Annotated in this window: 101 protein-coding genes, 1 pseudogene and 1 riboswitch (2 of these 103 running past the window's edge); of the genes and pseudogenes, 77 read left to right on the top strand and 25 right to left on the bottom strand. The window is 54.2% G+C overall.

Annotated elements, in window-relative coordinates; translation table 11 throughout:
• The 8 genes from fabB to WN53_RS26025 all read left to right on the top strand — a co-directional run.
• On the top strand, nt 1–886 hold the 3' portion of the coding sequence (gene fabB / locus WN53_RS26060) for a beta-ketoacyl-ACP synthase I (RefSeq protein WP_021806051.1). It extends 329 nt beyond the left edge of the window; the window shows 886 of its 1215 coding nt (coding positions 330–1215); the start codon falls outside the window, past its left edge; the stop codon is at nt 884–886.
• Nucleotides 887–1532: 646 nt separating this feature from the next.
• Nucleotides 1533–1703: riboswitch (M-box (ykoK) riboswitch) on the top strand.
• A 59-nt stretch (nt 1704–1762) separates the two neighbouring features.
• Nucleotides 1763–2773 carry a magnesium transporter gene (locus WN53_RS26055; protein WP_024486009.1) on the top strand — a complete coding sequence of 337 codons (1011 nt, stop codon included), beginning with the start codon at nt 1763–1765 and terminating at the stop codon, nt 2771–2773.
• Between the two features lie 191 nt (nt 2774–2964).
• Nucleotides 2965–3393: a hypothetical protein gene (locus tag WN53_RS26050; RefSeq protein WP_024486010.1), complete on the top strand. Its 429-nt coding sequence runs from the start codon at nt 2965–2967 to the stop codon at nt 3391–3393.
• 70 nt (nt 3394–3463) lie between these two features.
• A complete protein-coding gene (locus WN53_RS26045) occupies nt 3464–3784 on the top strand; it encodes a copper-binding protein (protein WP_024486011.1) in 321 nt (106 codons plus the stop codon).
• A 10-nt stretch (nt 3785–3794) separates the two neighbouring features.
• A complete protein-coding gene (locus WN53_RS26040) occupies nt 3795–5054 on the top strand; it encodes a TolC family protein (protein ID WP_024486012.1) in 1260 nt (419 codons plus the stop codon).
• Nucleotides 5051–6493 (top strand): efflux RND transporter periplasmic adaptor subunit, encoded by a 1443-nt coding sequence (locus WN53_RS26035; protein ID WP_024486013.1) that lies wholly within the window; start codon nt 5051–5053, stop codon nt 6491–6493. Before WN53_RS26040 ends, WN53_RS26035 begins: the two co-directional genes overlap by 4 nt.
• Nucleotides 6490–9633, top strand: a complete 3144-nt coding sequence (locus WN53_RS26030) for an efflux RND transporter permease subunit (protein WP_024486014.1) — start codon at nt 6490–6492, stop codon at nt 9631–9633. Before WN53_RS26035 ends, WN53_RS26030 begins: the two co-directional genes overlap by 4 nt.
• A 248-nt stretch (nt 9634–9881) precedes the next feature.
• On the top strand, nt 9882–10841 hold the full coding sequence (locus WN53_RS26025; RefSeq protein WP_046807998.1) for an IS110 family RNA-guided transposase: 960 nt from the start codon (nt 9882–9884) through the stop codon (nt 10839–10841).
• Between the two features lie 206 nt (nt 10842–11047).
• Here WN53_RS26025 and apbE read toward each other — a convergent pair whose 3' ends face one another.
• Nucleotides 11048–12079 (bottom strand): FAD:protein FMN transferase ApbE, encoded by a 1032-nt coding sequence (apbE, locus tag WN53_RS26020; protein ID WP_024486883.1) that lies wholly within the window; start codon nt 12077–12079, stop codon nt 11048–11050.
• Between the two features lie 145 nt (nt 12080–12224).
• Here apbE and WN53_RS26015 point away from each other — a divergent pair, with 145 nt between their 5' ends.
• Nucleotides 12225–13340, top strand: a complete 1116-nt coding sequence (locus WN53_RS26015) for an SLC13 family permease (RefSeq protein ID WP_024486882.1) — start codon at nt 12225–12227, stop codon at nt 13338–13340.
• Here WN53_RS26015 and pdxR (WN53_RS26010) read toward each other — a convergent pair.
• Complete coding sequence (pdxR, locus tag WN53_RS26010) at nt 13309–14760, bottom strand: MocR-like pyridoxine biosynthesis transcription factor PdxR (protein ID WP_390901735.1); 1452 nt, start codon at nt 14758–14760, stop codon at nt 13309–13311. The two genes, WN53_RS26015 and pdxR (WN53_RS26010), sit on opposite strands and share 32 nt — an antisense overlap.
• A gap of 92 nt (nt 14761–14852) precedes the next feature.
• Here pdxR (WN53_RS26010) and WN53_RS26005 point away from each other — a divergent pair, with 92 nt between their 5' ends.
• A complete protein-coding gene (locus WN53_RS26005; protein ID WP_024485618.1) occupies nt 14853–15305 on the top strand; it encodes a rhodanese-like domain-containing protein in 453 nt (150 codons plus the stop codon).
• On the opposite strand, the gene flk is transcribed toward WN53_RS26005, so the two are convergent.
• Entirely contained in the window at nt 15302–16327 is a 1026-nt protein-coding gene (gene flk, locus WN53_RS26000; RefSeq protein ID WP_024485617.1) for a flagella biosynthesis regulator Flk, read from the bottom strand. The genes WN53_RS26005 and flk overlap by 4 nt on opposite strands.
• Nucleotides 16328–16507: 180 nt before the next feature.
• Here flk and WN53_RS25995 point away from each other — a divergent pair, with 180 nt between their 5' ends.
• The 4 genes from WN53_RS25995 to WN53_RS25980 are packed head-to-tail and all read left to right on the top strand — an operon-like array spanning nt 16508 to nt 20168.
• Nucleotides 16508–16876 carry a hypothetical protein gene (locus WN53_RS25995; protein WP_024485616.1) on the top strand — a complete coding sequence of 123 codons (369 nt, stop codon included), beginning with the start codon at nt 16508–16510 and terminating at the stop codon, nt 16874–16876.
• Nucleotides 16877–16925: 49 nt separating this feature from the next.
• Nucleotides 16926–18962 (top strand): protein-disulfide reductase DsbD family protein, encoded by a 2037-nt coding sequence (locus WN53_RS25990; protein WP_024485615.1) that lies wholly within the window; start codon nt 16926–16928, stop codon nt 18960–18962.
• The gene (locus WN53_RS25985) at nt 18959–19675 is read left to right on the top strand and encodes a DsbA family protein (RefSeq protein WP_024485614.1); all 717 of its coding nucleotides are present in this window, start codon (nt 18959–18961) and stop codon (nt 19673–19675) included. The genes WN53_RS25990 and WN53_RS25985 overlap by 4 nt, the downstream gene beginning before the upstream one ends.
• Nucleotides 19668–20168 (top strand): protein disulfide oxidoreductase, encoded by a 501-nt coding sequence (locus WN53_RS25980; protein WP_024485613.1) that lies wholly within the window; start codon nt 19668–19670, stop codon nt 20166–20168. The genes WN53_RS25985 and WN53_RS25980 overlap by 8 nt, the downstream gene beginning before the upstream one ends.
• 71 nt (nt 20169–20239) lie before the next feature.
• Here the strand turns inward: WN53_RS25980 and pdxR (WN53_RS25975) are convergent, their stop codons facing one another.
• On the bottom strand, nt 20240–21694 hold the full coding sequence (pdxR, locus tag WN53_RS25975; RefSeq protein ID WP_046808529.1) for a MocR-like pyridoxine biosynthesis transcription factor PdxR: 1455 nt from the start codon (nt 21692–21694) through the stop codon (nt 20240–20242).
• Between the two features lie 168 nt (nt 21695–21862).
• Here pdxR (WN53_RS25975) and WN53_RS25970 point away from each other — a divergent pair, with 168 nt between their 5' ends.
• Nucleotides 21863–22849: a DMT family transporter gene (locus WN53_RS25970; RefSeq protein ID WP_024485612.1), complete on the top strand. Its 987-nt coding sequence runs from the start codon at nt 21863–21865 to the stop codon at nt 22847–22849.
• A 311-nt stretch (nt 22850–23160) separates the two neighbouring features.
• The gene (locus tag WN53_RS25965; RefSeq protein WP_024485611.1) at nt 23161–23790 is read left to right on the top strand and encodes a CatB-related O-acetyltransferase; all 630 of its coding nucleotides are present in this window, start codon (nt 23161–23163) and stop codon (nt 23788–23790) included.
• Nucleotides 23791–23868: 78 nt separating this feature from the next.
• Here the strand turns inward: WN53_RS25965 and WN53_RS25960 are convergent, their stop codons facing one another.
• The 3 genes from WN53_RS25960 to WN53_RS25950 are packed head-to-tail and all read right to left on the bottom strand — an operon-like array spanning nt 23869 to nt 26827.
• Entirely contained in the window at nt 23869–25389 is a 1521-nt protein-coding gene (locus tag WN53_RS25960) for a tripartite tricarboxylate transporter permease (RefSeq protein WP_024485610.1), read from the bottom strand.
• A gap of 11 nt (nt 25390–25400) precedes the next feature.
• A complete protein-coding gene (locus tag WN53_RS25955; RefSeq protein ID WP_024485609.1) occupies nt 25401–25832 on the bottom strand; it encodes a tripartite tricarboxylate transporter TctB family protein in 432 nt (143 codons plus the stop codon).
• Nucleotides 25833–25846: 14 nt separating this feature from the next.
• Complete coding sequence (locus tag WN53_RS25950) at nt 25847–26827, bottom strand: Bug family tripartite tricarboxylate transporter substrate binding protein (protein WP_021178586.1); 981 nt, start codon at nt 26825–26827, stop codon at nt 25847–25849.
• Between the two features lie 123 nt (nt 26828–26950).
• On the opposite strand from WN53_RS25950, the gene tctD reads away from it, so the two are divergent.
• Entirely contained in the window at nt 26951–27625 is a 675-nt protein-coding gene (gene tctD, locus WN53_RS25945; protein ID WP_024485608.1) for a transcriptional regulator TctD, read from the top strand.
• The gene (locus WN53_RS25940; protein WP_024485607.1) at nt 27612–29024 is read left to right on the top strand and encodes a sensor histidine kinase; all 1413 of its coding nucleotides are present in this window, start codon (nt 27612–27614) and stop codon (nt 29022–29024) included. Before tctD ends, WN53_RS25940 begins: the two co-directional genes overlap by 14 nt.
• Nucleotides 29025–29049: 25 nt before the next feature.
• On the opposite strand, the gene WN53_RS25935 is transcribed toward WN53_RS25940, so the two are convergent.
• On the bottom strand, nt 29050–29943 hold the full coding sequence (locus WN53_RS25935; protein ID WP_024485606.1) for a DMT family transporter: 894 nt from the start codon (nt 29941–29943) through the stop codon (nt 29050–29052).
• Nucleotides 29944–30051: 108 nt separating this feature from the next.
• Between WN53_RS25935 and WN53_RS25930 the strand changes: the two genes are divergently transcribed.
• Nucleotides 30052–30825, top strand: coding sequence for an AraC family transcriptional regulator (locus WN53_RS25930; protein WP_024485605.1), 774 nt, complete (start codon nt 30052–30054; stop codon nt 30823–30825).
• A 16-nt stretch (nt 30826–30841) separates the two neighbouring features.
• Here WN53_RS25930 and ecpA read toward each other — a convergent pair whose 3' ends face one another.
• The gene (ecpA, locus tag WN53_RS25925; RefSeq protein WP_024485604.1) at nt 30842–31423 is read right to left on the bottom strand and encodes a common pilus major fimbrillin subunit EcpA; all 582 of its coding nucleotides are present in this window, start codon (nt 31421–31423) and stop codon (nt 30842–30844) included.
• A 214-nt stretch (nt 31424–31637) separates the two neighbouring features.
• On the opposite strand from ecpA, the gene pdxB reads away from it, so the two are divergent.
• From pdxB to WN53_RS25850, 15 genes are all read left to right on the top strand, one after another.
• Nucleotides 31638–32759, top strand: coding sequence for a 4-phosphoerythronate dehydrogenase PdxB (gene pdxB / locus WN53_RS25920; protein ID WP_024485603.1), 1122 nt, complete (start codon nt 31638–31640; stop codon nt 32757–32759).
• A gap of 102 nt (nt 32760–32861) precedes the next feature.
• Complete coding sequence (locus WN53_RS25915; protein WP_024485602.1) at nt 32862–33872, top strand: aspartate-semialdehyde dehydrogenase; 1011 nt, start codon at nt 32862–32864, stop codon at nt 33870–33872.
• Nucleotides 33872–34693, top strand: a complete 822-nt coding sequence (gene truA, locus WN53_RS25910; protein ID WP_021178578.1) for a tRNA pseudouridine(38-40) synthase TruA — start codon at nt 33872–33874, stop codon at nt 34691–34693. The genes WN53_RS25915 and truA overlap by 1 nt, the downstream gene beginning before the upstream one ends.
• An 80-nt stretch (nt 34694–34773) precedes the next feature.
• Entirely contained in the window at nt 34774–35436 is a 663-nt protein-coding gene (locus WN53_RS25905) for a DedA family protein (protein WP_024485601.1), read from the top strand.
• Between the two features lie 231 nt (nt 35437–35667).
• Nucleotides 35668–36576, top strand: coding sequence for an acetyl-CoA carboxylase, carboxyltransferase subunit beta (gene accD, locus WN53_RS25900; RefSeq protein WP_021178576.1), 909 nt, complete (start codon nt 35668–35670; stop codon nt 36574–36576).
• A gap of 155 nt (nt 36577–36731) precedes the next feature.
• Entirely contained in the window at nt 36732–37997 is a 1266-nt protein-coding gene (gene folC, locus WN53_RS25895) for a bifunctional tetrahydrofolate synthase/dihydrofolate synthase (RefSeq protein ID WP_024485600.1), read from the top strand.
• Complete coding sequence (gene dedD, locus WN53_RS25890) at nt 37998–38741, top strand: cell division protein DedD (protein WP_024485599.1); 744 nt, start codon at nt 37998–38000, stop codon at nt 38739–38741.
• Nucleotides 38742–39462: 721 nt separating this feature from the next.
• Nucleotides 39463–39963, top strand: a complete 501-nt coding sequence (gene cvpA, locus WN53_RS25885) for a colicin V production protein (protein WP_024485212.1) — start codon at nt 39463–39465, stop codon at nt 39961–39963.
• 21 nt (nt 39964–39984) lie between these two features.
• Nucleotides 39985–41502 carry an amidophosphoribosyltransferase gene (gene purF, locus WN53_RS25880; protein WP_021178572.1) on the top strand — a complete coding sequence of 506 codons (1518 nt, stop codon included), beginning with the start codon at nt 39985–39987 and terminating at the stop codon, nt 41500–41502.
• A gap of 147 nt (nt 41503–41649) precedes the next feature.
• Nucleotides 41650–42222 (top strand): UbiX family flavin prenyltransferase, encoded by a 573-nt coding sequence (locus WN53_RS25875; RefSeq protein ID WP_024485211.1) that lies wholly within the window; start codon nt 41650–41652, stop codon nt 42220–42222.
• 297 nt (nt 42223–42519) lie between these two features.
• Nucleotides 42520–43302 (top strand): histidine ABC transporter substrate-binding protein HisJ, encoded by a 783-nt coding sequence (gene hisJ / locus WN53_RS25870; protein ID WP_024485210.1) that lies wholly within the window; start codon nt 42520–42522, stop codon nt 43300–43302.
• 96 nt (nt 43303–43398) lie between these two features.
• A complete protein-coding gene (locus WN53_RS25865; RefSeq protein ID WP_046808387.1) occupies nt 43399–44085 on the top strand; it encodes a histidine ABC transporter permease HisQ in 687 nt (228 codons plus the stop codon).
• Entirely contained in the window at nt 44082–44789 is a 708-nt protein-coding gene (locus WN53_RS25860) for an ABC transporter permease (RefSeq protein WP_024485209.1), read from the top strand. Before WN53_RS25865 ends, WN53_RS25860 begins: the two co-directional genes overlap by 4 nt.
• Before the next feature lie 16 nt (nt 44790–44805).
• Complete coding sequence (gene hisP / locus WN53_RS25855; RefSeq protein ID WP_024485208.1) at nt 44806–45579, top strand: histidine ABC transporter ATP-binding protein HisP; 774 nt, start codon at nt 44806–44808, stop codon at nt 45577–45579.
• 974 nt (nt 45580–46553) lie between these two features.
• The gene (locus tag WN53_RS25850; RefSeq protein WP_235166974.1) at nt 46554–47714 is read left to right on the top strand and encodes a fimbrial protein; all 1161 of its coding nucleotides are present in this window, start codon (nt 46554–46556) and stop codon (nt 47712–47714) included.
• 93 nt (nt 47715–47807) lie between these two features.
• On the opposite strand, the gene WN53_RS25845 is transcribed toward WN53_RS25850, so the two are convergent.
• The 3 genes from WN53_RS25845 to yfcG form a co-directional block, all read right to left on the bottom strand.
• Nucleotides 47808–48713: a TIGR01777 family oxidoreductase gene (locus WN53_RS25845; RefSeq protein ID WP_024485206.1), complete on the bottom strand. Its 906-nt coding sequence runs from the start codon at nt 48711–48713 to the stop codon at nt 47808–47810.
• A 26-nt stretch (nt 48714–48739) separates the two neighbouring features.
• Nucleotides 48740–49117: a dihydroneopterin triphosphate 2'-epimerase gene (gene folX, locus WN53_RS25840; protein WP_021178565.1), complete on the bottom strand. Its 378-nt coding sequence runs from the start codon at nt 49115–49117 to the stop codon at nt 48740–48742.
• Nucleotides 49118–49274: 157 nt separating this feature from the next.
• Nucleotides 49275–49904, bottom strand: a complete 630-nt coding sequence (gene yfcG / locus WN53_RS25835; RefSeq protein WP_024485205.1) for a GSH-dependent disulfide bond oxidoreductase — start codon at nt 49902–49904, stop codon at nt 49275–49277.
• A gap of 378 nt (nt 49905–50282) precedes the next feature.
• Here yfcG and WN53_RS25830 point away from each other — a divergent pair, with 378 nt between their 5' ends.
• The 4 genes from WN53_RS25830 (at nt 50283) to WN53_RS25815 (ending at nt 55852) form a co-directional block, all read left to right on the top strand.
• Entirely contained in the window at nt 50283–52976 is a 2694-nt protein-coding gene (locus tag WN53_RS25830) for a ZirU family protein (RefSeq protein ID WP_158645296.1), read from the top strand.
• A gap of 82 nt (nt 52977–53058) precedes the next feature.
• Complete coding sequence (locus WN53_RS25825; RefSeq protein WP_024485204.1) at nt 53059–53757, top strand: ZirU family protein; 699 nt, start codon at nt 53059–53061, stop codon at nt 53755–53757.
• 76 nt (nt 53758–53833) lie between these two features.
• Complete coding sequence (locus tag WN53_RS25820; RefSeq protein ID WP_024485203.1) at nt 53834–55450, top strand: Ig-like domain-containing protein; 1617 nt, start codon at nt 53834–53836, stop codon at nt 55448–55450.
• A 108-nt stretch (nt 55451–55558) separates the two neighbouring features.
• Nucleotides 55559–55852 (top strand): chorismate mutase, encoded by a 294-nt coding sequence (locus WN53_RS25815; RefSeq protein WP_024485202.1) that lies wholly within the window; start codon nt 55559–55561, stop codon nt 55850–55852.
• Between the two features lie 50 nt (nt 55853–55902).
• On the opposite strand, the gene WN53_RS25810 is transcribed toward WN53_RS25815, so the two are convergent.
• Nucleotides 55903–56793 (bottom strand): LysR family transcriptional regulator, encoded by an 891-nt coding sequence (locus tag WN53_RS25810; RefSeq protein ID WP_024485201.1) that lies wholly within the window; start codon nt 56791–56793, stop codon nt 55903–55905.
• A 186-nt stretch (nt 56794–56979) separates the two neighbouring features.
• On the opposite strand from WN53_RS25810, the gene WN53_RS25805 reads away from it, so the two are divergent.
• Complete coding sequence (locus WN53_RS25805; RefSeq protein WP_235166975.1) at nt 56980–57648, top strand: sulfite exporter TauE/SafE family protein; 669 nt, start codon at nt 56980–56982, stop codon at nt 57646–57648.
• A gap of 188 nt (nt 57649–57836) precedes the next feature.
• Here WN53_RS25805 and WN53_RS25800 read toward each other — a convergent pair whose 3' ends face one another.
• From WN53_RS25800 to WN53_RS25790, 3 genes are all read right to left on the bottom strand, one after another.
• Nucleotides 57837–58448 (bottom strand): helix-turn-helix transcriptional regulator, encoded by a 612-nt coding sequence (locus WN53_RS25800; protein ID WP_024485199.1) that lies wholly within the window; start codon nt 58446–58448, stop codon nt 57837–57839.
• Between the two features lie 632 nt (nt 58449–59080).
• Nucleotides 59081–59404, bottom strand: coding sequence for a cupin domain-containing protein (locus tag WN53_RS25795; RefSeq protein ID WP_021806015.1), 324 nt, complete (start codon nt 59402–59404; stop codon nt 59081–59083).
• A 146-nt stretch (nt 59405–59550) separates the two neighbouring features.
• On the bottom strand, nt 59551–60717 hold the full coding sequence (locus WN53_RS25790) for an oligogalacturonate lyase family protein (RefSeq protein ID WP_024485198.1): 1167 nt from the start codon (nt 60715–60717) through the stop codon (nt 59551–59553).
• 431 nt (nt 60718–61148) lie between these two features.
• Between WN53_RS25790 and WN53_RS25785 the strand changes: the two genes are divergently transcribed.
• The 11 genes from WN53_RS25785 (at nt 61149) to WN53_RS25735 (ending at nt 74004) form a co-directional block, all read left to right on the top strand.
• On the top strand, nt 61149–62714 hold the full coding sequence (locus WN53_RS25785; RefSeq protein ID WP_024485197.1) for an MFS transporter: 1566 nt from the start codon (nt 61149–61151) through the stop codon (nt 62712–62714).
• A gap of 88 nt (nt 62715–62802) precedes the next feature.
• Entirely contained in the window at nt 62803–64866 is a 2064-nt protein-coding gene (locus WN53_RS25780) for a right-handed parallel beta-helix repeat-containing protein (protein ID WP_024485196.1), read from the top strand.
• A gap of 373 nt (nt 64867–65239) precedes the next feature.
• Nucleotides 65240–66001, top strand: coding sequence for a 2-dehydro-3-deoxy-D-gluconate 5-dehydrogenase KduD (gene kduD / locus WN53_RS25775; RefSeq protein ID WP_046808386.1), 762 nt, complete (start codon nt 65240–65242; stop codon nt 65999–66001).
• A 45-nt stretch (nt 66002–66046) separates the two neighbouring features.
• Nucleotides 66047–66691 (top strand): RpiB/LacA/LacB family sugar-phosphate isomerase, encoded by a 645-nt coding sequence (locus tag WN53_RS25770; RefSeq protein WP_021178550.1) that lies wholly within the window; start codon nt 66047–66049, stop codon nt 66689–66691.
• A gap of 103 nt (nt 66692–66794) precedes the next feature.
• On the top strand, nt 66795–67346 hold the full coding sequence (gene yfcE, locus WN53_RS25765; protein WP_024485194.1) for a phosphodiesterase: 552 nt from the start codon (nt 66795–66797) through the stop codon (nt 67344–67346).
• A 131-nt stretch (nt 67347–67477) separates the two neighbouring features.
• Complete coding sequence (gene yfcD / locus WN53_RS25760) at nt 67478–68053, top strand: NUDIX hydrolase YfcD (RefSeq protein WP_021178548.1); 576 nt, start codon at nt 67478–67480, stop codon at nt 68051–68053.
• 675 nt (nt 68054–68728) lie between these two features.
• A complete protein-coding gene (locus tag WN53_RS25755) occupies nt 68729–69619 on the top strand; it encodes a carbohydrate ABC transporter permease (protein ID WP_024485193.1) in 891 nt (296 codons plus the stop codon).
• Nucleotides 69612–70526 (top strand): carbohydrate ABC transporter permease, encoded by a 915-nt coding sequence (locus tag WN53_RS25750; RefSeq protein WP_024485192.1) that lies wholly within the window; start codon nt 69612–69614, stop codon nt 70524–70526. The genes WN53_RS25755 and WN53_RS25750 overlap by 8 nt, the downstream gene beginning before the upstream one ends.
• Before the next feature lie 13 nt (nt 70527–70539).
• Entirely contained in the window at nt 70540–71667 is a 1128-nt protein-coding gene (locus WN53_RS25745) for an ABC transporter ATP-binding protein (protein WP_024485191.1), read from the top strand.
• A gap of 15 nt (nt 71668–71682) precedes the next feature.
• On the top strand, nt 71683–72972 hold the full coding sequence (locus WN53_RS25740; RefSeq protein WP_024485190.1) for an ABC transporter substrate-binding protein: 1290 nt from the start codon (nt 71683–71685) through the stop codon (nt 72970–72972).
• Between the two features lie 339 nt (nt 72973–73311).
• The gene (locus WN53_RS25735) at nt 73312–74004 is read left to right on the top strand and encodes an oligogalacturonate-specific porin KdgM family protein (protein ID WP_046808385.1); all 693 of its coding nucleotides are present in this window, start codon (nt 73312–73314) and stop codon (nt 74002–74004) included.
• Between the two features lie 57 nt (nt 74005–74061).
• On the opposite strand, the gene WN53_RS25730 is transcribed toward WN53_RS25735, so the two are convergent.
• Nucleotides 74062–75081 (bottom strand): LacI family DNA-binding transcriptional regulator, encoded by a 1020-nt coding sequence (locus WN53_RS25730; RefSeq protein WP_046808384.1) that lies wholly within the window; start codon nt 75079–75081, stop codon nt 74062–74064.
• Between the two features lie 109 nt (nt 75082–75190).
• Between WN53_RS25730 and WN53_RS28760 the strand changes: the two genes are divergently transcribed.
• From WN53_RS28760 to WN53_RS25705, 6 genes and pseudogenes are all read left to right on the top strand, one after another.
• The gene (locus WN53_RS28760; RefSeq protein WP_152526598.1) at nt 75191–75532 is read left to right on the top strand and encodes a hypothetical protein; all 342 of its coding nucleotides are present in this window, start codon (nt 75191–75193) and stop codon (nt 75530–75532) included.
• A gap of 25 nt (nt 75533–75557) precedes the next feature.
• Nucleotides 75558–76001 (top strand): PTS sugar transporter subunit IIA, encoded by a 444-nt coding sequence (locus WN53_RS25725; protein WP_024485148.1) that lies wholly within the window; start codon nt 75558–75560, stop codon nt 75999–76001.
• 97 nt (nt 76002–76098) lie between these two features.
• Nucleotides 76099–76380 (top strand): PTS sugar transporter subunit IIB, encoded by a 282-nt coding sequence (locus tag WN53_RS25720; protein ID WP_046808383.1) that lies wholly within the window; start codon nt 76099–76101, stop codon nt 76378–76380.
• A gap of 23 nt (nt 76381–76403) precedes the next feature.
• Nucleotides 76404–77786: a PTS ascorbate transporter subunit IIC gene (locus WN53_RS25715; protein WP_024485147.1), complete on the top strand. Its 1383-nt coding sequence runs from the start codon at nt 76404–76406 to the stop codon at nt 77784–77786.
• Nucleotides 77783–78619: a transketolase gene (locus WN53_RS25710; protein ID WP_024485146.1), complete on the top strand. Its 837-nt coding sequence runs from the start codon at nt 77783–77785 to the stop codon at nt 78617–78619. The genes WN53_RS25715 and WN53_RS25710 overlap by 4 nt, the downstream gene beginning before the upstream one ends.
• Nucleotides 78612–79562: pseudogene (locus tag WN53_RS25705) on the top strand (transketolase family protein); the annotation flags it as partial. The gene WN53_RS25710 and the pseudogene WN53_RS25705, both read left to right, overlap by 8 nt.
• Before the next feature lie 526 nt (nt 79563–80088).
• Here WN53_RS25705 and rpe read toward each other — a convergent pair.
• The 3 genes from rpe to WN53_RS25690 form a co-directional block, all read right to left on the bottom strand.
• Nucleotides 80089–80781 (bottom strand): ribulose-phosphate 3-epimerase, encoded by a 693-nt coding sequence (gene rpe / locus WN53_RS25700; RefSeq protein ID WP_024485144.1) that lies wholly within the window; start codon nt 80779–80781, stop codon nt 80089–80091.
• Nucleotides 80778–81221 carry a ribose 5-phosphate isomerase B gene (rpiB, locus tag WN53_RS25695; protein WP_024485143.1) on the bottom strand — a complete coding sequence of 148 codons (444 nt, stop codon included), beginning with the start codon at nt 81219–81221 and terminating at the stop codon, nt 80778–80780. The genes rpe and rpiB overlap by 4 nt, the downstream gene beginning before the upstream one ends.
• A 78-nt stretch (nt 81222–81299) precedes the next feature.
• On the bottom strand, nt 81300–82904 hold the full coding sequence (locus WN53_RS25690) for a PTS transporter subunit EIIC (protein ID WP_024485142.1): 1605 nt from the start codon (nt 82902–82904) through the stop codon (nt 81300–81302).
• 394 nt (nt 82905–83298) lie between these two features.
• On the opposite strand from WN53_RS25690, the gene WN53_RS25685 reads away from it, so the two are divergent.
• The gene (locus WN53_RS25685; protein WP_024485141.1) at nt 83299–84189 is read left to right on the top strand and encodes an SIS domain-containing protein; all 891 of its coding nucleotides are present in this window, start codon (nt 83299–83301) and stop codon (nt 84187–84189) included.
• 96 nt (nt 84190–84285) lie between these two features.
• On the opposite strand, the gene pta is transcribed toward WN53_RS25685, so the two are convergent.
• Nucleotides 84286–86445 carry a phosphate acetyltransferase gene (pta, locus tag WN53_RS25680; protein ID WP_024485140.1) on the bottom strand — a complete coding sequence of 720 codons (2160 nt, stop codon included), beginning with the start codon at nt 86443–86445 and terminating at the stop codon, nt 84286–84288.
• A gap of 101 nt (nt 86446–86546) precedes the next feature.
• Nucleotides 86547–87749: an acetate kinase gene (gene ackA / locus WN53_RS25675; protein WP_024485139.1), complete on the bottom strand. Its 1203-nt coding sequence runs from the start codon at nt 87747–87749 to the stop codon at nt 86547–86549.
• A gap of 403 nt (nt 87750–88152) precedes the next feature.
• On the opposite strand from ackA, the gene yfbV reads away from it, so the two are divergent.
• The 4 genes from yfbV to WN53_RS25655 all read left to right on the top strand — a co-directional run bounded on the left by yfbV (nt 88153) and on the right by WN53_RS25655 (nt 92029).
• Nucleotides 88153–88608: a terminus macrodomain insulation protein YfbV gene (yfbV, locus tag WN53_RS25670; RefSeq protein WP_024485138.1), complete on the top strand. Its 456-nt coding sequence runs from the start codon at nt 88153–88155 to the stop codon at nt 88606–88608.
• Nucleotides 88609–88927: 319 nt separating this feature from the next.
• Nucleotides 88928–89422, top strand: a complete 495-nt coding sequence (locus WN53_RS25665; RefSeq protein ID WP_021178532.1) for a YfbU family protein — start codon at nt 88928–88930, stop codon at nt 89420–89422.
• Nucleotides 89423–89443: 21 nt separating this feature from the next.
• A complete protein-coding gene (locus WN53_RS25660) occupies nt 89444–90100 on the top strand; it encodes a sugar phosphatase (RefSeq protein ID WP_024485137.1) in 657 nt (218 codons plus the stop codon).
• Between the two features lie 96 nt (nt 90101–90196).
• Complete coding sequence (locus tag WN53_RS25655; RefSeq protein WP_021178530.1) at nt 90197–92029, top strand: SLC13 family permease; 1833 nt, start codon at nt 90197–90199, stop codon at nt 92027–92029.
• 393 nt (nt 92030–92422) lie between these two features.
• Here WN53_RS25655 and yfbR read toward each other — a convergent pair whose 3' ends face one another.
• Complete coding sequence (gene yfbR / locus WN53_RS25650; protein ID WP_021178529.1) at nt 92423–93022, bottom strand: 5'-deoxynucleotidase; 600 nt, start codon at nt 93020–93022, stop codon at nt 92423–92425.
• A 184-nt stretch (nt 93023–93206) separates the two neighbouring features.
• Entirely contained in the window at nt 93207–94421 is a 1215-nt protein-coding gene (locus WN53_RS25645; RefSeq protein WP_021805995.1) for a pyridoxal phosphate-dependent aminotransferase, read from the bottom strand.
• An 837-nt stretch (nt 94422–95258) separates the two neighbouring features.
• Between WN53_RS25645 and lrhA the strand changes: the two genes are divergently transcribed.
• The 14 genes from lrhA (at nt 95259) to nuoN (ending at nt 112010) form a co-directional block, all read left to right on the top strand.
• On the top strand, nt 95259–96197 hold the full coding sequence (gene lrhA, locus WN53_RS25640; RefSeq protein WP_024485136.1) for a transcriptional regulator LrhA: 939 nt from the start codon (nt 95259–95261) through the stop codon (nt 96195–96197).
• A gap of 702 nt (nt 96198–96899) precedes the next feature.
• Nucleotides 96900–97340, top strand: a complete 441-nt coding sequence (locus tag WN53_RS25635; RefSeq protein WP_021178526.1) for an NADH-quinone oxidoreductase subunit A — start codon at nt 96900–96902, stop codon at nt 97338–97340.
• A 15-nt stretch (nt 97341–97355) separates the two neighbouring features.
• Nucleotides 97356–98030 carry a NuoB/complex I 20 kDa subunit family protein gene (locus tag WN53_RS25630; RefSeq protein ID WP_021178525.1) on the top strand — a complete coding sequence of 225 codons (675 nt, stop codon included), beginning with the start codon at nt 97356–97358 and terminating at the stop codon, nt 98028–98030.
• A 96-nt stretch (nt 98031–98126) separates the two neighbouring features.
• Nucleotides 98127–99932: an NADH-quinone oxidoreductase subunit C/D gene (nuoC, locus tag WN53_RS25625; protein ID WP_024485135.1), complete on the top strand. Its 1806-nt coding sequence runs from the start codon at nt 98127–98129 to the stop codon at nt 99930–99932.
• Between the two features lie 2 nt (nt 99933–99934).
• Nucleotides 99935–100486: an NADH-quinone oxidoreductase subunit NuoE gene (gene nuoE, locus WN53_RS25620; protein WP_021178523.1), complete on the top strand. Its 552-nt coding sequence runs from the start codon at nt 99935–99937 to the stop codon at nt 100484–100486.
• On the top strand, nt 100483–101835 hold the full coding sequence (nuoF, locus tag WN53_RS25615; RefSeq protein ID WP_021805992.1) for an NADH-quinone oxidoreductase subunit NuoF: 1353 nt from the start codon (nt 100483–100485) through the stop codon (nt 101833–101835). The genes nuoE and nuoF overlap by 4 nt, the downstream gene beginning before the upstream one ends.
• A 99-nt stretch (nt 101836–101934) precedes the next feature.
• Nucleotides 101935–104670 (top strand): NADH-quinone oxidoreductase subunit NuoG, encoded by a 2736-nt coding sequence (gene nuoG / locus WN53_RS25610; protein ID WP_024485134.1) that lies wholly within the window; start codon nt 101935–101937, stop codon nt 104668–104670.
• Nucleotides 104667–105644, top strand: coding sequence for an NADH-quinone oxidoreductase subunit NuoH (nuoH, locus tag WN53_RS25605; protein ID WP_021805990.1), 978 nt, complete (start codon nt 104667–104669; stop codon nt 105642–105644). Before nuoG ends, nuoH begins: the two co-directional genes overlap by 4 nt.
• Before the next feature lie 14 nt (nt 105645–105658).
• Nucleotides 105659–106201 carry an NADH-quinone oxidoreductase subunit NuoI gene (gene nuoI / locus WN53_RS25600; protein ID WP_021178518.1) on the top strand — a complete coding sequence of 181 codons (543 nt, stop codon included), beginning with the start codon at nt 105659–105661 and terminating at the stop codon, nt 106199–106201.
• A gap of 13 nt (nt 106202–106214) precedes the next feature.
• The gene (gene nuoJ / locus WN53_RS25595) at nt 106215–106775 is read left to right on the top strand and encodes an NADH-quinone oxidoreductase subunit J (protein WP_021805989.1); all 561 of its coding nucleotides are present in this window, start codon (nt 106215–106217) and stop codon (nt 106773–106775) included.
• Nucleotides 106772–107074, top strand: a complete 303-nt coding sequence (nuoK, locus tag WN53_RS25590) for an NADH-quinone oxidoreductase subunit NuoK (protein WP_021178516.1) — start codon at nt 106772–106774, stop codon at nt 107072–107074. The genes nuoJ and nuoK overlap by 4 nt, the downstream gene beginning before the upstream one ends.
• Nucleotides 107071–108918 (top strand): NADH-quinone oxidoreductase subunit L, encoded by a 1848-nt coding sequence (nuoL, locus tag WN53_RS25585; RefSeq protein ID WP_024485133.1) that lies wholly within the window; start codon nt 107071–107073, stop codon nt 108916–108918. Before nuoK ends, nuoL begins: the two co-directional genes overlap by 4 nt.
• Before the next feature lie 98 nt (nt 108919–109016).
• Entirely contained in the window at nt 109017–110546 is a 1530-nt protein-coding gene (gene nuoM / locus WN53_RS25580; RefSeq protein ID WP_024485132.1) for an NADH-quinone oxidoreductase subunit M, read from the top strand.
• 6 nt (nt 110547–110552) lie between these two features.
• Nucleotides 110553–112010, top strand: a complete 1458-nt coding sequence (gene nuoN / locus WN53_RS25575; RefSeq protein ID WP_021805986.1) for an NADH-quinone oxidoreductase subunit NuoN — start codon at nt 110553–110555, stop codon at nt 112008–112010.
• 57 nt (nt 112011–112067) lie between these two features.
• Here nuoN and WN53_RS25570 read toward each other — a convergent pair whose 3' ends face one another.
• Entirely contained in the window at nt 112068–112940 is an 873-nt protein-coding gene (locus WN53_RS25570; protein ID WP_024485131.1) for a LysR family transcriptional regulator, read from the bottom strand.
• Between the two features lie 247 nt (nt 112941–113187).
• Between WN53_RS25570 and WN53_RS25565 the strand changes: the two genes are divergently transcribed.
• Entirely contained in the window at nt 113188–114051 is an 864-nt protein-coding gene (locus WN53_RS25565; protein ID WP_046808525.1) for a DMT family transporter, read from the top strand.
• 139 nt (nt 114052–114190) lie between these two features.
• A protein-coding gene (locus WN53_RS25560; RefSeq protein WP_024485130.1) for an MFS transporter crosses the window boundary here: on the top strand, nt 114191–115343 show its 5' portion. The gene runs 89 nt beyond the window's last position; the window shows 1153 of its 1242 coding nt (coding positions 1–1153); it begins with the start codon at nt 114191–114193; its stop codon lies beyond the right edge, outside the window.

The following is a 115343-nucleotide window of genomic DNA, read 5'->3' as shown; positions in this document are numbered from 1 at the left end:
TAACCAGGTTGCGGGTTCTGACGGTATGCGCGCCAAAGGCCTGCGTGGCGTTGGCCCATACATGGTGACCAAGGCGATGGCATCAGGCGTTTCTGCCTGCCTGGCCACTCCATTCAAAATCCGCGGCGTGAACTACTCCATCAGCTCTGCCTGCGCAACTTCAGCACACTGTATCGGCCACGCCGTTGAGCTGATCCAACTGGGCAAACAAGACGTCGTCTTTGCTGGCGGTGGCGAAGAGCTGTGCTGGGAAATGGCCTGCGAATTCGACGCCATGGGCGCGCTGTCCACCAGCTACAACGACACGCCAGAAAAAGCTTCCCGTACCTATGACGCAGCGCGTGACGGTTTCGTTATCGCAGGCGGCGGCGGCATGGTAGTGGTTGAGGAGTTGGAGCACGCTCTGGCTCGCGGCGCACATATCTATGCGGAAATCATCGGTTACGGTGCCACTTCAGACGGTGCCGACATGGTGGCTCCATCGGGTGAAGGCGCGGTGCGTTGCATGAAGATGGCAATGCAGGGCGTAGACACACCAATCGACTACATGAACGTACACGGCACCTCCACGCCGGTCGGCGACGTGAAAGAACTGGGCGCGATCCGTGAAGTCTTTGGCGATAACACCCCGGCCATCTCTTCTACCAAAGCCATGACCGGCCACTCACTGGGTGCGGCGGGCGTGCAGGAAGCGATTTATAGCCTGCTGATGGTCGAGCACGGCTTCATTGCGCCAAGCATCAACATCGATAACCTCGATGAGAAGGCGGCTGGCATGAACATCGTGACCGAGCCAACCAAGCGTGAGCTGACCACGGTCATGTCCAACAGCTTCGGTTTCGGCGGCACCAACGCCACGCTGGTAATGCGTAAACTGCAGAAGTAAGCGCAGGGCGTCATATTATCAATCGGGCACCGTAATAGGTGCCCGATTTTTTTGTTTTTCTAGACGATGGAATACCTCAGTTCGATATTCTGCTTTCGTTCAATAAAGCGTCAGCTGAAGAAATAGAAACGGGCCACAATCAGCACCGTTAAAAGGGTTAGCGCAATGATGCTGCGCTTTAAGTTTTCCAAGGTTATTCTCCTCATTATCTACATTGCAGTATAGGCACTTTATTCAGGTCATTAATGGGGTAAATAGGATATTTAATCGACGTTGATAGAGTGAAAATACGCCTTGAAATGTCATTATGGGTCAGTATTTTTATATTTTTGTAAAATCAATAATAGGTGCCAGGGGCAGGGTCATTAATGGCGTTGCTTGTGGAATATGTCCGTATGAAATTCTAAATAACGCTTAAACCAAACTCCTGAAAGTACGATCCTCTAGCATATTATTTATCAAAAACAAAACAGCCATTATTAAATTAAACGAGGCGGCGTTTTTCGTTTAACTTAAAAAATTCTGTGATAACAATGTTTTTATTATGTTAATTTTTTGCTTTTCATATAAATGACGTATAAACAACATTTCCGTTTTTTATCTCTATCAGATAAAACCCGGCATAATGCCTGCGCTTTATCTAGCTTTACGATCTCGTTATGGCGAGGCTCCTATACGAACACAAGTTACCGCTCTAATGGCATCGAGAGAGGCCACCAAGGGTAAAACAAGCATTAGCCGAATCAAGGCATTGCTAAGGTAACTTCCCCCTGGGGATACGTTGTATAGTGCTAAACCCAAGACGTGGGGATCGGCTTTCGCTGTCCTGTCTTGTCGCCTCTATGAGACTCCATCTTTCAATCGGGAGTATCTAGAATGTCACATGTTGTATTGCAAGACCTTTACCAAAATGCCAACTTTGAAGACGACGCCGTTGCGCGTTATATGAACAAAAAAGTCTTTGTTCTGCATCAAGATCTTTACGTTGGCGAAGCCAGGAAAATATTCGTTAATCAACTTTCCAACGACGATATTCCCGCACAAATTTTTATTGAAGACGGCACCAAACTGGTGGGAGTTCTTTCTGTTAAACGCTTATTGCAGGAAGAACATAATGGCGAGCGTATCAAGGATATGATGGAAACCACCTTCTTCCATGTCAAACCCACGGACGAACGTGAACATATCGCCAAACTGGTGGACAATAATAATTTAGATATTGTGGCAGTGGTCGATAATGGCCGTTTGGTTGGCTGCTTAACGGAGCGCGAAATAGCGCAGATTATCGAGGATGAAAACACCGAGGATGCCCATATGCAAGGGGCAAGCCTGCCGCTGGATAAGCCTTACCTTGAAATGACCTCTTTCGAACTGTGGAAAAAACGCAGCGTGTGGCTGCTGTTGCTGTTCGTCGCCGAAGCTTATACCAGTACGGTTATTCAGCATTTTGAGGAGTCATTGGAAGCGGCGATTGCCCTGGCCTTCTTTATCCCGCTATTGGTGGGCACCGGGGGCAACAGCGGTACGCAAATCACCTCAACCATTGTGCGGGCCATGGCTTTGGGAGAGGTCCGTATGCGCGATGTGGGGAGCGTGCTGCGCAAGGAAATGACTACTTCGATCATGATCGCGTTAACGCTGGCCTGTGCTGGTGCGTTCCGTGGTTGGATGATGGGGATCGGCTATGAGATTACGCTCATCGTGAGCTTGACCCTGGTTTGTATTACGTTGTGGGCCGCGATTGTCTCTTCCGTGATCCCAATGGCTCTGAAACGCTTCGGTGTGGATCCTGCCGTAGTTTCCGCCCCGTTTATCACCACGCTGATAGATGGCACCGGCTTGATCATCTACTTCAAAATAGCCCAGTGGACCTTGGGGCTGAATTAATAATGGAAACCGGCGCAAGCCGGTTTTTGCTATGATTAACGGGCTTTTTAAGCCGTGTAGTTGACTGAAATCAAAGCATTTCCAGTTTGCAGGATGGTTCCGAGGCGGCTTTGTCAGCGGGTGTAAATTCCGTTCCTGTGAGGGTTTTCTGCCGATATACTCAGCGCAGTTTCTTACTCTGGAATTTTTGCATGTCGGCTTTGGCGTCCATCTCAATATCTATGCATCGGTTGCGCTTCGCCAAGAAGCGGGCCGCAGCATGGCTATTGGCCGTCTGCTGGCTACTGCTAAACAGCCAACTGGCGATCGCCAGCCATCACTGCAATCTGCAACTCACCACCGTTGCGCCAGCCGCACAGCATACGATGCATATGCAGGCCGCCGATCCGCTAGCCAATGAGATGATGCAGGCCGAAGGGCCACTGTGTGAAAAGCACTGCGTACCAGATTCTGCACAGCAAGATCACGGCAACCTGGCCTTGGCGGCGGTATTACCCGCCAGCAGTGAGCTGTTGGTTGCCGATCCTCAGCCCCAGGCACAGTTCTCACGCCTCGATTGGCAAACCCCTCCGATAGCAGGCCCGCCGGCAGAGATCGTCTTCTGCCGCTTCCGTGAATAGCCAAACCAACCGCTTTGCCGTCCAGCACGGCGACCTGAGTTGTTTTTGTCTATTTTATGGAGCTATCGTTATGCGTAATCTGATCACTGCCGTTTTCATCTCTCTGATGTTCTCTTCATTCGTCTCCGCTGCGGAGATGCAACATCACCAACATGCCAGCCAAGACGCCGCCGTCTATCACTCTAAAGGGACCATCAAGGCCTGGGGTGAGCAGAAAGTGTCGCTCGCCCATCCTGCCATCCCTGCCTTGAACTGGCCGCCGATGACCATGAATTTCCTGCAGCCCCAGCCGCCATTGCCTGCCTTGGCTGCCGGGACTGCGGTGGAGTTCAGCTTCCGTCAGGTTGACGGTGGCTATCAGCTGACCGCCATCAGCGCCAGCCAAGACTAACGGGGGCACCATGTCCAGACTACTTTCTCACCCATTGCGGGTGGGCTGGCTGCTGCTCGCCTGTTGGACGGCGAGTGCGCAGGCAACCGGCCTGACGTTGGAGCAATCGTTGGCGGCGGCGGAGCGCTATTCCGCCGAGCTTTCGGCCAACCAGCATCAGGTGAATGCGCTGCAAAACATGGCGGATTCGGCGATGGAGTTGCCCGATCCCAAGCTTACATTCGGCATTGAAAACGTGCCGGTACAGGGCGGTAACGCCCGGCGCTTGACCCGTGACGGGATGACCATGGAGCGGGTTGGCATCATGCAGGATTATGTCAGCAGCACTAAGCGCCAACGTAAGGCGGATACCCTACGGGCCGAGGCCAATAAAACCGAAGCCAGCAGTGCGACAATCCGTGCCCGTTTGCAGCAGCAGACGGCACAAGCCTGGTTGGAACTGGCGCTGAGCCAGCAGACGCTGAAGGATGCCACGGTCTTGCTCAAGGAGAGTGAACGCCAGATCGCCGCCCAACATGCCGGAGTGGCCAGCGGCAGTTCGCCCGCTGCTAACGTCATCGATGCTCGCTTGACGCTGTTGGCGATGCAGGACCGGCTCAGTGAGGCACAGCGTGACGTCACCATCGCCCAGGCTCGCTTAACCCAGTTGACCGGGCAGCAGGTTGAGGGGATCGGTGGCCCGTTGCCACGTTTCGAGCGCCTGCCCGCCGAGAGCAATCTGTTGCGACAAGCGATAAAACAGCATCCGGAAGTCGTGCAGGCCAGCCGTGAGGCCGATGTGGCCAAGGCGCGATCGGCGCAGTCCGAGGTGGCCGCCATTCCAGACGTGGGGATAGAGGTGTCGTATGGCAAACGGGCCGATGGCTATGAGGATATGGCGGGTGTGATGTTTACCGTCGATCTGCCCCTGTTCCGCTCCCAGCGGCAGGATAAGGACTATGCCGCTGACGTTTCCCGCTCGATGGAAGCCAACGACCAACTGACGTTATTGATCCGCGACCATCAGGCCCAGTTAGATACGCTGCTGGCGCAGTATCAGGCCGCGCAGGCGCAATGGCAGCGTCAACAGCAGCAAGCGATCCCGTTGCAACAACAGCGCGTGGCACTGCAACTGGCGCAATACCGCAGTGGTAAAAGCGATCTCTCCTCAGTGTTGGAAGCTCGTCGGGCCTTGCTCGACAGCCGTCTGAGCGCCGGTAAGGCCGCGCGTGAATTGGCTCAGCTGTGGGCCGCCATCCGTTATCTCACCGTGCAGGAGGCAAAGTCATGAAAATGCGTTTTAGCCTGACGCTGTTAGCCGCCTTATTGGGTGGTGCTATGGGCGGTTACTGGTTTGCCGGGGAAAAAACCGCGGCGCAACCCGCTAGCGGCGGTGCCGAACGGCAGGTGCTGTATTGGTACGATCCGATGGTGCCAGGCCAGCGTTTTGATAAGCCGGGCAAATCGCCGTTTATGGATATGGAACTGGTGCCACGCTATGCCGATGAGCAGCAGGATGACGGTGGTGTCACTATCAGCGCCCGCCAGCAGCAGAATCTGGGCGTCCGTACAGCGGCTGCACAACTGCGTGAATTGAATTTGCAGCTTGATGCCTATGGCAGCGTTGCCACCGATGAGCGCGGCGTGCAAGTGATTGCCGCTCGGGCCAACGGGCTGATAGACAAACTCTATGTGCGTGCCAGCCAGCAGCAGGTAAAGAAAGGACAAGCGCTGGCACAGCTGTGGATCCCGGACTGGAGTGCTGCACAGCAGGAATACCTGGCGATCCGCAAACTGGGCGATAGCGCACTGACCTCTGCCGCCCGCCAGCGCCTGGCATTGCAGTTTATGCCTGAAGCCATCATTCGCCAGGTTGAACGCAGCGGCCAACCCCAGACCCGCATTACCATTACCGCACCAGAGAGCGGGTTTATCAACAAGCTGGACGCACGGGAAGGGATGCAGGTTACCGCAACGCAGGGCCTGTTTGAGTTGGCCAGTCTCGATCCGGTGTGGATGGTGATTGATTACCCGCAGGCGCAGGCCGGGCTGTTGCAGGTTGGCGATGCGGTGGCAGCCAGCTCCGCCAGTTGGCCGGGGGAACGCTTCACCGGGGAGGTCAGCGAGCTGCTGCCTAACGTCGATCCGCTTACCCGCACCTTTAAAGCGCGTATCGTGCTGAAAAATCCTCAACAGCGTCTGAAGCCGGGCATGTATTTGCAGGTGCAACTGGCGCAAAACGCCGGGGCCAAGCCGGTGCTGGCTATCCCGCAGGAGGCTCTGATCGGCAGTGGCGATCGCAACCGGGTGCTGGTGGCGGAAGGGAACGGCCACTTTGCTCCGGTTGACGTGGTCGCCGGCCTGGCACAGGACGGCTGGGTAGAAATCAAACAGGGTCTGCAAGCCGGACAACAGGTGGTCACCTCAGGCCAGTTCCTGATTGATTCCGAAGCCAGCATGCGCAGCGCCTTGCCACAGATGGCCGGGCAGGCGGGGGTAAAACAGTATCAGACGTTGGGCGTGGTCGAGGCGGTGGATGGCGCTACCGTCACGCTGTCGCACGATCCGGTGGCAGAGTTGCAATGGCCCGCGATGACCATGGATTTCACCTTGCCAGCGGGTGGCTTACCCGCCGGGATTGGCATCGGCAGCAAGGTGATGTTCCACTTTAGCGTGGATGAAAACGGCTCGCACATCAGCCAGATCATGCCGCAAGGAGGCCTCCAATGATCGCCTCCGTGATCCGCTGGTCGATACGCAATCGCCTGTTGGTATTGCTGGCTTCGATATTGCTGGCCGGGTGGGGCGTATGGGCGTTGCAGAAGGCACCGCTGGATGCGCTGCCCGATCTCTCTGACGTGCAGGTGATCGTCCGGGCGACCTATCCGGGCAAAGCGCCGCAGGTGATCGAAGATCAGGTGACCTACCCGCTGACCACCACCATGCTGACGGTGCCGGGAGCCAGCACGGTGCGGGGTTTCTCCATGTTCGGCGATGCCTACGTCTACATTCTGTTTGAAGATGGTACCGATCCTTACTGGGCGCGTTCGCGGGTGTTGGAGTCACTCAGTCAGGTGCAGTCTTCGCTGCCGCCGCAGGTCAAAGTGGCGCTGGGGCCGGATGCTACCGGCGTTGGTTGGGTTTATGAGTATGCGCTAGTCGATCGTACAGGTAAACACAGCCTGGCGGATCTGCGCGCCTTGCAGGACTGGACGCTCAAGTTCGAACTGAAAACCGTGCCTAACGTCGCGGAAGTGGCCAGCGTTGGCGGCATGGTGCGGCAATATCAGGTGATATTAAATCCGCAAAGTATGCGGGCGCTGAATATTACCCATCAGCAGGTGGTGAGCGCCATTCAGGATGCCAACCAGGAAGGCGGCGGTGCGCTGCTGGAGATGGGGGAGGCTGAGTATATGGTGCGCACCTCCGGCTACCTGAAAAAACTCGCCGACTTTAATAACGTGGTGATCACTGCGCGCGACGGTGTGCCGATCCTGTTGTCACAGGTCGCAGAACTGCGTGAGGGGCCGGAAATCCGCCGTGGCGTGGCGGAGCTCAACGGTGAAGGTGAAGTGGCGGGTGGCATTGTGGTCATGCGCTACGGTAAGAATGCGCTGGAAACCATTAATGCGCTGAAGGTCAAGCTGCAACAGCTTCAGCACACTCTGCCGCCGGGCGTGGAGATCGTGCCGGTTTATGACCGATCGCAACTGATCGAGCATGCGATCGATACGCTGTCATTCAAGCTGTTGGAAGAGTTCCTGGTGGTTGCGGTGGTGTGCGCCTTGTTCCTGTCCCACTTCCGCTCGGCGCTGGTGGCGATGGTGACTCTACCGCTGGGGATCCTGGGCGCCTTTGTGGTGATGCATTATCAAGGGGTTAACGCCAACATCATGTCGCTGGGGGGAATAGCTATTGCTATCGGCGCGATGGTGGATGCGGCGATCGTAATGATCGAAAACATGCACAAAGTGCTCGAGCAGTGGCGGCAACGCCATCCCGGCCAGCAGCCCACCTCAAAAGATTACTGGCACATTTCTGAGCAAGCGGCGGTGGAGGTTGGCCCGGCGCTGTTCTGTAGTCTGTTGATCATTACCCTGTCGTTTATCCCGGTGTTTTCGCTACAGGCGCAGGAAGGGCGGATGTTTGCGCCATTGGCGTTCACCAAAACCTATGCGATGGCGGTATCCGCCGGGTTGGGCATCACGCTGGTGCCGGTGCTGATGGGCTATTTTATCCGGGGCCGCATTCCGGACGAACATGCCAACCCGATCAATCGCTGGTTGATCCGCATGTATCAGCCGTTGCTGGCAGCGGTGCTGGCACGGCCTAAAACCACTCTGGGGATTTCCGCTCTGCTGTTGGTGCTGACCCTATTCCCGCTCAGCCGCCTGGGCAGCGAGTTTATGCCCCCGCTGGACGAAGGGGATCTGCTGTATATGCCTTCGACCCTGCCGGGGATCTCGGCCCGCGAGGCGGCACGGCTGCTGCAATTGACCGACAGGTTGATCAAAACCGTGCCAGAAGTGGACACGGTCTTTGGCAAGGCTGGGCGAGCGGAGACGGCAACCGATCCGGCTCCGCTAACCATGTTGGAAACCACCATTCGCTTTAAGCCCCGCGACCAGTGGCGGCCCGGCATGACGATGGACAAGCTGGTGGCCGAACTGGACAGCGTGGTCAAGGTGCCCGGTATTGCCAACGTCTGGGTGCCGCCGATCCGTAACCGTCTGGATATGCTGGCGACCGGCATCAAAAGCCCGGTAGGTATCAAGGTCAACGGCAGCAATATTGCCGATATTGAGCAGGCGGCCAGCCAGATTGAGCAGGTGGTGAAGCAGGTTCCAGGTGTGACTTCCGCACTGGCGGAGCGCCTGGCTGGAGGGCGCTATGTGGATATCGATATCGATCGCCAGCGTGCGGCACGTTACGGCGTTTCGGTGAAAGAGCTGCAATCGGTGGTCTCTACGTTGGTGGGTGGGGAAAACATCGCTGAAACCATTGAAGGACGCGCGCGTTATCCGATCAACGTCCGTTATCCAAGGGAGATCCGTGATTCTCTGCAAAAGCTGCGTGAATTGCCGGTGGTGACGGCGACGGGTGGGCAAGTACCTTTGGCAGAACTGGCGGATATTCGCATCACCGAAGGGCCACCGATGCTGAAAAGCGATAACGCCCGGCTTTCGGATTGGATCTATGTCGATCTGCGCGGGCGCGATTTGAAATCGGCGGTGGAAGAGATGCAGCAGGTGGTGGCACAGCAGGTGAAGCTGCCTGCCGGGGTTTCCCTAAGTTGGTCCGGGCAGTTTGAGTATCTGGAACGCGCTAGCGCCCAGTTGAAGATTGTGCTGCCGGTAACGCTGGCGATCATCTTCGTGCTGCTGTTTGTCACCTTCAACAGCGTGAGCGATGCGCTGCTGATCATGGCGACGCTGCCGTTTGCGCTGATAGGCGGGGTCTGGCTGCTGTATCTGCTCGATTACAACCTGTCGGTGGCGGGGGCGGTAGGCTTTATTGCCCTGGCCGGGGTGGCGGCGGAGTTTGGCGTGATTATGGTGCTGTACCTTAATCAGGCGTTGGCGAAACATCGTCAGCCCGGTCAGCCGTTGAGTCATCAGCAACTGATGGTGGCGATTAGCGAAGGGGCGGTGTTGCGCGTCAGGCCGAAGGTGATGACGGTGGCGACCATTATGGCCGGTTTACTGCCGATTATGTGGGGCGGTGGTGCTGGCTCAGAGGTGATGCAGCGGATTGCCGCACCGATGATTGGCGGTATGGTGAGTGCGCCATTGTTATCGATGTTGGTGATCCCGGCGGTGTATTCGCTGCTGCACCGCAAGGATGAAAAACCCGGTGCTGAGGCAGAGTAGTCGGCCCCTCACCCCAACCCTTATGTCTTGATCTTCTCCGCCTTAGCGGAGAAGATCCCCGACTGATCATCGGGAGATAGCCGGTGAGCTCCCCCTAACCCTAGTGCCTATGAGCCCGTGGGAGAGATTGTGCCCCGGCTGTCTATTTCCCTGTCGCCTTCTAGACCGAACGGTATCCTGTGCCTATGAGCACCCACATATAAGGATGGTCCGGCGATAAATTTCAGACATGGTTATGGAGTGCCATAATGCGTAGAACCCCTGTCGGCGTTGATATCGCCAAACACAAATTTGATGTCGCCGTACTGCTGGACAATCAGAAGTATAAAACCAAAAAGTTTGCCAATACCCCTTCTGGATGCCGCGAGTTCGCAGCCTGGTTGAGCCGCTTTGGCGACTGTCATGTCTGTATGGAAGCCACCGGGAGCTACAGTACGGAACTGGCCACTTATCTGGCAGACAACAACTACCACGTCAGTCTGATGAACCCGGCGTGTATCCATTCCTTCGGCAATACAGAACTGGCCCGGAACAAAACGGACAAAAGCGATGCAGCGATGATAGCCCGCTACTGCGCACTGCATCAGCCTGACCCGTGGTTCCCAGCCCCGTTGAGCGAACGCCAGTTGACCGCGTTGGTCAGGCATCTTAAGAACCTGGAAGAGATGCGTCAGATGGAAGAAAATCGCCTGGAGGTGGCCGAAGCAGTCATCGTCCCTTCACTCAATGAGCACATCGCCACGTTGGATGAACTGATACGAGAAACGAAGAAGAAAATCAGTCAGCACATCGATGATAACCCTGACCTGAAACGGGACAGCGAGTTGCTAAAAAGTATCCCTGGAGTGGGAGAGATGCTGAGCTCCAGCCTGCTGGCCTTCGCAGGAAACCTGCGTCGGTTCACCAGCAGCAAGGCCCTGGTAGCGTACGCAGGACTGAATCCACAGCGATGTGAGTCGGGGATGTTTAAAGGGAAAAGCCGGTTATCGAAAGTGGGACACGGTGAGCTACGAAGCGCGTTATACATGCCCGCGGTGGTGGCAAGCCAATACAATGTTGTGGTTAAAGACTTAACAGAAAGACTGAAGTTGCGTGGGAAATCGGGCAAAGAGAGAGTGTGTGCGGCGATGCGAAAACTGCTGCAACTGGCCTATGGTGTGGTGAAATCAGGAAAGACATTTAATGCGGAAATACCGCTTGCCGGATAGCCGACAAGACGGTATCTCTCCCACAGGGAGAGGGAGCTGGTACAGTGTTGTGGCAAGGTGCCGTGATCAATCTGTTAGCAGGGTAAAAGGCAGTTGATTTAGTGCCATGGTCAGGTAAGTTTCTGTAACGAATAGCGAACTCGATCGGTCCCCTCTCCCTGTGGGAGAGGGTTAGGGTGAGGGGACAACATGGGAATCAAAACCCTTTACTGCACCAAAAACGCCTTAAACTGCGGCGTCATCGTCGCGCTGAAACCGTCATCGGTTTTGCTGATCAGATACACCGCCAGTCCTTTCTCTTCGGCCAGTTTCAGCGCTTTTTCCGTGCCCAGCACCATCAACCCGGTATCCCAACCATCGGCTTCCAACGCCGTAGGGGCAATCACCGTAACGGAAACCAGCTTATGGGTGATAGGCCGCCCAGTGACGGGATCGATCACGTGGGAATAGCGCTGACCGTCCTGCTCGAAGTAGTTACGATAACTCCCCGCAGTGCTGATGCCGTAGCCTTGCAAATCCACCAGCGCTTGCACCGCATTTTCCCGGTCGGTGGGCTTTTGGATTGCCACCCTCCAAGGCTTGTTCTGGCCATTCACGCCGCGTGATGAAACGGCTCCACCCACCGATACCAGATAGTTGGTGATGCCTTTGCGCGCCATCAACTGGACCAACTGATCCACGCCGTAACCTTCGCCTAGCGTGGAGAGATCGACATACATCTCCGGGAGATCTTTTTGCAGCCATTCACCCCGGCTGTCGCTCAGCAGCTTCAGATGTTGCAAACCAATATGCTGGCGAGCCACGTCGATCTGCTGCTGGCTGGGGACTTTGACGGCCCGCTTATCCGGGCCGAAGCCCCACAGGTTAACCAAAGGGCCGACGGTGATATCCATAGCACCTCCGGTATCACGGCCAATGCGCTGAGCGGTGAGGATGATATCGGCCATTCCACGGGGGATGGGCTGCGGCTCGGCAGTGGTGTTCTGGTTGAAGCGGGATAACACCGAATCGGGGCGGTAGGTGGAAATATCGTCGTTAGCCTGCTCCAGCAGCGCATCGATCTCCTGCTGCAATTGTTGTTTGCTCTCGGTGATAGTGCCGCTGACCTTTACGCTATAGAACGTCCCCATGGTTTTGCCTTCGATGTCGATCTGGGGGCGGGTGTTGGCATCGTTACAGGCGGCTAGCAGCATCAGCGCCGCGCTGAGCAGCAGCCTTTTGGCAATGGAATTGGCCATAGAAAATCCTAAAAGCAGGGAAAGACGACGGGTATAAAACAAAATACGATAAATGGAAAGGGCAACGTGCTTTTTTACTGGCGTAATTCAAGAGCTTCGGCTAACGTCGTTTTCCAGCCTTCGCTTGAAAAATAAGAGTAAATCCATGAGTTCAAATGCGCTGACCAGTTTGTTGAGGCCATTTTTGCATGACCGCTTCCTGCATGCGTTGTTGCTGATGGGGATGCTGCTGTACGCCATTGGGCCACAGCCGCTGAGGGCACTCTCTGGCTTTATCGATTGGCGCACCATTATGACCCTGCTGGGGTTGATGCTGCTGACCAAAGGCGTTGAGGTTAGTGGCTATTTCGATTTTATCGGCCGCCAGATTGTGAACACCCTGCAAAGTGAACGTTCACTGGCACTGTTTCTGGTGTGTGCTGCTGCGGTGCTGTCGTCGTTTCTCACCAACGATGTGGCGCTGTTTATCGTTATCCCGTTGACCATTACGCTGAAAAAGCTTTCTTCACTGCCGATAAGCCGCCTGATCATCTTCCAGGCACTGGCGGTTAACGCCGGGTCGTTGCTGACACCGATTGGCAATCCGCAGAATATTTTGCTGTGGAGCAAGTCTTCGCTGACCTTTATGGAGTTTATCGGGCGCATGGCACCGTTCGGCATTATCATGATGCTGAGCCTGCTGGTGGTCACCTGGTTCAGTTTCCCGGCGCGGAAAATTGTCAAAGCCCCTAACACCCAACCCTATCCTTATCAAATGCGCCTGTTGCTGGCCAGTGTCGCGCTGTATGTGGCCTTTCTGATCTGCTTGGATTTGGACGTGCCGTTGTATGGCATGTTACTGGTGTTTGCCGGTTTTCTGCTGTTGGCTCGCCAGGTGCTGCTGCAGATTGACTGGAGCCTGATCTTCGTATTTCTCGCCATGTTTATCAATATTGGCTTGCTGACCCAACTGCCAGCGCTGCAGCCGCTGTTTGACCAGATTGCCTCGCTGGCGGACGGCAGCGTATATGTGTTGGGGATCGCTTTATCCCAAGTGATCAGCAACGTCCCGGCGACCATTTTGTTGCTGAACTATGTGCCGTCCAGCGCCTTGGTGGCCTATGCGGTAAACGCCGGGGGATTTGGCCTGGCGATCGGCTCACTGGCGAACCTGATCGCCCTGCGGATGGCGGGGGAACGCCAGATCTGGCTGCGGTTCCATTACTATTCGATACCCTTCCTGGCATGGGCTACGTTGGTGGGTTGGCTGTTACTGGGTTAATTCGGCTCAGCCGCTCCACGGCCAGGGTAATCTCCCCTGGCGTGAGGGCCGAGAACCCCAGTAACCAGCCGTCGCGTCTGGCTCTGGCGTTCTGATACTGGGTGGACAGGCCGGGAGTAATGACGCCTAGCTGTTGCGCCTGCCGGGTCAGTTCTGCCTCTTGGCCCACCGGTAGCCAAACGCCGAGCTGAAGCCCGCCGCCCGCGTGCTGTGGCGTGGCAAAATGCCCCAGGTGCTGTGCTAGCTGCGTTAGTAGCCAATCACGGCGGCTGCGATAGAGTTGGCGCATATAACGGATGTGGGCAGCAAAATGCCCTTGCAGAATAAACTCTGCCGTGACGGCCTGTGCCAACTGAGCGCAATGGCCGTCATATACCGAACGTGCGGTGGTGAACGCTGCCACCAACGCGGGGGGCACAATCAGATAGGCCAGCCGTAGCGAGGGGAACAGCGCTTTGGAGAAGGTGCCGACATACAGCACCGTGCCGTGGCGATCCAGACCCTGCATGGCGGGCATCGGTTGGCCGTCATAGTGAAACTCGCTGTCGTAGTCATCCTCAATAATCCAACTTTGCGATCGCCGGGCCTGTTCCAATAGGGCCAATCGCCGTTCCAGGCTGAGTGCCACGCCGGTGGGGTACTGATGCGAAGGCGTCAGATAGATCAGGCGAGGGGGAGGCAACGAGCCGTCTGGCTGCAGCCCGGCCTCATCCACTGCCACCGGTACCAGATTGGCTCCCGCGCTGGTAAATGCGTTCTTGGCCCCGTTGTAACCAGGCTCCTCGACCCACACCACATCTCCATTATCGATCAGCAAGGTGGCAATCAGCTGCAATGCCTGTTGGGAGCTGGTCAGGACGATCACCTGTTCCGCGTCGCAGTTCACGCCCCGGGTTTGGCCGACGTAACCGGCAATGGCTTCACGCAGCGGCAAGTAGCCTTGGGGATCGCCATAACGCAGCAGCTTTTCCCCCTGTAGCCGCAGCCGTTGGGCGGTGAGCTGTTGCCACAGCTTCAACGGGAAGGCGCGCAGATCCGGTGAACCGGCAGCAAACGGTAGTGGCTGTTGTGGATCGCGGCAGCCACCGGTTTGCACAATCGCCAAACCGCGCTGTGAGAGCCGCAGTTGGCCGCTGGATTTGCGTATTGGCGCAGGCTTGGCGATCTGGATAGCGACAGAGGTGCCTTGGCCCACCCGGCGATGTAGATATCCCTCGGCTTCCAGCTGCGCATAGGCGGCTTCGGCGGTAACCCGTGAGATGCTCAGATCGGCCGCCAGAACCCGCGAGGAGGGCAGGCGCTGGCCCGCGCTTAACGTGCCGCTATGGATCGCCGTGCGCAACGTATTACACACTCGCTCACGTAGTGTGCCCGTCGCGTTATCCGCCTGTTGAAATAGCGTCAGCAATACCTGAGACATAATCGGTCTTATCACCTTGGCAAAATGGGTCTCAAACATAAGACCAAAATCAGGCACTATTGTCATCAACCTTAAGGCACTGGAGTTGCACTATGAACGTCTCTTCACTGGTATTGGCTTTTCCCCCGGCAGCGGCAGCACAAAGCCTGGACTATCTGGCGGCTAAGCTCAGCTTTTACGCCGACTCGGCGGACGTGGCGGAAGATTTGCGCAATGGCGTCAGCGAGATTGTGGTGATCGATACCCGTGCCAGCGCGCTCTACTCCGCCGGGCATATTCCTGGAGCGCTGAGCTTTCCCCATCGCTTAATGGATGAAAGCAGTACCTCATCTCTCGATCGTGACAAGGTCTATGTCACCTACTGCGACGGTATCGGCTGTAACGGTTCCACCCAGGGGGCATACAAGTTGGCCAAGCTCGGTTTTCGGGTCAAAGAGCTGATTGGTGGGCTGGATTTCTGGCTACGCGATGGCCATCCGGTGGCCATCGGTGTTGAGCAGGGGACGATGCAGGGGCGGGATAAAGCACCGGAGTGCGGCTGTTAAAACAGCGCCCACAGTACCAATGCCAATACGATAACGCCGACAACCAGCGCCAAAGGCTTACTGAATAGCGACTGTAAAGGCTGCGGCAGGGCAGCGATTAGCGGGTTAAGTAATGGCTGTGGCTGTTGGACGTCACTGTGTAGCGACGGAGCGTGGCCAGCCTTGTCCAGACGGCGGGTAAACAGTTGCTGGATCACGTCGTTTAGCTGCGCGTGGGTCAACGGCGTATTGAGGTTGCCGTTAAAGCGGTGCTGGCAATAGTCATTGAGCTGTTGCTGCTCCTGTTGGTCTGCTGGCTGTTTCAATACCGCCAGCAGGTTTTGCAGCGTCGGCGCCGTTTGTGGGCTGAGCGCCAATTTCACCTGCATAAACTGACTGAGCAGTTGGAAGTGGCGTGCGGGCAACGGATCGTTGATTTTTACCCCGACCAGATCGAACAGTGCCTGCCAGAGTTTGGCCGTTGTCTCGCCGGTAGCCGCGCTGAGCTTGGTGACTTGCAGCTGCAAGTGCTGATGTTCCGCAGGCAGCAGCGAACGATCGCTGGTGGCCGTTTGTTGCGGATGAGGGATTGTCAGTTCGCCGGTTTGCAGCAGGTTCAACACTTGCTGGAGCTGTGGGTGGCTCAACTGGCTTAACACCGTATGGCCAAACTGCTGGCGGATAAAGTCGCTGACCGCCTGGCGGTTATTGCCTTGTGGCAACAGTTCAGTGAGCTGTTGCAGCAGTTGGCGGCTGGCATGGCTCTGTTGTGCCACGCCAAGGCGGTTTTGCAGTAGCTGCTCGGCCGGTTGGAAATGGCGCGCCAACAGTTCGCTGTGGTTATCCGCCCCTAATTCATGACGCAGCGTGGCCCAGATCTCGGCGGATTTGGCCGGGCTGAGGGCCATGATCTTGACGATCAGTTTTTCCAACTGGGTGCGTTGGGCTGGGGAGAGCGGTTGATCGTCGGCAGGGGGGATTTTGCCTGCGGTCGGAGGGTGATCGGCTGCGCCAGGAGCGCCAGGTCCACTTAATGGTTGCATATCACCAGTCCTTCGCAGTGTATAAAGTCGACATACCCGGCGAAAAGCACAGGCTTAATCGCTTATGATACCTGTAATTTCGTGCCATCAATACCGCCGCCAGACATTTCTTTACAGGCTAATCGTTGCTTATCCTATTTGCGCCGCTAAGATAGGCGCAGATACGGCATTGAGGGCGTGATGATAAATCGGCAGCGGATTGCAAAATGGTTTTTAACCCTGGCTTGCCTGGTGGTACTGACGTGCCTCACCCAGCGCATGGCGGGTTTGCATACCTTGCAATTAGCTCTTGGCCTGCCCACTGTCAGCGTTAGCCAATCTTCGGCCAGCGGTGATGAAGAGGCCACCACCACGACCCCTTGTGAGCTGAGTGCTAAATCGCTGTTGGCCTCTCCACCGGTGATGTTTGAAAACGTGCTGTTTGGCCTGGGGATGTTGCTGGTCCTGCTGGCTCCGATCATCGCTCCACGCCTGCCGTACCCTCCTGTACGCGTTATTTCCCCCCCCACCCTCAGGGTGCATCTGCGATTATGCGTGTTCCGTGAATGAGTTAATCCCTCGTTAAACCGAGTGACTAATTTATTTATGGAGAACAATTATGTGGAATATCATCAGGCTGGCGTTGGCTTGCCTGTTAGTGCTTTGGCTACCTGCAACACAGGCAGCGGATAGCGGCTGGCTGCAAAGCCCGCAGAACGATCATGCGCAAGTCAGGCTGCGTGCCGACACCAGCAACGGGGACGAAACCCGTGTGCTGCTCGCTGTTGAGCTGGAAAAAGGATGGAAAACCTACTGGCGCTCACCAGGGGAAGGCGGCATTGCGCCAGCAATCACCTGGCAGGGTAACCCACCACCGGCAACCTGGTTCTGGCCAACCCCGCAGCGCTTTGACGTGGCGGGGATTTCGACGCAGGGCTATCAGCAGCGGGTAACGCTGCCCATCGTGTTCAAGGGGGCTGTGCCACAGCAACTGGAGGGAAGGCTTACCTTATCCACCTGTAGCAACGTTTGCATCTTGACCGATTATCCGTTCAAACTGGATCTCACCACTCCGGCTGACCCAAAATTCAATCACGACTTTGCTCAGGCGATGGGGCAGGTGCCGATTGCCAGCGGGTTGGTGGACAGCCTGCGTGCCGGTTATCGCAACGGTGAGTTGCAGATTAGCGCCGAACGCACTGCGGGCTGGCAACAACCTGAGCTGTTCTTTGATACCTTAGCAGGAGCCGATCTGGGCAAGCCAACGGTCAGCAGTGATGGCGAGAGTCTGCAAGCGCGAGTTCCCGTGAGTGATGGTTGGGGAGACGCAGCACCGGATCTGCTCGGTAAACAGCTGCGGCTGGTTATCAGCGATGGTGGAATCGCTCAGGAGGCTACGCTGACCATTGGCGGGCCGCTTGCTTTACCTTCCACCGTGGCTTTCCCCTTATGGCAAGCGGTGTTGATGGCGCTAGCGGGCGGTTTCATTCTTAACCTGATGCCTTGTGTGCTGCCGGTGCTAGGGATGAAGCTAGGCTCCATCTTGCAGGTCGAACAGCGCGATCGGCGTAGCGTGCGTTGGCAATTTCTGGCCTCTTCCTTGGGGATCGTGGTGTCCTTTATGGCGCTGGCCTTGCTGATGACGCTGTTGCGCCTGAGCAATCACGCGCTGGGCTGGGGTATCCAATTCCAAAACCCGTGGTTTATCGGCTTTATGGTGCTGGTGACGCTGCTATTCAGTGCCAATCTGTTCGGCCTGTTCCACCTGCAACTCTCTTCCTCGTTGAATACCAAGCTGGCCACCCATAACGGGCGTGGCTTGAGCGGTCATTTCTGGCAGGGAGCGTTTGCCACGCTGCTGGCAACGCCTTGCTCTGCACCTTTCCTGGGAACTGCGGTAGCCTTTGCATTGGCGGCTCCGTTGCCGGTGCTTTGGGGTATGTTTGTGGCGCTGGGAATTGGCATGAGCCTGCCTTGGTTGTTGATTGCCGCCTGGCCTGCGCTGGCGTTACGCCTACCACGTCCTGGCCGCTGGATGAACGGGATGAGGCTGGCGCTGGGCTTGCTAATGCTGGTTTCTTCGCTCTGGCTGCTTAGCCTGATGACCAACCATATCGGCGTGAAGCCGACTCTGATTGTCGGTGCCATCTTGCTGCTCGGTTTATTGCTGGCGGTGTGGCAACGGTTAGGTGCCCGGTCAGCGGGGATCGCGACGGCCAGCGTGCTGGTGGTAGGCGGTTTGGCATTGCTGGTGGGATCGTTGACGGCCAACCAATGGCGACAGCCATTGCACGACAACATCGCCTGGCAACCGCTTTCTGAGCAGGCGATCGCACAGGCGCTGGCCGACAACAAACGGGTGTTTGTCGATGTGACCGCCGACTGGTGTGTAACCTGCAAGGCTAATAAATACAACGTGTTGTTGCGCGACGAGGTGCAAAAAGCACTCAGCGCCGAGGATGTGGTAGCGTTGCGCGGTGACTGGAGCCGCCCGTCGGAAAGCATCTCGACCTTCCTGCAACAGCGCGGCAGCGTTGCCGTTCCCTTTAACCAAATCTATGGCCCCGGCTCGCCAGACGGCGAAGTGTTGTCACCGCTGCTCACTCGCGAAGCCGTTCTGCAAGCCCTGTCTACTGCCAAAGGAAACCAAAAATGAACAAGTTACTGATGTTACTGCTGCTGATTGTCACCCCGGTCTGGGCTGCGGCCCCTTTCACCGCCGAGCAGGAAGTGCGGATCAAAGAGCTGATCCGTGAAACGCTGGTCTCTAACCCAGATATTCTGGCGGAAGCGGTTAACGCCTGGCAGCAGCAAACCAACGACCAGCAAATCGGCCAGGCTATTGAGAAAAATAGCAAAATCTTGTTCGACGATCCCGCCAGCCCACGATTGGGGGCCAAGAATGCCAAGCTGACGCTGGTGGCTTTCACTGATTACAACTGCCCGTACTGTAAGCAGTTTGATCCGATGTTGGAGAAGATCGTCAACAAATATCCCGATGTGGCGCTGGTGGTGAAGCTGCTGCCGTTCAAAGGGGAAAGCTCGATCGCCTCGTCGCGGGTGGCGTTAACGGCTTGGGAACAGCATCCAGAACAGTTCTGGCCGTTGCATCAACGCCTGATGGCGAAAAAAGGCTTTCATGACAACGCCAGCATCGCCGCTGCCCAAGATAAAATCGGGGTTAAGCAGGTTGCACCGACTGAACAGAGTATGACCACGCTACGCACCAATATGCAGTTGGCGGAACAGTTTGGTGTGCAGGGAACGCCAGCCACCTTGATTGGCGATCAGATGCTGCCGGGCGCGGTGTCTTATGAGGATCTGGAAGCGTTAGTGAAGCAGCAATTGGCGAAGGTAAAAAATGGCTAGGTTGCGGCGCTGGGCGCGCGAACTGCTGATTTTGCTGTTGCTCGTGCTGGGCGTGACGTTCGCCATGGACTGGTGGCGGGCCCCGCAGGCTCCCTTGACCTTTGACCAACAAATGCTCGAAACCCTGGATGGAGAGCAGGTGTCGTTGGCGCAGCTCAGCCAGGATAAACCTTTGTTGGTCTATTTCTGGGCCAGCTGGTGTGGGGTTTGCCGCTTTACCACGCCTTACGTGGCCAAGCTGGTGGCAAACGGCGGTAACGTCATGACCGTGGCGCTGCGTTCGGGCAATGACCAGCAGGTTGAGCAGTGGTTGGCGGCTAAAAAGTTGCAACTGCCGGTGGTGAACGATGAGCAGGGCAAGCTATCGGCGCAGTGGCAGATTGGCGTAACGCCGACCATTGTGGTGATCTCTCAAGGCAAGGTGGTGCAGAGCACCACCGGCTGGACCAGCTATTGGGGCATGAAACTGCGGCTCTGGTGGGCCAGTATTTAGTCTCAATGGTTAAATAACATACCCGACCGTAGGGGCGCTGCATGCTGCGCCCTATTTTGCGGTAGTGACATTTAATTCCCCATAACCTCAACAATCGCCCGGCAAAGCCGGGCGATCCCTTCGGTAATCAGCTCCGGCGTATTGGCGGCAAAATTCAGCCGCAAGCCATGTGCGCCGTGCTGCTCCTCAACATAAAAGCATTCGCCACGGGCAAAGGTGACACCCTGTTGCCAGGCTATTGGCATCAACGTGGTGGTGCTTACGGCAGGTGGTAATTCCAGCCAGATAAACAGCCCTCCCGCGGGGATGTCAAACCGACAGCCCGGCGGCAGGTGCTCGCTTAATGCAGCCACCATCGCATCACGGTGCTGGCGGTACATCCTTCCCGCCCGGCGCAGCTGCTTGTCGTAGCTGCCAACGGTGACAAAGGCGTCCAGCGCGCGCTGGATCAGGTTGGAGCTGGTAAAGCTGTCGACGTGTTTGAGCCGTGAGAATTGCAGATACTGTTCGCTGTCTGCCACCAGATAACCGATGCGCATGCTGGGTAGCAGCATTTTGGAGAAGGTACTGACATAGATCACCGTGCCAGCGGGAGCCATGGCGCGCAGTGACGGCAGGCTTTTACCGTTGTAACGCAGATCGCCAACAAAATCGTCCTCCAGGATCACTATCCCGGCCTGCTGAGCCAACGCCAGCAAGCGGCTGCGGCGGGCTTCGCTCATACAACGCCCGGTGGGGTTATTGAAATTGGGGATGGTGTAGATCATTTTGGGCTGATGCCGGGCGATCAGCTCCGGTAGTTGCTCAACGCACATGCCATGACGATCGCTGGGCACTGGAACAATGTTGATCTGATGCAGGCGCAGTAATCCCAGAGCTTCGGCATAGGTGGGCTCTTCGACAATCACCGTATCTCCTGGGCGTAATAGCGTCTGGAAAATCAGGCTGATGGCATGTTGCGAGCCGTTGGTGATCAGCACCTGTTCGGCACGGGTGGGGATACCTTGCGCGGTCAGGATCCGGCTCAGCGTGTCGCGCAGCGGGTAGTAACCACAATAATCACCATAGCTGAAAGCCTCTTCCGCATGACGGCTGAGGATCGACAGCAGGATCTTGCGGAACGCCTCAAGCGGGAACACCTTGGGGCTACCGACGCCAGCGGCAAAGTTGATGATGTGCTCCGGCAAAGGAATATCCGGATAACCGTCCAGTCGCGACGTCGTGGTGGTGAAGCGATCCGCAGGGAATAGCTCGCTGGATGCTGGCCGTTGCTGCATGGGGGCCGGTTGCAGGTGGCGCACATAGGCACCGCTGCCACGTCGCTGTTGTAACAATCCTTTGGCCGTCAGTTCGGCGTAGGCACTTTCCACCGTCAGGCGGCTGACCGAAAGCTCGGCGGCCAGGCTGCGCGTTGACGGCAATTTATCGCCATCGGCAAAGGTGCCGCCAAGAATGGCGCGACGCAGCGCTTCTTCGATCTGTAGATACAGCGGAATGTCCTGCTGACGATCCAGTGGAATGTGCATGAAATTGGCCCGGTCATAAAAGTCTACTTTCACTATATCCCAGAGTAACAAGGCTTGGCTCCGATAAAAGTGGCCTGCATAACATCGTAGTAAAGTGGCTATGGTGGCAAAATCTGGCCGCGTTAAAATCTCCGCCAGGTGATTAAGCGGTGGAATTTTGAGGGTGTTATGTCGTTACCGTCGGGTGTTGTTGCAGAACCAGTTGTGGTCAGTGGAGGGATCCTGCGGGGAACCAACCAGGGTTACGTGATCGCCATAATCAGTGCCATGCTGCTGGCCTTTACCGCCATCATCATCCGCGCGCTGACCGAGTATTACCATCTACCGACGTTTGTGCTGGCCTTCTGGCGTGCGGCTCTGGTGGCCCTGGTGTTGTTACCGTTATTGCTGCTGTTCAAACCGCAATGGGCCTATCTGCGTCGTGAACAGGTGCCGTTCTACGCGGGTTACGGTTTGCTGTTGGCGTTGTTTAACAGCTTATGGACGCTGTCGGTGGCGCTCAATGGCGCCTCGGTGGCGACTATTTTGACCTATTGCTCGGTCGGTTTTACCGTGTTCCTGGGCTGGATGATGTACAACGAACGCCTCAGCCTGCGCGAGTTGTTGGTGATTGTGGTCAGCCTGGGCGGCTGCTTCCTGGTCAGCAACGGCGACAGCATGGGCAACAGCCGTTTTGATCTGTTGGGGCTGATGGTCGGCATGCTGTCCGGCATTGGTTACACCCTGTATACCCTCGGCGGGCGTATCGCCAGCGAGCGGCGTTACCCGGTGTGGAATACCATCCTGTACGTATTTGGTTTTTCCGCCGTGTACCAATGGTTGTTCAACACCTTGCTGACGTTGTTCCCCTTGGCGGCATTTCACGGTATGGCGGGGGACCTGTGGTTTCTGTCCCAGGGAGCTCAAGGCATTCAGTGGAGTGGCTGGCTGTTGCTGCTCACGCTGGCCGCCGGGCCAACGCTGCTGGGATTTGGCCTGTACAATATCAGCCTGAAAACCCTGCCGCTGGCGGTGGCCAACCTGATCCTGTCGCTGGAGCTGGTATTTACCGCGGTCATTGCCTATTTCCTGTTGGGGGAAAACATGAACCAGTTACAGCTACTGGGTAGCGCGTTGGTGATGGGCGGGGTGTTGATGCTGAGAAAAGCCAAGTAGGCTTGGTTTTCTGCGCCAGTTTGTTACCATTGGCCGCGAAACAACAGGGTGCACACAGCAAATGATGATTAATCCAAGGTTAAAACGAGCGCTTATCGCTTGATTGGGCAGTGTTTTATGAACGAAAGACACTGCCACAGACACTACGTTCCGTGGCTCTTGCAATTGATATACCCGTCGTCTTTCAAGCTGTAGCGTTGTTACCTGCACTTACACACCCCAGTCACTTACGAAAAAGTAAGCTCCTGGGGATGAGTAAGCTTGTCGCCTAGCTACAACTTGAAATCCATAGGGTATAAGAAGGAGACGCCATGTCTGAGAAACACTGGTCACAAGTAGAATTACTCCACCAGACGGTAACCAACCCCAATATCCTGATCAAGGGAACCCACAGTTATTACAGCCATTGCTGGGATGACAGCTTTGAACGTTCCGTGGTGCGCTATTTGCACGGCGATGCGGTCAGCCAACAGTGGGAGCCCCTGGGGCAGCTAGACAGGTTGCACATTGGCGATTATGTCTGTATTGGCGCCGAAGCGGTGATCCTGATGGGCGGGAATCATACCCATCGTATTGATTGGCTGAGCCTGTATCCCTTTATGGAAACCATCCAGGCGTCTTATTTGCCTAAAGGTGATACCAGCCTTGGCGATGGCTGCTGGATCGGGATGCGGGCCATGCTGATGCCTGGCGTGACGATTGGCGAAGGGGCGATAGTTGCCGCCGGTAGCGTGGTGACTGCGGATGTAGAACCCTACGCTATCGTTGGCGGTAATCCGGCCCGGATGATTAAACGGCGGTTCTCTGCGGAGACAATCGAGCGTTTACTCGCGTTGCAGATTTACGATTTGCCCGCCGAGGCGTTCGCCAGCATCCAGCCCTTGTTGGCCAGCGATGATATTGCGGCCTTGGAGCAGGCTGTTGAGGCTATACGCCAATAATAAGTCGGGCGGGTTAACCCCGCCCGATGTTCAACCAGCTCACAATATCGGGGCGCTGCATGCAGCGCCCTTTGTGCATTACTCAACTTCTGTCGCTTCCCCAGTGATACGGCGGTGCTTGCGGAGTTTGCGCAGCAGTGGGGGTAACACCAACACCGCGACGGCCAGCACCAACAGGCATTGGGCAATGGCACTGCTCCACAGAATGTCAAAGTTCCCGTTGCTGATGGACAACGCTCGGCGCAGGTTTTGCTCCAGCATTTCCCCCAACACAAACCCCAGGATCAGCGGCGACATCGGGAAGTGCATTTTGCGCAGGATATAGCCGAACACGCCTAGCCCCACCATTAGTAGCAAATCGAAGGTGGTGCTGTGCACCGCATAGACCCCAACGGCGGAAACGGCAGCGATCGCCGGTACCAGGAACCACAGCGGCACGGTCAGCATACGGGTGAACAGGCCAATCAGCGGGATGTTCATGATCAACAGCATGACGTTGGCGATCAGCAGCGCGGCGATCAGCCCCCAAACGATATCCGGCTGTTCGGTGAACATTGCCGGGCCAGGGGTGATATTATACAGCGTCAGTGCCCCCATCATGACCGCCGTAGTGCCTGAACCCGGTACGCCCAGGGTCAGCATCGGGATAAATGAACCGCAGGCGGAAGCGTTATTGGCGGCCTCCGGCGCGGCGACGCCACGAATATCCCCTTTGCCAAACGACTCGCTGTTACCGCTGATGCGCTTCTCCGTCATATAAGTAAGCGCACTGGCAATGGTCGCTCCGGCACCTGGCAGAATACCGACGAAGAAACCGACAAAGGAGGATCGCAGGGTAGGGCCAACGCACTCGGCAGCTTCTTTACGGTTAAACAGCATACGGCCGGTTTTGCGGATCAGCTTCTGGCCCGTGCTGGTGCTTTCCAGCATCAGCAAGATCTCGCTGACCGAGAACAGCCCGATCACCACCACAATAAACTGAATGCCGTCGGAGAGGTGTACGCTGTCGAAGGTGAAGCGATACACGCCGGTATTGGCGTCCACCCCCACCGTGGCCAGCCCCAGACCAATCAGGGCCGCCAGCAGGGATTTCAACGGGTTCTGGCTCATCATGCTGCCAAGGCAGGCAATGGCAAAGACCATCAGGGCAAAGTATTCTGCCGGGCCAAACGCCAGCGACCAGCGGGCCAGCATCGGGGCGAACAGAATAATGCCGATAATGGCGACCAGCGAGCCGGTGAAAGAGCTGACGGCGGAGATCGACAGGGCAACCCCTGCACGGCCTTGTTGGGCCATCGGGTAGCCATCCAGCGCGGTCATGATTGCGGCGGCATCCCCCGGGACGTTGAGCAGGATCGAAGAGATCCGCCCGCCGTATTCACAACCGATATACACCGTGGCAAGCAGGATCAGGGCCGACTCGGCGGGCAACTTCAAGGCGAAAGCCAGCGGTAAGAGGATCGCCACGCCGTTGATCGGGCCAAGGCCCGGCAGCAGCCCGACGATGGTGCCCACGAAGCAGCCGATCAGGGCAATCATCAGGTTCTGGGGCAGCAGTGCCACTTCGAACCCTTGTGATAAATACATCCAGGTTTCCATTATCGCTCCCGTTAGCTCAGCCAAACGCCGAGTGGCAGTGTGACATCCAGTAAATAATCAAAGGCGTAGAACAGCGCAACGCCCATCACGGTGCCGGAAATCAATGCGGCCTTGATGCTGGCCTGGAACAACAGACCAATGCTGAACGTCAGCAGGGCTGTTGCCAGCGGGAAGCCGAGCCACTCGAATCCCCAGGCGTACAGCACCAGCGTGATCACCAGTACCAGCAGACGTTGCAGCACTTTGTGATGCGGCCACTCGACTAACTGTGGCCGACGTAACAGCAGCAAGGCGGCACACAGGGCCATCAGGCTCAGGATGGCCAAAGGGAAGGGGCGTGGCCCCAAAGGTTCGTAGCTGTATTCGCTCTGGATGCCCCAACCGAGAAACAGGCCGCCGCCGCACAGCAGTAACCACAGAGCAGCAAAAATACGATCGCTCATGCCAATTCCCCCGGTTATTTGGCCAGCCCGAACGCTTTGGCCTGTTCACGATACTGGGTAACCTGATTTTTCACGTAGGTATCCAGCTCCTTGCCGGTCAGGTTGAATTCAAACAGGCCGCGTAGATCGCGCTGTTGTTTGAACTCCTCGGTTGCCGTCATGGTTTTGAAGGTGTCAATCCACCACTGATACTCGGCCTCGCTGACCTTTGGGCCAAGGTAGAAACCGCGGATGATCGGCCACACCAGATTGAACCCCTGCTCCTTGGCGGTAGGGACATTTGCCAGCTCTCCCGGCAGGCGCTCTTCGGCATATACCGCCAGCACACGCAGCTTATCTCCCTTCAGGTAAGGCACCATCTCGCTCAAATCGCCGGAGACCGCCTGAATGTGATTACCCAGCAGCGCGGTCACCGGCTCGCCGCCCCCTTCAAATGCCACATAGCGCATCTTGTGGGGATCTACGCCAACTTCACGGGCCAGCAGGGCGGTTTTCATCCAGTCCTGGCTGCCAATGGAGGCTCCAGCACCAAATACCACGCTGTTCGGGTCTTTTTGGAAGGCTGTCATCAAGTCTTTCAGCGTTTTGTAAGGCGAGTCGGCGCGTACGGCGATCATGCCGTAATCGGTGCCCACTGCCGCCAGCCACTTCACATCATCCACGTTGTAGCGGCCAAACTTGCCTTGCGACAGGTTCAGCAGGGAACCGCCAGAGAACGCCACCACGGTGCCAAATTCGGCTGGCCGCTGGGCAACGATGGCGTTATAGGCAACGGCTCCCACACCGCCGGGCATATAGGTGACGCGCATCGGCTTATCGATAGCCTTGGTTTCTTGCAACGAGACCTGAATCAGTTTGCAGGTGAGATCGAAGCCTCCGCCGGGTTTGGCCGGGGCGATACATTCGGTGCGTTTTGGCGCTTCCACGGCGAACGCCTGGTTGGCGGCGAACAGCAGAACAGTGGCGGTAAGCGTACGGGTAATTATTGTTTTCATGACGTTTCCCCATCGGTTTTGTTTCAGTTTGTGAGAATCCCCGCTGACACGGGGTTGCCAAATTGTTAAAACATAAACCTTTCATTTACCTTTCAGCGACCGGGAAAGTTTACAGGATGTGATATGCGTCTCTTGTTAGTGGAAGATCACCCCGAGCTGGCTCATTGGTTGCAGAAAGCCCTTACCGGCCTTGGGTTTGCGGTGGATGTGGCGATAGACGGCGTGGCGGCAGACCATCTGTTATTGCATGAAAGCTATGCGCTGGTGGTGCTCGATGTTGCACTGCCCCGGCTCAACGGGCTGGAGCTGTTGGCACGGTTGCGTAAGCGTGGGCAGACTCTGCCAGTATTGCTATTGACGGCCCGCACCGAGGTGGCCGATCGGGTTAAAGGGTTGAATCTTGGGGCTGACGATTACCTCACCAAGCCCTTTGAACTGGATGAATTGGAGGCACGCATCCGGGCGTTGCTGCGCCGCAGCGTTGGCGTGACGCAACAGGCATTGCAATACGGTTTATTGACCTATCACGACGAGGGCTACTTCTTGTTGGCGGAGAAACCTCTGTCGTTAACTCCCCGTGAGCTGGCGGTGTTGACCACCTTGATGCATCGCCGTGGCCGCCCGGTCGCCAAGCAGCAATTGTTTGAGCAGGTGTTTACGCTGTCAGACGAGGCTAATCCCGAAAGCATCGAACTTTACGTCCATCGCGTGCGTAAGAAACTCCAGGGGAGCAACGTGGCGATCGTGACGTTGCGGGGCCTGGGCTACAGCCTGGAGCTGTGCGATGAGGTGGTTTAAAGCACCGCGTTCGTTGTTCTATCAGTTGCTGCTGTTCTTTGGTTTGCCGCTGCTGGTATTGGGTGGGATCTCAATCTATACCCACTATTTCAGCGCGATGAGTGCGGCGACGATGGCCTACGATCGCACCTTATTGGCGTCGGCCCGCACGGTGGCGGAGCGGCTGGTGGTACGTAATCAGCGCTTGGAGGTAGATGTGCCTTATGTGGTGCTGGACAGCTTCGAGCGCAATATGAACGACCGGCTGTACTATCAGGTAATTTCCCCCGAGGGACGGAATATTTCGGGTTATAACGATTTGCCCAAGATGCCACCTTATATTCCCCGCTCCAACCTCTATCCGGCCCTGGTGCATTTTTACGATGCGCACTATCGCGGGCAGCCAATCCGCGTGGCGGCGCTGTTCCAGCCGGTGAATGAGGGCGGGGTGATGGGGATGGCGACCATTCTGGTGGCGGAGACGTTAGAGTCGCGGCGCTATCTGGCGCGGCAGATGCTGCTGGCGGCGCTACTCAGCCAGGGGACAGTGGTGGTATTGACGCTCACTCTGGCTTACATCCTGCTGAAAAAGCTGCTGCAACCGTTACGCAAGCTGTCCAGCATGATGCTGCGGCGCGATCCGGGGGAACTGACGCCTTTGCCGATGGTGCTGCCCTGGTCGGAAATGCAGCCGCTGCTGCTGGCATTCAACCGCTATATTGAGCGGCTGCGGTTGATGGTGGCGCGTCAGGAACGCTTTAGTGCCGATGCCTCCCACCAGCTACGTACGCCGCTCACGGTTTTGAAAACCCAGGTGGGGGTGGCATTGGCCAGCGAACGGCCCGAGCAATGGCGTGAGAGTCTGGAAGGGATGAGCGCCACCCTGGACAGTACCGTTGCGTTGACCGATCGCCTGCTATACCTCTCGCGGCTGAAGGCGCACGAGCATCAGGCCGAGCGTAAGTTGCAGCCGGTTAATCTGGCGCAGGTGTTACGCGACGCCTGTTTTTCGCGCCTGCCGCAGGCTCGCAGCAAGCGGATCGATCTTGGCTACGAAGGGGCGGGAGTGTGTTGGGTGGGCGGTGAGGCGTTGCTGTTGGCGGAGCTTTGCGCCAACCTGCTGGATAACGCACTGAAATACACGCCAGCCAAGGGGATTGTGACCGCCCGTTTATTGATGGTGGATGGGCAGGGGTTGCTAGAGATAGAAGACAGCGGGCCAGGCATTGCGCAGGATCAGACGGTCGCTGCGCTGCAACCGTTTCGTCGGTTGGATAACGTTGGCGATCAGCCTGGGGCTGGGTTGGGACTGGCATTGGTTAAAGATATTACCGCTTATCACGGCACCCGCCCGGAACTGCTGAGTTCTGACGCACTAGGCGGTCTGTTGGTGCGGGTACGTTTTAAGCTGTTGGGGTGAAAGGGGGCGTATTTCCCCCTCAGTCTTATGGTGTTACGGTGCTTTTTCTACGCCCTAACGGCGTGCGCAGGCGCTGTGACAGGATCACCCCCAGCAGAGCGACACCGCCACCAATCAGATGGTAGCTATGCAACTGTTCATGCAGGAACAGGACCGCAATTATCGCGGTGAACACCGGTGCCAGGTTCATAAAGATCGACGCCTTGTTGGCCCCCAGGCGCATTACCCCCTGGATCCACAGGAACGGCGCGGCAATCGACGCGGGGATACCGGCAAACAGCACCAGTGGGATGTTCTGGCTGGTAAGCTGCACGTCTTGTGCCATCAGGAAGTTCGGCAACAGCAGTACCACGCCAAACACGATCTGCACATACAACGACTGCCAGTTGGGCAACGGGATCGCCCAGCGTTTGGTCAACACGCCGTATAGCGCGTAGGAGGCCGAAGCTGCGAACATCATCAGTTCACCTTTGCCGATGCCGTGTTGCAGCAGCAGCCCGGGTTGCCCCGCGCTAACCAGCCACACCAGCCCGCCCAGAGACAGGATACTGCCCAGTGCGATACCCACGGTGGGGGCAACGCGCAGGACAAAGATACCGATTAACACCGTCAACAGCGGGATCAGGGAGTTGAGGATACCCATAAACAGCGCGCTGACGCTATGCGCGGCGTAATAGGCCAGGCTTTGATACAGGACCATCCCTAGCAGACCGAGGATCATCAGTTTCCACCAGTTGGCGCGAATGGCTGGCCAATTGCGGAGCGCTCCCGGCAGCACGAAAGGGGTGAGCACGATCAGCGCCAATGCCCAACGATAGAAGGAAATGGCCGCTGGATCGATGGCGGTTGCCGATACTTTACTGACTACGGCGTTAATCGACCAGATCAGCACCGCCAGCAGGGGAAAGAGCACGTTCATGATAATAATTCTCAACAACGAATAACATGCTGGCTAGTCTACCCGTGTCCGGTTTATTATATATAGTCAAAATCAGACAGCATTTCGCGAAATCAAGACAACTTCACCATGGCCGAAACCCGTAATTATCCCACCGCAGACGTCGCTGCTCCGCGCACGCTGTTTTTCCGCTGCGAAGAAACCAATGCGGACACCGAATATCTGCCGCACAGCCATGACTGGGGGCAGCTGATCTGCGTCAAAACCGGGGTGATCGCGCTGAATATTGCCGGGCAGCGTTTTTTGGCCCCACCGGAGTTTGCCGTCTGGCTGCCGCCGGGGATGGAGCATTCCAGCCATAACCGCAAACCGGTGCTGTTCCGCACCATCAATATCGCCAAATCCTTGTGCGCCGGGTTGCCGGAAGAGGCCTGTTTGATCAACGTATCGCCGGTGTTCAGCGCCATTGTAGAAGATTGCCTTGGGCGCAAAATGTTGGAGCCCACTAGCGAGGAGGATCTGCGTCTTTGCCGGGTGCTGATCGACCAACTGCGGATTTCCCCGGTTCAACAGACCTATCTGCCGACCTCACAAGATAAGTTTTTGGGGCCAGTGTTACAGGCGCTGGAGCGTTGTCCTGCGGATAACACCTCATTGGCGGTGTGGGCCAGCAAGGTGTATACCACCGAACGGACACTTTCGCGCCGTTGCCAGCAGGAACTGGGCATGTCGTTTAGCGAGTGGCGGCAGCGCCTGCGCTTTTTACATGCGCTCTCCCTGCTGGAGCAGGGGAAAACCGTGCAGGATGTGGCTTTAGATGTGGGCTACAGCTCGGCTTCCGCGTTTATTGTGATGTTCCAGCAGATCGCCGGCACCACGCCAGAACGTTTCCGCCGGGCATGATAATCCCGACACGACATCAACTGGCCCAGGTTACGTCGAACCGAACGTTCACATCACCACTCCAGGTGCCCGCCGGTAAGGTGCTGAAGTCGGTCACCGGGGTCGTGCCATCAGCCGTCGCACCGATGATATTGAAATCGAAGTGGTCTTGCGCACTGCGGCGACCAGGCTGCTTGTCAGCGTTGGCAAGTTTACTCAGGTTACCGCCTGACATACCGGCAGAAGTATCAATCAGGGTGGTTTGAGCGGTTTTTGTTATCGCAGCGCCGTGATGTTTAACTCCCACTTCCAGGGTAGACCCGGAGGTGCCCAACTGAGTCAGGGTATTGGAAACCAGTTTGGCGGTCAGTTTAATTGCGGTTCCTTCGCCTTCGAGAGCCACGTCGAACACGCCTTGCTGGCTGTTGAAGCGCTTGACGCCTTCAGCATATTGGAAATACAGGTTGCCAATGGGCGTAACGACCAATTGGCTGGCGGAGTCTTTCACCGCTATCGCAGGCCAGGTGGCTAATGCTTGTGTAGTCACGTTTTCAGCCTGAGCGCTACCAACGGCTGTGAGTGTTGCAACGATCGCCAGAACAAGTGTCGCTTTTTTCATGGATAACGCCCTTGATTTTCGATTTGTTTCTGCCCGTTAGCCGGTCGCTAACGTGAAGGTTCGCCTCCTTGCGTGATAATTATCGGAAAGAACTCAATAAAGCTTAGAAGAAAAACATCGTTATTTCACCGGACATAACAAGCTTGGGTTTCCAAGCCATTCGGTGGCACACTATTTTGTAGTTACTGCTTACCTATACCCGTCGGAGAGTGACGTGAAGATACTGGTTGATGAAAATATGCCCTATGCGGTGGATCTATTTAGCCGTTTGGGGGAAGTACAGGCCGTGCCTGGTCGCCCGATCCCAACCGATGCGCTGGCCGGAGCCGACGCCTTGATGGTGCGCTCGGTGACCAAAGTGAATCAGGAGCTGTTGGCTGGCACCAAGATCGGTTTTGTTGGCACCGCTACGGCGGGGACCGACCATGTGGACGAGGCGTGGTTGCAACAGGCGGGGATTGGTTTCTCGGCCGCGCCTGGTTGTAATGCCATTGCGGTGGTGGAGTATGTGCTTTCGTCATTAATGCTGTTGGCGGAGCGCGATGGCTTCTCTTTGCGTGATAAAACCGTTGGGATAGTGGGTGTCGGCAATGTTGGCTCCCGGCTGGATGCTCGCCTGAAAGCCATGGGCGTGCGTACGCTGTTGTGCGATCCACCACGCGCCGATCGTGGGGACAGCGGCGAATTCTGGCCGTTGGAAAAGCTGGTGGCAGAGGCCGACGTGCTGACGTTCCATACCCCGTTGAACAAGACTGGCCCGTATAAATCGTTGCATCTGGCCAACGCGGATCTGCTGGATGCTTTGCCCGACGATCGCATTCTGATCAACGCCTGCCGGGGTGCCGTGGTACATAACGCCGCGTTGCTTAACGTGTTGGAGCGGGGTAAGCGATTGAGTACGGTACTGGACGTGTGGGAGCCAGAGCCGGATCTCAGCGTGCCATTGCTGGATCGGGTGGATATCGGCACCGCCCATATCGCCGGTTACACGCTGGAAGGTAAGGCGCGCGGCACCACGCAGGTGTTTGAAGCCTTTGCCCAGCATCTGGGGCAGCCGCAAGCTATCGAGCTGGCCTCTCTGCTGCCGGTGCCAGAGTTCAGCGAAATCCGCCTCAATGGGCCGCTGGACGAAGGCAAGTTAAAACGATTGATGCACTTGGTGTATGATGTGCGCCGCGATGATGCGCCGCTGCGGCAAGTTGCCGGGCTGCCGGGTGAGTTCGATCGCTTGCGCAAGCATTATCAGGAACGCCGGGAATGGTCTTCACTGCGGGTGCAGTGCGATGACAGCGCCAGTGCGGAACTGCTGCACAAACTGGGCTTCGGCGTCCTGTAAAGGACAACGCGTAAGGTTGCCTTAAGCAATAAGCGGTAAAGTTTATCGGGCGGTGACTGCATCGCCCGTTTGCATTTGAATCAAATACTCTGGAGAAACCCAATGTCTGACGGCTGGAATATCGCTGTGCTCGGTGCCACTGGCGCAGTAGGTGAAGCGTTGCTGGAATTGCTACAGGAACGCCAGTTCCCGGTGGGTGAACTCTTTCCTTTAGCCAGCGAACGCAGTGCTGGTGCGACGGTGCGTTTCAACGGCAAATCTTTGCTGGTGGAAAACGTAGAAGAATTCGACTGGTCGCAGGCACAACTGGCGTTTTTTGTGGCCGGTAGCGAAGCTGCGGCCCGTTACGCTGATGATGCGGGCAACATGGGCTGCCTGGTGATCGACACCAGCGGCCATTTTGCACTTGAGCCGGACGTGCCGTTGGTGGTGCCAGGCGTTAACCCACAGGTGCTGGCGGATTACCGCAATCGCAATATCGTAGCGGTGGCCGACAGTATGGTGAGCCAGCTGTTGACGGCGATTAAGCCGCTGACCGAACAGGCCGGGCTTTCCCGCTTGCACGTCACCACGCTGATGTCGGTTTCGGCACGCGGCAAGGTTGCCGTGGACGATCTGGCTGGCCAGAGTGCGCGTCTGCTGAACGGCATCCCCGCAGAGCCGGGCGTGTTCGCCAAGCAGTTGGCGTTTAACCTGCTGCCATTGATGACCGATGAGCAGGGCAGCGTGCGCGAAGAGCGTCTGATCGTCGATCAGGTGCGTAAAGTGTTGCAAGATGAAGGGCTGCCGATTTCGGTAAGCTGCGTTCAGTCGCCGGTGTTCTACGGCCACGCGCAAGTGGTGCATCTGGAAGCGTTGCGCCCAATCGCGGCAGAAGAAGCTCGCCACGAGCTGGAGCAGGCTGAAGATATCCAACTGAGCGAAGAAGACGATTATCCGACTCAGGTTACCGAAGCTTCCGGCAGCGATATGCTGAGCATTGGCTGTCTGCGCAATGATTACGGTATCCCCGAGATGCTGCAGTTCTGGTCGGTGGCCGATAACGTGCGCTTTGGCGGCGCGTTGATGGCGATCGAAACCGCAGAACGGCTGTTGCAGGAGCAGATGTACTGATGTCCGAGGTGGAGTTGCCAACCCAGCCAATGCTGAAAATTGCGCTGGGGATTGAGTATGACGGCAGCCGTTATTACGGCTGGCAGCGTCAGCAAGAGGTTACCAGCGTCCAGGCCTGCCTGGAAAAAGCGTTAAGCAAGGTGGCGGATGCGCCGATCGGCGTATTCTGCGCCGGGCGAACCGATGCCGGGGTGCATGCCACTGGGCAGGTGGTGCATTTCGAAACCGCCGCACAGCGTAAAGACGCCGCCTGGACGATGGGGGTGAATAGCCACTTGCCGCCGGATATCGCGGTACGCTGGGTCAAAGAGGTCAGCAGCGATTTTCATGCTCGCTTCAGCGCCACCGCGCGGCGTTATCGCTACATTATTTATAATCACCGCTATCGCCCTGCGGTCTTGCAGCAGGGGGTGACGCACTTTTATCATCCGCTGGACGCCGATCGCATGCATCGTGCCGCGCAGGCTTTGCTGGGGGAAAACGACTTTACCTCATTCCGGGCGGTGCAATGCCAGTCACGCACGCCGTGGCGAAACGTAAAACACGTTAAGGTTTCGCGCTATGGCGAATATATCGTGGTAGATATAAAGGCCAACGCCTTTGTCCATCATATGGTGCGCAACATTGTTGGCAGCCTGATGGAGATTGGCTGTGGCAATCAGGATGAGAACTGGATGGGCGAGCTGTTGGCGCTCAAAGATCGCAGCCTGGCGGCCGCAACCGCACGGGCTGAAGGTCTGTATCTGGTCGCGGTTGATTATCCAGAGTCGTTTGCCTTACCCCGGCCACCGATGGGGCCGCTGTTTTTAGCCGACGATTAACTGGCAGGCTGGCAGATTAATACGTTATTTATGGGTGCCAACGCCGGGTGAGAGAGACACCCGGTCAATTGAGAGTGTTTATGGACATCATCAAGTTTCTGATTGATTTTATTTTGCATATTGATGTGCACCTGGCAGAACTGGTCGCGCAATACGGTATGTGGGTTTACGGTATTCTGTTCCTGATCCTGTTTTGTGAAACCGGGCTGGTGGTTACGCCGTTCCTGCCGGGGGATTCTCTGCTGTTTGTCGCCGGTGCGCTGGCCGCGTTGCCTTCCAACGATCTCAACGTGCATACCATGGTGGCGTTGATGGTGATTGCGGCGGTGATTGGTGATGCCGTCAACTACACTATTGGTCGGCTGTTCGGCGAAAAGCTGTTCAGCAACCCGAACTCGAAAATTTTCCGTCGTAGCTATCTGGACAAGACCCACCAGTTCTACGAGAAACACGGCGGAAAAACCATTATTCTGGCGCGATTTGTGCCGATCGTGCGCACCTTTGCGCCGTTCGTGGCCGGTATGGGGCATATGTCCTATCGCCACTTTGCTGCCTATAACGTGATTGGTGCGCTACTTTGGGTGCTGCTGTTCACTTATGCTGGCTACCTGTTTGGCGACTTGCCGATCGTGCAGGAAAACTTGAAGTTGTTGATTGTTGGCATCATCCTGGTTTCAATTCTGCCGGGCATTATTGAAATCTGGCGCCATAAACGCGCGGCTGCCCGCCAACAAAAACAGTAAAAACACCGCTTAACCCGTCGGTTCGACCAGTTTTTTGTCCACACAATCGGGCCGATATGGTTTAATGAGCGACATTTATGGTCTGTTCCCGCGAACGACCCTGAAGCCAATGCCCTGGTAGCGTACCTGTTGCGCTTAGCTCGGCATTTTTGCATTGGGTGTGTTTCGGGAGGATTGTTAAGGCATGAACAGCGGACGGGTGTCTGCCAGGTTCAAACAGAAAGGTCATCGATGAGCTGGATTGAACGAATTCTCAACAAAAGCAATGTTACGCAAACCCGTAAGGTGAGCATTCCTGAAGGGGTCTGGACCAAATGCGATAGCTGTGGTCAGGTCCTTTACCGTGCCGAATTGGAGCGTAACCTTGAGGTCTGCCCCAAGTGCGACCACCACATGCGCATGTCAGCCCGTATGCGTCTGCATACCTTGCTGGATGAAGGCAGTGAAGTGGAACTGGGCAGCGAACTGGAGCCGAAAGACGTTCTGAAGTTCAAGGATTCCAAAAAGTACAAAGATCGTCTGGTTGCCGCACAGAAAGCAACCGGCGAGAAAGACGCGCTGGTGGTGATGAAGGGCACGCTGTATGGCATGCCGATCGTTGCAGCCTCCTTCGAATTCGCCTTTATCGGTGGTTCGATGTCTTCTGTAGTCGGTGCGCGCTTTGTGCGTGCGGTTGAACAGGCGTTGGAAGATAACTGCCCGCTGGTGTGCTTCTCTGCCAGTGGCGGTGCGCGTATGCAGGAAGCGCTGATGTCGCTGATGCAGATGGCGAAAACCAGCGCCGCGTTGGCCAAGCTGCAAGAGCGTGGCCTGCCGTATATTTCGGTACTGACCGATCCGACCATGGGTGGCGTGTCCGCCAGCCTGGCGATGCTGGGCGATATCAACATTGCCGAGCCAAAAGCGCTGATCGGCTTTGCCGGGCCACGGGTTATCGAACAAACCGTACGTGAAAAACTGCCGCCGGGCTTCCAGCGCAGCGAGTTCCTGATTGAAAAGGGCGCTATCGACATGATCGTGCGCCGTCCGGTGATGCGTCAGACCCTGGCCAGCATTCTGTCCAAGCTGACCAACCAGCCGCAGCCGCATTTCGATGAGGCCGCGCCGGTCATCGCTCAGGAAAATCAGGCCGACGCCTGAGGAGCAGACAAAGACCCGGTATAGGTGCAAGCCTGCGCCGGGTTCCGCCGCCATTTTGTGGCTAAGTTGCGGCGGGAAACGAAGAGCATCGCTTTTGACGTCGTCAGGGCGATGCGTCTTACGGATTTATGAACCCAAAGTCAGTGATGGGACTCATGCAAAACCACCAAATTCCCCAAGCCACGTCGCCATTGAGCTCGTGGCTTTACTATCTGGAACGTCTGCATAGCCAGGCGATCGAACTCGGCCTGGAGCGTGTGCAACACGTTGCGGCGCACCTTGACCTTCTCACTCCTGCTCCTACGGTATTTACCGTTGCCGGTACTAACGGCAAAGGCACCACCTGCCGCACGTTAGAGGCCATTTTGCTGGCTGCCGGGCTGCGGGTAGGGGTTTACAGTTCACCGCATCTGGTGCGTTACACCGAACGGGTGCGCATACAGGGTGAAGAGCTGAGTGAGACTGAACACAGCCGCTCCTTTGCCGCGATTGAAGCTGGCCGGGGGGAAACCTCGCTGACCTATTTCGAATTTGGCACCCTTTCGGCGTTACAGCTGTTTAAGCAGGCCAGGCTCGACGTAGTGATCCTGGAAGTGGGCCTGGGGGGGCGTCTGGACGCGACCAATATCGTTGAGCCAAGCGTCGCCGTGGTGACCAGCATTGCCTTGGATCACACCGATTGGCTAGGCCACGATCGTGAAAGCATCGGCCGCGAGAAGGCGGGGATATTCCGTGGCGGCAAGCCTGCCGTAGTGGGTGAGCCGGATATGCCACATAGCATCCAGCAGGTAGCGGAAGATCTCAACGCTCAACTGTACCGCCGTGATGAAGCCTGGTCGTTCAGCGAACAGGGCGAACGCTGGCAATGGGAAGGGGGAGGTACACGCCTGACAGATCTCCCTATGCCTAACGTCCCCTTGGCGAACGCGGCGACGGCATTGGCTGCGCTGCACTATTCGGCGCTGGAAATTGACGAGAAGGCGATTTTTGCCGGTCTACAGCAGGCCGCTTTGCCAGGGCGTTTTCAGATCGTGCAGCAGAACCCGCAGTTGATCCTGGACGTTGCCCACAACCCTCATGCTGCGGCCTATCTGGCTGGGCGATTGGCGAAACTCCCCTGCAATGGCGGTGTGGTTCGCGCGGTGGTGGGGATGCTGTCGGACAAAGACATTGCCGGTACGTTGGCCTGCCTGAGCGAACAGGTGGACGAGTGGTACTGCGCGCCGCTGGAAGGCCCGCGCGGGGCCAGCGTTGAGCTGCTGGCACAGTATTTAACGGAACCACGCAAGTTTGCCGATGTCGAAACTGCCTGGCGTCAGGCTATGCAGGACGCGGATATTCAGGATATTGTGATCGTCTGTGGGTCTTTCCACACTGTTGCCCACGTGATGGCGGCGTTAGACGAGAGGCGGGGAGTGTGAGTGGCAAGTAAATTTCAGAATCGACTGGTTGGAACCGTGATTTTGGTTGCCCTGGGGGTGATTGTCCTGCCGGGGCTGCTTGACGGCAAAAAGAAGCATTATGAGGATGAGTTTGCGGCGATCCCGTTGGTGCCCAAACCGGGGGATGCTCATGAAATCGACGTGATCCCACCGGCCAATCAGGCGCTACCTTCGGTTCCACCGGAGGGGGCTGGTGCTTTGGTTGAGCAGCAGCAGGCCGCCGCCGAGGCTTCCGCCCAGCAGGCGGCTAATCAAACGACTCAACCGCAGCAGCCTGCGGTTGTTGCTCCGCCACCTATCGAAACCAAACCGGTTCAGCCAACCAAACCCAAGCCTGTGGAATCTAAACCGGTAGAAGTGAAGCCGGTGGAAGTGAAACCTAAGCCAGTGCCAACACCGCCAAAGGTAGAGCCAAAGCCGGAAGTGAAACCAGAGCCGAAGGCTGAAACCAAACCTGCGGTTGAAGAAAAGGCACCGGCTGGTCAAGCCTATGTGGTGCAGTTGGGGGCGTTGAAGAATGCTGCCAAGGTCAATGAGATCGTCGCTTCGCTGCGCCTGTCTGGGCACCGGGCTTATACCGTGCCATCCACGCCGGTGCAGGGTGAGATCACCCGCATCTACGTTGGCCCAGATGCCTCGAAGCAGAAGCTGCAGGCTTCGCTGGCGGAGCTGAATGGGATCAGTGGGTTGAGCGGGCAGGTGAAGGCGTATAGCGCGCGTTGATATACCCGTCGTCTTTCAAGCTGCAGCGTTGTTACCTGCACTATCTCACCCCAGTCACTTACTAAAGTAAGCTTCTGGGGATGAGATAGCTGGGCGCCTAGCTACAACTCGAAATCCATAGGGTATAAGCCAGTAGTTTTTCCTATGCCCTTGTAAAATATCAAGAGGGAACTGGAGTAGTGTCACAACCGCTAGCCGTGACTTGGACGATCCCCTCCCTGTTGGAGAAGGTACGGGAAAGTCGGAATTGTGTCACAACCGCTAGCCGTGACTTGGAAGATCCCCTCCCTGTTGGAGAAGGTACGGGAAAGTCGGAATTGTGTCACAACCGTTAACCGCGACTCGGACGATCCCCTCTCCCTGTGGGAGAGGGTTAGGGTGAGGGGCCACAGTGCTCAAGGAGGAGGATTGCTAAATCACCACTAAAATTGTGCCTTTCAGGGGCCGGATATCCTAAGTAGGCGCGGCGATTAGCAATTTTAATACCCGTCGTCTTTCAAGCTGCAGCGTTGTTACCTGCGCTATCTCACCCTAGTCACTTACTAAACGTAAGCTCCTGAGGATGAGATAGCTTGTCGCCTAGCTGCAGCTTGAAATCCATAGGGTAACATCGCCGTTTTTTATTTGTTACGTGGTGGGAAATCCGCTACGCAAACGTTTTCTTTTTCTGTTAGAATTCGCCGCGATTGGATGCAGGGGCGATTCATCATTGGAATAGTTCATGGTCTGGATTGATTACGTCATTATAGCGTTGATTGGATTTTCGGCTCTGGTGAGCCTGATCCGAGGTTTTGTTCGCGAAGCATTGTCACTTGTGACATGGGGATGTGCGTTCTTTGTTGCCAGCCATTTCTACCCATACCTTGCAGCCTACTTCACCCGTTTTGAAGATGAGCTGGTACGTAACGGCATTGCGATTGCCATTTTGTTTATCGCAACGCTGATTGTGGGCGCTATCGTTAACTATGTGATTGGGTCATTGGTAGAGAAAACCGGGTTATCGGGCACCGATCGGGTGCTGGGCGTGTGTTTCGGCGCACTGCGCGGCGTGTTGATCGTAGCGGCGATACTGTTCTTCCTGGATACCTTTACCACCCTGTCGCAAAGTGCGGACTGGAAACAGTCACAGCTGATCCCCCAGTTCAGTTACATCATCAGATGGTTCTTTGACTATCTGCAAAGCACGTCGAGTTTCTTACCAACCCAATTACCGGGGCGGTAGCGGCTTAGAGGAAAAGACAACATGTGCGGTATTGTCGGTATCGCCGGTTTTATGCCGGTAAACCAGTCGATTTATGATGCATTGATGGTGCTCCAGCATCGTGGACAGGATGCCGCTGGCATCGTCACTATTGATGCCCATAATGGGTTCCGCCTGCGCAAGGCAAATGGTCTGGTGAAAGATGTATTTGAAGCCCGCCATATGCTGCGCCTGCAGGGCAACATGGGCATTGGCCATGTGCGTTACCCAACGGCTGGCAGCTCCAGCGCTTCAGAAGCTCAACCTTTCTATGTCAACTCGCCGTTCGGCATTACGCTGGCACACAACGGCAACCTGACCAACGCCCACGAACTGCGCCAACAGCTGTTTGAGCGTGGCCGCCGTCATGTCAACACCACTTCCGATTCCGAGATCCTGCTGAACGTGCTGGCTACCGAGCTAGACCGATTCCCGCATTATCCACTGGAGTCCGACAACATTTTTACCGCCGTTGCCGCGATGCATCAGCAACTGCGTGGCGCTTATGCCTGCGTAGCCATGATTATCGGCCACGGTCTGGTGGCGTTCCGCGATCCTAACGGCATTCGCCCGCTGGTGATTGGCAAACGTGAGCTGGAAGATGGCCGCTGTGAGTACATGGTGGCTTCTGAGAGTGTGGCGTTGGATACCTTGGGCTTCGACTTCCTGCGCGATGTGGCACCGGGCGAAGCGGTGTACATCACCGAAAAAGGCCAGCTGTTCACTCGCCAGTGTGCGGAGAACCCAAAAACCAATCCATGCCTGTTCGAGTATGTCTATTTTGCCCGTCCTGACTCCTTTATGGACAAGATCTCCGTCTACAGCGCCCGCGTGCGTATGGGGCAGAAATTGGGTGAGAAGATTGCGCGCGAATGGGAAGATCTGGATATCGACGTGGTGATCCCGATCCCGGAAACCTCTTGCGATATCGCGCTGGAGATTGCCCGTATTCTGGATAAGCCGTATCGCCAGGGCTTCGTCAAGAATCGCTATGTTGGCCGCACCTTCATCATGCCGGGTCAGCAGGCTCGCCGTAAGTCGGTACGCCGCAAGCTGAACGCCAATCGTGCCGAATTCCGCGATAAGAACGTGCTGCTGGTTGATGACTCCATCGTCCGCGGTACCACTTCTGAGCAGATCGTAGAGATGGCGCGTGACGCCGGGGCCAAACGGGTTTATCTGGCTTCTGCCGCCCCGGAGATCCGCTTCCCTAACGTGTACGGTATCGATATGCCGAGCGCAACGGAGCTGATTGCCCATGGGCGTGAAGTGGACGAAATCCGCCAGATTATTGGTGCCGATGGCCTGATTTTCCAGGATCTGGACGACCTGATCGCCGCAGTACGCGAAGAGAACCCGGATATCGCCCAGTTCGAATGCTCGGTGTTTAACGGCATTTACGTGACCAAAGACGTTGACCAGAGCTATCTGGAATATCTGGAAACGCTGCGTAATGATGATGCCAAAGCGTTGCGCGGCCAGACGGAAGCAGAAAATCTGGAAATGCATAACGAGGGCTAACGCGCCCGCGTAGCTCACCAAAACGGTGCACCGTAGCGTTGGTTACGGTGCATTGTCTTATTCCCACCTCGAATCTACGAAGGTTGCTGCCAAACCTACCCCTCTTCGGCTATCCTTACGGCATATTTCCCGACAAAGGCCAGCTTGATGAAAAGACTCATTATCGGTATTTCCGGCGCCAGCGGCGCTATCTACGGCGTGCGCTTATTGCAGGTGCTGCGTGGTGTAGAAGAGGTGGAAACCCACTTGGTAATGAGCAACGCGGCACGCCAGACGCTGGCGTTGGAAACCTCTCTGAGCCTGCGTGACGTGCAGGTCTTGGCCGATGTAGTGCATGATGCGCGTGATATTGCCGCCAGTATTTCCTCCGGATCGTTCAAAACCATGGGGATGGTGATTTTGCCATGCTCAATCAAAACGTTATCTGGCATCGTCAACAGTTACAGCGATGGGCTGCTGACTCGTGCCGCCGATGTGGTGCTCAAAGAGCGTCGGCCACTGGTGCTCTGCGTGCGTGAAACGCCGTTGCACCTGGGCCATCTGCGGCTGATGACCCAGGCAGCGGAGATGGGGGCGGTGATTATGCCGCCGGTACCGGCCTTCTATCATCGTCCGCAAACCGTTGATGATATTATCGATCAGACCGTTAATCGGGTTATCGACCAGTTTGATATCGAACTGCCGCAAGATCTCTTCACGCGTTGGCAAGGCGTTAATTAACTAATTCACCCTCAAATTTATACATTTGTGCAACATCGCACTGATTTAGTGCGATTGATGCATCATAATGATCCTGCTTCCCCATGCACTCTGTTTCAGTAACTTGTAGGTTAACCATGGCGAAGCCCGAGTTTGCCGTTCATTTTGTCGTTCATTGTCTCTGGGAAGAGGTTTGAACAGAGCGTGGCCGTTCCCCGCGCTCGCTAATGACAAAGTGGCATGATTACTGCAGATCCTGTGTGTGATGAAAGTAATGCCCGTAGTGGCATCGGCAAAAATATCCATTTGAGGGTAATTATGAAAAAGCTTGTTAAAGTTCTCCCTTTAGTTTTGGCTTTGAGCGCGGTTAGCAGTGCATTCGCCGCATTACCTTCCACGCTGAAAATCGGTACCGACCCTACCTATGCGCCGTTTGAGTCGAAAAATGCGCAGGGCCAACTGGTTGGCTTCGATATCGATCTGGCCACCGAGCTGTGCAAACGCATAAACACCAAGTGTATCTTTGTGGAAAGCGATTTTGATGCGCTGATCCCCTCCCTGAAAGCGAAGAAAATCGACGCTATCATCTCTTCTCTGTCCATTACCGAAAAACGCCAGCAGGAAATTGCCTTTACCGACAAGCTGTTTGCGGCCAACTCACGCCTGATCGCACCAAAAGGCTCCAAGATCCTGCCAACCGTCGATGCGCTGAAGGGCAAAAGCATCGGCGTATTGCAGGGTACTACCCAGGAAGCCTTCGCTAATGCCAATTGGCAGCCAAAAGGCGTGACCGTGGTGCCTTACCAGAATCAGGATCTGGTGTATGCGGATTTGGCTTCTGGGCGTATTGACGCAGCGTTTCAAGATGAAGTCGCCGCGAGCGAAGGCTTCCTGAAACAGCCTCCAGGCAAAGAGTACGAGTTTGCCGGTGAGTCGGTGAAGGACGATAAATTCTTTGGTGTCGGCACCGGTATGGGCCTGCGCAAGGATGAAACCGAGCTGAAAGCGGCGCTGGACAAAGCCTTTGCCGAAATGCGCAAAGACGGCACCTACGATAAGTTCGCGAAAAAATACTTCGACTTTGACGTTTACGGCGGCTAATTCCTGTCGGGTACTCTCTATGACAACAGGCCCGGTTTTCCGGGCCTGTTCTGGCTGGAGTGTCATGACGTGCTCAATGACGACAGGGTGACGTAAATGCTACAAGGTTACTCCCAACTGATATTTGAGGGGGCTCTGGTGACGCTGGAGCTGGCCCTCAGCTCCGTATTGCTGGCGGTGGTGATTGGTTTGATCGGCGCTGGCGGTAAACTTTCGCAAAACCCTGTTATTTCCACGATCTTTGGTGCCTATACCACCTTGATCCGTGGCGTGCCGGACCTGGTGTTGATGTTGTTGATCTTCTACGGTCTGCAAATTGCCCTCAACAGCGTGACGGAGTTTATTGGCTTCTCACAGATTAATATCGATCCGCTGGGGGCGGGCATCATTACCCTGGGCTTTATTTACGGAGCCTATTTTACTGAAACCTTCCGGGGAGCCTACCTGGCGGTGCCTCGTGGTCAGATCGAGGCGGCTACCGCCTTCGGTTTTTCCAACGCGCAGATTTTCCGCCGCATTCTGTTTCCGGCCATGATGCGCTTCGCGTTACCTGGCATCGGCAACAACTGGCAGGTGATCCTCAAGGCGACGGCCTTGGTCTCCATTCTTGGACTCAACGATCTGGTAAAGGCCACGCAGCTGGCAGGAAAGGGCACCTATCAGCCTTTCTTCTATGCCATTGTCGCAGGCTTGGTGTATCTGTTGTTCACCACGATTTCCAACGGCGTATTGCTGTGGCTTGAGCGGCGTTATTCACTGGGCGTCAAAAGGGCCGAACTATGATCGATATCCTGCATCAGTATTGGCAGCAACTGCTGTGGACCGATGGCTATCGCTATACCGGTGTGGCGGTGACGCTGTGGCTGCTGATCTCCTCGGTGGTCATGGGCGGGCTGTTGGCCATCCCGATGGCGGTAGCTCGGGTTTCTTCCACCCGTTGGGTACGCTACCCGGTGTGGCTGTATACCTATGTTTTCCGCGGTACGCCGCTGTACGTACAACTGTTGGTGTTTTATTCCGGTATGTACAGCCTGGAAATCGTGCGGGGTACGGAGCTGCTCAATGCGTTTTTCCGCAGCGGATTAAACTGCACCATTTTGGCGCTAACGCTGAATACCTGTGCCTATACCACGGAGATTTTCGCCGGGGCCATTCGTTCGGTGCCGCATGGGGAAATTGAAGCGGCCAGGGCCTATGGGTTTTCCAGCTTTAAACTGTATCGCTGCATTATTTTGCCTTCGGCGCTGCGCTCGGCATTACCGGCGTACAGCAATGAAGTTATTCTGATGCTGCATTCGACCGCACTGGCCTTTACCGCCACGGTGCCGGACCTGTTGAAAGTGGCCCGCGATATCAACGCGGCGACCTACCAGCCGTTTTATGCCTTTGGCATTGCGGCCGTGCTGTATCTGATTATCTCCTATACGTTGATCAGCCTGTTCCGCAGGGCAGAAAAACGCTGGATGGCACACGTAACTCATCGATGAATGACGGGGATCCACCATGCCTGAACAAAAATTAGCCGTCACCGAACTGCACAAGCGTTATGGTGACCATGAAGTACTGAAAGGGGTCTCCCTGGCGGCCAATGCGGGCGATGTGATTAGCATTATCGGTTCTTCCGGCTCCGGTAAAAGTACCTTTCTGCGTTGCATCAACTTCCTGGAGAAGCCCAGCGAAGGCACCATCAGCCTGAATAATGAAAATATTCGTATGGTGCGCGACAAGGATGGCCAGCTTAGAGTCTTTGACAAGAAACAGCTGCAGTTGCTGCGTACCCGCCTGACCATGGTGTTCCAGCACTTCAACCTGTGGAGCCACATGACGGTGTTGGAGAACGTGATGGAAGCTCCAATCCAGGTATTGGGGCTGAGCAAGGCTGAGGCGCGCGAACGGGCGGTGCGCTATCTGGATAAGGTCGGCATTGACGCGCGGGCGCAAATCAAATACCCGGTGCACCTCTCCGGCGGGCAACAGCAACGCGTTTCTATTGCCAGGGCGTTGGCAATGGAGCCGGAAGTGCTGCTGTTCGACGAGCCGACTTCGGCGCTGGATCCTGAACTGGTGGGCGAAGTGCTGCGCATTATGCAGAAATTGGCGGAAGAGGGGAAAACCATGGTGGTGGTGACGCACGAAATGGAGTTTGCGCGCCATGTCTCCAGCCACGTCATTTTCCTGCATCAGGGGCTGATTGAAGAGCAGGGGCCGCCTGCGGAGTTGTTTGGTAACCCTAAGAGCCCGCGTTTACAACAGTTCCTTTCTGGTGCTCTGAAGTAAGAATTTTACTCTTGCCCCCTCAAGCGTGAAGAGGGGGCAATCCTGTTCTCTTTTCTAATATGACCCATTTCTTTATTTTAATCATATAGATGCCATGCTATCTATCCTTTAAGGATAAGGCGTGATTACGTGAAAAATGGTGGATTTTATTTAGCGTGAAATATTAATAAAATTAATTTAATTCATCTAATTAAAAAGAGTTGTGAATTTTTTTTGTAGAATTCCATTTGTTACTCATATTATTTTAACGGTAAACAAGTGGTTAATGTGAAATAGCAAGTTATTTGTTAACTACTTTTTTACCTTTCCTTGCAGATAATTCTCGATCGGCTAATTTTTTTTAATCGGTTGATTTTAAATGTTTTTATAATGTTTGTAGATGACTGGTCTGTTATTTGTAAATTTAAAGTCTATTATGCTAACAAACGTAGCGGAGTATATTCTATATAAATAACTGCTTGAGGGTTATTTGTTGGGTTTATACTTTTACTTTGTTGTTATATTTGGTTTTAAGTTCTGTTTTGTGTTCTTTTTACGTTTAAATGTTATTGCTTCAAATAGGTTGCTATGAAGGGGGTTGATTATATAATGATATCGACAACCGGGAGTTGTTATTACTATATGCTATGGGATCTACCTGGTAATTATTTCAATCTTTGGTGCGGTATTTAATCAATTGCCAAACCCTCTGGTTAGATAACAACAGAAGATTTTCATGTTCAATGTGGTGATGTTATTTAATAAGGATGTCTTTTGAATATTGAAAATAAAAAGATACTAGATATTGTCAACACTCACCAATAGGTTGGGATCGAGCACCTTATATGCGCATAACGCAAGACCAAGGAGTACGGTGAGTGACTACATGCGTTTTGGTCTATACTAATGCCTACGGCCACAGAACATATATAGGTCTGACCTCGCCAATGACTTTTCTGGTCGGTAGGACCTACTAGAAAAGGGAGATTAATATCATGGAATTATCGATAAAAAAAATTTTGATATTGCTCGGCGGCGGATTGTTAACAACATTTAGCTACAGTGGATGGGCCGTACAATCCTGTGCGTTTGATCAGGGGTCAAGCACCGTATCACTTATCGTGCCACTGAACCCAGGGGTAATTTCAGTTGGCGCAGATATTCCGGTAGGAACTATTATTTATCAGGGCGCTTGGACGAATACTCCCTCATATATGCTGTGTTTGATCGATCAACCCCCAGCTTACTATAACTGGGCTGTCAGTATTGTTCATGCCCCTCTTGGACTCAGTGGGTTAAATACTGGGCCATTTGCCGGGGCCGTGTATAACACTAATATTCCTGGGATTGGCGTTGCCATATCGCGCTACAACGATCGTTCTGCAGCAGTAATGGGGACCCCGGGATATCGTGATGAGGATATCGAGATCGGTGATGGTGGGAGTTTCGCCACGTTAAGTAGTTCAACACGCTACGTTTCACTGATCAAAATCGGTCCGCTGACGCCAGGAAGTTACACGATTGAAGCATCGAGTTTCCCCACCGCCAGTGATGATATATTGAATTCACGTTTCGCCAGCCCTATCCAAGGATTACCCCTTCGGCTCAATAACGTCACGTTTCAGGGAAACTTGACCGTCTCGACACAGACCTGCGCTACCCCTAATGTTGCTGTTACTTTGGGGTCTTACGAAATACATGACTATTTTACAATGATAAACTCCACCACTCCTTGGGTTGATGCTTCAATTACCCTGACTAATTGCCCGATATTCCACGGTTTTTATAATCAGAGCAACCCTGCGAAGATGATAAATTTCAATACAGGCTTAACTCCTGATACATCATCAACCAATAACAGTATTGGTGTGCGTCTGACACCGACCACCGAAGTGCTGGATGCCGCCAATGGTGTTATGGCTATCGACCCAACGATCGCTGGGGCAGCCTCAGGCGTAGGGATCCAATTAGGTTGGGGGGAGAGCAGCCAAACGCCGACGCTGTTTAACCTTGCGGCGGAACAATCAATGATGCTACCAAAAGACGGCAACTCGGCAATTCGCGTTCCCCTGGCTGCCCGTTATATTCAAACGACTGCGACTCCTACGCCGGGCAAAGCAAATGGCAAAGTGGTGTTTACGATCAACTATTACTAATCCATCAAGTTTGCTGACATAACCTCTTTTACTTCCAACAGAGCAGGGGGCTAAAAGCTCCCTCTCCCTGTGGGAGAGGATTGGGGTGAGGGGTCAAGCCTGCTGATTGATCACATCATCCAGCGCCTGTTCCAGCTCAAAGAAACGGAAAACAAATCCCGCCTCTTCCAACCGCCTCGGCACCGCCCGTTGCCCACCTAATACCAACACCGCCGCTTCACCCATCAGTAACCGCATGGCAAAGGCTGGCGCACGAAGAAACGCTGGGCGATCCAGCACCTTGGCCAGGGTGGCGGTGAACTGTTCATTATGCACCGGATAAGGTGCCACCATATTGAAGGGCCCACGCAGCGGAGGGTTGTCCAACAGGTAAATGATGGCATTGACCATATCGTCGATATGGATCCAGGGCAGATATTGGCGGCCATTGCCGATCGGCCCGCCTAACCCCATACGGAATGGCGGCAGCATCTTCGCCAGCGCTCCACCTTTAGGCGACAACACAACGCCGGTACGCAGCAGACAAACGCGCGTGTAGCTACTTTGTGCCCGTAAGGCCAGAGCCTCCCAGCGTTGGCACAACTGGTGGGTAAATTCATCGTGCGGAGGTTCTTCTTCCGTTACCACCGCCTGGCCCTGATCGCCGTAATAACCGACCGCCGAGCCGGAAATCAGTACCGAAGGTGGCGTATTGCTGGCGGCGATGAGCGTGGCTAGTCGTTCGGTCAAATCCCAACGGCTGCGGCATAGCAGTTCTTTCTGCGCCTTGCTCCAGCGTTTGTCGGCAATCGGCTCACCCGCCAGGTTGATCACGGCATCAAAGCCGTCCAGAGAGCGTTGTTCATCAAGCGAAGCCCAGTAGCTGAGCCGATCGCCGAACTTATCCCGTGCCTTGGCGACGTTGCGCGTCAACAGGGTGAGTTCATGCGAAAGGTGCAGCAGTTGCCTGGTCAGGCTACTGCCGATCAACCCAGTTGCGCCGGTAATCAGTATCTTCATGGTCGGCCTCCCTGGTAGGGTGAGTGCTAAGCGGTTTCCCGTCGGTAACTCATGGTCATGGAAACCGAGTCTGCATAACGTAGGGCCAGCAATTTATCTATCTCTACTTCAGCATAGGTTACCCATGGATGTTGTTTCACTATGTCGAGCACATCCTGAGTTAATTTTTCCAACAGCGCGAAGCGGTTGTCTTCAATATGGCGAATGATCGCCTTGGTGATGGTGCGATAGTTGAGGGCGTCACTAATGTCTTCGCTGTTACGCGCCTTGTCTGCCGGGTAGTGGATCGCCACGTTGATCAGAACGTCCTGACGGTTGTTGATTTCTTCTTCCTTGATACCGATGAAGGTGCGTAACCGCAGGTTTTTAATACGGATAATGGCATCGGGTTGCTGGCATGGCATCAGAGATTCTCCGGAGGTCTGATTGTTTGTACTCAGAATACACGGAAAGTGAAGAAAAGATAATGTAGCCAGACGCTTAAAGAGAGCAACGCGGGGGAGATCACACCGGTTTCCCCCCTCCGATGTGTACCCGATGCAAGAGAGGGGGAGGGCAGCGTTAGGCTTGATCTGCCAATTTGTAGGCGCGTTCCGTTGCCGGGCGGTTGCGGATGCGTTCAAACCAGTTGCGTACCGCCGGATAATCCGCCAGATCGATGCGCTGACGTGGATGAGACACTACCCAGGGATAAGTCGCAATATCGGCAATGCTGTAGTTGTCGCCGCCCAGGTATGGGTGCCGTTGCAACTCGGTTTCCAGTACGCCATACAGGCGTTTGGTTTCCTGCTGGTAGCGTTCTATAGCGTAGGGGACAGGTTGCGGTGCATAGTGGTTGAAGTGATGATTTTGCCCGAGCATCGGCCCAAATCCGGCAACCTGCCAAAATAACCATTGCAGCGTTGCTGCCCGTTCGCGAACCCCTTTGCTGAGTAGTTTACCGGTTTTCTCTGCCAGATAGAGCAGGATCTCGCCCGATTCAAACAGGCTTATGGGGGCCCCACCGTCAACGGGTTGTTGATCGACGATGGCCGGGATTTTGTTGTTGGGAGAAATGGCCAGAAACGCTGGTGCGAATTGATCGCCAGCACTGATATTTACGCGATGGATACGATAAGGTAAACCAACCTCCTCCAAAAGCAGGGTAATTTTGTGCCCATTGGGAGTCGGTGCGTAATACAGATCAATCATATGATAATACTCCTTATAAAACATCAAGATAAGATGAGCATAGATCGGTTGGTTCGTTTGAGGCTATGCGAGCATCCGCATGGGATTTATCAATCCGGCCCTATTGCGGATGCAGAGGGTACCGTTACAGCTTATACGATAGCGTGATGTTCGATCCAGGCTTTGGTCATGCGGAGTATCGCAGATGGAGAGGGCGTATGAAGGAAAATGCTTTACCGTAGCCAGCAGAGTTAACCACGCTGGACTGGTTCAACAACCGCTGATGACGGGAGCGTGCCTCTGCTTGAAGCCACTATAGTGTTGTTCAATGCCTCCTCCCATTTGTGAAGAAACCAAAGCCCAACTACTCTAACTGATATCCCATTAGAGTTTTCCTACGTGGCATTCAAACCTCTTGTTGTGTGGATTAATATTACCTTGCAACTGTTATTTCCGTTGAGCCTTTCCTTTGCCCCAGTAATAGCAAAAATGCTTGCCCCGGCTCCCCTAACCAAGCCTGTTACCCTGTATGAAACCGAGCCATATACCTTATCGTTAGGTGAGACAGTCTATAGTGTTGCCAAAAAACAGCATATTACGCTGGATGAGTTAAAAAAGGCTAATCAGTTTCGCTCATTTTCAAAACCGTTCAATCAACTGGGGAGCGGCGATGAAATTGATATCCCGACTGCAGCATCATTGCGCTTAAAAAACCAGCAAACGGAAGCTTCCCCAGTGGTACCCCTTTCTCAACATAATGAGAGGCTGGCACATGGCCTGTTAAAGGGGACCACACTGTTAGCCGATGATAACACTCCGTTGGCAGCGGCAGGCATGGCGCGTTCGATGGTGGTGGGTGAAATCAATGATTCGGCACAACATTGGCTGAGTTCGTATGGTACGGCGCGCGTTCAACTTAATCTTAATGATGACTTCAGCCTGGAAGGGAGCTCGGTAGATCTTCTGGTACCGCTTTATGATGACAAGAAATCGCTTTTATTCAGCCAGTTAGGGATGAGAAACAAAGACAGCCGCAACACCGTGAATCTCGGGGCGGGCGTTCGGACTGTGCAAGATAATTGGATGTATGGGGTTAACGCCTTTTATGATCGTGACATGACGGGTAAGAACGACCGTGTCGGTTTTGGGGTTGAAGCCTGGACGGATTACCTGAAGCTATCGGCTAACAGCTATCTGGCTCTCACCGATTGGCATCAATCCCGGGATTTTGCCGATTACAATGAGCGCCCTGCCAACGGCTATGATCTGCGGGCAGAGGCTTATTTGCCCGCTTATCCTCAGTTGGGTGGAAAGTTGATGTTTGAGCAGTACCGGGGTGACGAAGTGGCATTGTTTGGCAAGGATGACCGGCAGAAAAATCCCTATGCGGTCACCGCGGGGATCAACTATACACCGATCCCCCTGATCACTATTGGAGCAGAGCACCGTGCAGGTAAAGGTAGCCGTAACGATAGCAGCATCAGTATGCAACTGAACTACCGTCTGGGGGAATCCTGGCAGGCGCAAATTGATCCCTCTGCGGTGGCTGCAAGCCGTACTCTGGCCGGTAGCCGTTATGATCTGGTGGAGCGTAATAACCAGATTGTGCTGGAGTACCAGAAACAAACGTTAATCCAATTGGCATTGCCCGATCAAATGACCGGAAGTGCTTTTGAAACGATCAAAGTGGATGCACAGGTGACGGCGAAATATGGGCTTGAACGCATCGATTGGGATAGCGCATCGCTGGTGGCTGCCGGGGGGATGGTAATACAAACATCCTCACAAAGCATTTCGCTAAAATTACCCCCTTTTATGGCTGGCAATAATAACTACACCTTAGCTGCCGTGGCTTATGATAATCAGGGCAATGCTTCAAACCGCAGTACCACGCAGATCGTTGTCACGCAACAAAATGTCAGCATAGTCAATTCCAGCACTCAGGCTTCCCCAGTCGAAATACCTGCTGATGGCGTTACCAAAAGCATGGTTACCTTGACTTTAAAAGACCTTAACAACTTGCCGGTTCAGGGAATGGGGGACCAACTGATAGCGGAATTGCATTTTACACCGAATACGGGGACAACCCAGCCTATCAGTAACCCGCTGTTGAGTACCGTTACCGAGACCGCACCGGGGGTCTACACCTATCAGTTAACGGCAGGTTTCTCCCAGGGAGAAGCTATTATTGCTCCAACAATTAATGATATCTCTCTGGCTTCAGCTAAAGTTAATTTAATCGCGAGTAGTCAGGTACTGAGCCCGGAAAACTCCCTTTTTAGCGTAGAACCGGCAGAAATTATTGCTGATGGTTTACAGACCAGTATGTTGGACTTTACTGCCCTGGATAACAATCACCAGCCGATTAACGGGTTAACGGTGGCCTTTGAGGTTACGGGCATTCCCGAAGTGACTCTGAGCGCGGTAACGGAAAATAACGGCGTGTACAGCGCCAAACTGAGTGGAACAGTCGCAGGCACGGTAACCGTAGTTCCTACAGTAAATGGTGCCGCCGTGGAGATGAAGTCACACGACGTGGTGCTCACCGCCGATCGCAGCGCTGCCACCATTGAGCTGATGGTGATTAGCGATCATGCATACGCTAATGGCGTCGATGTGAATAAGGTTGAAGCAAGGGTAACCGATAGCCATGGCAATCCTATCGATGCTACCGCAGTGGAGTTTGAGGTAGACAATGGTGCGACGGTCCTGTCCCCTATGGCCAGAACAGATAATGAGGGGCTGGTGACGGTGGAGCTAGCCAATGTTAATGCCGGAGTCGTCACAGTTACTGCCTCTATTGGTGACTACTTGGCGAGTACAGAGATCTCTTTTGTACCAGAAACACCGGTCAAATTGTTGATATACAGCAACGGCACCGAGCTGACTGGGCATCCTGTCGTTGGGGATAACCTCCTGGCCGTTGCAATGTGTTCAATTGCTTTGTGTAACGGAATACCTATGAATTATCAGTGGGAAGTGGAGTCATCTGCAGGTTCGGGGGTCTTTGTCGCTATTCCTGGCGCAACCTCAGAAACATTGACGGTGACGGCAAACTTACAGAAACGGGCTGTTCGAGTGGTATCGCATTAAGACCGGGGTTTTATCATTCTTCCAGGCAGGTCTGGAAGGTGATTCAAACATTGATTTTGAGTACAGCAGAGGAAAGAAAACAATGAACAACAAGATTGGCTCACGCAGAGGGCTGGTTCCTTTGCTATCGGGAATGTTGCTCAGCATGCTGATAGTCGGTTCTGCCTGGTCGGCGGTGACCTCCAGCCCGACTTCTACCGTAAGAGGGCGGGCCCCGGTAGTGACGCAGAGCACCATCGTTTCTGACAATGCCAGTGGCAACGGTTTGATCGATATCGGAGATACCTTGAGTGTCGGTACCGCAGGGGCGTTCAGCGATGCGGATGGTGATACGGCGATACCGGAAACCTACCAATGGCAGGCTGATGGTGCAGATATTGCAGGAGCGACCAATAATACCTACACCATTGTTGCCGGAGACTTGGGCAAAGCTATTACCGTGTTAGTGACTCCGCACACCGACCCGGCCATTACCGATCCGGCCGTGGGTTTAGTGGTTCCCTCTAATACCTTGACAGTTATTGCGGGTGGGACAGTCACCGGCGTGACGGTTACCGGTGAAGTTGGTGGCTATCCACAGGTTGACTCTACTCTGACTGCGACAGCAACCTGTGCGGGTGGTACCTGTAATGGCGTGACCTACCAGTGGCAGCTTGAAACTGGCCAGGGAACAAATACTTACAGCAACATAAGCGGGGCAACAAGCAGCACATACACCCCTGTACGGACAGACCAGAGACTGAGAGTTCAGGTAGTTGTCAGCAACCCTGCAGCTCAGTAATCAAGAGTCAGCCCAGGCATGCTTAAGGTGTGCCTGGGCCAGTTGGTTTAACAAATCAGTATGATGGATACGCTGGATGTTGCATCGCAATAATATCTTTAAGGTTTTTGTATTCAGGATATTACTGGTTCTGATCGTCGTGATGAGCCAGGTGGTGCAGGCTGTCCATCAATCTACCCAGCCAGTCCACGGGCGGCCACCGACCACTACGCTCTCGGTAGACAACGTCAAGCCGCGGGCCGGGGAGGTGATTACCGTGACATCCTCCTTCAATGATGTGGATGGCGATGCGGAACAGGGAACGACCTACCAGTGGACGCTGGACGGTGCTGCCATTAATGGGGCAACCAGCCCCAGTTATACTCTGGAGCTCAGCAACATCCTGGCGGGCAGTGCGTTGAACGTGATCGTAACCCCTCAAACCAATCCCGATATTACCATTCCAAGTGAAGGACTGCCGGTTCAGCTACCCAGCCCTATCAATATCAAGTGGCAGCGGATGCTTTCCAACCTGGTATGGGCTGAGTCTCCTCTGGGGGCGGTTGCCGATGGGTTGGAGGTGAACACCGTACACGCTACCGTTCAGTATCTGGACGGTACACCTGTTGTGGGCGCAACGGTGCTTTTCGATGCCGATAATATGGGCGCGATTTCGGCCAGTGCGCAAACTGGAATTGGGGGCGAGGCAACGGCTTATGTGACGAATGTGATCGCCGGTACCACTCAGGTAACGGCCAGGATTGATGATGATGCTCAGTCGGTCAATACGCTGTTTGTTGCTGGCCCAGTGGAGGTTGTGCATGCGGAAGTCACCCAGGACAATGCGCTGGCCAATGGTATCGACGATAATAATGTGCAGGTCTATGTCGAAGACCGCCATGGCAACAGTATTGAGGGTGAAACGGTAAACTTCACCGCGACCAACGGCGTAACGCTGCTGGCTGCCAGTGGCGTGACGGACAGCAACGGTGAGGTAAAAATAGCTCTGACCAGTGACACTGCCGTCAATAGTGATGTCACCGCCACCACCGCCAATGGCGTTTCAGCTACCGTCAACGTTGCGTTTTTTGCTGATGTGCAGATGACGCATATCTTGGCCAACGGCGCCTCTTTCTCGGCTGATGACGGCTTCCCTAAAACAGGCTTTACCGGTGCGGAATTTCAGTTGGTGGTTGGCGAGGATCCTGCCGGGAACAGCTCCTATAGCTGGAGTAGCGATCAGAGCTGGGCCAGCGTGGATGGCAGCGGTAATGTGAGATTTAATCAAGAACCTACATCGGCTAATAATAGGGTCACCATTACGGCCGAACATACAGGCAATGGCTCAACGTTAACCTATCAATTTACCGTCAACCGCTGGTTCAGAAATAATAGCTACTTCCTTATAGGGGTTAGTGAGGCTGCCGCTTGGTGCAGTTCCCAAGGGGGCGGCTACGCGGTGCCGAGCTATAGTGAGCTGACAGACCGAACTCCCATAGCCCAGACAGGGGCCAACCGGGATGCCAATGCCAGATTGTGGAATGAATGGGGCAGCATGAGCCGATACTCTAACGGTTGGTTTGCGGGTAACTATTGGGTGAGGGAGCTTACCGCTGCCGGTAACGAACGGCATTATGTTTACCTGGGGAACGGTAGTTTATTCAGTTTCCCGCTAGACGGCGTAACTTATGTGACTTGCTCAACCTCTCTATAGGCGAATGTGGTAAAGGCAGCCAGAACCTTATAGGAAGCTTAAAAAGGGTAGGGCAGTCATCGATAGCTATGATAGCGTGTACTTTTGAACTAGCTAGAGAGTACGTAAATGCATTTTTCTTCTATCGAAGACGTGAGAAAGGCCATAGATGGTATCGACTCCCAACTTGTTTCACTCATTGCCGAACGTGGCCGGTTGGTGAAAGCAGCCGCTGGATTCAAAAAAGATCAGGATGCTGTTCGTGCGCCTGACAGGGTTCAGAGGGTCATTGATAAGGTGAGGGCAGAAGCCGCTGTGGTTGGACTCCCCGAAGACATTATTGAAAAAGTTTACCGTGCGATGATTAACGCATTTATTGATTATGAGCTGGAACAGCACCGAAGTCTGGTACAAAATTTTTAACACCACCTGAGGCTGAGTAGGACAGCGTTAATCTGGCATAACAGGGAAGTTTATAAATCTTGTACCCTGAGAAAATCGATCAATTCTCTCATGGCTGGGCTCAGTGAATCCTGTGTTTTATAGCAAATGCAGATTCGCCGTCGTGCCCATTGATCGGTTAGCGGTAATATATGGTAATGAAATTTTTTACTGAAGCGTTCAGCTACTGATACAGGAAGAACCCCTACGCCAATACTGCTACTGACCATCTCACCAATCCCTTCAAAACTGCTCATTCTGACGCGATAAGTCAGTGGGCGGCCAAGGTCTTCGGCATGCTCATTGATGTAGTCCTGCAGCGCATTACCGGGGTATAAACCAATGAAAGGCTCTGTGATCACATCAGAGAAAGAGATTTTATCTCTGCGTTCAAACGGGTGAGAGGGTGGGACGATAAGCGCAAGCCTGTCATCTGTCATTGGTTCAAGCATGAGTTCCCGGGCGTCTACCGCATCTGAAACGAGTCCTGCTTCAGCTATACCATTACTTATACTGTTAATGATATCCGCACTTGTTCTCTCTTCCAGCTCAATGCTCACATCCGGGTGCTCTGAAAGCCACTTTGCAAGCCTGCCGGGCAGATACTCAGCCATCGCTGAGGTATTGGCATATAACTTTATTTTTCCTCTGACTCCTTTTGCATAAGCGCCGAGCTCAGCTTTAAGCCGCTCCTGCTGGGACAGTATTTCCCGGGCATGGCGTACGAGGACCTCACCGGCTTCTGTAAGGCTGACGCCCCTCGGATGTCGTGAAAACAGCTTCACCCCGGTATCGTCCTCTATGTTTTTAAGTCTCTCACTGGCCGAACCAACGGCCAGGTTGGCACATCGTGCACCATGGGTAATGCTTCCGGCATCAGCGATACAGACGACAAGTTTCAAATCATAAAGATCCAGTTTCATAGGGATATTGACCTCATCCTTCGGGTTATCCGAAGCATGACCCGCTTAAACCAGATTGTCTACTAACAGGTGAGATGATTGAATCACTGAAAATCCTATGTCAGGGCAAACTTTGTGAGCGAACAGTTGTATATCTACCTTTCATTAGTATTTATCCTTGCCGGTTTTGTAAAAGGCGTGACCGGAATGGGACTGCCAACAGTAGCAATGGGGCTGCTTGGCATGTTTATACCACTTCCGATCGCGGTGGCATTGCTGGTAATTCCTTCTTTCGTGACGAATATGCTGCAGCTTTTTACCGGCCCCTCAGTGAGGCTGATTATCAGCCGTCTGTGGCTGATGATGCTGCTTATTGTAGCTGGTACAGTGTCAGCATCTTCGCTTCTTATCACCATTAATCCGGCCTGGTCAGCATTCGCTCTGGGCGTGGCTTTAATCGTTTATGCTGCTTTTGCGCTGGTTTCACCGTCGTTTACGGTTTCTCAAGCCAGGGAGAAATGGCTTTCCCCGGTTATTGGCGGCGTGACAGGTATAATCACCGGTGCAACAGGCGTATTCGTTATGCCAGCCGTTCCCTTTCTTCAGTCGCTTCGTTTCAGTAAAGATGAACTCGTTCAGGCCCTGGGGCTGTCATTCACAGTTTCTACCGTGGCGCTGGCCGTGGGGCTTTATCTGCATGATGCTTTCAGGGTAGAGCAGTTTTCACTGTCCTTTTTATCTATATTGCCTGCTTTGGTTGGGATGTGGCTGGGGCAGAAAGTGCGGGCGCGCATTAGTGCCAAACGTTTCAGGCAGTGTTTTCTCCTGTTTCTGATTGTGCTCGGAATGGAGTTGATTTCACGCCCCTTTGTTTGATTCATCAGACCTGTAGGACAGGATACAGAGGATGCCAATGCAGCTTATACGATAGAGTGATGTTGACTCCCGACTTTGGTCGCGCGGAGTACCCAGACGAGAACTATGGGGACAACCCTCTTGAAGCAACTTCTGACCAAGGTGAAACCGCCACCGATGAAGGGGGAGCCAACCTGGCGAACAGGCCGTTAAGCGTATACATCCAACGTTCTTTTACTGCAGATCTTTTTCATCGCCCGGTTTTTATAGCAGTTGATGGTTTTTAGCCTGAGCTTGAGTTTTTTGGCGATCTCATAAGGCTGCGCACCGCTGTAGATTTCATTGATGACGATCAGCTCTCGGCCGGTCAGATACTGCCGACTCATGGCTTCCTCTACATCGGCATCAAACTCATCCTGTACCGTTTGGCGAGGGAAAATCGCTAGCAAGATATCCTCCACACAGGCATTTTTATCTAGAGTGATAAAGTGGTTGTACATATCCGGGTTGGTCAGGCACAGGCTGTTTTCATACATCAAGATGATCCTGGCCGCCAGCGTGCCCTGCTCCAGGGCGGCATAGAGCGCGGAACAGGCGCCGTAATAATTAATAAAGCCGCAGCTGCAATCCAAAATCAGAAAATCACAGGCGCTATTTTTCAGTTCCGATAGGGTCTGAACCTCAAATGTCTCTTTCTCGAAGGGCAATTCATGCAACGCAATTTTATTGTGGGGTAAGGTTTCACCGTGCCTGAGCAGCGCATGCAAACCAGCAGAGAAATAGCGGTCATTACTCACCGTGTAGATATGAATATCAGGCATAGTTGATCGTCCTAATCAGTAATAATCCTAGCTGGTTCGCAGGTTGGCGGATGAGCCGCAATCTTGTCGATGGCGTGCACGGTTTTTTGCCGACTTTCTGAAAATCAGGATGAGTTTCTTACTGCACATCCAGCAACTACCCGCCCCCTCAACGTAGGGGGGAACGTTCCCTGTCAACTCGATGGAAATATCACAATGTGGGCAATAGGCGACATACTCGCAGTAAGCCATGAAATTTACTCATTCCATTGATTTATATTGAAAATTTATATTACATAGGATAGCAGAGTTGTTTTTAATGATCAATAAAATAGATCGATATGATAAAAACAATTGATTTTATCGATAAGTTACCAATTATTTCAATAAAATCAAAAGATAAGAACTGTCCCTTAACTTGCTGGTCAATAACTGATAATTACTCGTATGTATTCACAGTGTGTATGTATTTAAATTTAATTATTTGAAATATGAATTATTGATATTTCTCGTCTGTGGTCGGTTTGGCGGCAGGCATATTGATAGGGGTAGGCAAGGGGAACAGGGTAATTTTACGCAAGAGGAGAGGGGGGAGTTGCTACAGCTTATTGGGTGCCAAATGCTCCCGGTATGATGGCCGGGAGCACATGAGGTTACTTCAAGAAATCTTCACGCTGTGGAGTGAAGGTATCCAGTAAGGTTCCGGCCTCCAGGCAGACGCAGCCATGTACCACGTCGGGCTTTTTGTACAAGGTATCTCCGGCAGCCACTTCCTTGGTGACGCCATCGATGGTAAAGCTGAAGCGGCCGGAAAGTACGTAGGTCAGTTGTTCGTGCGGGTGGCTATGCAACGGGCCGACAGCACCTTGGCTAAAGTTGACCTCCACCGCCATCATGGTGCCGCCATGGGCGAGAATGCGGCGTGTCACGCCGTTCCCTAAATCTTCTAACGCACAATCCTGTTTGTAGATAAACATGGCTGTTCCTCAATAAAATAGACTCGTGCAGATTGCTGACAAAGTCGCAATGATGCTGAATTGTTCTGGGCTAACCCACTGATTATCAATACGGGCGTAGCATGCAGCGCCCCTACGGTTTGAGCCTGTAGGGGCTGCCAGCGCCATCAAGCAAAGAGATCTTCCGGCAAGCGGGCTAGATACAGCGCAGGTTCACCCTCAAAATCTGAGGTGAAGAGCACTTGCCGGTTGTCCGGGGTAAAGGATGGGTGCGGATGCGTTACCTGACGGTCGCCATTCAGCACGCGCCATGAGCTGTTATGCGCGGCTAGGCGTGCCTGACGTTTTTGTTTGGCATCGAACACGTAAAGCCACGGGTCGTTCTCAATGGTGTAGCCTTGAGAATCCTTGATATCGACTGGCGTAGCCGAACCGTCACCCACTAACAGGCTGCCGTCGTAGTTGCTCATCAGGTGCGAACAGGCTGGCATGGTCATCACGATTTCGTCCTGCCCGGTTTGTGGATCGTAACGGCAGATGTTGCGCTCTTGCTGGCCTTTCAAATAAGAGACGTACATCAGGGCTGAACCATCCGGCACCCAGAATTCATGCGTACAGCTCTCGCCTGGGGCATGAGTTTTTACCTTACGCATATTGCTGCCGTCTTCGTTGATCAGCCACATGCGGGCATCAACCAGATCGTGTGGCCCTTCGTGGCAGAAGGCGACGCAATCGCTATGGTATGGGCGATAGATTGGGTGGCCTAACCAGAGGCGATCCTCATAGATCACACGTGATTCACCGCTGGCCAAATCGACACGCAGTAGGCGGCAATGCGGGTTTTTGGTGAAGAAGCTGTGGAAAATTTTCCAGTCGGTCAGAGGTTGCCAATCTTCACGATCGATTTCGATGCCCACCAGGCTGGTGCATTCACTGTTGGCAACCCAGGTGCCGTAGCCAACCCACTCTTCAGGCACGCGATACACGGTTTGTTCATTGCAGTTGCTCAGCTCTACCCGGCGCAACTCACGCTCATTCTTCACGTAATACAGGAAACGATCGTCCGGGGATAAAAAACCGCCGAAGGTATTATCGCCCGGGCCTTCGGTCAACTGCACCGCTTGTTGCAGTTGCAGATCCAACAGGTAATAGTTGCGGTTACCGTCAAATTCGCCAGCAAACAACAGCTTACTGCCGTCGTTGGTGAAACATTTCTGGTAGAAGTAGTTGCGGTGGCACAGCACTTCAGGCGGTGTCAGGCGGGTGAGTTGTGCGCCGGTACCGGCATCGGTTGTACGATGGAAATTGAACTGGTGGATTGAACCTTTAGCCACGATGGCCTCCCTTAACCTTATCGATAAACCGCCGCTGTTCAGGCGATCCCTTAATTAAATAAAACATTGTTTCATAAATTTAGAAAAATGATATCAAAGTGACGGATTAGGCCAACCCGAACGGGTGATTTATGAGAGCTACATCGCATAAATCGTTGCGCTTTGCCCAATTGATAGCAGATCGCGGTTTTGCTCATAGCCAACCAGCATGACGCCGTTGCATGCTCGCCATTATAGAAAGATCACGTATGGGCAATCCCTGATGCGGGGACTGCGGCCAGATGCTGCCCGCGTTTTAAAGCGGGCTAAATGAGATCCCCTTATTTTTTATGTGACTTTCATCACAACATTATAACTCGCCTAAAAGTATAAAACGTTATTCCTGTAAAAATGAAATTGCAGTTCATTATTTTTGTTTGCGAGAAGAAACGATGACAACTAATGGTATTAACGCTCTGGGTAAGGGAAGAACGGTCAGGCTAGGGCATCAGCTGGCTTATGGCGGGGGTAACCTCTTGGGCAGCGGTGCGCTGGCGATCAGCGGTGCCTGGCTGCTCTATTTTTACACCACGTTTTGTGGGCTGACGCTGTTGGAGGCGTCATTTATCTTCTCGGTTGCGAGCGTCATCGATGCTATCAGTAACCCGGTGATGGGTTATCTGACTGATAACTTTGGCAATACCTGGCTCGGTAAGCGCTTTGGTCGGCGGCGTTTCTTCTTGCTGATTGGCGCGCCACTGATGGTCTTTTACCCGCTGCTGTGGGTTGAGGGTTTCGGTTTTTGGTACTACCTCGCCACCTACGTCATTTTCGAACTGATTTATACCTCGGTGATGGTGCCTTACGAGACGCTGGCGACCGAAATGACCGATGATTTTGCCATGCGCTCCAAGCTGACCGGCTATAAAGCGATTTTTGGCAAGATGGCCAACTTCCTGGCGGCGTTTATCCCAGGGCAATTTATTCTGCTCTACGGTAAAGAGTCGGCTCAGCCCTTTCTGTATACCGGCATCACCTACGGCGTGATCCTGTTTATTGCCATCACTGTGCTGTATCTGTTCTCCTGGGAGCGCAAGGATGAAGCAATAGCGGAGGTTAAGCATAAGAAATCGCTGCTCAAAACGTTGGCTTCATTGGCGCGGGATATGCAATCGACTTTCTACCTGCGGGTATTTCGCAAGCATCTGGGTATGTATCTGTTCGGCTTCGGTGCGGAATGGCTGTTTGCCTCGGTATTCACCTATTTCGTGATCTTCGTGCTGCAATACGATCCCGCCATTCTGGCCGGATTGAACAGCCTGAATGCCATCTTACAGTTGATATCGACCGCCATCTTTATTGGCCTGTGCGTGAAAAAAGGCTTCAGTAAACCTTATTCCTGGGCGCTCGGTATCGTGATGTTTGCGGTCTGTTGCTACTCCCTGCTGCACTTCTTTAACCTGCCTGCGCATATTGCCACTGCTGCCATCATTGGTATCACCGTAATCTTCGGCCTGGGCACCGGCGGCGTGTATTACATTCCCTGGACGGTGTATACCTTCCTGGCGGACGTAGACGAAGTCTTTACCGGCCGCCGTCGCGAAGGGATCTATGCTGGGGCGATGACCTTCTCCGGCAAGATTATGCGTTCGATAATCGTCTTCACCATGGGGGCGATCCTCAGTTACTACGGCTTCCAGTCCAAGTCTCACACTCAGCCGGAAACTGCCATTACTGCGATCTCCTGGGTGTTCTTTGCTGGCGTGATCTTGTTGGCGCTGATGGCGATTGTCTTCAGCAGCCAGATGACGCTTAACCGCCAGACCCATCAGGTGGTGCTATACGAAGTGGCCCGCATCAAGGCTGGCGGCAAGATCGGCGATATCAAACCCGAAGTTCGTCTGGTGATTGAGAAGCTGGTAGGGCTGCCCTACGAACAATGCTGGGGCAACAGCAAGATCTGCCAGAAGATGAACATCACCCCTGAAGTCGCTACCCCTGTGTATAAACCGGCCTAACGGGCCAGATCTCCCCAAAACCCAGTAATAGGATCTTCTCGCCAACACGGCGGGGGGATCCCTACCTATTAAAAACAAGGAAAGGGAAATGAAGATCGTACCTCTGTCGTTATTAATTGCTCTGGCCAGCGTGTGTCATCACGGTGTCGCCGCACCGCTGCCTGCCGCTAATGAACTGGTTTGGCAGGCCATCGCTTTCGGCCAGTCAACGGATGTCAACTTTGCCACCAACGTGCTGCCGGAAAAAGTGGGCACCAATCAGGTGACGATGGCCAATGGCAAGCCGATGCAGGCCGGGCCGCTGAAAATGCCGTTCCACGTCGAAAGCCGGGGGGGCAAAATCGGCAATAGCCATGATGGCCTGACCTTCTACTACACGCGCGTTCCCGCCAATGCCAATGTGGTTCTGGAGGCGGAAGTGACGGTCGATCAGTTTGGCCCGGAAAATATGGCTCTGCCCGCCGGGCAGGAGGGGGCGGGATTGCTGATCCGCGATATCCTCGGCAAACCAAGGTTGGAAAAGGTCCAGCAGGGTTATGAGGAGTTTCCGGCGGCATCCAATATGGTGATGAATGCCATCATGACGCAGGATAAAAAAGACCATCAGCGGGTCAAAATGACGCTGATTTCCCGCAACGGCGTGCTCAATTCCTGGGGTAACGCGGGCGTCGAGATCAAACGTGAGGGTTATCAACCTGAGGTCGATCTGCAGAAAACGCCAACCTTCCGGCTGCGTTTGGCTCGTACGGATCAGGGGTTTACCGCAGCCTATGCCCCGCTGGGCAGCGACAACTGGGTCAGTAAAACCACCAACGATCCGCACCGCGTCACCAAGTTGGATCCTGAAGGTTACTACGTGGGCTTCTTTGCATCACGTAACGCACGCATTACCGTCAACCAGGCCAGCCTGACGCTCAGCGAAAGCCAGCTTCCGGCGGCACAAGAGTTTGCGGTTAAAGCAATGCCGCTGCAGATCGAGATCGGTTCTGCGCCAATATCCGCCACGGATGATTACGTATTCCAACTACGCAGCAATGAGAGTGGCACTCTGTCGCTAAGCCAGGACGGCGTGGTCATTGCCGCAGAGCGTAAGGTACAGGCCGGAGAGATGCTGGCGGTGAAGGTTGCGCTGAAGAAGGCGGAAACTGCGCTGGATTACCGTTTCACCACGGCAAAAGGCAACGCTCAGAATGACAAGTTGCTAGTGCGCAAAGCGCGTTATGCCGACGCCGCTAATCTGTATGCTGCGCCACAGGGCAAAGCCGAAAATGATGGCAGCCAGCAGCATCCGCTGGATTTTGCCACCGCCGTGCAATCCTTAACGCCGGGTGGCACGCTTTGGCTGGCAGCGGGAGATTACCCCTTGGCTGTCATACCAGCCGTAGCCAGTGGCACCGCCACGCATGCCAAAAAGCTCCGGCCGCTTGGGGAGGGTGTGGTGCTGCGCGGGATGGAGCTGGAAGCCAGCTATTGGGATATTCAGGGCATCACGGTAACGGAAAAAAGCCTACATATCGCGGGCAGCCATAACCACCTTGACCGGGTGGTGGCACACCATGCGGATGATACCGGGATTGTCATTTCCTCCCCGGCCAACGCCGATCGGCCATTGTGGGCCAGCCACAACTTGATCAGCCATTCCGAATCATACGCCAACAAGGACCCAGGCCTGATCAATGCGGATGGCTTTGCCGTCAAAATGCGTGTGGGTGAGGGAAATCGGCTGGTCGCCTGCTTCTCGCATGACAACGTGGATGACGGCTTTGATCTGTTTAACAAGATCGAGGATGGCCCGAACGGTAAGGTGATCATTGAGAACAGCGTCGCACTGCGCAATGTCAATAATGGTTTCAAACTGGGGGGAGAAGGGTTACCAGTGGCCCATCAGGTGACTAACAGCCTCGCCATTGAAAACGGCATGGATGGGTTTACCGATAACTTCAACCCTGGCGCCCTGCAAGTCACCAACAATATGGCGATTGATAACCAGAGGTTTAACTACATTTTCCGCCCGGGCCCCTATACCACGCAGGATAAGCAGGGCGTATTCAGCGGCAACGTCTCGTTGCGTAGCAAGCCGGGAGAATATGCCGATGCGGTGGTGGGGAACATTGCCGACAACAATGCTTTCATGTTCTCAGCAGTGAAATGAGACTCCGTAGGGGCGCCGCATGCTGCGCCCGACCTGTATGCTGCGCTCGGCCTGTATGCTGCGCCCGAACTGTACTGCGCCCGGTAAGCTGCATGCGATACCGATTTAGATAAACCCACCGGTTATGCCGTTTTTGCCCCGGTGAAAACGGCATACATCACACAATCAAAAATTACTTTCACATAAAATAAAACATTGTTTCAATTTTATTGATTGCGTCGGGGATAAGCGTTAGACTTGCGCCATCATGATGACAGGGGCGGGCAATATCGTTCCCCCTGTATGGCAGCAAGCTGCGGACACTGGCGGGATTGCAACGCTATCCCCACTTTTGACAAGGGCCGCTGATGCCCTGAGTACTAAGGACAAGAGCATGATTCTCGATAATTTTTCATTGCAGGGTAAAGTGGCGATTGTGACCGGTTGTGACACCGGGCTGGGACAGGGGATGGCCATAGGGCTGGCTCAAGCGGGTTGTGATATCGTTGGCGTTAACGTGGTTGAGCCGGACGAAACCATTGCCAAAGTCACCGCACTGGGGCGTCGTTTCCTGAGCCTGAAAGCCGACCTGAGCAAGCTGGAAGTGCTGCCTGAGCTGCTGGAGCGCGCGGTGGCCGAATTCGGTCATATCGATATTCTGGTCAATAACGCCGGCATCATTCGCCGCCAGGATGCGCTGCAGTTTAGCGAAAAAGATTGGGATGACGTGATGAACCTGAACATCAAGACGGTGTTCTTCATGTCTCAGGCGGTGGCCCGTCAGTTTATTGCCCAAGGCACCGGCGGCAAGATCATTAATATCGCCTCCATGCTGTCTTACCAAGGGGGCATCCGTGTGCCGTCTTACACCGCGTCCAAGAGCGCTGTGATGGGTGTTACCCGTCTGTTGGCCAACGAATGGGCCAGCCACGGTATCAACGTGAACGCGTTGGCTCCAGGCTATATGGCGACGAACAATACTCGCCAACTGCGCGACGATCAGGCTCGCAGCGAGGAAATCCTCGAGCGTATCCCGGCTGGCCGTTGGGGCCTGCCAGAAGATCTGATGGGGCCGGTGGTATTCCTGGCTTCACCGGCTTCGGATTACATCAATGGCTACACCGTAGCGGTAGATGGCGGCTGGTTGGCTCGCTAACTAGACAAAGAATAACCGATTGATTTTATTTGCGGAGAGCGAAAGATGAATATTGCACTGATGATGGAAAACAGCCAGGCGGGTAAAAATGCGCTGGTTCTCGAACAATTGCAGGCGGTTGCGGCTGGCAATCATGATGCGGTGTTCAACGTGGGTATGAGCGATGAGCAGGATCACCATCTGACCTATATCCACTTAGGGATTATGGCCAGCATTCTGTTGAACGCCGAAGCGGTCGACTTTGTGGTCACTGGCTGCGGTACCGGGCAGGGCGCCTTGATGTCACTTAACATCCATCCTGGCGTAGTGTGCGGTTACTGTATCGATCCTGCGGATGCTTTCCTGTTCGCTCAGATCAACAACGGTAATGCGCTGTCCCTGCCGTTTGCCAAAGGTTTTGGCTGGGGTGCAGAGTTGAACGTGCGCTATATCTTTGAGAAGGCCTTTACCGGGCGTAAAGGTGAAGGTTATCCGGTAGAGCGTAAGGAACCTCAGGTTCGTAACGCCGGTATCCTCAATCAGGTTAAGCAGGCGGTGATCAAAGACAACTACCTTGATACGCTGCGTGCCATCGATCCAGAGCTGGTGAAGACCGCCGTTAGCGGCCCTCGCTTCCAGGAATGCCTGTTCTCCAACGGCAAAAAGCCGGAGATTGTGGCGTTTGTCAAAGAACTGCTGGCCCGCGCCTGATGTTCTTCAGGTGGCCGAATATCGGCCACCTGTTTTCCCCACCGCTTGTTGTCTAACCCAGCTACGTTAAAATGGTTTCATATTCCGTATTAAAGGAAAGATTATGAAGCTGATGTTCGCCTCGGACCTGCATGGTTCACTCTCCGCCACCGACAAAATCCTCGAACTGTTTGCTCAAAGCCAGGCTGACTGGTTGATACTGTTGGGTGATTTGCTCAATCACGGCCCGCGCAACGCCTTGCCAGATAACTATCAGCCCGCGCAGGTAGCCGAACGATTGAATCACGTTAGTGACAAAATCGTTGCCGTTCGCGGTAATTGCGACAGTGAAGTCGATCAGATGCTGCTCACCTTCCCGATGATGGCCCCTTACCAGCAGGTGCTATTAGCCAAAAGACGATTGTTTTTAACCCACGGGCACCTTTATCATCCCAACACATTACCGCCTTTAACGGGCGGAGACGTGCTGGTGTATGGCCATACGCATTTGCCCCAGGCACAAAGGCAAGGGGAGATCTACTGTTTTAATCCAGGCTCGGTCAGCATCCCGAAAGGGGGTTTTCCTGCCAGCTATGGCATACTGACAGACGACGTCTTGAGCGTGCTCGAGTTGCACAACGGCAAGGTTGTTGCAGAGGTGGCGTTAACGCACTAATTTTATAGTCCCGATAGCTTGAAAGTGGCAGCCATGGTTGTGGCTTGGCAGAGCAGGGGCACATACCAAAAATAATTGAAGCATAACCCGTGCGCGGCATGCATCGCGCCCAAAAAAGAAGGTTTTACAGGATGGCGGAACAGGATCAGGCTGCAGATACCGAGTGGGTTGATATCGTCAACGAGCAAAACGAAGTGATTGCTCAGTCCAGTCGTCAACAGATGCGTGCCCAACGGCTGCGTCATCGTGCGACCTATATTGTGGTGCATGATGGCATGGGGAAAATTTTGGTGCAGCGGCGCACTGACACCAAAGATTTTTACCCGGGTTGGATGGATGCCACCGCAGGGGGAGTGGTACAAAGCGGGGAAAACGTGTTGGACTCTGCCCGCCGTGAGGCGGAAGAAGAGCTGGGTATCGCCGGGATCCCGTTTGCCGAACATGGCCTGTTCTACTTTGAAGAGGAACAGTGCCGTATTTGGGGGGCGTTGTTTAGCTGCGTCGCCAATGGCCCGTTCGCTCTGCAGGAAGAAGAAGTGGCTGAAGTGAGCTGGTTGACGCCAGAGGAGATCACCGCCCGCTGCGACGAGTTCACCCCCGATTCGCTGAAGGCATTATCGCTGTGGCTAACGCGTAATAACGGCCAGGACTACGGTAAGCCGCTGCCGCGCGAAAGCAGAGCCAGCTCTGGCGAGGAAGACGCCTGATTTAACGCACGGCCTTGCTGCTCATAGAGTAGCAAGGCCGTCTATTCTTCTCCCCAATTAGACCCTCCCCACTTGCCAACCATCTGAAATCACAAATGTTACCATCAATGACGGCATTCATACTTTCCCTCTCGGCCCAAATCAGCTGATTTCATCTACCTACAATTAGTTAACCCACCTCATCAAAATTTCTATCCTTGGCGCTACAAATGCGCATAGAAAAAATATATTTATTTATCATGACATTACATGTCATTTTTGGTTTGGTTTTGATAATTTTTGTTTTTAAACAAAAAAATCAAAACAACGTTTCTACTTTGGTCACACTTTTGCCATCCACTGAATGACGTTGGAAAAATTTCAGATATAATAATTTGAAATAGTGTTTCAGTTTGTTGGTTGGTAGATGTCGGAATCATCTGGGAGACCGAAAAATGGACTTAGCCTTCTGTAGCAAGCAACCCGACAGCATAGTGACAACGCGAGCATTGGCCGCTGATCACTGGCTGAGATTGGCCAGCGAACGCCTGAAAAAATTTATTGATTTATCACTACGGGGGGGATGCTGAACCTGGGCAGACTGCCCGGCTTTTCATTTCTATTGTTTAATCTTACTTAAATTTTACTTAACTAATTTCATTTCTTTTTCTATTTAAATGGCTATGGGTAACAACCATGAATGAAAACAGAATGCTGGGGTTAGCCTATATATCACCTTATATAATAGGGTTGATCATATTTACGGCGTTCCCCTTTGTGTCATCATTCTTGCTGAGCTTTACGGAATATGACCTGATGAATCCCCCGGTGTTTAACGGGGTGGAAAACTATCGTTATATGCTGATGGAAGACCATCTTTTTTGGAAATCGATGGGCGTCACCTTTGCATATGTGTTTCTGACCATCCCGTTAAAATTGGCATTTGCGTTAGGTATCGCTTTTGTCCTTAATTTTAAACTGCGCGGCATCGGCTTTTTCCGTACGGCGTATTACGTTCCTTCTATCCTGGGCAGCAGCGTGGCTATCGCCGTGTTGTGGCGTGCTCTGTTTGCCATCGACGGGCTGCTAAACAGCTTTATCGGTGTCTTTGGGATGGATCCGATCAACTGGTTGGGCGAGCCTTCTCTGGCATTAATGTCGGTTACGTTGCTGCGTGTATGGCAGTTCGGCTCTGCGATGGTGATCTTCCTGGCGGCGCTGCAAAACGTGCCACAGTCACAATATGAAGCGGCCATGATTGATGGTGCTTCCAAGTGGCAGATGTTTATGAAGGTCACGGTACCGCTGATCACGCCGGTGATTTTCTTCAACTTTATTATGCAGACCACGCAGGCGTTCCAAGAGTTTACTGCCCCGTATGTCATTACCGGGGGCGGGCCAACCCATTACACCTATCTGTTCTCACTGTATATCTACGATACCGCCTTTAAATATTTTGATATGGGTTACGGTGCCGCATTGGCGTGGATCCTGTTCCTGGTTGTGGCCCTGTTCGCCTCAATCGCCTTTAAATCATCGAAGTATTGGGTCTTCTACTCGGCAGACAAGGGTGGCAAAAATGGCTGACATGCAACAGAACCAATTACCCATGTCCAGTGCGCAGGAAATCGCTGAGCGTGAAGTTCAGCGCACATTGCGCCGGGAAAAAATCAGCGCCGCTATTCGTTACGTCGTGCTGCTGCTGGTGGGATTGTTGATGCTTTATCCGCTGGTGTGGATGTTCTCAGCCTCGTTTAAACCCAACCAGGAGATCTTCACCACCCTAGGCCTGTGGCCAGATAATGCGACCTCGGACGGTTTCGTTAACGGTTGGAAAACCGGCACGGAATATAACTTTGGTCATTACATGCTTAACACCTTTAAATTTGTGATCCCCAAGGTGTTATTAACCATTATCTCTTCGACCATTGTGGCCTACGGTTTTGCCCGCTTTGAGATCCCGTGGAAGAAATTCTGGTTTGCCACGCTGATCACCACCATGTTGCTGCCGAGCACGGTGTTACTGATCCCGCAATACATCATGTTCCGTGAAATGGGCATGCTGGACAGCTATCTGCCGCTCTATTTGCCGTTGGCATTTGCGACCCAAGGGTTCTTCGTCTTTATGTTGATCCAGTTCCTGCGCGGTGTACCACGGGATATGGAAGAGGCGGCCCAGATTGATGGTTGCAACTCGTTCCAGGTGCTGTGGTATGTGGTGGTGCCGATCCTGAAACCGGCGATTATCTCCGTCGCTCTGTTCCAGTTTATGTGGTCGATGAATGACTTTATTGGCCCGTTGATCTACGTCTACAGCGTCGATAAGTACCCGATTGCGCTGGCGTTGAAAATGTCTATCGACGTGACAGAAGGTGCGCCGTGGAACGAAATCCTGGCTATGGCAAGCATCTCTATTCTGCCGTCCATCATCGTGTTCTTCCTGGCCCAACGCTACTTTGTGCAGGGCGTTACCAGCAGCGGAATTAAAGGTTAATTGAGGATCTATCATGGCTGAAGTCATTTTTAACAATCTGCAGAAAGTGTACAGCAACGGTTATAAGGCGGTACATGGCATCAATCTGACCATTGCCGATGGCGAGTTTATGGTGATTGTCGGCCCTTCCGGCTGTGCCAAATCGACCACGCTGCGGATGCTGGCAGGGCTGGAAACCATTAGCGGCGGTGAAGTGCGCATTGGCGACCGCGTGGTGAATAACCTGGCCCCTAAATCCCGTGGTATTGCCATGGTGTTCCAGAACTATGCGCTGTATCCGCATATGACGGTAAAAGATAACCTGGCGTTTGGTTTGAAGCTGAGCAAGCTGCCTAAAGAGCAGATTGAAGAGCAGGTCAACGAAGCCGCCAAGATCCTGGAGCTGGAAGAGCTGTTGGATCGTTTGCCACGCCAACTCTCTGGTGGGCAGGCGCAGCGTGTGGCCGTGGGCCGCGCAATTGTGAAAAAACCAGACGTGTTCCTGTTCGATGAACCGTTGTCTAACCTGGATGCCAAGCTGCGTGCTTCGATGCGTATCCGTATTTCCGATTTGCACAAGCAGCTGAAAAAGAGCGGCAAACCGGCGACCACCGTCTATGTTACCCACGATCAGACCGAAGCCATGACCATGGGCGACCGTATCTGCGTGATGAAGCTGGGCCATATCATGCAGGTGGATACGCCAGACAACCTGTACCACTACCCGAAAAACATGTTTGTCGCCGGCTTTATCGGGGCGCCAGAAATGAACATCAAGCCGAGCAAACTGGTAGAGAAGGACGGCAAAATCGGCCTTACCGTCGGTAACTACACCTTGACCCTCAGCCAGCATCAGCAGGATAAGGTCGCCAGCTTTGTCGGGCAGGACGTGTTCTTTGGCGTGCGGCCCGAGTTTGTGTCGATTTCAGAGTCGCCGTTTGAGGGCAACCACTCCGAAGGGGAATTGGTCCGCGTCGAGAATATGGGCCATGAGTTCTTTGTTTACCTGAAGGTGAATGATTTTGAACTGACCTGCCGTATTCCTTCCGATGACGTCAAACCGATCCTGAAAAATGGGCTGCATCGTCCGGTTTACTTCAAATTCGATATGGATAAATGCCACATTTTTGATGCGAAAACAGAAAAGAATATTTCTCTTTAACAGGAGTGGTCAATAATGAAAAAAATAGTCTTACGTACTCTGGTAGCCTCGTCCATGGCGATATTTGCCCATCAGGCCTTTGCCGCGGAACAGGTTGACTTACGTATGTCCTGGTGGGGAGGCAATGGCCGCCATCAGGTTACGTTGAAAGCGATTGAAGCATTCGAGAAGCAGAACCCGAATATCAAGGTGAAATCGGAATATACCGGCTGGGACGGTCACCTTTCACGCCTGACCACCCAAATCGCCGGGGGCACCGAGCCGGACGTGATGCAAACCAACTGGAACTGGCTGCCGATCTTTTCAAAAACTGGCACCGGATTCTATGACCTGAACAAGGTGAGTGAGTATCTGGATCTGACTCAGTTTGATCCCAAAGAGCTGCAAACCACCACTATTGACGGCAAGCTGAACGGCATCCCGATCTCAGTGACCGCACGCGTTTTCTATTATAACGATGTCACCTGGAAAGACGCGGGCGTGCAATATCCCAATAATTGGGATGAATTGCTCGCCGCCGGTAAAACCTTCAACGAAAAACTGGGCGACAAATATTATCCGGTGGTGTTGGAGCACCAGGATACTTTTGCGTTGTTACGCTCGTATATGATCCAGAAACATAACGTCGATATTATCGACGAGTCAAAGAAAAAGTTTGCTTACACCGAAGCGCAATGGGTCGATTTCTTCCAGATGTATAAAGACATGGTGGATAGCCACGTCATGCCGTCATCGAAATACTATGCCTCGTTCGGCAAAAGCAATATGTATGAGATGAAACCCTGGATTGCGGGGGAATGGGGTGGAACCTATATGTGGAACTCCACCATCAACAAATATTCCGACAACCTGAAGGCACCGGCCAAGCTTGAACTGGGGCCATACCCGATGTTGCCTGGGGCCAAGGATGCCGGATTGTTCTTCAAACCGTCGCAAATGTTCTCGATTGGTAAAAGCAGCAAGCATCCAAAAGAAGCGGCAATGTTGATTAACTTCCTGTTAAACAGCAAGGAAGGCGTTGAGGCGCTGAAGCTGGAGCGTGGCGTACCGTTAAGCAAAGTGGCCGTCAGCCAGTTGCGCGAAAGTGGAGCGATCCAGGATAGCGATCCGGCGGTTTCCGGGTTGAAACTGGCGTTGTCACTGCCGCATGCCATCAGCGCTTCACCGTATTTTGACGACCCGCAGATCGTAGTGCTGTTCCAGGATGCCATTCAGAATATCGATTATGGTAAGAAAACGGTGCAGGAAGTGGCGGCAGATTTCCAGCGCCAGGGCGACCGTATTCTGAAACGCGCCATGAGATAAGGCTTATTTAAATAGCTGTTGGTCATAGTGATACAACTGGGAGCTATGCAGAACGCCGACACGCCGTGAACCCGTCCCTGGGGGCTCGTATCGCGCATCCATGCGCTCAACGGTCGGCTAACCTGCATAGCACCCATCTGTCAGAGGCTTAAGGTGGCGCGGTATTACAAACGGCTATTTATGTTGGGTAATCTTTATTCATCAAAAAAGATAAAGTTTGTTTTAAGTTATATGTTCGCTATTTCCGTTTTTGAGTAATAAGTATTTCAAAAAACACTATAACCCCCTTAATTAGAGCGGGGATGTCTTTTCTATAATTAAATGATAAGGGTAGTAATAATGAAATTTAAATTATTGACTCTGGTGTTAGCCTCTGTAGCAAACTTTAGTGCAATGGCCATGTCGCTTGATTTGCGCCATGAATGGCAGGATACTGGCAAAGGCGACCATAAAGATCGTATGTTGGTCTCTCATCGTTTTGACAACGGGCTGGGATTCTCTCTGGAAGCAAAATGGCGTCAGGACTCTTCAGACTCGACGCCTGATAAACCTTTCCACGAGCAGGTCAGTAATGGCACAGAAGCCGTCGTCAGCTATCAGCATAAATTTGATGCGATCACCCTGCAGCCTGGGTTCTCGCTAGAGTCCAATAGTAATAATAACGGTTATCGTCCTTATCTGCGTGCGCAGTATAACTTTACCAAAGACATTTATGTGGCGGGCAGATATCGCTACGAATATAAGCGCACCACCTCAAAAGGATCAGAGGGGGATGAGAAAACCAACCGTGGCGATTTTTGGTTAGGTTATAACTTCTACAAAGACTGGTCGGCCGAATATAACTACGTGTATAAGAGCAGCAACAAGGTTATTTTTGATGACGGCAAAACCGATTACGAACATAACGTCAAGCTGGCTTACAAGTGGGATAAAAACTGGAAGCCTTATGTTGAAGTGGGGAACGTGAAGCAAGATAGCCAACACGATAACCGCCAGACGCGCTACCGTGTTGGGATAAACTATAGCTGGTAAGTGTAGTTGAGTTACCGGGAACGCCGTCTTTTCTGCGGGTTCCCGGTATTATCGCGATTAACAGCTGCTACGACGACACAAGGTTGAAGGGATCGACCCTTCGGGCTGCCAGGGCTGATCGTTCAAACGCGCTAACAATGCCTTGCCTGCCTGAATACCAATCTCCTTATGCGGCACGGTCATGGTCGTCAGCGGTGGCTGGCAGACCTGGCTGACCTCGCTGTTGCCAAACCCCACGATAGCCAACTGCTCCGGCACCTTGATCCGCCGCCGCTGGCATTCATACAGTGCGCCACAGGCCAGTTCATCAGACGCACAGACCAAGGCATCCAACTCTGGCCAAGCCAGTAAAAACTCCGGCAATTGCTGGGCGCCGAGGCTGAAGCTGGCGGGTTGTGCGGCATTAATCACCCGATGAGGGGACATGTGGTTTTGCAGTAGCGCTTTGTGCCAGCCTTGCAGATGCTGTTGGAAAATCCACTGTTCCTGATTGGCGCACAGCAGGCCAACATTCTGATACCCGCTGGCAATCACGGTTTGAGTGAGCTGATACATGGCGGCGACATAATCGATGCCGATATTGATGTCGATCGGGTCGGTGCGGATTGCTCCAATTTCCACTACCGGAATATTGGCTGCGGTTAATGCCTGACGGGTATTTTCAGAATGCTCAATGCTTAACAGCACCGCCGCAGCCAGGTTGTAAGAGAGCAGGGTTTCCAGCAACGTTTCTTCACGCTCGATATGATGTTGGGACTCGGCTAGCATGATCTGGTAACCCGCCGGTTGCAGTACCCGCTGTAACCCTGCAAACATATCCGCACAGCCGGACTCGGAAAAACTCGGCACCACCATGGCGATGGTATAAGAAGACGCCGAGGCTAACGAACTGGCCGCCAGGTTGGGGAGATAACCTAACTCACTGACCGCCGACTCAATTTTTTCTCTCAGCTTATCTGAAACCTGTTCCGGCGTGCGTAGCGCCCGCGAGACGGTCATGGTGCCCACGCCTGCCAATTGGGCTACGTCGGCCAGGGTAACCCGGCCGGTACTGCGTCGTTTTCTACCGATCGACATTGCTGATCCTGACTGAAATGCGCGCATAACGCATAAATGAGCTCATGGGGTGAAGTCCATCTGAGACTGCTGACAAACCCTCTCCGGGCTCACAACGTAGGGGCGCTGCATGCTGCGCCCATCTATACCACCCGTCGTCTTTCAAGCTTGTCGCCTAGCTGCAATGGGTTCAACATTCCCGCTTCTGCGCCCATTCTACCCCGTTCCTTTGGCGATCGATAAAAAAACTGAGCCGCCGGGTTTCATCCCCGATAGTTTTGATAGCGCTATCACAGATCTGGATGATGGATTTTTGGTAGCGCTATCTTTGTGCGATAAGTCACAGTTTAACCCCTGCACGTTGATTAAAGTTTTACCGTCGCCGGGCTTTTCCATGACGGCTACGTGCCATCAAACGATCCATAGCCAACAGATTTCGTCCCGTTTCGGTTCGGAAACTCTGGCGGTTTAAGGGAAAAACCCCATAAGGAGGAGATGTGCTCAACGACTGGTTGAACGCCGACCACATTCAACTGTGCGATCAGGTTACCGACTGGCAGGAGGCGGTCACGCTGAGTGCTCAGCCGCTACTGCAGCGTGGTGTGATCACCGCCGATTACCTGACGGCCATATTTCAGCAACATCAGGCGCTGGGGCCCTATTACGTGTTGGCACCCGGTATCGCGATGCCCCATGCCAGGCCGGAGGAGGGCGCCAAAGCGCTTGGTCTTTCACTGTTAAAGATCAATCAGGGCGTGCATTTTCAGTCCGAAGATAACGATCCGGTCTTCATCGTGGTGATGCTTTCCGCTCCAGATAGCAGTAGCCACATTGAAATGATCTCGCAGCTGGGCGAGTTATTTTCTGATAGCGAAGCCATGGAGAAACTGTTCCTGGCGCAAACCAAACGGCAAATTGAGGAAGTTATCGCCAATTATTAATCTCTAACCGGTTATACCCGCAGCTTTTGATAATACTCAGCATCCGATAGATATCGGGTGACGCTATCCTACACATAAAATTTGGCAGGTAAGAATAATGAAAATCATGGCTATTTGTGGCTCAGGATTGGGCAGCAGTTTTATGGTGGAAATGAACATCAAGAAAGTGCTGAAAAAAATGAATATTGAGGCGGAGGTTGAACATTCCGATCTTTCCTCGGCAACGCCGGGCGCGGCAGATATCTTCGTGATGGCGAAAGATATTGCTGCTAGCGCCAGTGTGCCAGCCGACCAGTTAGTGGTGATCAGCAATATCATTGATATTAATGAGCTTGAAACCAAACTGCATGCTTACTTCACAGCACACTCCATTATTTAATCTAACCCATTGGCGAGGTGGATATGTTTATCCAGGAAACGCTCAGGTTTGTGGTTGATATATTAAAGGTCCCGGCGGTATTGGTCGGGGTGATTGCCTTGATTGGTCTATTGGCACAAAAGAAATCTTTTTCTGACGTGGTCAAAGGTACGGTTAAAACCATTCTGGGCTTTATTGTGTTGGGCGGTGGGGCGACGGTATTAGTCGGCTCACTGAATCCATTGGGCGGCATGTTTGAGCATGCGTTCAATATTCAGGGAATTATTCCCAATAACGAAGCCATTGTTTCTATCTCACTAGAGAAATACGGGGCTTCCACCGCGCTGATTATGGCGTTTGGCATGGTGGCCAACATCATCGTGGCCCGCTTTACCCGCTTGAAATACATCTTCCTGACCGGGCACCACACCTTCTACATGGCCTGTATGATCGGCATCATCCTTACCGTGGCCGGTTTTGAGGGCGTACAGCTGGTGTTCACCGGAGCGCTGACTCTGGGATTGGTGATGGCGTTCTTCCCGGCGATTGCCCAGCGCTATATGCGCCGCATTACTGGCAACGACGACATTGCCTTTGGCCATTTCGGCACCTTGGGCTATGTCCTTTCCGGCTGGCTCGGTTCCAAGGTGGGGAAAAACTCGCGTTCCACCGAGGAGATGAACTTACCTAAAAACCTCAGCTTCCTGCGTGACAGCTCGATTTCCATCTCGATGACCATGATCGTGATCTACCTGATCCTGGCTATCTGCGCGGGCCAGGATTACGTCGAAAGCCAATTGAGTGGCGGGCAGAACTACCTGGTGTACTCGATTATTCAGGCGATCACTTTTGCCGCCGGGGTATTCATCATTCTGCAAGGGGTGCGTCTGATCCTGGCCGAGATCGTCCCGGCCTTTACCGGCTTCTCGGAAAAACTGGTCCCTAATGCCCGCCCGGCGCTGGACTGCCCGGTGGTCTATCCCTATGCCCCGAATGCGGTGTTGATTGGTTTCCTGTTCAGCTTCCTGGGTGGCCTGGCCGGTCTGTTCTTGCTCGGCCAAATGAAGATGGTGCTGATCCTACCGGGCGTGGTGCCGCACTTCTTCACCGGGGCCACTGCCGGGGTGTTCGGCAATGCGACCGGCGGGCGGCGCGGTGCCATGCTGGGGGCATTTGCCAACGGCCTGTTGATTACCTTCCTGCCGGTGCTGTTGTTACCGGTACTGGGCGCGCTGGGTTTTGCCAACACTACCTTCTCCGATACGGACTTCGGCGTAGTGGGGATCGTGTTGGGCAATATGGCGCGCTTCCTGACCAAAGAAATGATCATGGTCGCGATTGTTGCCATCTTTGGCCTGCTGGTCGCGCATAACTTCTTGGGGAAACGCAAAGATGCCCCAGCCAGAAATAAGGAGGAAAGTTCATGAGCAACACCGTGACTGATTTGACGAAATTGGCCGGGGCGATCCGTCTGGAAACGCTGAAGGCACTCACTGGGCTGGGGTTTGGCCATTACGGCGGCTGTATGTCGGTGGTTGAAACGCTGGCGGTGTTATACGGCGAAGTGATGCGTATCGATCCGGGTGACCCGGATTGGCCAGAGCGCGATTATTTCGTGCTGTCGAAAGGCCATGCTGGTCCGGCGCTGTATAGCGTGCTGGCGCTTAAGGGCTATTTCCCGTTGGAGCAGTTGCAAACGCTCAACCAGAATGGCACCCGGTTGCCGAGCCACCCAGATCGCTTGCTAACCCGTGGGGTGGATGCCACCACCGGATCGCTTGGGCAAGGGGTCTCTATCGCTGCCGGTATGGCGCTTTCACACCAACTGGCAAAGCGCAGCAACCGGGTATTCTGCATCCTGGGGGATGGTGAACTGAACGAAGGCCAATGTTGGGAAGCGTTCCAGTTTATCGCCCACCACAATCTGCATAATCTGACGCTGTTTATTGATTACAACAAACAGCAGCTGGACGGCACGCTGGATGAGGTGATCAAACCCTTCGATCTGGCCGGTAAATTCCGCGCCTTTGGTTTTGAGGTACAGACCGTTCGTGGGGATGACATTGCGGCGATCCGTGATGCCGTATTGCCGGAGCGCAGTGGAGAGCAACGGCCATTGGTGGTGATCCTCGATAGCCTCAAGGGGCAGGGCGTGGCGTATCTGGAGAACCTGAAAAACTCACATCATCTGCGTTTAACGCCAGATGTTCGTAGCGAAATCGAAAAGGCCATTGCCGAATTGGAGGCCGCCCATGTTTAACCAGGAAATGCCGTTGGAAAAAGACGCCGTAGAAATGCGCAAGGTGTACGCCAGCGTGATCCGCCAACAGGCCGAAGCCGATACGCCGGTGATTGCACTGGAAGCAGATCTGATGAGTTCGATGGCTATGGATGGCGTACATAAGGATCACCCTGAGCGGGTCATCAACTGCGGTATCATGGAGGCCAATGTGATTGGCGTGGCCGCCGGTTTATCACTGACCGGACGAGTGCCATTTGTCCACACCTTCACCGCTTTTGCCAGCCGCCGCTGTTTCGATCAGCTGTTTATGTCGTTGGACTATCAGCGCAACAACGTCAAGGTGATCGCTTCCGATGCCGGGGTTAGCGCCTGCCATAACGGCGGCACGCATATGTCGTTTGAAGACATGGGGATCGTGCGCGGCCTGGCGCATTCGGTGGTATTGGAGGTGACCGATGCCACCATGTTCCAGGATATTTTGCAGCAACTGGTGAAGTTGCAAGGCTTCTACTGGGTACGAACCATTCGTAAGCAGGCGACACGCATTTATCCCGCAGGTTATCGTTTCACCATCGGCAAGGCTAATCTATTGCGTGACGGCAGCGATATTACGTTGATCGCCAACGGCATTATGGTCGCCGAAGCGTTGCATGCGGCGCAGGAACTGCAAAAGCGTGGCATCAGCGCGGCGGTGATAGACATGTTTACGCTCAAGCCTATCGATCGTGAAATCATCAAAACCTTTGCGGCGAAAACCGGCAGGATCGTCACCTGCGAGAACCACAGCATTCATAACGGGCTTGGTTCGGCGGTAGCGGAGGTGCTGGTGGAAGAGTGCCCGGTACCGATGCGGCGGGTGGGGGTGAAAGGCCGCTATGGGCAAGTGGGCACGCAGGAGTTCTTGCAGCAGGAGTATGGCCTGACGGCGGCGCATATTGTGGCGGCGGCGGATGAGTTGTTGACCCCTCACCCCAACCCTCTCCCACAGGGAGAGGGAGCTGATAGCCCGAGCTCTGTTGGAAGTAAATAGGTCATCTCAGCAAACTAGCCCCCAACTACCCGATAGGGAAAAGGGAGCTGATAGCGGGTGCTCTGCTGGAAGTAAATAGGTCATCTCAGCAAACTTGCTTCAACACTTTCCCTGTACAGACCGGGGACAGGGTAGACAGGTGTTCAAGGACATGGTGAACACTTTTTCATATCCTTTAGCCATGACGATCGGCCTATTTCTCAGGCCGATCGTCACCTTATCCAAGGCGTGTCACCGAATTTTCAGATCCACTCGATCGGTCCCCTCGCTCTGTGTATAGACCGGGGACAGGGTAGACAGGTGTTCAAGGAGATGGTGAACACTTTTCATATCCTTTAGCCATGACGATCGGCCTATTTCTCCGGCCGATCGTCATCTTATCCAAAGTGTGTCACCGAATTTTCAGATCCACTCGATCGGTCCCCTCGCCCTGTGGGAGAGGGTTAGGGTGAGGGCATCAGGCGGTGTATTGCTCGGTGTTTTGTTCCCCCAACCGAGCCTGCTCCTGCAATATCTGCATTGCTTGCTGATAGTTCATCTCTTTGCGGAACAACCCGGCGGTGCCCAGGATGAACATATCCACATCTGCGGCCAATGCTTTGACGATGTCAGGCGAGATAGCGCCATCAATGGCGATCTTTGCTGCGCTGTGATGCTCTCTCAGCATCTGGCGCAACCGCCGGGTTTTATCGATGGCATGGTGGATAAATGGCTGGCCAGCAAAGCCAGGATTGACCGACATCACCAGAACCACATCAACCACATCAAGCACTTCGCTCAGGCAGCTCAAGGGTGTACCAGGATTGATCGCCACGCCAGCTTTGACGCCGCGCTGGCGGATATTGCTCAGGGTACGGTGCAGATGCGTTGGGGCTTCGGCGTGTACATAGATAATATTGCAGCCCAGATCGGCAAACTTGTCGATATACGCGTCCGGGTTGCTCATCATCAGATGGGCGTCATAAGGGATCTTCGCCAGCTTGGCGACAGCTTTGATATCTTCCGGCCCTAGCGCCAGATTGGGGACAAAATGACCGTCCATGATATCGATATGGAACATGGCTGCTCCAGCGGCTTCCAGTTCGGCAAGCTCTTCGGCCAAGCGGGAGAAATCTACGCACATCAATGAAGGGCAGAATGCGTTGTTCATGGTTGGGTCTCCAGTGCAGCAATCATTTCCACACGCTTCTGGTGGCGATCTCCTTCGAACCGGGCGTTAAGCCACTCGTCGACGATCATTTTCGCCAATTCGGCGCCGATGACCCGTGAGCCGAAGGCCAGAATATTGGTGTTATTGTGCTGGCGGGACAGTTTGGCTGAGTAAGGCTCGCTGCATACCACGGCGCGGATGCCGTTGACCTTGTTGGCGGCAATCGAGATGCCGATACCCGAACCACAGATTAGGATGCCAAGATCGGCCTCTTGCGAAACCACCGCATCGGCAACGGCTTTGGCATACAGCGGGTAGTCGGTGCGTTGTTCCCCATGGGCACCTTTATCGATCACGTTAATCCCTTTTGCCTTGAGGTGCTCGATAATGGTCGGTTTTAAAATGATCCCTACGTGGTCACAGCCAATGGCAATTTTCATCTTTTATCCTCTGTTATCGCTGCCGCGCTGGCAGCGATAAATTCACAGTAATGCATTGATAATGGGTAATTTGAGTAGTTAAACGCCTTGCAGGCAGTCTTCCAGATTCGACTTAATCAGCGTGACGTGTGGGCCATAAATCACCTGTATCCCTTGGCCTCTGCGGATCACGCCTCGCGCTCCTGAGCTTTTCAGCAGGTTATCGTCAACCAGATTTTCATCGGCGACGGTGATGCGTAGCCGCGTGGCACAGCAGTCGATATTAGTGATGTTGGCTTTGCCACCGAGGCCCGCCACAATCAGCTCGGACACCTGATCGGTTTTCTGGTCGTGCGCTTGCGGAGCACTGCCTTTGGCGGCCTCCACGTCTTTACGGGTATAGAGTTTGGTTTCCTGACCTTCGTCCTCACGTCCTGGCGTTTTGAAATTGAAGCGCAGGATCAGGAAGCGGAAACTGAAGTAGTAAATCGGGAACAGGGGGATGCCGATCAGGATGGCATTGACCCAATGACTTTTGGCGTTGCCTTGCAGCACCCCGAACAGCACGAAGTCGATCAGGCTGCCGGAGAAGGTTTGCCCCACGCCGACGTTGAAGATGTGGCACAGCATGAACGACAGACCTGCCAGCACGCAGTGCAGTACATACAGCAATGGGGCAGCGAACAGGAATGAGAACTCGATAGGTTCGGTGATCCCGGTCAATACGGCGGTCAGCGTGGCGGACAGCAGCAGGCCTAGCACCAGTTTGCGGTGTTCGGGCTTGGCACAGTGGTAGATAGCCAAGGCGGCCCCGGGGATGCCAAACAGATAGAATGGGAATTTACCGGCCATAAAACGGGTGGCTTCTACCGAAAACTCCTTGGTGTTCGGGCTGGCCAGTTCGGCAAAGAAGATGTTCTGCGCGCCAGAGACTGAGATCCCGTCAATAATTTCGGTGCCGCCCAATCCGGTTTGCCAGAATGGCATGTAGAACACGTGGTGGAGGCCGAACGGGATCAGCGCTCGTTCGATAAAGCCGTAGATAAAGGTGCCGGCATAGCCTGCGCGGTTGACCAACCCGCCGAGGTGCATGATCCCGTCCTGAATGGTTGGCCAGATATAAAACATCAGGATACCCACGCCCACATAGGTCAACGCGGTAACGATAGGGACAAATCGGGTGCCGCCGAAGAATGAAAACGTTGCTGGTAACTCGATCCGGTAGAAACGGTTGTGCAGCGCGGCAACGCCCAGGCCAACCAGCACCCCGCCGAATACGCCCATTTGTAGTGAATTAATCCCCACGCTCATGCCCAGCGATCCGTTGGGCAAGGCTCCAGGGGCCAATAATCCGTTCAGTTGTAGCATGGCGTTGATGGTGGCGTGCATGGCAAAGAAACCGACGGCACCGGAGATGGCGGCGACCTGTTTCTCCTTGGTGGCCATTCCCATTGCTACGCCGATGGCAAACAGCATCGGCAGGTTGGAAAAGACGACGCTACCGGCACTTTTCATTACGGTTAGTAATGCGTGAAGTACCGTACCGTCACCCAACAGGGATTGCAGGCCATAAGATTCGATGGTGGTGGCGTTGGTGAATGATGCGCCAATGCCCAGCAGCAACCCGGCGACGGGGAGCAGGGCGATGGGCAGCATAAAAGAGTGCCCTATACGCTGAAGAATACCGAAGAATGACGATTTCATAGTGTTCCCTCAAATCAGATCTGGTATCGCTTAGTGGTTTTTTGCCCGGAGCAAACTAACTTCATCCTGAACCGGAATATTATTAACTTCACACAATCCATTATTGGTGTGAAGTTATCGCTATTGCAATAGCCTAAAGAGATCGACTTCACAAAAATGAATATTATTGTGAATAAATGGCGTTTGTCAGTATTGGTGGGTTGTGGGGGCGGGTAGTGGTAACGGGGTTAAACGAAAGTTGCTAATGCTGATATCTTTGTAGGATAACGAGAATTTTACGATATGAAGGTTGGTTGTGAATTTATTGCTGTGAAAGCGTGGGTGGGGATTCATGTTCCTTGAGGGACTGTGGTAAACTACTGGCAAATATCGACAAATGCTGCGGCGGGGATAAATGGCAAATCAGCGTGAAGCGTTACCAGATACCGAAAATGCACTGGCCATCGGTGCCAAAATCAAGATGTCGCTCTCTTCGCTGAATCCGACTGAGCGCAGTATCGTTGAGTGGTTGATCACCAAAGGAAACATCACGAAAGACACCGGGTTGCGTGAAGTGGCGGGGTGTCTCGACGTATCGGAACCTTTGATCGTCAAGGTTGCCAAGAAAATTGGTTACTCCGGTTTTCGCGAACTGCGTAGCGCGTTGGTGAGCTATTTCAACTTCCTGCCCTACGAGAAAGAGGAAGAGATCACCGCCGATGACAATTTGAATACCGTGCTGGATAAGGTGTTCAGCAACAGCATCCAGGTGCTTAAGGAAGCGCAGTCGGTCGCGGACACTCAGGTGATTGGGCAGGCCGCCAGCCTGATTTATCGTGCTCGGCGGGTAGTTATTTTGGGCGTTGGCGGCTCGGCGTCGGTATGTCTGGATTTTGAACACAAGCTGCTGCGCATCGGCATCATCAGCCATAGCTATAGCGACTTCCACTTGATGTTGATGGTGGCCAGCCAGTTGGATGAACAGGATGTGGTGATCGTGATTTCTCAATCAGGGGAGACACGGGAACTGTTGAAAGCGGTAGAGATAGCCAATGCGCGCCAGGCCAGGGTGATTTGCATCACCAACGATAATGCCTCGCCGCTGTCGCAGTGTGCGGATTTGTCGATTTTCAGCCCGGCAATGAGTGGGCCGTTGCTGGGGCAGAATGCGGTCGCGAGGATTATCCAACTTAACCTGCTGGATACGCTGTTTATTGCTATCTTGCTGCAGGATTATCAAGGGAACAAGCAGCGGTTGGAGCGGGGGATCCAGGTAGTGGAGCCGTTACACGGCAAGAAAAGCTAGCTGGTGACGCCAAAAATAAAGCGGCCCGGTGATGATCACCGAGCCGTTATGGGTATTACCAGAGGCTAAAGGTGCCGTAGTGGCACCTTTGTCTCATCAGGCTTTAGCTGCCTGTGCATCAGCCTGAGCCGACTGGATCGCCGTCAGGGCTACGGTATAGACGATATCGTCAACCAGAGCACCACGGGACAGGTCGTTCACCGGCTTGCGCATGCCTTGCAGCATTGGCCCGATAGATACCAGGTCAGCAGAACGCTGCACCGCTTTATAAGTGGTGTTACCGGTGTTCAGATCCGGGAAGATGAACACGGTCGCCTGACCGGCCACTGGCGAATTAGGCGCTTTGGATTTGGCCACGTCGGCCATGATCGCTGCGTCATACTGCAGTGGGCCATCGATGATCAGATCCGGGCGTTTTTCCTGTGCCAGACGAGTCGCTTCACGCACTTTCTCAACGTCGCTACCCGCACCGGAATTGCCGGTAGAGTAAGAGATCATCGCTACGCGCGGTTCGATACCGAATGCGGCTGCGGAATCTGCGGACTGAATAGCGATTTCAGACAGCTGTTCAGCGGTTGGATCCGGGTTGATCGCGCAGTCACCGTAGACCAGAACCTGGTCAGGCAGCAGCATGAAGAACACGGAAGAAACCAGCGAGCTGCCCGGTGCGGTTTTGATCAACTGCAACGGTGGGCGGATGGTATTGGCGGTGGTGTGAACGGCACCGGAAACCAGGCCGTCAACTTCGCCTTTCTCCAGCATCAGGGTGCCGAGAACCACGTTGTCTTCCAACTGCTCACGTGCAACCACTTCGGTCATGCCCTTGCTCTTACGCAGCTCAACCAGACGCGGCACATAGAGTTCACGCACGGCAACCGGATCGACGATCTCGATGCCTTTACCCAGCTCAACGCCCTGCGCGGCGGCAACGCGTTTGATCTCTTCCGGGTTACCCAGCAGCACACATTCCGCGATACCACGTTCGGCACAGATGGCCGCCGCTTTCACGGTACGTGGTTCGTCGCCTTCCGGCAGCACGATACGTTTACCCGCTTTGCGCGCCAGCTCGGTCAGCTCATAACGGAACGCCGGTGGGGACAGACGACGTGAACGCTCAGAAGTGGCGGTCAGGGACTCGATCCATTCGGCGTTGATGTGGCTGGCCACGTAGTTCTGTACTTTCTCAATACGCTGATGGTCGTCTGAAGGCACTTCAAGGTTGAAGCTTTGCAGGCTCAGAGAGGTCTGCCAAGTGTTGGTGTCAACCATGAATACCGGCAGGCCGGTTTCAAAGGCGCGCTCACACAGCTTGTTAATGGAGGCATCGATCTCGTAGCCGCCGGTCAGCAGGATGGCACCAATTTCCACGCCGTTCATCGCGGCCAGGCAGGCTGAAACCAGCACGTCTGGACGGTCGGCAGAGGTTACCAGCAGGGAACCCGGGCGGAAGTGTTCCAGCATGTGCGGAATGCTGCGCGCACAGAAGGTCACAGATTTCACCCGGCGGGTCATGATGTCGCCTTCGTTGATCACTCGCGCCTTCAGGTGGCGGGCCATATCAATGGCACGGGTAGCGATCAGTTCGAAGCTCCACGGTACGCAACCCAATACCGGCAGCGGGCTGTTGGCGAACAGCTGTGCAGGATCGACGTTGGCTACGCTGGCCTTGGTGGAATCGTCAAAGATTTCGGACAGGTCTGGGCGAGTACGGCCCTGATCGTCCACCGGAGCGTTCAGCTTGTTGATGATCACGCCGGTAATGTTTTTGTTCTTGCTGCCGCCGAAGCTGGAGCGAGCCAGTTCGATGCGCTCGGTCAACTGGGCTGGAGAATCGTTGCCCAGTGCCAGCACAAAGACGATCTCTGCGTTCAGCGTTTTGGCGATCTCGTAGTTCAGCGAGTTGGCGAACTGATGCTTACGGGTAGGCACCAGGCCTTCGATCAGCACCACTTCTGCGTCTTTGGTGTTTTCGTGGTAACGAGCCACGATCTCTTCCATCAGCACGTCCTGCTGGTTGGAGCTCAGCAGGCTCTCAACGTAGCTCATACGCAGGGGTTCGGCCGCTGGAATGGTCGAGTTGCTGCGGATGATGGTGGTGGTCTGGTCGAGGGAATCGCCGCCGGTACGCGGTTGGGCAATAGGTTTGAACACGCTCAGGCGAACGCCTTTTTGCTCCATGGAGCGGATGACACCCAGGCTGACGCTGGTCAGACCGACGCTGGTGCCTGTGGGGATCAACATAATTGTACGTGACACAGAATAGTCCTCTTCACGGTTTTCTGCCTGCAACGGGGGCGCAGACAAAGATGACAGGCTCAAAACAACACCGCCAGCCTGAGCTGACGGTGTGGAGAGCATTAAGCGGTCAGACGGGAAGCGTCTTGCGCGATGACCAATTCTTCGTTGGTCGGGATCACCAGTGCCGGACGGCTGCCGTCTTTGGTGATGTTGCCTGATTTGCCGAAGCGGGCAGCCAGGTTGCGTTCATGATCGATTTCAAAGCCCAGCAGGCCCAGTTTGTCCAGGGTCAGCTCACGTACCATAGCGGCGTTCTCACCGATACCACCGGTGAAGATCACGGCATCCAGACGGCCTTCCATCAGGGCGCTATAGGCACCGATATACTTGGCCAGACGGTGGCAGAAGACGTCCATGGCACGCTTGGCATCGGCCTTGGTCTCATAGTTGTCTTCAACGTAGCGGCAGTCGCTGGTGACTTCGGTCAGGCCCAGCAGGCCAGACTCTTTGGTCAGCATCTTGTTGATCTGGTCAACGCTCATGCCCATGGCGTCGTGCAGGTGGAAGATGATGGCTGGATCGATGTCACCACTGCGGGTACCCATTACCAGACCTTCCAGCGGGGTCAGACCCATGGAAGTATCAACACACTTACCGTTGCGTACTGCGGTTACGGAACCGCCGTTGCCCAGATGGCAGGTGATGATGTTAACTTCTTCAACCGGCTTGTTCAGCGCCTTCGCGGCTTCTTGAGTCACGTAGAAGTGGCTGGTGCCATGTGCGCCGTAGCGACGAACGCCATGGTCGCGGTACAGGCTGTACGGCAGGGCATACAGGTAGGACTCTTCCGGCATGGTCTGATGGAACGCGGTGTCAAACACGGCAACGTTTTTATCAGCCAGATTAGGGAAGGATTTCAACGCTTCAGCAATACCGATCAGGTGAGCCGGGTTATGCAGTGGTGCAAAAGGTACCGAATCTTTGATACCCTGCAGGACTTCGTCGTTGATGACGGCTGAAGCCGTGAACTTCTCGCCGCCGTGCACGATGCGGTGGCCGATAGCGGTCAACTGGGCGGAAAGCTCTGGTTTTTGTGCCAGAATAGTATTAACAATGAAGTTCAGCGCTTCGCTGTGCGCTGCGCCGGCACCCAGTGCCGCTTCTTGTTTACCGCCATCCATTTTCCATTTGATACGGGCTTCAGGAAGATGGAAGCACTCGGCCAGGCCAGAGAGGTATTCTTCACCGTTGGCTGCATCGATGATGGCGAATTTCAGGGAAGAACTGCCGCAGTTAAGGACCAGTACTAGCTTACTCGACATGGAAGTACCTACTTATAGTTCGTGTTGGTATTAAGGAAGACCCAAAAACACGTGGTGAATAAAACGTCAATCAGACAACAAGCGTAGCGCATAATGCCGTTGACATTTATGATTAACATCATGTCAGTGATACAAAGGACACAATGATGAAAAAACCGATGATTTCTCTGCGGTTTAAGCGATCCTGATTTTTACCGCTTCCTAGCCCCACATGGCCGCCAACGGCAGGATTAGGGAGATAGGGCTAAAAGTTGACAAATCTTCTGTCATCTTCTACCGGCACATGGCCGGCTTAGGATACCGATAGCCCGCCACAAACACAAAATAAATTTAAAGCTTCAACTTTTTTGTTAGTGTGTTTGCAAGAATATTTTATTTTTTATACGTGAAGTTGAGGTGCGCAATGACAAGCAGACCATCCGGTTCCGTCAGCTGGTTTCAGATATTCCAGCGCGGGCAGCATTACATGAAAACCTGGCCAGCAGACAAACGGCTGGCACCGCTTTTCCCTGAGAACCGCGTGGCGCGCGCTACCCGCTTTGCCGTTCGCTTTATGCCACCGTTGGCGATTTTTACTCTGACCTGGCAGATTGCGCTCGGCGGTCAGCTTGGCCCGGCGATTGCTACCGCGCTGTTTGCCTGTAGCCTGCCGATGCAGGGGCTGTGGTGGTTGGGCCGACGTTCCGTGACGCCGTTGCCGCCAACCTTACTGCAATGGTTCCATGAGGTCCGTAACAAGCTGGCGGAAGCCGGGCAGGCGATTGCCCCCGTTGAAGGGACGCCAACCTACCAGGCGCTGGCGGACGTGCTAAAACGCGCCTTCAAGCAGTTGGACAAAACCTTCCTCGACGATCTCTGAGTATCAATCGGCCGGATCTTTCCGGCCTGCCATTACCTCATTAATTTTCTCCCTATTGATCTTGTCATCACTTGGAACCAATTGATTAGCACAGTTATACCCTATGAATTTCAAGTTGTAGCTAGGCGCCAAGCTTACTCATCCCCAGGAGCTTACGTTTAGTAAGTGACTGGGGTGAGTAAGTGCAGGTAACAACGCTACAACTTGAAAGGCGACGGGTATAAACCCGGTTCAAATCAAAGAAAGGTTTAGTTGTGATTCCACGCCATACTGAAGTCATGCGATGCTCTGGTTAATTTGCAGAACTGAGGACAATGAAATGGAAATGACTCACGCCCAACGGCTGATTTTGTCGAATCAATACAAGATGATGACCATGCTCGATCCGGACAATGCAGAGCGTTACCGCCGCTTGCAGACGATCATCGAACGCGGTTTTGGTTTGCAAATGCGCGAGCTGGATCGTGATTTTGGTGAGATGAGCGAAGAAGTGTGCCGCACCATCATCAATATCATGGAAATGCACCATGCGCTCCAGGTTTCCTGGGAGAACCTCAAGGATCGCCAGGGGCTGGACGCGCGTCGCCTGGCATTCCTTGGTTTTGATGCAGCAACCGAAGCGCGTTACCTGAGCTATGTGCGTTTCCTGGTGAACACGGAAGGGCGGTATACTCATTTCGATTCTGGCAGCCACGGGTTTAACGCCCAAACCAAAATGTGGGAAAAATACCAGCGCATGCTGAGTATCTGGCTATCCTGCCCACGCCAGTATCATCTGAGCGCCGTCGAGATTGCGCAAATCATCAATGCCTGATTAAACGTAGAGGGGTTTCCCGTGGAGTGTAAGGGTTTTCTGTTCGATCTTGATGGAACGTTAGTAGATTCATTACCGGTGGTAGAGCGAGCCTGGACGCAATGGGCAGAACGCCATGGCATCAGCCCGCAACAGGTGCTGGACTTTATCCACGGAAAACAGGCGATCACCTCGCTGCGTCATTTTATGCCGAATGCCACCGAGGCTGAGCTACAGCATGAGTTCACACTGCTTGAACAGGTGGAAGCAGAGGATACCGACGGCGTCCACGCCCTGCCAGGTGCATTGGCCCTGCTTGAGCGGATCAATGCGTTGGGGATACCTTGGGCAATCGTCACCTCGGGTTCCGTGCCAGTGGCTAACGCACGCCGTCTTGCCGGTGGGGTGCCGCTTCCTGAGGTGTTTATCACCAGTGAGCGTGTTAAACAGGGTAAACCGCAGCCAGACGCCTACCTGTTAGGGGCACAAGGTCTTGGGTTGGCACCACAGGATTGTGTGGTGGTGGAAGATGCTCCTGCCGGGATCCTTTCCGGCTTGGCTGCCGGTTGCCAGGTGATTGCGGTAAATGCGCCGGCAGACTCGCCGAAACTGGACCAGGTGGATCTGATCCTTTCCTCCTTGGAACAGCTCAAGATCGCCAAGTCCGAACAGGGTGTTGTCATCGAACTTATTGCTTAATCTGCACATTCTTACCTCAATTTGATTAGACCCCGCATCGTCGGGGTTTTTTTATGCTAATTTCTTAAGCCGGGATCACTGCAGAATGAGGCCGTTTTGAACAGCGAATTACTTTGGGTTTTGAGTTTACTGTTAATAGCCATTGTGCTGTTTACCACCAACAAGCTGCGCATGGATGTGGTGGCACTGTTGGTGATCATTGCGTTTGTGCTCAGCGGAACTTTGAGCTTGCAAGAGGCAACGGCTGGCTTCAGCGATCCTAACGTCATTTTGATTGCCGCTCTGTTCGTCATTGGCGAAGGGCTGGTGCGCACCGGGGTGGCCTATCAGGTTGGCGACTGGCTGGTGAGAGTGGCGGGCAGCAGTGAAACCAAGATGATGATGTTGCTGATGTTCACCGTTGCCGGGCTGGGGGCATTCATGAGCTCAACCGGGGTGGTAGCCATCTTTATCCCCGTGGTACTCAGCGTCGCGGTGCGCATGAAAATCTCCCCAGGGCGGCTGATGATGCCGCTGAGCTTTGCCGGTTTGATCAGTGGCATGATGACGCTGGTCGCCACGCCGCCGAATATGGTGGTCAACAGCGAACTGGTGCGTGAAGGCATCGACGGTTTCGGCTTCTTTGGCGTCACGCCAATTGGCCTGGTGGTGTTGCTGTTGGGCGTGGGGTACATGCTGGTTGCAAGACGCTGGCTCGGCGACAGCGGCGGCACCAAGACCAAGTCGGCCTGGGAGCGCCGGACTTTCCGCGATTTGATCCGCGACTATAAGCTCACCGGGCGGGCGCGTCGTTTGGCGGTGCGTAGTGGTTCGCCATTGATTGGCCGCTCGCTGGATGAACTGCATTTGCGTGCCCGCTACAGCGCCAACGTTATCGGCATCGAGCGCTGGAAGCGTTTTCGCCGGGTGATGATCAGCGCCTTTGGCAGCACGGAACTGCGAGAAGGGGACGTACTGCTGATCGACATGACGGATTGCGATATCGATCTGCGTCAGTTTTGTAGTGAGCAACAGCTCGAACCCATGGTGCTGCGGGGAGAATATTTCTCCGAACAGTCACGCAACGTGGGGATGGCCGAAGTTTCGCTAATCCCTGAGTCGGCCCTGCTGGGGAAAAGCGTGCGCGATGCCGCTTTCCGTAGCCGTTACGATCTCAACGTAGTCGGCATCCGCCGCAACGGTGAAACCCTGCAAGGCAAGCTGGTGGATGAGCCTCTGGGCCTGGGGGACATTCTGTTGGTGATCGGCGACTGGAAAGCAATCCGTCAGTTGCAGGCCAAAACCCATGATTTTATCGTCTTGAACCTACCCGCCGAAGTGGACGAAGTGGCACCCGCTATCACCCAGGCACCCCATGCGCTGTTCTGCCTTGCGCTGATGGTAGCTATGATGCTGACCGACGAGATCCCGAATCCGATCGCCGCGCTGATCGCTTGCCTGTTGATGGGGCGTTTTCGCTGTATCGATATGGAAAGTGCCTATAAGGCGATCCATTGGCCGAGCATCATTTTGATCGTCGGTATGATGCCCTTTGCCCAAGCGTTGCAGAAAACGGGCGGGGTAGATCTGATCGTCCGTGGGTTGATGGACGTTGCCGGTGACGCCGGGCCGCACGTCATGCTGGCCTGTCTGTTTGTCCTTTGCGCCACCATTGGGCTGTTTATCTCCAACACCGCCACGGCGGTATTGATGGCCCCAATAGCCATCGCCGCGGCTCGTGAAATGGGTGTTTCGCCTTATCCGTTTGCCATGATTATTGCGATTGCCGCCTCCGCCGCCTTTATGACGCCGGTGTCATCGCCGGTCAATACGCTGGTGTTGGGGCCGGGGAACTACAAGTTTGGCGATTTTCTGAAAATTGGGGTGCCGTTCACCGTGTTGGTGATGATTGTCAGCGTGATCCTGGTGCCTTGGTTGTATGCGTTTTAAGCATACAGTTTGCGTTTTACGTCAGGATTAAGAACAGGCGCTTTATCTTTTTTGAGAATACGATGAACTAGCTAACGACCGAAACCCTAAAGCGTTTTGGTATTTTATCGGCTCATGCTGCAGCTCGTTGAGGCTTTAGGGCGACCGGTGTCGCCCTGGCTTAGTTTAGCGCTCCTTCTGGAGTTGCCATGAAAATGAAACCTGGATTTATAACCCTTACTTTAGCTTCTCTGTAGTTACTGCGTGGTTGTGCGAGATACATGAGTGACTCCCTCAAAGCCCACAGGATAAAAATTACCGCATCCTGGTCACGCAAACCTTCCAGCATATCGATTTACGACCTGTGGCTAAGGTGTCTTAGATTGCCAGGCGCACAAGCATCTGGCTCTACTCTTACATGGGGGAGTCGCTGCTGATTTCATCCAGCGAAAGGCTGAAGCTTGGGATGAATACCTGCATAAAATAATCCATTTCTGGGCTGTGACGTAGCTGCAACGTCTTCTCCAAGCGTGCCTTAGCCAACTTGAATTCATTATTCCCCGCCGACAGCTCCTCCAAACATTTCAGATACGCGCATAGCGCATCGGCCTGCTTCACGATCAGCTTTTCGTCCTCGCTGTGATGGTGCTCGTCCAGGATAGAGCGGAAATCGTTCTGTAACTCTTCCGGCAGCATCTCCAGCAGCTTTTGTTGGGCAATCTTCTCGATTTTTTTGTATTCGTGGGCAATCTGCGGATTGTAATACTTGATGGGAGTAGGCATATCGCCGGTCAGCACTTCGCTGGCATCGTGATACATCGCTAACAACGCCACGCGTTCGGCATTCAGGTTGCCGTTAAACTTGCGGTTTTTGATCGCGGCCAGCGCATGGGCGACAAAGGCGACCTGCAAGCTGTGTTCGGAAACGTTTTCGGTACGCACATTGCGCATCAGCGGCCAGCGGCTAATCAGTTTCAAACGGGACAGGTGGGCAAAGAAGTGGCTCTGGCTCATGGTGCTCTCTCTACAGCGGCAAGTGAGTGCATTATACGCTATGGAGCTAGGCACATCCCTTGGAATTGTAGGGGGCGTAAATTGTGCTTATACCGATAGAGGCGAAACCGGGCGCAGCATGCGGGGCCCCTACGAAGTCAGTGCCAATCAGAGACATGGGCGCAGCGAACCGCGCCCGGCAAAATTACTGGTGATAGGTTTCCAGGAAGCGGCCCAGTTTGCCCACCGCCATTTCCAATTCATCTACGCGGGGCAGAGTAACGATGCGGACGTGATCTGGGTAAGGCCAGTTAAACGCGCTGCCCTGTACCAGTAACACCTTCTCTTGTAACAGCAGATCCAGCACCAGCTTCTGGTCGTCGCGGATGTTAAAGCGCTTGGCGTCGATGCGTGGGAACATATAGAGCGCCCCCTGAGGTTTCACGCAGGAAACGCCAGGGATCTCGTTTAGCAGCTCCCAGGTACGGTCGCGTTGTTCATACAGGCGGCCACCAGGCTGAATAAATTCGCTGATGCTCTGGTAACCGCCCAGCGCCGTCTGGATCGCATGCTGCATTGGCACGTTGGCGCAAAGACGCATGGAAGCCAGCATCTCAAGCCCTTCGATATAGCCTTTGGCATGCTTCTTCGGCCCGTTGAGCACCATCCAGCCTTGACGGAAACCGGCAACGCGGTAGGTTTTGGACAAGCCGTTAAAGGTGACGGTCAGCAGATCTGGGGCCAATGCGGCGATGGAGTGATGCTCTGCCTCATCGTAGAGGATCTTGTCGTAGATTTCGTCGGCAAAGATGATCAGGTCGTGCTGGCGGGCGATCTCGACGATCTGTTCCAGCAGTTCTTTGCTGTAGACCGCGCCGGTGGGGTTGTTAGGGTTGATGATCACGATGCCACGGGTACGTGGAGTGATTTTGCTGCGAATATCGTCCAGATCCGGGAACCAGCCAGATTCTTCGTCGCACATATAGTGCACGGCCTTGCCGCTGGAAAGCGATACGGCGGCGGTCCACAACGGGTAGTCTGGCGCAGGCACCAGCATTTCATCACCGATGTTCAGCAGCGCTTGCATGGATTGCACGATTAGCTCAGAAACGCCATTGCCAATGTAGATATCCTCAACGGTCACATCACGCATGTTACGTGCCTGATAGTGCTGCATGATCGCCTTGCGCGCCGAGTAGAGCCCTTTGGAGTCGCAGTAGCCTTGTGCCGTTGGCAGATTGCGGATCACGTCGACCAGAATTTCATCGGGGGCATCAAAGCCGAACGGGGCAGGGTTGCCAATGTTCAGCTTGAGGACTTTATTGCCTTCTTCTTCAAGACGTTTAGCTTCTTTGAGTACCGGGCCACGAATGTCATAACAGACGTTGTCCAGTTTGCTGGATTTCTCAATGGGGGACATAGAAAGTTGAGCCTTTTGCTAAGATAGGGTCGTTCCTACCGTGGAACACCGCAATCCGTCCAATGTACTCCTGGAGGCCAGGCTTTTGAAGGGTTATGCACTGCTTTGGTGAAAACGATCGGCAAAAATCGCTTTTTAAGATAATAACCGTCTGTATTGGTCATGTTTTTAGTGTTTAAATCTTAAATTGTCGCTATTTTAAGGTTTATATGCCGATGAAAGTGCATGTCACGTAAAGGGTTTTTATCAGTTAACCGCAGAAATGCGTGTGCCAAGCGCCAGAAAAACGCCAAAGCTGCTTAAAGATAGTAATATGGGATTAATCTGGTTTCATGTCTGCACTGACAATACCACACTGAGTTGAAGTAGAATTACATTAGGTCCACTTCAGTAATTAACTTAAATTTTATTTAAGTAATGGTCAGGGTCTTTTAATAATCAAAAGACTTACTGCTTGAATTTATTAAAATCCCTAATCGATGTGTCTTTCGATATACGGGGAGGTTGTTAATATTTTGTACAGAAAACAACAATGCTGTCATGGTCTCTGGCGGCCAGGGATCGAGGTAACCGGGAGGAAAGGGGGGGTTTTGCCCGCATAGGATTATCAATGCTTATAAGGGTAAGCACTTTTCGTCGTAACTTTCACCACTATCAATAAGCCGTTGCGATAGATCATGGATAAAAAGCGATGCAGATAACGAAATATAAGTAATTTTTTTGCCCTCTTCTAATGAGTGGGGTACTGTCATAAGTGGCGCATGCCCTTTTCAGCTGCGTCTTAGAAATACACCAGGGTAGTTTGTAAATTAGAATTTAAAAAGTGAAGAAAACACTATGACAAGTGCAAATCGTCCGATACTTAATCTCGACCTCGATCTGCTAAGAACTTTTGTTGCTGTTGCTGATTTGAATACGTTTGCGGCGGCTGCCGTTGCCGTGTGTCGTACTCAGTCCGCAGTCAGTCAACAAATGCAGCGGTTAGAGCAATTGGTTGGCAAAGAATTGTTCGCCCGTCATGGGCGCAATAAATTGTTAACCGAACACGGTATCCAGCTTCTCGGCTACGCCAGGAAAATCCTGCGCTTCAACGACGAAGCCTGTGCCTCCTTGATGTACAACAATATCAAGGGTGTCCTGACTATCGGTGCTTCTGATGATACCGCCGATACCATTTTGCCTTTCTTGCTAAACCGCGTGACGTCGGTCTATCCCAAGCTGGCGATTGATGTGCGGGTGAAGCGTAGCCCGTTCATGATCGACATGCTGAAGAACGGCGAAGTGGATCTGGCCATCACCACCGTGGATACCGAAGGGCATCCGCACATCATTCTGCGTACGTCTCCAACGCTGTGGTACTGCTCGGCAGATTACCATTACCAGGCGGGGGAACCGATCCCTCTGGTGGTAATGGATGAGCCAAGTCCGTTCCGTGCGATGGCGATCAAGCACCTTGAAGCTGCCGGTATTCCTTGGCGTATTGCCTACGTGGCCTCAACGCTTTCTGCGGTGCGCGCGGCGTGCCGGGCAGGTTTGGGGATCACCGTGCGGCCAATCGAAATGATGAGCCCAGATCTGCGAGTTCTGGGCGCTGCGGAAGGTTTACCGCATCTTCCTGATACGCAGTATGCGCTGTGCAAAGATATGAAGTGCGAAAATGAACTGGCCATGGCGATCTTCAGTGCTGTGCAAAACGGCAGTGAGATTTACCACTTCGGTGGCGACGAATCTTCGGTGATCGATGAAGGTTCCAGCGTGGCGGATAGCGAAGAGTAGAGTTTTACCCTAAGCTAGTCGTATTGAAAGTTACAAACCTCTGCCACGGCGGAGGTTTTTTTTACCTCAAAACAAGGGAATCAAGCATTTTGGCCGGTTGAAGGTAAATTCGATGCTAAATGAGTATTTCTGCATGACTTCTAGTAGGTGAAACCCTCATATCTTCGGGTTGCTCGTTTTTTATGCAGTGATAACAACGAGTAAATACCTGGAGTTGATAGGGTTATTTTGCTATTTTACGCTGACGTTTTTTTACCTGAAATTGACAAAAATTGTTAAACTGCCACACTTTTTTTGAGGATTTCTGCCTGAAACGTGTCCTGGATCAAAAAAATACCCCTAGGTAGTGAGTGGAACAACAGGGAATTCCTGAGAGAATGGTATAGTAAAAGTGAAATGTGCCTGTGCGGTTATATCTATCTGTTTCCGTTGAGCAATCAACTGACACGATTTAGCCTAAGCCAAGCGCATCATATGTTAATTAAATGCTTCGTATGTAAATTAGTGTGTAGATACTTTTGTCAAAGTTGACAGAAGGTTATAGAAAGGAGTAAAAAGCCCACAGTAAAACACTGCCTAACTCTCTGTAAAAGCAGCTTGTTTGTGTGGTTATTTATCCTTCCCTTAAATCGATGTGGTGCACTAACTGCCAGTTACAAGAGCAGAACGATCGACGCCACTTTTGATGAGTAAGCATAGAGTATGTCAACAACCATTGAAGTCATCGCTCATCACTGGGCGTTCGCCGTATTTCTTATCATGGCTATCGGGCTCTGCGGCTTCATGCTGCTGGGTGCGTTCTTCTTGGGTGGGAGAGCCCAGGCTCGCGCCAAAAACACCCCTTATGAATCCGGGGTCGACTCGGTCGGTACGGCGCGTTTGCGTCTGTCCGCCAAGTTCTACCTGGTGGCCATGTTCTTCGTCATTTTCGATGTTGAAGCCTTATACCTGTACGCCTGGTCGGTCTCGATTCGTGAGAGCGGTTGGGTAGGCTTTATCGAAGCCGCCATTTTCATTTTGGTGTTATTGGCTGGTTTGGTTTATCTGGTGCGTATCGGCGCATTGGATTGGACTCCGACGCGCTCCAAGCGTTTGAGTAAGCCAACTATCATCAAGAACGCTAGCAACAGTCATCCGCAGTAACAGCGAGGCATTAAGATGGACTATACGCTCACCCGCATAGACCCGAACGGTGAGAACGACCGTTATCCCCTGCAAAAACAGGAGATCGTAGGCGATCCCCTTGAGCAGCAGGTTCACCGTACGGTTTACATGGGTAAACTCGAACATGCTTTGCATGACATGGTGAACTGGGGGCGTAAAAACTCTCTTTGGCCGTATAACTTCGGCCTTTCGTGCTGTTATGTGGAAATGGTGACCTCGTTTACCGCCGTTCACGACGTGGCGCGTTTTGGTGCGGAAGTATTGCGTGCCTCCCCACGCCAGGCCGACTTTATGGTCGTTGCCGGCACCTGCTTTACCAAGATGGCCCCGGTCATTCAGCGTTTGTACGAGCAAATGCTGGAACCTAAATGGGTGATCTCGATGGGCTCCTGCGCCAACTCCGGCGGCATGTACGATATCTACTCGGTCGTCCAGGGCGTGGATAAATTCCTGCCGGTCGACGTGTATATCCCAGGCTGCCCACCGCGCCCGGAAGCTTACATGCAGGCACTGCTGCTGCTGCAAGAATCCATTGGCAAAGAACGTCGCCCGCTGTCGTGGGTCGTTGGCGATCAGGGCGTGTACCGCGCCAATATGCCATCAGAAAAAGAACGTAAGCACGCCGAGCGTATTGCGGTAACCAACCTTCGGTCGCCTGACGAGATTTAAAATTGCGGGAATCGGCTAGTTACGTTGCCTTTTTGTGGTAACAACGAATAGTTAAGCTTGCAATAAAAATGGCCATTTAATGTGGTGAAAAAAATTATGACAGATTTAACGACGCACGAAGCCCCGCCTGCACGGCCTATATGGGAAACCAGCGATCATCTTAATGATCCGGTGATCGGCGAACTGCGCAACCGTTTTGGGCCGGAAGCCTTTACTGTTCAGCCTACCCGTACCGGAATGCCCGTGGTATGGGTCAAGGTTGAGCAGCTGCTGGAAGTAATGACGTTTTTAAGAAAACAACCGAAGCCGTACGTCATGCTGTTCGATCTGCATGGCATGGACGAGCGTCTTCGTACTCACCGTGAAGGCTTGCCTGCCGCGGATTTCTCTGTTTTCTACCATCTGATCTCTGTCGAACGTAACCGCGACATCATGCTGAAAGTGGCGCTGTCTGAAAAAGACCTGCACGTGCCCACAGTGACCAAGATTTTCCCGAATGCCAACTGGTATGAGCGCGAAACCTGGGAAATGTTCGGTATTACCTTCGACGGCCACCCGCACCTGACGCGCATCATGATGCCGCAGAGTTGGGAAGGCCATCCACTGCGTAAAGACTACCCGGCGCGCGCCACCGAATTCGATCCCTTTGTGTTGACCAAACAGAAAGAAGATCTGGAGATGGAGTCGCTGAAATTCAAGCCGGAAGAGTGGGGCATGAAGCGCGGCACCGAGAACGAGGACTTCATGTTCCTTAACCTCGGCCCGAACCACCCGTCTTCACACGGTGCATTCCGTATCATTCTGCAGCTGGACGGTGAAGACATCGTCGACTGTGTGCCGGACGTGGGTTACCACCACCGTGGCGCAGAGAAGATGGGCGAACGCCAGTCCTGGCACAGCTTTATCCCGTATACCGACCGTATCGAATACCTTGGCGGCTGTGTAAACGAAATGCCTTACGTACTGGCGGTGGAAAAACTGGCCGGGATCGTGGTGCCGGATCGTGTCAACACCATCCGCGTCATGCTGTCTGAGCTGTTCCGCATCAACAGCCACCTGCTGTACATCAGTACCTTTATCCAGGACGTGGGCGCCATGACCCCGGTGTTCTTTGCCTTTACCGACCGTCAGAAAGTTTATGATGTCGTTGAAGCGATTACCGGCTTCCGTATGCACCCGGCCTGGTTCCGTATTGGTGGCGTGGCGCACGACCTGCCACGTGGCTGGGATCGCCTGCTGCGTGACTTCCTGGACTGGATGCCGAAGCGCCTCGATTCCTATGTGAAAGCGGCACTGCATAACTCCGTTCTGAAAGGGCGTTCTGTCGGCGTGGCTTCTTACAACGCCAAAGAAGCGTTGGAATGGGGTGTGACCGGTGCTGGCCTGCGCGCTACTGGCGTTGAGTTTGACGTGCGTAAATGGCGTCCATACTCCGGCTATGAAAACTTCGATTTCGAAGTTCCGGTCGGCGACGGCAACAGCGACTGCTATACCCGCGTGATGTTGAAAGTGGAAGAGCTGCGCCAGAGCCTGCGTATTCTGGAGCAGTGCCTGAACAACATGCCGGAAGGCCCGTTCAAGGCCGATCATCCGCTGACCACGCCGCCGCCGAAAGAGCGCACGCTGCAACATATTGAAACGCTGATCACCCACTTCCTGCAGGTTTCCTGGGGCCCGGTGATGCCAGCCAACGAATCATTCCAGATGGTTGAAGCCACGAAAGGGATCAACAGCTACTACCTGACCAGCGACGGCAGCACCATGAGCTATCGCACCAGGATCCGTACGCCAAGCTATGCTCACCTGCAGCAAATCCCTGCGGTGATCCGTGGCAGCCTGGTCTCTGACCTGATCGTCTATCTGGGTAGTATCGATTTTGTAATGTCAGATGTGGACCGCTAACTATGCATGATCTTAAAGACACTCACGTGAGTCACGATGCGCTTGAGGCCACCAATGCAGCCGCTCCCCAGAGCGGCGCTGATGCATTTGTGCTGAGCGCGGAAGAACGTGATGCGATCGAGCACGAAAAGCACCATTACGAGGATCCACGCGCCGCCTCCATTGAAGCACTGAAGATCGTGCAGAAGCAGCGTGGCTGGGTTCCTGATGGGGCGATTTATGCCATCGCTGAAGTGCTGGGCATCCCAGCCAGCGACGTAGAAGGCGTGGCCACGTTCTACAGCCAGATTTTCCGCCAGCCAGTAGGACGCCACGTGATCCGTTACTGTGACAGCGTGGTTTGTCACATCAACGGCTACCAGGGCATTCAGGCCGCGCTGGAAAAGAAACTCAACATCAAGCCGGGCCAGACTACCTTCGATGGTCGTTTCACCCTGCTGCCGACCTGCTGCCTGGGTAACTGCGACAAAGGTCCGAACATGATGATCGATGAAGATACTCATGCTCACCTGACGCCAGAGAACGCGGTCGAACTGTTGGAGCGGTATAAATGATGATTGATATCAAACGTACTGCCGAAATGCATCCGCTGACCTGGCGCCTGCGCGATGACCAACAGCCGGTATGGCTGGATGAATATCGCAGCAAGAACGGTTACCAGGGCGCGGAAAAAGCGCTGAAAGGCATGGCCGCCGACGACATCGTCACCCTGGTGAAAGATGCCGGGCTGAAAGGCCGTGGTGGTGCAGGTTTCTCCACCGGTTTGAAGTGGAGCCTGATGCCGAAAGACGAATCCATGAACATCCGTTACCTGCTGTGTAACGCCGATGAAATGGAGCCGGGCACCTATAAAGACCGTCTGCTGATGGAGCAACTGCCACACCTGTTGGTGGAAGGCATGCTGATTTCGGCATTCGCGCTGAAAGCCTACCGGGGTTACATCTTCCTGCGTGGCGAATACGTCGAGGCCGCAGTGCATCTGCGCCGTGCGATTGCGGAAGCTACCGAAGCAGGCCTGCTGGGCAAAAATATCATGGGCAGCGGCTTTGACTTCGAGCTGTTCGTCCACACCGGCGCTGGCCGCTACATCTGTGGTGAAGAAACGGCGCTGATCAACTCGCTGGAAGGCCGCCGCGCCAACCCGCGCTCCAAGCCGCCATTCCCAGCTTCCGTGGGCGTATGGGGCAAACCGACCTGCGTGAACAACGTCGAGACCCTGTGTAACGTGCCTGCCATCCTCGAGCATGGCGTGGACTGGTACAAAGGGATCTCCGCCGGTAAGAGTAACGACGCCGGTACCAAACTGATGGGCTTCTCTGGCCGGGTGAAAAACCCAGGCGTCTGGGAGCTGCCGTTTGGGACTACCGCGCGTGAAATTCTGGAAGATTACGCCGGTGGCATGCGCGATGGCCTGAAATTTAAAGCCTGGCAGCCGGGCGGGGCGGGTACCGACTTCCTGACCGCCGATCACCTGGATCTGCCAATGGATTTCGAAAGCATCGGTAAAGCGGGCAGCCGTTTAGGTACGGCGCTGGCGATGGCGGTGGATCACGAAATCGGCATGGTTCCCCTGGTGCGTAACCTGGAAGAGTTCTTTGCCCGTGAGTCCTGTGGCTGGTGTACACCGTGCCGTGACGGCTTGCCGTGGAGCGTGAAGATCCTGCGTGCTTTGGAAAGAGGCGAAGGCCAGCCGGGGGATATCGAAACCCTCGAGCAGCTGTGCCGCTCCCTTGGCCCAGGTAAAACCTTCTGCGCCCATGCGCCAGGTGCCGTAGAGCCACTGCAAAGCGCGATTAAATATTTCCGTGAAGAGTTTGAAGCTGGGATTTCCCCACAGTACTTGGGCAATCTTCAGGCGGTTGGCGGCATTCAGCCAAACAACTTGTTGAAGCAACGCTGGTAATCCCGCTTTGCCTGGGTGCGGTGAGCGCGCCCCGAAACACGGCCAGAATTTTTGATTAACGCCTGCCTTATGGGCAGGCCACTTGGAAGCATGCTGACTATGGCTACGATTCATGTAGACGGCAAAGAATACGACGTAGATGGAGCCGACAACCTGTTGCAGGCGTGTCTCTCCCTCGGCCTCGATATTCCTTACTTTTGCTGGCATCCGGCGCTTGGAAGCGTCGGCGCTTGCCGCCAATGTGCGGTAAAGCAATACCAAAACGCGGACGATACGCGTGGCCGTTTGGTGATGTCCTGTATGACACCGGCATCCGATGGAACCTTTATTTCCATCGATGACGCAGAAGCCAAACAGTTCCGTGAGAGCGTGGTCGAGTGGTTGATGACCAACCACCCGCACGACTGTCCGGTATGTGAAGAGGGCGGTAACTGTCACCTGCAGGATATGACAGTAATGACCGGCCACAGCTTCCGTAAATATCGCTTCAGTAAGCGCACCCACAACAACCAGGAGCTGGGGCCATTTATCTCGCACGAGATGAACCGCTGCATCGCCTGTTACCGTTGTGTGCGTTACTACAAAGACTACGCGGATGGCACCGATTTCGGGGTGTACGGCGCGCACGACAACGTCTATTTCGGTCGTCCGGAAAGCGGCACGCTGGAAAGCGAGTTCTCCGGTAACCTGGTAGAAGTGTGCCCAACCGGCGTATTCACCGACAAAACCCACTCCGAGCGTTACAACCGTAAGTGGGACATGCAGTTTGCCCCGAGCATCTGCCAGCAGTGCAGCATCGGCTGTAACACCAGCCCGGGTGAGCGCTATGGCGAACTGCGTCGTATCGAGAACCGTTACAACGGCAGCGTAAACCACTATTTCCTGTGTGACCGCGGCCGCTTTGGTTATGGCTATGTGAACCAGAAAGATCGCCCTCGTCAGCCTCAGCAACTGCGTGGCAACGACTGGATCACCCTGAACGCCGAGCAGGCGATGCAGGGTGCGGCAGATATTCTGCGTCAGGCCAACAAAACCATCGGTATCGGTTCACCGCGTGCCAGCCTGGAAAGCAACTTTGCGTTGCGTGAACTGGTCGGCGCCGAGAACTTCTATACCGGCATCAATCAGGCTGAACAACAGCGCCTGAACCTGATGCTCAACGTGTTGAAAAACAGCGGCGTTTATACGCCTAACCTGCGTGAAATCGAAAGCTACGACGCGGTGTTGGTACTGGGTGAAGATCTGACCCAAACCGGCGCTCGTATCGCGCTGTCGGTGCGTCAGGCAGTGAAAGGTAAAGCCCGCGCGATGGCTGCGGCACACCGCGTTGCCGATTGGCAGATCGCGGCGGTGCAAACCATCGGCCAGCACGCCAAACACCCGCTGTTCGTCACTAACGTTGATAACACTCGTTTGGACGACATCGCCGCCTGGAACTACCGTGCGCCGGTGGATGAGCAAGCCCGTTTAGGCTTCGCCATCGCCCACGCGCTGGATGAGTCAGCACCGGCGGTGACCGATCTGGCCGAAGACCTGAACAAGAAAATTGACGTGATCGTACAGGCCCTGGCCGGTGCGCAGAAACCCTTGATCATCACCGGCAGCAATGCGGGTAGCACAGCTATCATTGAAGCTGCGGCCAACATTGCCAAGGCGTTGAAAGGTCGCGGTGCCGATGTTGGCATCACCTTCGTTGCCGCCGCTGCCAACAGCATGGGTCTGGCGATGATTGGTGGTGGCTCGCTGGACGAGGCACTGGTGCAACTGGAAAGTGGTTCTGCTGATACCGCCATCGTGATGGAGAACGATCTTTATCGTCACGCCCCGGCAGCCAAAGTGGATGCCGCATTGGCCAAGGTCAGCAACCTGATCGTTGCCGATCACCAGCGCACCTCCATCATGGATAAAGCCAACCTGATCCTGTCTGCGGCCAGTTTTGCAGAGAGCGATGGGACCTTGGTCAGCCAGGAAGGCCGCGCACAGCGCTTCTTCCAGGTCTACGACCCGGCTTATTACGATGATGCCAAGAAAAATATCTACAGCGTGATGTTGGAAAGCTGGCGTTGGATGCACTCGCTGCACTCCACCTACACCAGCCGCCAGGTTGACTGGACCCAGCTCGATGACGTGATTGCCGCCTGCGTGAGCGCATTGCCGCAGTTGCAAGGTATTGTCGAAGCTGCCCCAGATGCGACCTTCCGCATCCGTGGTCAGAAACTGGCCCGTTCACCGCACCGCTACAGCGGCCGCACCGCGATGCGTGCCGATATCAGCGTGCATGAACCGCGCCAGCCGCAGGATAAAGACACCATGTTCGCCTTCTCGATGGAAGGGAACAACAGCCCGCTGGCTGACCGTCAGCAGATCCCATTTGCCTGGGCACCAGGTTGGAACTCACCGCAGGCATGGAACAAATTCCAGGCTGAAGTGGGTGGCAAACTGCGCCATGGCGATCCGGGTATCCGCCTGATCGAAGCAGGGGAGGGCAACCTCGGTTACTTCACCGCTATCCCTACGGCGTTCAAAGCCGAAGGCTGGCGTGTTGCGCCGTATTACCACCTGTTTGGCAGTGACGAAATGTCGCAGCGCTCCGCAGTGATCCAGCAGCGTATGCCTCAGGCCTACGTGATGATCAACGTTGCCGATGCCGCACAGCTTGGTGTCAATGCCGGTGCCTGGGTCGAGTTCAGCTGTGCAGGTCAAACGCTGCGTTTGCCGGTACGCCTGAGTGAAACCCTGAGCCAAGGCCAGGTTGGTTTGCCGCTCGGCTTGCCAGGGATCCCGCCGGTACTGGTGGGTGCGAAGGTTGAAAATCTGCGGGAGGCGGCACTATGAGCTGGTTGACACCTGAGGTGATCGACATCCTGATCGCCGTGTTGAAAGCGGTGGTGATCCTGTTGGTCGTGGTCACCTGCGGGGCGTTTATGAGCTTCGGCGAACGCCGTCTGCTGGGCCTGTTCCAGAACCGTTACGGGCCAAACCGTGTCGGCTGGGGCGGCTCGCTGCAGCTGGTCGCCGACATGATCAAAATGTTCTTCAAAGAAGACTGGGTTCCGACCTTTGCCGACCGCATGATCTTTACGCTGGCCCCGGTGATCGCGTTTACCTCGCTGCTGTTGGCCTTTGCCATCGTGCCGGTCAGCCCGACCTGGTCGGTGGCCGATCTCAACATCGGTATTCTGTTCTTCCTGATGATGGCTGGCCTGGCGGTGTATGCCGTGCTGTTTGCCGGTTGGTCCAGTAACAACAAATACTCGCTGTTAGGGGCGATGCGTGCTTCGGCACAAACCCTGAGCTACGAAGTGTTCCTCGGCCTGTCCGTGCTGGGCGTGGTGGCGCAAGCCGACTCGTTCAACATGCAGGCGATTGTTGAATCACAGGCGCACATCTGGAACGTCATTCCGCAATTCTTTGGTTTCATTACCTTTGCGATTGCCGGTGTGGCGGTATGTCACCGCCACCCATTTGACCAGCCGGAAGCCGAGCAGGAACTGGCCGACGGTTACCACATTGAATATTCCGGCATGAAATTCGGTCTGTTCTTCGTGGGGGAATACATCGGTATCGTGACCGTGTCCGCCCTGATTGTGACGTTGTTCTTCGGCGGTTGGCAGGGTCCATTCCTGCCGCCATTCATCTGGTTCGCACTGAAAACGGCCTTCTTCATGGTGATGTTCATTCTGATCCGTGCTTCGTTGCCGCGTCCGCGTTATGACCAGGTGATGTCTTTCGGCTGGAAAATTTGCCTGCCGTTGACGCTGCTGAACCTGCTGGCAACCGCCGCGGTCATTTTGTACAACGCTCAATAAGGGGTGAATAAACCATGACATTGAAAGAGTTAGTGGTTGGTTTCGGCACCCAGGTGCGCAGCCTTTGGATGATTGGCCTACACGCCTTCGCCAAACGCGAAACCCAGATGTATCCGGAAGAACCGGTTTACCTGCCGCCGCGCTACCGTGGCCGCATCGTGCTGACGCGCGATCCGGACGGTGAAGAGCGCTGCGTGGCCTGTAACCTGTGTGCGGTTGCCTGTCCGGTTGGCTGTATCTCCCTGCAAAAAGCAGAGCAGAAAGATGGCCGCTGGTATCCGGAGTTTTTCCGCATCAACTTCTCACGCTGCATTTTCTGCGGTCTGTGCGAAGAGGCTTGCCCAACCACCGCGATCCAGCTGACGCCGGATTTCGAAATGGGTGAGTTCAAGCGCCAGGATCTGGTGTACGAAAAAGAAGATCTGTTGATCTCGGGGCCGGGTAAATATCCGGAATATAACTTCTACCGGATGGCCGGTATGGCGATTGACGGCAAAGCCAAAGGCGAAGCCGAAAACGAAGCCAAACCGATCGACGTCAAAGGTCTGTTGCCTTAAGGAGCCAGCAAGCATGGAAATTGCCTTTTATCTGGCAGGGTTCATTGCGATTATCGCGACCATTCGCGTCATCTCGCATACCAATCCTGTGCATGCGCTGCTGTATCTGATCGTCTCTTTACTGGCGATCTCGGCAGTCTTTTTCTCACTGGGTGCCTACTTTGCGGGTGCTCTGGAAATCATCGTCTACGCCGGTGCCATTATGGTGCTGTTCGTGTTCGTGGTCATGATGCTCAACCTCGGCAACGCGGTGCAGCAGCAAGAACGCGACTGGCTGAAGCCTGCCGTCTGGATTGGCCCTGGTCTGTTGTCACTGATCTTGCTGGTGGTGCTGATTGTGGCGATCCGCAGCGTGTCCGATCAGGGCATCACCGGTGAGATGGTGGACGCCAAAGCGGTCGGGATCAGCCTGTTTGGTCCTTACGTGCTGGCGGTTGAGCTGGCTTCAATGCTGCTGTTGGCGGGCCTGGTCGTTGCCTTCCACATTGGTCGTGAGCACAAACCGGGTGAAGTGTTCAGCAATACCCCGGCAAGCAGCGAAATGGCGAAAAGAAAATCGGAGGACCAAGCATGATCCCTCTTCAACATGGGCTGATCCTGGCGGCGATCCTGTTCGTCCTGGGGCTGACTGGCTTGATGTTACGCCGTAACCTGCTGTTTATGCTGATCAGTCTGGAAGTGATGATCAACGCTGCGGCGTTGGCGTTTATCGTGGCGGGTAGCTATTGGGGCCAGACCGACGGGCAGGTGATGTACATCCTGGCCATCAGTCTGGCGGCAGCCGAGGCCAGTATCGGCCTGGCGTTGCTGCTACAGCTCTACCGTCGTCGGCATACCCTGGATATTGACACTGTCAGTGAGATGCGCGGATGAACCTATTATATTTAACTATTCTGCTACCGCTGATCGGGTTCCTGCTGTTGGCATTTTCCCGTGGTCGCTGGTCTGAAAACACCGCGGCTACCGTTGGCGTAGGGTCGATTGGCCTGGCGGCACTGGTCACGGTGTATGTGGCGATTGATTTCCTGGGCCAAAAGGCCGCTGGCGTGCAGCTGTATGAGCAAAGCCTGTGGAACTGGATGAGCGTTGGCGACTTTAACGTCGGCGTTACCCTGGTGCTGGACGGCCTGTCGCTGACCATGTTGTCAGTGGTCACCGGCGTTGGCTTCCTGATCCACATGTATGCTTCCTGGTACATGCGTGGTGAAGAGGGCTACTCCCGCTTCTTCGCTTACACCAACCTGTTTATCGCCAGCATGGTGGTATTGGTACTGGCAGACAACCTGCTGCTGATGTACCTGGGTTGGGAAGGCGTGGGCCTGTGCAGCTACCTGTTGATCGGTTTCTACTACAAAGATCCGGCCAACGGCGCGGCGGCAATGAAAGCCTTTATCGTTACCCGCGTGGGCGACGTGTTCCTGGCCATTGCGCTGTTCATTCTGTACCACGAGCTGGGTACGCTGAACATCCGTGAACTGATGGTGCTGGCACCGCAGAAACTGGCGGTTGGCGATACGGCGTTAACCTGGGCAACCCTGATGTTACTGGGTGGCGCAGTCGGTAAATCGGCTCAGCTGCCGTTGCAAACCTGGCTGGCAGATGCGATGGCGGGTCCAACCCCGGTATCTGCATTGATCCACGCGGCAACCATGGTTACCGCAGGTGTCTACCTGATTGCCCGTATGCATGGCCTGTTCCTGATGACGCCGGAAGTGCTGAATCTGGTCGGTATCATTGGTGGCGTTACGCTGCTGCTGGCGGGCTTTGCCGCGCTGGTGCAGACCGACATCAAACGCGTACTTGCCTATTCCACCATGAGCCAGATTGGCTACATGTTCCTGGCGCTGGGCGTGCAAGCATGGGATGCGGCCATCTTCCACCTGATGACTCACGCATTCTTCAAGGCGCTGCTGTTCCTGTCCTCCGGTTCGGTGATCCTGGCCTGTCATCATGAGCAGAACATCTTCAAGATGGGTGGCCTGCGCAAGAGCATTCCGCTGGTGTATGTGTGCTTCCTGGTGGGGGGCGCGGCGCTGTCTGCTCTGCCTATCGTCACCGCTGGCTTCTTCAGTAAGGATGAAATCCTGGCGGGCGCCATGGCGAACGGCCACTTCAACCTGATGATAGCCGGTCTGATTGGTGCATTCATGACCTCACTGTATACCTTCCGCATGATCTTCATCGTGTTCCACGGCGAAGAGAAAATCAAAGCGCATGCGGGCAAAGGTATTACTCACCACCTGCCACTGTTGGTTCTGATGGTGCTGTCCACCTTCGTCGGCGCGATGATTGTGCCGCCGTTGCAGGGTGTACTGCCGGAAACCACCGAACTGACACACGGTAGCGTTCTGACGTTGGAGATCGCCTCTGGCGTGGTCGCTATCGTCGGGATCCTGCTGGCAGCTGCGCTGTGGCTGGGCCAACGTCGCCTGGTCAACAGCATCGCGAACAGCGCTCCGGGTCGTTTCTTCTCGACCTGGTGGTTCCATGCCTGGGGCTTCGACTGGCTGTATGACAAAGTGTTCGTCAAGCCATACCTGGGTATCGCCAAGCTGCTGCAAAGCGATCCGCTGAACTCACTGATGAACCTGCCTGCGCTGTTCTCCCGCTGGGGGAACCGTGGCCTGACGGTGAGTGAGAACGGTCAGATCCGCTGGTATATCGCGTCTATGGGTGTGGGTGCAGTGCTGGTACTGGCTCTGTTGATTTTGGTTTAACTGAATAATTTAAACAGACGCATTTTGGGTTCGGCCCTTGTCGAACAAGGGCCCGATACAAGTTTTTTAGATTATTCATATAAGGGACACAAAACGCCATGCTATTACCTTGGCTAATTCTTATCCCCTTTATCGGCGGTCTGCTGTGCTGGCAGTGCGAGCGTTTCGGTACTAAGGCGCCGCGCTGGATAGCGTTGATCGCAATGGGGCTGACGTTGGCGCTTTCTCTGCAACTGTGGTTGCAGGGGGGCTATTCGTTGATAAAACCGCAGGGCGTGCCGCAGTGGCAGTCTGAGTTTATGTTGCCGTGGATCCCGCGCTTTGGCATCAGCATTCACCTGGCGCTGGACGGTCTGTCACTGCTGATGGTAGTGCTGACCGGTTTCCTGGGCGTGTTGGCGATCCTCTGTTCCTGGCGTGAAATCCAGAAGTATCAGGGCTTCTTCCACCTGAACCTGTTGTGGATCCTGGGCGGCGTGATCGGTGTGTTCCTCGCCATCGACCTGTTCCTGTTCTTCTTCTTCTGGGAAATGATGCTGGTGCCGATGTACTTCCTGATCGCCTTGTGGGGTCATAAAGCATCGGATGGTAAAACCCGTATCACCGCAGCAACCAAGTTCTTCATCTATACCCAGGCCAGCGGTCTGGTGATGCTGATTGCGATCATGGGCCTGGTATTCGTGCACTACAATGCGACCGGCGTGTGGACCTTCAACTACGAAGATCTGCTGAAAACCCCGATGTCGCACAACGTTGAATACCTGTTGATGCTGGGCTTCTTCATCGCGTTTGCGGTGAAAATGCCGGTGGTGCCATTACACGGTTGGTTGCCTGATGCGCATAGCCAGGCACCAACGGCGGGTTCTGTCGACCTGGCGGGGATCTTGCTGAAGACGGCGGCCTACGGCCTGCTGCGTTTCAGCCTGCCGCTGTTCCCGAACGCGTCCGCCGAGTTTGCCCCTATCGCCATGTGGCTGGGTGTGATTGGTATCTTCTACGGTGCATGGATGGCGTTCGCACAGACCGATATCAAACGTCTGATTGCCTATACCTCCGTTTCCCATATGGGCTTTGTGCTGATCGCCATCTACACCGGTAGCCAGCTGGCTTACCAGGGTGCGGTGATCCAGATGATCGCTCACGGCTTGTCTGCCGCTGGTATGTTCATCATCTGTGGCCAGCTGTACGAACGTCTGCACACTCGCGATATGCGTCAGATGGGCGGCCTGTGGGGACGTATCAAGTACCTTCCTGCGCTGTCACTGTTCTTCGCGGTGGCAACTCTGGGGATGCCGGGTACCGGTAACTTCGTCGGTGAATTCATGATCCTGTTCGGCAGCTTCCAGGTTGTACCAGTGATCACCGTGATTTCTACCTTCGGTCTGGTGTTTGCTTCGGTTTACTCGTTGATCATGATGCAGCGTGCCTACTACGGCACCCCGAAATCTGATCAACCGTTGCCGGGCATGACCGCACGTGAACTGTTTATCATTCTGCTGTTGGTGGTACTGCTGGTGCTGCTGGGTGTCTATCCTCAGCCAATCCTCGATACCTCAAGTGCGGCGATGAGCAACGTGCAACACTGGTTTGGTCCGTCAGTTTCAGCAATTTCAACAACAAGGCCGTAATTCGCCATGACAATAACTCCTCAACAACTGATCGCACTGTTACCGCTGTTGATCGTCGGATTGACGGTGGTGGTTGTGATGCTGTGCATTGCGTGGCGACGCGACCACTTTATCAACGCCACCCTGACAGTGATCGGTCTTAACCTGGCGCTGCTTTCACTCTACTTTGTTGGCCAGGTAGGCCCAATGGACGTCACCCCGCTGGTGCGGGTTGACGGTTACTCGATGTTCTATACCGGGCTGGTGGTGCTGGCTAGTCTGGCAACCTGTACCTTCGCCTATCCATGGCTGGTGGGTTACCCGGATAACCGCGAAGAGTTCTACCTGCTGGTGCTGATTGCTACCATGGGTGGCATTCTGCTGGCGAGCGCCAACCACCTGGCTTCTCTGTTCCTGGGTATTGAGCTGATCTCGCTGCCGCTGTTTGGTCTGATAGGGTATGCCTATCGCCAGAAGCGTTCGCTGGAAGCGGCCATCAAGTACATGGTGCTGTCTGCGGCGGCCTCCAGCTTCCTGCTGTTCGGCATGGCGCTGCTGTACGCCGAATCCGGTGACCTGTCACTGGCAGGCCTGGGCAAGAGCATGCAGGAGAACATGATGCATCAGCCGCTGATCCTGGCAGGCATGGGCATGATGATCGTCGGTCTGGGCTTCAAACTCTCCCTGGTACCTTTCCAGCTGTGGACGCCGGATGTGTATCAAGGGGCGCCAGCGCCGGTTTCAACCTTCCTGGCTACTGCCAGCAAGATTGCGATCTTCGCCGTCGTGATGCGTTTGTTCCTGTATGCACCGGCTGCCGACAACGAAGCGCTGCGGATGGTGTTGTCGATCATCGCCGTCTGCTCGATCCTGTTCGGTAACCTGATGGCGATCAGCCAGACCAACATCAAGCGACTGCTGGGTTACTCCTCGATCGCTCACCTGGGTTATCTGCTGGTGGCACTGGTTGCGGTGCAAACCCACCAGCTGTCGCTGGAAACCGCCGGGGTTTATCTGGCCGGTTATCTGTTCAGCAGCTTGGGTGCCTTCGGTGTGGTTAGCCTGATGTCCAGCCCGTACCGTGGCCCGGACGCCGACTCGCTGTTCTCCTATCGCGGCCTGTTCTGGCACAAGCCAATCCTGTCAGCGGTTATGACTGTGATGATGCTGTCCCTGGCCGGTATCCCGATGACGCTGGGCTTTATCGGTAAGTTCTTCGTGATTGCGATGGGCGTCAGTGCTCACCTGTGGTGGTTGACCGGTGCCGTGGTGCTGGGTAGTGCGATCGGTTTGTACTACTACCTGCGTGTGACCGTCAGCCTGTTCCTCAGTGCGCCGGAAACGCTGGTTCGTGATACACCAAACAACTGGGCATTGACTGCCGGTGGTGTGGTGGTGCTGATCTCTGCCGCGTTGGTGCTGTTGCTGGGTATCTACCCGCAGCCGCTGATCACGCTGGTGCAGATGGCACAGCCGATGTTCTGATTGAACTCGAGCTAGACAACAAGGGTCGCCAAATGGCGGCCCTTGTTTATTTGTGGGTTAGAGCGAGCAGTTGTTAAACGAGATTTCCAGTTCTTGAACTACCGCACGTATTCTTGCCGTGTGTTGCAGATCCGGATGTAACACCAGCCAGATATCGACCCAGTCCTGATTCTCCGGGAGGATACGCACCAGATCGGGATCGCTATCGGCCAGGAAGCAAGAGAGCAGGCCGATGCCCAACCCGTTGCGCGTTGCCGAACGTAGTAACAGCTGTGAGTTGCATTGCAGCACCACGTTTGGCTCATTCAACGCCTCTCCGCCGAAGTTGTCCCAGTGGCGCGGCACCAGTTCGCGCGGGAACATCAGCAAATCGTGGCCGCGTAGATGGTCGCCTTTACTCGGCGTTCCGTGTTGGTCCAGGTAGCCCTGCGTGGCATATAACCCCATCTCAATGGTTGCCAGACGTTTGATGACCAGTTCATCAGATTCAGGGCGAGCACCACGGATAGCCAGATCGGCTCCGCGATAGGAGATGTCGGAGATATTGAGTGCCGTCAGTAGCGTGACGGTGATATGCGGGTATTTCTCGCGCAGCCGTTTCAGCGCCGGGATCACAAAGGCCTCGGCCAAGGTATCGGTGGTGGCGATGCGCACTTCACCCGCCAGGCTTTGATCGCCGCTGCTGGCTTTACGGGCGATAGCCTGTACCGCATTTTCCATCGCCAGCACTTCTGCCAGCATGGCTTCACCCAGCGGGCTGAGCGAGAAGGATTTTGGCGTTCGGATAAACAGTTTTGAACCCAACGCCTGTTCGAAAGCGGTGATCCGTCGCCCAACGGTAGCTTGATCGACGTGAAGTTCATGGGCAGCCTTGCGTAACGTACCGCAGCGTGCCACCGCCAGGAAGAAGCGTGCATCATCCCAATTCATCGTGCAGTGTCCTTGGTGGCATCCGATCTATTTTGACCGCCAGCGGCGGCAGAGAGAGTTATTATCTGGTAAGCGATAAGTAAATGCATCTGCGTGACGTTATAGAGCAAGCTTATTTGTAGCAGGCAATCCATTTTGCGCAAGAATGCTGGTATTCTTGGGCGGTGCCGCTAACACATTTCCGACGGTGAAAACCGCCGAGCAAGAGATTATTTGCAGCCCGGCTGGGCCGCATTCTGGGGAAATCATGGTTGCTTTATGGATGGTCGCTGCCAGCGTGTTCTTCGCGCTGATGGGGGCCTGCATCAAACTGGCTTCGGCCAAGGTCGGTTTCTTCGATATTATTTTTTACCGTTCATTGATCAACGTGGCCATCGTGGCGGTGCTGATAAAAATCAAAAATATCGGTTTTCGTACCCGCCATCTTGGCTTGCACATGAAGCGCGCCGCAATTGGCAATGCGGCCATGTATTGCGGCTTCTATGCGCTGATCCATCTGCCTATTGCCACCGCAACCACGCTGGGCTATACCAATCCGATTTTCCAATCGGTGATCACCTTCGTCACGGCCAGAGGCCAACTGACCGGCAGGTTGCTGTTCTCGGTGCTGCTGGGCTTTGTGGGCATCCTGATCTTGTTGCGTCCAGATGTACCGAACGGGGAATATACCGCCACCTTGATTGGCCTGCTGTCTGGATTGCTGACGGCGCTGGCCTATTTCAACGTCGGCAAACTGGTGCGTACCGGGGAGCCTGAACTGCGTGTAGTGTTTTACTTCTCGCTGGTCGGTACCTTGTTCGGCGTGGTGATGAGTTCGATTGTCGGATTCGCGGCGTTGGATGCGACCAGCCTGCTGTACGTCTGCGCTATCGGCGTATTCGGCAGCCTGGGGCAGATCACCATGACCCGCGCCTATGGCGGTGGCAATGCGGTCACCGTCGGCATTCTTTCCTACAGCACGATCATTTTCTCTACGCTGCTCGGCTACCTGATTTTTGCCCAGACCCTGTCGTTTATCGCCGCGGCGGGTATGGTGCTGATCATCCTTTCTGGAGCGTTGGCCATTTTGCGCCGTGCACCCGCGAAAAAGGTAGCAACGGCTTCGGTGTGATTTTGCCGCTCTGGCCACCTGCAACAATGCATCATAGTGCTGCATTGTTGGTGGTTTTGGCGGTCTGCTCTGAACGCTATGATGAGCGCCTGATATTTTGCGGGTGAGGTGATTTGCCTGCGTATTTAGGGAGAAAATCATGTCCGACGGTGTAGCCGTTGATAAAACCGCGCGAGCCAATACGACCTCCTCGCCTGGTGCCATTGTGCTGTTTCTGGCTCTGGCATTGATGTCGGCACTGCTCAACAGCAGTGCGCCAACGCCGCTTTATCCCTTGTACCAACAGCAGCTGGCACTGACCTCGGTCAGCCTGACTCTGATCTACGGGGCTTATGCCGCGGGCGTACTGATTTCCCTGTTCGCCGTGGGCAACCTGGCTGGCAAGGTGAAAGATTTACGCAGCATGATCGTCCCGGCGCTGCTGGTGGTGTTGCTGGGGGCATTGCTTTTTGCCCTGGCCGATTCATTTTCCCTGATGCTGATGGCCCGCTTGCTGGCCGGGGTAGGCACGGGGGCGTTGACCGGTGCGGCAAATATTGCGTTGGTTCGTTTTGGCCCTGCGGACGGCGGCAAGCAGGCGGCGCTAATTGCTACTCTGTCCTTTACTGCCGGGTTGGCATTGGGGCCGATTTTTAGTGGTATAGCGTTGCAGACCGGTTTTCATACCACCTCGATGCCGTTTGTGATCATCATGGCGGTGGCAACGATTGCCGCTTTGGGGATTATGCTGAGCTGGCCTGCGCGTGTGATGGTCAAAGCTAGCGTCAGTTTGGCTGAGGGGACTGGGGCAGGGGAAAATACCTTGGCCGCGGGCCTGCGCGCGACCGGGAGCCGGTTTTTCGTGTGTGCCGGCGCGCTGTTTGTCTGTTGGGCGCTGGCTGCCAGTATCCTGGCGATCGGCCCCAACGTGGCGGAAACGCTGCTGGGTATGCAAAACCGCAGCAGTTTCGGCTATGTGATTGCGGTCTACCTGCTGATTGCCGGGGCCAGCCAGATCCTGAGCCGTCAAATTAATGCGCGCCATTCGCTGATGTTTGGCTGCCTGGCACAGGCGTTGGCGGTGGTGGTATTTGCCGAAGCCATTCAGATCCATTCACTGGGGCTGGCCGCTGCTGGGATGGTCATTGCCGGTTATGCTTACGGAGCCATCTTTGTCGGCAGTGCGACGCTGGTTAACCTGATTTCACCCCAAGCCAGCCATGCACGCTTGATCTCACTGTTTTATGTGATTGCTTATGTTGCCAACTGGGTGCCCATTTTGCTTGGCAGCATCATCGACCATGCCAGTCTGC

The organism is Serratia fonticola (assembly GCF_001006005.1).
Lineage (GTDB): Bacteria > Pseudomonadota > Gammaproteobacteria > Enterobacterales > Enterobacteriaceae > Chania > Chania fonticola.
This window is presented reverse-complemented; position numbering and strand designations above follow the sequence as displayed.

Coding starts and splice junctions, on each gene's coding strand:
- nuoN (WP_021805986.1), top strand. CDS start 110,553: ATGACAATAACTCCTCAACAACTGATCGCACTGTTACCGCTGTTGATC.
- nuoH (WP_021805990.1), top strand. CDS start 104,667: ATGAGCTGGTTGACACCTGAGGTGATCGACATCCTGATCGCCGTGTTG.
- WN53_RS25770 (WP_021178550.1), top strand. CDS start 66,047: ATGAATATTGCACTGATGATGGAAAACAGCCAGGCGGGTAAAAATGCG.
- WN53_RS25565 (WP_046808525.1), top strand. CDS start 113,188: ATGGTTGCTTTATGGATGGTCGCTGCCAGCGTGTTCTTCGCGCTGATG.
- WN53_RS25970 (WP_024485612.1), top strand. CDS start 21,863: ATGTCGTTACCGTCGGGTGTTGTTGCAGAACCAGTTGTGGTCAGTGGA.
- WN53_RS25730 (WP_046808384.1), bottom strand. CDS start 75,081: ATGTCGATCGGTAGAAAACGACGCAGTACCGGCCGGGTTACCCTGGCC.
- hisP (WP_024485208.1), top strand. CDS start 44,806: ATGCCTGAACAAAAATTAGCCGTCACCGAACTGCACAAGCGTTATGGT.
- yfcE (WP_024485194.1), top strand. CDS start 66,795: ATGAAGCTGATGTTCGCCTCGGACCTGCATGGTTCACTCTCCGCCACC.
- pdxR (WP_390901735.1), bottom strand. CDS start 14,760: ATGTCTCAGGTATTGCTGACGCTATTTCAACAGGCGGATAACGCGACG.
- yfcG (WP_024485205.1), bottom strand. CDS start 49,904: ATGATTGATCTGTATTACGCACCGACTCCCAATGGGCACAAAATTACC.
- WN53_RS25735 (WP_046808385.1), top strand. CDS start 73,312: ATGAAATTTAAATTATTGACTCTGGTGTTAGCCTCTGTAGCAAACTTT.
- hisJ (WP_024485210.1), top strand. CDS start 42,520: ATGAAAAAGCTTGTTAAAGTTCTCCCTTTAGTTTTGGCTTTGAGCGCG.
- truA (WP_021178578.1), top strand. CDS start 33,872: ATGTCCGAGGTGGAGTTGCCAACCCAGCCAATGCTGAAAATTGCGCTG.
- WN53_RS25715 (WP_024485147.1), top strand. CDS start 76,404: ATGTTTATCCAGGAAACGCTCAGGTTTGTGGTTGATATATTAAAGGTC.
- apbE (WP_024486883.1), bottom strand. CDS start 12,079: ATGGCCAATTCCATTGCCAAAAGGCTGCTGCTCAGCGCGGCGCTGATG.
- WN53_RS25685 (WP_024485141.1), top strand. CDS start 83,299: ATGGCAAATCAGCGTGAAGCGTTACCAGATACCGAAAATGCACTGGCC.
- nuoI (WP_021178518.1), top strand. CDS start 105,659: ATGACATTGAAAGAGTTAGTGGTTGGTTTCGGCACCCAGGTGCGCAGC.
- WN53_RS26050 (WP_024486010.1), top strand. CDS start 2,965: ATGTCGGCTTTGGCGTCCATCTCAATATCTATGCATCGGTTGCGCTTC.
- WN53_RS25905 (WP_024485601.1), top strand. CDS start 34,774: ATGGACATCATCAAGTTTCTGATTGATTTTATTTTGCATATTGATGTG.
- WN53_RS25860 (WP_024485209.1), top strand. CDS start 44,082: ATGATCGATATCCTGCATCAGTATTGGCAGCAACTGCTGTGGACCGAT.
- nuoC (WP_024485135.1), top strand. CDS start 98,127: ATGACAGATTTAACGACGCACGAAGCCCCGCCTGCACGGCCTATATGG.
- WN53_RS25635 (WP_021178526.1), top strand. CDS start 96,900: ATGTCAACAACCATTGAAGTCATCGCTCATCACTGGGCGTTCGCCGTA.
- folX (WP_021178565.1), bottom strand. CDS start 49,117: ATGCCATGCCAGCAACCCGATGCCATTATCCGTATTAAAAACCTGCGG.
- WN53_RS25815 (WP_024485202.1), top strand. CDS start 55,559: ATGCATTTTTCTTCTATCGAAGACGTGAGAAAGGCCATAGATGGTATC.
- WN53_RS25850 (WP_235166974.1), top strand. CDS start 46,554: ATGGAATTATCGATAAAAAAAATTTTGATATTGCTCGGCGGCGGATTG.
- WN53_RS25750 (WP_024485192.1), top strand. CDS start 69,612: ATGGCTGACATGCAACAGAACCAATTACCCATGTCCAGTGCGCAGGAA.
- pdxR (WP_046808529.1), bottom strand. CDS start 21,694: ATGCACATTCCACTGGATCGTCAGCAGGACATTCCGCTGTATCTACAG.
- WN53_RS25985 (WP_024485614.1), top strand. CDS start 18,959: ATGAACAAGTTACTGATGTTACTGCTGCTGATTGTCACCCCGGTCTGG.
- WN53_RS25810 (WP_024485201.1), bottom strand. CDS start 56,793: ATGAAACTGGATCTTTATGATTTGAAACTTGTCGTCTGTATCGCTGAT.
- WN53_RS25915 (WP_024485602.1), top strand. CDS start 32,862: ATGTCTGACGGCTGGAATATCGCTGTGCTCGGTGCCACTGGCGCAGTA.
- rpiB (WP_024485143.1), bottom strand. CDS start 81,221: ATGAAAATTGCCATTGGCTGTGACCACGTAGGGATCATTTTAAAACCG.
- WN53_RS25805 (WP_235166975.1), top strand. CDS start 56,980: ATGGGACTGCCAACAGTAGCAATGGGGCTGCTTGGCATGTTTATACCA.
- nuoM (WP_024485132.1), top strand. CDS start 109,017: ATGCTATTACCTTGGCTAATTCTTATCCCCTTTATCGGCGGTCTGCTG.
- nuoJ (WP_021805989.1), top strand. CDS start 106,215: ATGGAAATTGCCTTTTATCTGGCAGGGTTCATTGCGATTATCGCGACC.
- WN53_RS25990 (WP_024485615.1), top strand. CDS start 16,926: ATGTGGAATATCATCAGGCTGGCGTTGGCTTGCCTGTTAGTGCTTTGG.
- WN53_RS25740 (WP_024485190.1), top strand. CDS start 71,683: ATGAAAAAAATAGTCTTACGTACTCTGGTAGCCTCGTCCATGGCGATA.
- WN53_RS25720 (WP_046808383.1), top strand. CDS start 76,099: ATGAAAATCATGGCTATTTGTGGCTCAGGATTGGGCAGCAGTTTTATG.
- nuoF (WP_021805992.1), top strand. CDS start 100,483: ATGATGATTGATATCAAACGTACTGCCGAAATGCATCCGCTGACCTGG.
- WN53_RS25780 (WP_024485196.1), top strand. CDS start 62,803: ATGAAGATCGTACCTCTGTCGTTATTAATTGCTCTGGCCAGCGTGTGT.
- WN53_RS26015 (WP_024486882.1), top strand. CDS start 12,225: ATGAGTTCAAATGCGCTGACCAGTTTGTTGAGGCCATTTTTGCATGAC.
- WN53_RS25785 (WP_024485197.1), top strand. CDS start 61,149: ATGACAACTAATGGTATTAACGCTCTGGGTAAGGGAAGAACGGTCAGG.
- WN53_RS25965 (WP_024485611.1), top strand. CDS start 23,161: ATGTCTGAGAAACACTGGTCACAAGTAGAATTACTCCACCAGACGGTA.
- cvpA (WP_024485212.1), top strand. CDS start 39,463: ATGGTCTGGATTGATTACGTCATTATAGCGTTGATTGGATTTTCGGCT.
- kduD (WP_046808386.1), top strand. CDS start 65,240: ATGATTCTCGATAATTTTTCATTGCAGGGTAAAGTGGCGATTGTGACC.
- WN53_RS25820 (WP_024485203.1), top strand. CDS start 53,834: ATGTTGCATCGCAATAATATCTTTAAGGTTTTTGTATTCAGGATATTA.
- WN53_RS26045 (WP_024486011.1), top strand. CDS start 3,464: ATGCGTAATCTGATCACTGCCGTTTTCATCTCTCTGATGTTCTCTTCA.
- WN53_RS25940 (WP_024485607.1), top strand. CDS start 27,612: ATGAGGTGGTTTAAAGCACCGCGTTCGTTGTTCTATCAGTTGCTGCTG.
- WN53_RS25645 (WP_021805995.1), bottom strand. CDS start 94,421: ATGTCCCCCATTGAGAAATCCAGCAAACTGGACAACGTCTGTTATGAC.
- WN53_RS25800 (WP_024485199.1), bottom strand. CDS start 58,448: ATGCCTGATATTCATATCTACACGGTGAGTAATGACCGCTATTTCTCT.
- WN53_RS25875 (WP_024485211.1), top strand. CDS start 41,650: ATGAAAAGACTCATTATCGGTATTTCCGGCGCCAGCGGCGCTATCTAC.
- nuoK (WP_021178516.1), top strand. CDS start 106,772: ATGATCCCTCTTCAACATGGGCTGATCCTGGCGGCGATCCTGTTCGTC.
- WN53_RS25980 (WP_024485613.1), top strand. CDS start 19,668: ATGGCTAGGTTGCGGCGCTGGGCGCGCGAACTGCTGATTTTGCTGTTG.
- lrhA (WP_024485136.1), top strand. CDS start 95,259: ATGACAAGTGCAAATCGTCCGATACTTAATCTCGACCTCGATCTGCTA.
- WN53_RS25710 (WP_024485146.1), top strand. CDS start 77,783: ATGAGCAACACCGTGACTGATTTGACGAAATTGGCCGGGGCGATCCGT.
- rpe (WP_024485144.1), bottom strand. CDS start 80,781: ATGAACAACGCATTCTGCCCTTCATTGATGTGCGTAGATTTCTCCCGC.
- flk (WP_024485617.1), bottom strand. CDS start 16,327: ATGCAACCATTAAGTGGACCTGGCGCTCCTGGCGCAGCCGATCACCCT.
- WN53_RS26035 (WP_024486013.1), top strand. CDS start 5,051: ATGAAAATGCGTTTTAGCCTGACGCTGTTAGCCGCCTTATTGGGTGGT.
- yfbV (WP_024485138.1), top strand. CDS start 88,153: ATGACAAGCAGACCATCCGGTTCCGTCAGCTGGTTTCAGATATTCCAG.
- WN53_RS25795 (WP_021806015.1), bottom strand. CDS start 59,404: ATGTTTATCTACAAACAGGATTGTGCGTTAGAAGATTTAGGGAACGGC.
- WN53_RS26055 (WP_024486009.1), top strand. CDS start 1,763: ATGTCACATGTTGTATTGCAAGACCTTTACCAAAATGCCAACTTTGAA.
- WN53_RS26030 (WP_024486014.1), top strand. CDS start 6,490: ATGATCGCCTCCGTGATCCGCTGGTCGATACGCAATCGCCTGTTGGTA.
- ecpA (WP_024485604.1), bottom strand. CDS start 31,423: ATGAAAAAAGCGACACTTGTTCTGGCGATCGTTGCAACACTCACAGCC.
- yfbR (WP_021178529.1), bottom strand. CDS start 93,022: ATGAGCCAGAGCCACTTCTTTGCCCACCTGTCCCGTTTGAAACTGATT.
- WN53_RS26025 (WP_046807998.1), top strand. CDS start 9,882: ATGCGTAGAACCCCTGTCGGCGTTGATATCGCCAAACACAAATTTGAT.
- WN53_RS25950 (WP_021178586.1), bottom strand. CDS start 26,827: ATGAAAACAATAATTACCCGTACGCTTACCGCCACTGTTCTGCTGTTC.
- purF (WP_021178572.1), top strand. CDS start 39,985: ATGTGCGGTATTGTCGGTATCGCCGGTTTTATGCCGGTAAACCAGTCG.
- WN53_RS25845 (WP_024485206.1), bottom strand. CDS start 48,713: ATGAAGATACTGATTACCGGCGCAACTGGGTTGATCGGCAGTAGCCTG.
- WN53_RS25995 (WP_024485616.1), top strand. CDS start 16,508: ATGATAAATCGGCAGCGGATTGCAAAATGGTTTTTAACCCTGGCTTGC.
- WN53_RS25665 (WP_021178532.1), top strand. CDS start 88,928: ATGGAAATGACTCACGCCCAACGGCTGATTTTGTCGAATCAATACAAG.
- WN53_RS25865 (WP_046808387.1), top strand. CDS start 43,399: ATGCTACAAGGTTACTCCCAACTGATATTTGAGGGGGCTCTGGTGACG.
- WN53_RS25745 (WP_024485191.1), top strand. CDS start 70,540: ATGGCTGAAGTCATTTTTAACAATCTGCAGAAAGTGTACAGCAACGGT.
- WN53_RS25630 (WP_021178525.1), top strand. CDS start 97,356: ATGGACTATACGCTCACCCGCATAGACCCGAACGGTGAGAACGACCGT.
- yfcD (WP_021178548.1), top strand. CDS start 67,478: ATGGCGGAACAGGATCAGGCTGCAGATACCGAGTGGGTTGATATCGTC.
- WN53_RS28760 (WP_152526598.1), top strand. CDS start 75,191: ATGCTGCGCCCATCTATACCACCCGTCGTCTTTCAAGCTTGTCGCCTA.
- tctD (WP_024485608.1), top strand. CDS start 26,951: ATGCGTCTCTTGTTAGTGGAAGATCACCCCGAGCTGGCTCATTGGTTG.
- nuoG (WP_024485134.1), top strand. CDS start 101,935: ATGGCTACGATTCATGTAGACGGCAAAGAATACGACGTAGATGGAGCC.
- WN53_RS26005 (WP_024485618.1), top strand. CDS start 14,853: ATGAACGTCTCTTCACTGGTATTGGCTTTTCCCCCGGCAGCGGCAGCA.
- WN53_RS25955 (WP_024485609.1), bottom strand. CDS start 25,832: ATGAGCGATCGTATTTTTGCTGCTCTGTGGTTACTGCTGTGCGGCGGC.
- WN53_RS25755 (WP_024485193.1), top strand. CDS start 68,729: ATGAATGAAAACAGAATGCTGGGGTTAGCCTATATATCACCTTATATA.
- WN53_RS25960 (WP_024485610.1), bottom strand. CDS start 25,389: ATGGAAACCTGGATGTATTTATCACAAGGGTTCGAAGTGGCACTGCTG.
- WN53_RS25690 (WP_024485142.1), bottom strand. CDS start 82,904: ATGAAATCGTCATTCTTCGGTATTCTTCAGCGTATAGGGCACTCTTTT.
- WN53_RS26040 (WP_024486012.1), top strand. CDS start 3,795: ATGTCCAGACTACTTTCTCACCCATTGCGGGTGGGCTGGCTGCTGCTC.
- ackA (WP_024485139.1), bottom strand. CDS start 87,749: ATGTCGAGTAAGCTAGTACTGGTCCTTAACTGCGGCAGTTCTTCCCTG.
- nuoL (WP_024485133.1), top strand. CDS start 107,071: ATGAACCTATTATATTTAACTATTCTGCTACCGCTGATCGGGTTCCTG.
- WN53_RS25930 (WP_024485605.1), top strand. CDS start 30,052: ATGGCCGAAACCCGTAATTATCCCACCGCAGACGTCGCTGCTCCGCGC.
- folC (WP_024485600.1), top strand. CDS start 36,732: ATGCAAAACCACCAAATTCCCCAAGCCACGTCGCCATTGAGCTCGTGG.
- WN53_RS25570 (WP_024485131.1), bottom strand. CDS start 112,940: ATGAATTGGGATGATGCACGCTTCTTCCTGGCGGTGGCACGCTGCGGT.
- nuoE (WP_021178523.1), top strand. CDS start 99,935: ATGCATGATCTTAAAGACACTCACGTGAGTCACGATGCGCTTGAGGCC.
- WN53_RS25825 (WP_024485204.1), top strand. CDS start 53,059: ATGAACAACAAGATTGGCTCACGCAGAGGGCTGGTTCCTTTGCTATCG.
- accD (WP_021178576.1), top strand. CDS start 35,668: ATGAGCTGGATTGAACGAATTCTCAACAAAAGCAATGTTACGCAAACC.
- WN53_RS25935 (WP_024485606.1), bottom strand. CDS start 29,943: ATGAACGTGCTCTTTCCCCTGCTGGCGGTGCTGATCTGGTCGATTAAC.